Source organism: Stutzerimonas kunmingensis (assembly GCF_900114065.1).
In the GTDB taxonomy this organism is placed as follows: domain Bacteria; phylum Pseudomonadota; class Gammaproteobacteria; order Pseudomonadales; family Pseudomonadaceae; genus Stutzerimonas; species Stutzerimonas kunmingensis.
Window position 1 is genome coordinate 1 of sequence record NZ_FORS01000008.1, and the last position, 113,827, is coordinate 113,827.

At 64.2% G+C, this 113,827-nt stretch carries 100 protein-coding genes, 2 tRNA genes and 2 pseudogenes (1 of these 104 cut by a window edge); 57 read left to right on the plus strand and 47 right to left on the minus strand.

Features of this window, described 5'->3' with window-relative positions; translation table 11 throughout:
• Together BM275_RS17300 and BM275_RS22465 are read left to right on the plus strand one after the other, a co-directional pair.
• Window positions 1-160 (plus strand): ATP-binding protein (locus tag BM275_RS17300; RefSeq protein WP_034083057.1); only part of this gene is annotated, 160 nt, incomplete at its 5' end.
• A 35-nt stretch (window positions 161-195) separates the two neighbouring features.
• Window positions 196-552 carry a hypothetical protein gene (locus BM275_RS22465; protein WP_244153887.1) on the plus strand — a complete coding sequence of 119 codons (357 nt, stop codon included), beginning with the start codon at window positions 196-198 and terminating at the stop codon, window positions 550-552.
• 17 nt (window positions 553-569) lie between these two features.
• On the opposite strand, the gene BM275_RS17310 is transcribed toward BM275_RS22465, so the two are convergent.
• Window positions 570-782, minus strand: coding sequence for a helix-turn-helix domain-containing protein (locus BM275_RS17310; RefSeq protein WP_003282467.1), 213 nt, complete (start codon window positions 780-782; stop codon window positions 570-572).
• Between the two features lie 148 nt (window positions 783-930).
• On the opposite strand from BM275_RS17310, the gene BM275_RS17315 reads away from it, so the two are divergent.
• Genes BM275_RS17315 through BM275_RS17325 form a run of 3 tightly spaced genes read left to right on the plus strand, consistent with a single transcriptional unit; the run spans window position 931 to window position 2,613 of the window.
• Window positions 931-1,164, plus strand: coding sequence for a hypothetical protein (locus BM275_RS17315; RefSeq protein WP_003282466.1), 234 nt, complete (start codon window positions 931-933; stop codon window positions 1,162-1,164).
• The gene (locus BM275_RS17320; RefSeq protein WP_003282465.1) at window positions 1,157-2,317 is read left to right on the plus strand and encodes an Arm DNA-binding domain-containing protein; all 1,161 of its coding nucleotides are present in this window, start codon (window positions 1,157-1,159) and stop codon (window positions 2,315-2,317) included. The genes BM275_RS17315 and BM275_RS17320 overlap by 8 nt, the downstream gene beginning before the upstream one ends.
• 11 nt (window positions 2,318-2,328) lie before the next feature.
• On the plus strand, window positions 2,329-2,613 hold the full coding sequence (locus tag BM275_RS17325; RefSeq protein WP_090522536.1) for a hypothetical protein: 285 nt from the start codon (window positions 2,329-2,331) through the stop codon (window positions 2,611-2,613).
• A gap of 292 nt (window positions 2,614-2,905) precedes the next feature.
• Here BM275_RS17325 and BM275_RS17330 read toward each other — a convergent pair.
• Window positions 2,906-2,982 (minus strand) — tRNA-Arg (locus tag BM275_RS17330).
• A 263-nt stretch (window positions 2,983-3,245) separates the two neighbouring features.
• Here BM275_RS17330 and BM275_RS17340 point away from each other — a divergent pair.
• Window positions 3,246-3,947, plus strand: coding sequence for a cytochrome b/b6 domain-containing protein (locus BM275_RS17340; protein WP_080902073.1), 702 nt, complete (start codon window positions 3,246-3,248; stop codon window positions 3,945-3,947).
• A 37-nt stretch (window positions 3,948-3,984) separates the two neighbouring features.
• Here the strand turns inward: BM275_RS17340 and BM275_RS17345 are convergent, their stop codons facing one another.
• Window positions 3,985-4,437, minus strand: a complete 453-nt coding sequence (locus tag BM275_RS17345) for a c-type cytochrome (RefSeq protein ID WP_003282462.1) — start codon at window positions 4,435-4,437, stop codon at window positions 3,985-3,987.
• A gap of 313 nt (window positions 4,438-4,750) precedes the next feature.
• Between BM275_RS17345 and gabD the strand changes: the two genes are divergently transcribed.
• The 5 genes from gabD to BM275_RS17370 all read left to right on the plus strand — a co-directional run bounded on the left by gabD (window position 4,751) and on the right by BM275_RS17370 (window position 12,298).
• Complete coding sequence (gene gabD / locus BM275_RS17350; protein ID WP_003282461.1) at window positions 4,751-6,199, plus strand: NADP-dependent succinate-semialdehyde dehydrogenase; 1,449 nt, start codon at window positions 4,751-4,753, stop codon at window positions 6,197-6,199.
• Between the two features lie 155 nt (window positions 6,200-6,354).
• Window positions 6,355-7,560, plus strand: coding sequence for an HDOD domain-containing protein (locus BM275_RS17355; RefSeq protein ID WP_090522538.1), 1,206 nt, complete (start codon window positions 6,355-6,357; stop codon window positions 7,558-7,560).
• A 234-nt stretch (window positions 7,561-7,794) separates the two neighbouring features.
• A complete protein-coding gene (locus tag BM275_RS17360) occupies window positions 7,795-9,900 on the plus strand; it encodes a 3-hydroxyacyl-CoA dehydrogenase NAD-binding domain-containing protein (protein ID WP_090522540.1) in 2,106 nt (701 codons plus the stop codon).
• A gap of 46 nt (window positions 9,901-9,946) precedes the next feature.
• Entirely contained in the window at window positions 9,947-11,143 is a 1,197-nt protein-coding gene (locus tag BM275_RS17365) for an acyl-CoA dehydrogenase family protein (protein ID WP_090522542.1), read from the plus strand.
• A 12-nt stretch (window positions 11,144-11,155) separates the two neighbouring features.
• Window positions 11,156-12,298: an acyl-CoA dehydrogenase family protein gene (locus BM275_RS17370; protein WP_090522544.1), complete on the plus strand. Its 1,143-nt coding sequence runs from the start codon at window positions 11,156-11,158 to the stop codon at window positions 12,296-12,298.
• 256 nt (window positions 12,299-12,554) lie between these two features.
• On the opposite strand, the gene BM275_RS17375 is transcribed toward BM275_RS17370, so the two are convergent.
• Window positions 12,555-13,913, minus strand: coding sequence for a spinster family MFS transporter (locus BM275_RS17375; RefSeq protein WP_090522546.1), 1,359 nt, complete (start codon window positions 13,911-13,913; stop codon window positions 12,555-12,557).
• 145 nt (window positions 13,914-14,058) lie between these two features.
• Window positions 14,059-14,943 (minus strand): alpha/beta hydrolase family protein, encoded by an 885-nt coding sequence (locus tag BM275_RS17380; protein WP_090522548.1) that lies wholly within the window; start codon window positions 14,941-14,943, stop codon window positions 14,059-14,061.
• Window positions 14,944-15,043: 100 nt separating this feature from the next.
• Between BM275_RS17380 and BM275_RS17385 the strand changes: the two genes are divergently transcribed.
• Window positions 15,044-15,622: a TetR/AcrR family transcriptional regulator gene (locus BM275_RS17385; protein WP_015278855.1), complete on the plus strand. Its 579-nt coding sequence runs from the start codon at window positions 15,044-15,046 to the stop codon at window positions 15,620-15,622.
• 3 nt (window positions 15,623-15,625) lie between these two features.
• Here the strand turns inward: BM275_RS17385 and BM275_RS17390 are convergent, their stop codons facing one another.
• A complete protein-coding gene (locus BM275_RS17390) occupies window positions 15,626-16,411 on the minus strand; it encodes an IclR family transcriptional regulator (protein WP_090522550.1) in 786 nt (261 codons plus the stop codon).
• A 169-nt stretch (window positions 16,412-16,580) separates the two neighbouring features.
• Between BM275_RS17390 and BM275_RS17395 the strand changes: the two are divergent.
• The 6 genes and pseudogenes from BM275_RS17395 (at window position 16,581) to BM275_RS17420 (ending at window position 23,239) form a co-directional block, all read left to right on the plus strand.
• A pseudogene (locus BM275_RS17395) lies at window positions 16,581-18,205 on the plus strand (AMP-binding protein).
• Between the two features lie 294 nt (window positions 18,206-18,499).
• On the plus strand, window positions 18,500-18,736 hold the full coding sequence (gene rpmB, locus BM275_RS17400; RefSeq protein WP_003284186.1) for a 50S ribosomal protein L28: 237 nt from the start codon (window positions 18,500-18,502) through the stop codon (window positions 18,734-18,736).
• Between the two features lie 11 nt (window positions 18,737-18,747).
• On the plus strand, window positions 18,748-18,903 hold the full coding sequence (gene rpmG / locus BM275_RS17405) for a 50S ribosomal protein L33 (RefSeq protein WP_003284185.1): 156 nt from the start codon (window positions 18,748-18,750) through the stop codon (window positions 18,901-18,903).
• Between the two features lie 192 nt (window positions 18,904-19,095).
• Window positions 19,096-21,246: an adenosylcobalamin-dependent ribonucleoside-diphosphate reductase gene (locus BM275_RS17410; protein ID WP_023444204.1), complete on the plus strand. Its 2,151-nt coding sequence runs from the start codon at window positions 19,096-19,098 to the stop codon at window positions 21,244-21,246.
• A 61-nt stretch (window positions 21,247-21,307) separates the two neighbouring features.
• Window positions 21,308-22,015: a TSCPD domain-containing protein gene (locus BM275_RS17415; protein ID WP_003284183.1), complete on the plus strand. Its 708-nt coding sequence runs from the start codon at window positions 21,308-21,310 to the stop codon at window positions 22,013-22,015.
• 361 nt (window positions 22,016-22,376) lie between these two features.
• A pseudogene (locus tag BM275_RS17420) lies at window positions 22,377-23,239 on the plus strand (DMT family transporter).
• Between the two features lie 39 nt (window positions 23,240-23,278).
• Here the strand turns inward: BM275_RS17420 and ppnN are convergent.
• The 6 genes from ppnN to BM275_RS17450 all read right to left on the minus strand — a co-directional run bounded on the left by ppnN (window position 23,279) and on the right by BM275_RS17450 (window position 28,513).
• Window positions 23,279-24,652, minus strand: coding sequence for a nucleotide 5'-monophosphate nucleosidase PpnN (ppnN, locus tag BM275_RS17425; RefSeq protein WP_090522552.1), 1,374 nt, complete (start codon window positions 24,650-24,652; stop codon window positions 23,279-23,281).
• Between the two features lie 202 nt (window positions 24,653-24,854).
• Window positions 24,855-25,784: a phosphatidate cytidylyltransferase gene (locus BM275_RS17430; protein WP_090522554.1), complete on the minus strand. Its 930-nt coding sequence runs from the start codon at window positions 25,782-25,784 to the stop codon at window positions 24,855-24,857.
• Window position 25,785: 1 nt separating this feature from the next.
• Window positions 25,786-26,406 (minus strand): lysophospholipid acyltransferase family protein, encoded by a 621-nt coding sequence (locus BM275_RS17435; RefSeq protein WP_090522555.1) that lies wholly within the window; start codon window positions 26,404-26,406, stop codon window positions 25,786-25,788.
• A gap of 52 nt (window positions 26,407-26,458) precedes the next feature.
• Window positions 26,459-27,085: a CDP-alcohol phosphatidyltransferase family protein gene (locus tag BM275_RS17440; RefSeq protein ID WP_014822108.1), complete on the minus strand. Its 627-nt coding sequence runs from the start codon at window positions 27,083-27,085 to the stop codon at window positions 26,459-26,461.
• A gap of 165 nt (window positions 27,086-27,250) precedes the next feature.
• Complete coding sequence (locus BM275_RS17445) at window positions 27,251-28,204, minus strand: homoserine kinase (protein WP_090522557.1); 954 nt, start codon at window positions 28,202-28,204, stop codon at window positions 27,251-27,253.
• Between the two features lie 24 nt (window positions 28,205-28,228).
• A complete protein-coding gene (locus BM275_RS17450) occupies window positions 28,229-28,513 on the minus strand; it encodes a DUF2782 domain-containing protein (RefSeq protein WP_003291686.1) in 285 nt (94 codons plus the stop codon).
• Window positions 28,514-28,589: 76 nt separating this feature from the next.
• Between BM275_RS17450 and polA the strand changes: the two genes are divergently transcribed.
• From polA to BM275_RS17480, 6 genes are all read left to right on the plus strand, one after another.
• Complete coding sequence (gene polA, locus BM275_RS17455) at window positions 28,590-31,334, plus strand: DNA polymerase I (RefSeq protein WP_090522559.1); 2,745 nt, start codon at window positions 28,590-28,592, stop codon at window positions 31,332-31,334.
• Between the two features lie 527 nt (window positions 31,335-31,861).
• Window positions 31,862-32,380, plus strand: a complete 519-nt coding sequence (locus BM275_RS17460; RefSeq protein WP_003286458.1) for an Hcp family type VI secretion system effector — start codon at window positions 31,862-31,864, stop codon at window positions 32,378-32,380.
• Window positions 32,381-32,563: 183 nt separating this feature from the next.
• The gene (locus BM275_RS17465) at window positions 32,564-34,675 is read left to right on the plus strand and encodes a type VI secretion system Vgr family protein (RefSeq protein ID WP_090522561.1); all 2,112 of its coding nucleotides are present in this window, start codon (window positions 32,564-32,566) and stop codon (window positions 34,673-34,675) included.
• A complete protein-coding gene (locus BM275_RS17470; protein ID WP_090522563.1) occupies window positions 34,672-35,247 on the plus strand; it encodes a DUF4123 domain-containing protein in 576 nt (191 codons plus the stop codon). Before BM275_RS17465 ends, BM275_RS17470 begins: the two co-directional genes overlap by 4 nt.
• The gene (locus BM275_RS17475) at window positions 35,244-37,925 is read left to right on the plus strand and encodes a toxin VasX (protein ID WP_090522564.1); all 2,682 of its coding nucleotides are present in this window, start codon (window positions 35,244-35,246) and stop codon (window positions 37,923-37,925) included. The genes BM275_RS17470 and BM275_RS17475 overlap by 4 nt, the downstream gene beginning before the upstream one ends.
• Entirely contained in the window at window positions 37,916-38,875 is a 960-nt protein-coding gene (locus BM275_RS17480) for a hypothetical protein (protein WP_090522566.1), read from the plus strand. The genes BM275_RS17475 and BM275_RS17480 overlap by 10 nt, the downstream gene beginning before the upstream one ends.
• Window positions 38,876-38,965: 90 nt before the next feature.
• Here the strand turns inward: BM275_RS17480 and BM275_RS17485 are convergent, their stop codons facing one another.
• The 6 genes from BM275_RS17485 to BM275_RS17510 all read right to left on the minus strand — a co-directional run bounded on the left by BM275_RS17485 (window position 38,966) and on the right by BM275_RS17510 (window position 43,279).
• Window positions 38,966-40,918 (minus strand): DUF7844 domain-containing protein, encoded by a 1,953-nt coding sequence (locus BM275_RS17485; RefSeq protein ID WP_090522569.1) that lies wholly within the window; start codon window positions 40,916-40,918, stop codon window positions 38,966-38,968.
• Window positions 40,915-41,235 (minus strand): DUF2388 domain-containing protein, encoded by a 321-nt coding sequence (locus BM275_RS17490; protein WP_090522571.1) that lies wholly within the window; start codon window positions 41,233-41,235, stop codon window positions 40,915-40,917. The genes BM275_RS17485 and BM275_RS17490 overlap by 4 nt, the downstream gene beginning before the upstream one ends.
• A gap of 42 nt (window positions 41,236-41,277) precedes the next feature.
• Entirely contained in the window at window positions 41,278-41,574 is a 297-nt protein-coding gene (locus BM275_RS17495; protein WP_090522573.1) for a DUF2388 domain-containing protein, read from the minus strand.
• Window positions 41,575-41,686: 112 nt separating this feature from the next.
• Complete coding sequence (locus BM275_RS17500) at window positions 41,687-42,004, minus strand: DUF2388 domain-containing protein (RefSeq protein ID WP_090522575.1); 318 nt, start codon at window positions 42,002-42,004, stop codon at window positions 41,687-41,689.
• Between the two features lie 108 nt (window positions 42,005-42,112).
• Window positions 42,113-42,313 carry a DUF1127 domain-containing protein gene (locus BM275_RS17505; RefSeq protein WP_041015440.1) on the minus strand — a complete coding sequence of 67 codons (201 nt, stop codon included), beginning with the start codon at window positions 42,311-42,313 and terminating at the stop codon, window positions 42,113-42,115.
• Window positions 42,314-42,478: 165 nt separating this feature from the next.
• A complete protein-coding gene (locus tag BM275_RS17510; protein WP_167362175.1) occupies window positions 42,479-43,279 on the minus strand; it encodes an AraC family transcriptional regulator in 801 nt (266 codons plus the stop codon).
• A gap of 87 nt (window positions 43,280-43,366) precedes the next feature.
• Here BM275_RS17510 and BM275_RS17515 point away from each other — a divergent pair, with 87 nt between their 5' ends.
• Both BM275_RS17515 and mdaB read left to right on the plus strand, forming a co-directional pair.
• Window positions 43,367-44,356: a bile acid:sodium symporter family protein gene (locus BM275_RS17515; RefSeq protein WP_090522577.1), complete on the plus strand. Its 990-nt coding sequence runs from the start codon at window positions 43,367-43,369 to the stop codon at window positions 44,354-44,356.
• A gap of 120 nt (window positions 44,357-44,476) precedes the next feature.
• On the plus strand, window positions 44,477-45,067 hold the full coding sequence (gene mdaB, locus BM275_RS17520) for an NADPH:quinone oxidoreductase MdaB (protein ID WP_090522579.1): 591 nt from the start codon (window positions 44,477-44,479) through the stop codon (window positions 45,065-45,067).
• Window positions 45,068-45,140: 73 nt separating this feature from the next.
• Here the strand turns inward: mdaB and BM275_RS17525 are convergent, their stop codons facing one another.
• Genes BM275_RS17525 through BM275_RS17535 form a run of 3 tightly spaced genes read right to left on the minus strand, consistent with a single transcriptional unit; the run spans window position 45,141 to window position 48,033 of the window.
• Complete coding sequence (locus tag BM275_RS17525; RefSeq protein WP_003301919.1) at window positions 45,141-46,577, minus strand: NAD(P)(+) transhydrogenase (Re/Si-specific) subunit beta; 1,437 nt, start codon at window positions 46,575-46,577, stop codon at window positions 45,141-45,143.
• Window positions 46,578-46,580: 3 nt separating this feature from the next.
• The gene (locus BM275_RS17530; protein WP_003284152.1) at window positions 46,581-46,898 is read right to left on the minus strand and encodes an NAD(P) transhydrogenase subunit alpha part 2; all 318 of its coding nucleotides are present in this window, start codon (window positions 46,896-46,898) and stop codon (window positions 46,581-46,583) included.
• 13 nt (window positions 46,899-46,911) lie between these two features.
• Window positions 46,912-48,033 (minus strand): Re/Si-specific NAD(P)(+) transhydrogenase subunit alpha, encoded by a 1,122-nt coding sequence (locus tag BM275_RS17535; RefSeq protein WP_044315638.1) that lies wholly within the window; start codon window positions 48,031-48,033, stop codon window positions 46,912-46,914.
• On the opposite strand from BM275_RS17535, the gene BM275_RS22110 reads away from it, so the two are divergent.
• The 10 genes from BM275_RS22110 (at window position 48,026) to BM275_RS17580 (ending at window position 56,210) form a co-directional block, all read left to right on the plus strand.
• On the plus strand, window positions 48,026-48,235 hold the full coding sequence (locus tag BM275_RS22110; RefSeq protein ID WP_139229581.1) for a hypothetical protein: 210 nt from the start codon (window positions 48,026-48,028) through the stop codon (window positions 48,233-48,235). The two genes, BM275_RS17535 and BM275_RS22110, sit on opposite strands and share 8 nt — an antisense overlap.
• A gap of 318 nt (window positions 48,236-48,553) precedes the next feature.
• Complete coding sequence (gene gspE, locus BM275_RS17540; protein ID WP_090522581.1) at window positions 48,554-50,068, plus strand: type II secretion system ATPase GspE; 1,515 nt, start codon at window positions 48,554-48,556, stop codon at window positions 50,066-50,068.
• Between the two features lie 150 nt (window positions 50,069-50,218).
• The gene (xcpS, locus tag BM275_RS17545) at window positions 50,219-51,433 is read left to right on the plus strand and encodes a GspF family T2SS innner membrane protein variant XcpS (RefSeq protein WP_042922882.1); all 1,215 of its coding nucleotides are present in this window, start codon (window positions 50,219-50,221) and stop codon (window positions 51,431-51,433) included.
• 5 nt (window positions 51,434-51,438) lie between these two features.
• The gene (gspG, locus tag BM275_RS17550; RefSeq protein WP_003301913.1) at window positions 51,439-51,873 is read left to right on the plus strand and encodes a type II secretion system major pseudopilin GspG; all 435 of its coding nucleotides are present in this window, start codon (window positions 51,439-51,441) and stop codon (window positions 51,871-51,873) included.
• 3 nt (window positions 51,874-51,876) lie between these two features.
• On the plus strand, window positions 51,877-52,446 hold the full coding sequence (gene gspH / locus BM275_RS17555; RefSeq protein WP_090522583.1) for a type II secretion system minor pseudopilin GspH: 570 nt from the start codon (window positions 51,877-51,879) through the stop codon (window positions 52,444-52,446).
• Window positions 52,443-52,862 (plus strand): type II secretion system minor pseudopilin GspI, encoded by a 420-nt coding sequence (gene gspI, locus BM275_RS17560; RefSeq protein ID WP_090522585.1) that lies wholly within the window; start codon window positions 52,443-52,445, stop codon window positions 52,860-52,862. Before gspH ends, gspI begins: the two co-directional genes overlap by 4 nt.
• Window positions 52,859-53,572: a type II secretion system minor pseudopilin GspJ gene (gene gspJ, locus BM275_RS17565; RefSeq protein WP_090522587.1), complete on the plus strand. Its 714-nt coding sequence runs from the start codon at window positions 52,859-52,861 to the stop codon at window positions 53,570-53,572. The genes gspI and gspJ overlap by 4 nt, the downstream gene beginning before the upstream one ends.
• A complete protein-coding gene (gene gspK / locus BM275_RS17570) occupies window positions 53,569-54,558 on the plus strand; it encodes a type II secretion system minor pseudopilin GspK (protein ID WP_023445572.1) in 990 nt (329 codons plus the stop codon). The genes gspJ and gspK overlap by 4 nt, the downstream gene beginning before the upstream one ends.
• 3 nt (window positions 54,559-54,561) lie before the next feature.
• Complete coding sequence (gene gspL, locus BM275_RS17575; RefSeq protein WP_090522589.1) at window positions 54,562-55,695, plus strand: type II secretion system protein GspL; 1,134 nt, start codon at window positions 54,562-54,564, stop codon at window positions 55,693-55,695.
• Window positions 55,695-56,210 (plus strand): type II secretion system protein M, encoded by a 516-nt coding sequence (locus tag BM275_RS17580; RefSeq protein ID WP_046618123.1) that lies wholly within the window; start codon window positions 55,695-55,697, stop codon window positions 56,208-56,210. The genes gspL and BM275_RS17580 overlap by 1 nt, the downstream gene beginning before the upstream one ends.
• 57 nt (window positions 56,211-56,267) lie before the next feature.
• Here the strand turns inward: BM275_RS17580 and BM275_RS17585 are convergent, their stop codons facing one another.
• The 3 genes from BM275_RS17585 to BM275_RS17595 all read right to left on the minus strand — a co-directional run bounded on the left by BM275_RS17585 (window position 56,268) and on the right by BM275_RS17595 (window position 60,744).
• Window positions 56,268-57,671: an aminoacyl-tRNA deacylase and HDOD domain-containing protein gene (locus BM275_RS17585; RefSeq protein WP_090522591.1), complete on the minus strand. Its 1,404-nt coding sequence runs from the start codon at window positions 57,669-57,671 to the stop codon at window positions 56,268-56,270.
• Window positions 57,672-57,746: 75 nt separating this feature from the next.
• Window positions 57,747-59,819 carry an ATP-dependent DNA helicase RecG gene (recG, locus tag BM275_RS17590; RefSeq protein WP_090522593.1) on the minus strand — a complete coding sequence of 691 codons (2,073 nt, stop codon included), beginning with the start codon at window positions 59,817-59,819 and terminating at the stop codon, window positions 57,747-57,749.
• Window positions 59,820-59,823: 4 nt separating this feature from the next.
• On the minus strand, window positions 59,824-60,744 hold the full coding sequence (locus BM275_RS17595) for a hydrogen peroxide-inducible genes activator (protein ID WP_090522595.1): 921 nt from the start codon (window positions 60,742-60,744) through the stop codon (window positions 59,824-59,826).
• Window positions 60,745-60,880: 136 nt separating this feature from the next.
• On the opposite strand from BM275_RS17595, the gene BM275_RS17600 reads away from it, so the two are divergent.
• The 4 genes from BM275_RS17600 (at window position 60,881) to BM275_RS17615 (ending at window position 64,704) form a co-directional block, all read left to right on the plus strand.
• Window positions 60,881-61,741 (plus strand): SDR family oxidoreductase, encoded by an 861-nt coding sequence (locus BM275_RS17600; RefSeq protein WP_090522598.1) that lies wholly within the window; start codon window positions 60,881-60,883, stop codon window positions 61,739-61,741.
• Between the two features lie 148 nt (window positions 61,742-61,889).
• The gene (locus BM275_RS17605; protein WP_090522600.1) at window positions 61,890-63,062 is read left to right on the plus strand and encodes a zinc-dependent alcohol dehydrogenase; all 1,173 of its coding nucleotides are present in this window, start codon (window positions 61,890-61,892) and stop codon (window positions 63,060-63,062) included.
• A 61-nt stretch (window positions 63,063-63,123) separates the two neighbouring features.
• A complete protein-coding gene (locus BM275_RS17610) occupies window positions 63,124-63,642 on the plus strand; it encodes a transcriptional regulator (protein ID WP_090522601.1) in 519 nt (172 codons plus the stop codon).
• Window positions 63,643-63,771: 129 nt separating this feature from the next.
• Window positions 63,772-64,704 (plus strand): AEC family transporter, encoded by a 933-nt coding sequence (locus BM275_RS17615; RefSeq protein WP_090522602.1) that lies wholly within the window; start codon window positions 63,772-63,774, stop codon window positions 64,702-64,704.
• 113 nt (window positions 64,705-64,817) lie between these two features.
• Here the strand turns inward: BM275_RS17615 and BM275_RS17620 are convergent, their stop codons facing one another.
• Together BM275_RS17620 and BM275_RS17625 are read right to left on the minus strand one after the other, a co-directional pair.
• Complete coding sequence (locus BM275_RS17620; RefSeq protein WP_090522604.1) at window positions 64,818-65,765, minus strand: methyltransferase; 948 nt, start codon at window positions 65,763-65,765, stop codon at window positions 64,818-64,820.
• 23 nt (window positions 65,766-65,788) lie between these two features.
• Window positions 65,789-67,210: an iron-containing redox enzyme family protein gene (locus tag BM275_RS17625; protein WP_090522606.1), complete on the minus strand. Its 1,422-nt coding sequence runs from the start codon at window positions 67,208-67,210 to the stop codon at window positions 65,789-65,791.
• Between the two features lie 190 nt (window positions 67,211-67,400).
• Between BM275_RS17625 and BM275_RS17630 the strand changes: the two genes are divergently transcribed.
• A complete protein-coding gene (locus tag BM275_RS17630; RefSeq protein WP_014822075.1) occupies window positions 67,401-67,613 on the plus strand; it encodes a hypothetical protein in 213 nt (70 codons plus the stop codon).
• A 71-nt stretch (window positions 67,614-67,684) separates the two neighbouring features.
• On the opposite strand, the gene BM275_RS17635 is transcribed toward BM275_RS17630, so the two are convergent.
• Window positions 67,685-68,866 carry a lactonase family protein gene (locus BM275_RS17635; RefSeq protein WP_090522608.1) on the minus strand — a complete coding sequence of 394 codons (1,182 nt, stop codon included), beginning with the start codon at window positions 68,864-68,866 and terminating at the stop codon, window positions 67,685-67,687.
• A gap of 129 nt (window positions 68,867-68,995) precedes the next feature.
• Between BM275_RS17635 and BM275_RS17640 the strand changes: the two genes are divergently transcribed.
• Entirely contained in the window at window positions 68,996-70,153 is a 1,158-nt protein-coding gene (locus tag BM275_RS17640; protein ID WP_014822073.1) for an acyl-CoA dehydrogenase family protein, read from the plus strand.
• Window positions 70,150-72,936 carry a response regulator gene (locus BM275_RS17645; RefSeq protein WP_090522610.1) on the plus strand — a complete coding sequence of 929 codons (2,787 nt, stop codon included), beginning with the start codon at window positions 70,150-70,152 and terminating at the stop codon, window positions 72,934-72,936. The genes BM275_RS17640 and BM275_RS17645 overlap by 4 nt, the downstream gene beginning before the upstream one ends.
• Here the strand turns inward: BM275_RS17645 and BM275_RS17650 are convergent.
• The 3 genes from BM275_RS17650 to BM275_RS17660 are packed head-to-tail and all read right to left on the minus strand — an operon-like array spanning window position 72,899 to window position 76,451.
• A complete protein-coding gene (locus tag BM275_RS17650; protein WP_046618113.1) occupies window positions 72,899-73,120 on the minus strand; it encodes a hypothetical protein in 222 nt (73 codons plus the stop codon). The genes BM275_RS17645 and BM275_RS17650 overlap by 38 nt on opposite strands.
• Window positions 73,117-74,244: a PepSY-associated TM helix domain-containing protein gene (locus tag BM275_RS17655; RefSeq protein WP_090522612.1), complete on the minus strand. Its 1,128-nt coding sequence runs from the start codon at window positions 74,242-74,244 to the stop codon at window positions 73,117-73,119. The genes BM275_RS17650 and BM275_RS17655 overlap by 4 nt, the downstream gene beginning before the upstream one ends.
• Window positions 74,244-76,451: a TonB-dependent receptor gene (locus BM275_RS17660; RefSeq protein WP_090522614.1), complete on the minus strand. Its 2,208-nt coding sequence runs from the start codon at window positions 76,449-76,451 to the stop codon at window positions 74,244-74,246. Before BM275_RS17660 ends, BM275_RS17655 begins: the two co-directional genes overlap by 1 nt.
• A 279-nt stretch (window positions 76,452-76,730) precedes the next feature.
• On the opposite strand from BM275_RS17660, the gene BM275_RS17665 reads away from it, so the two are divergent.
• From BM275_RS17665 to BM275_RS17675, 3 genes are all read left to right on the plus strand, one after another.
• Window positions 76,731-77,189, plus strand: a complete 459-nt coding sequence (locus BM275_RS17665) for a YybH family protein (protein WP_041015415.1) — start codon at window positions 76,731-76,733, stop codon at window positions 77,187-77,189.
• 88 nt (window positions 77,190-77,277) lie between these two features.
• Window positions 77,278-77,634, plus strand: coding sequence for a YciI family protein (locus BM275_RS17670; protein ID WP_023444787.1), 357 nt, complete (start codon window positions 77,278-77,280; stop codon window positions 77,632-77,634).
• 2 nt (window positions 77,635-77,636) lie between these two features.
• Window positions 77,637-78,878: an RNA polymerase sigma factor gene (locus tag BM275_RS17675; protein ID WP_090522617.1), complete on the plus strand. Its 1,242-nt coding sequence runs from the start codon at window positions 77,637-77,639 to the stop codon at window positions 78,876-78,878.
• A 207-nt stretch (window positions 78,879-79,085) separates the two neighbouring features.
• Here BM275_RS17675 and BM275_RS17680 read toward each other — a convergent pair whose 3' ends face one another.
• Together BM275_RS17680 and BM275_RS17685 are read right to left on the minus strand one after the other, a co-directional pair.
• Window positions 79,086-80,429 carry a sigma-54-dependent transcriptional regulator gene (locus BM275_RS17680; RefSeq protein ID WP_090522619.1) on the minus strand — a complete coding sequence of 448 codons (1,344 nt, stop codon included), beginning with the start codon at window positions 80,427-80,429 and terminating at the stop codon, window positions 79,086-79,088.
• 181 nt (window positions 80,430-80,610) lie between these two features.
• Window positions 80,611-82,368, minus strand: coding sequence for a sensor histidine kinase (locus BM275_RS17685; RefSeq protein ID WP_090522621.1), 1,758 nt, complete (start codon window positions 82,366-82,368; stop codon window positions 80,611-80,613).
• A 201-nt stretch (window positions 82,369-82,569) separates the two neighbouring features.
• Here BM275_RS17685 and BM275_RS17690 point away from each other — a divergent pair, with 201 nt between their 5' ends.
• The 3 genes from BM275_RS17690 to BM275_RS17700 all read left to right on the plus strand — a co-directional run bounded on the left by BM275_RS17690 (window position 82,570) and on the right by BM275_RS17700 (window position 86,430).
• Window positions 82,570-83,784 (plus strand): cyclic di-GMP phosphodiesterase, encoded by a 1,215-nt coding sequence (locus BM275_RS17690; protein WP_090522623.1) that lies wholly within the window; start codon window positions 82,570-82,572, stop codon window positions 83,782-83,784.
• Window positions 83,785-84,076: 292 nt separating this feature from the next.
• Window positions 84,077-85,564 carry a SulP family inorganic anion transporter gene (locus BM275_RS17695; protein WP_090522625.1) on the plus strand — a complete coding sequence of 496 codons (1,488 nt, stop codon included), beginning with the start codon at window positions 84,077-84,079 and terminating at the stop codon, window positions 85,562-85,564.
• Between the two features lie 14 nt (window positions 85,565-85,578).
• A complete protein-coding gene (locus tag BM275_RS17700) occupies window positions 85,579-86,430 on the plus strand; it encodes a universal stress protein (RefSeq protein ID WP_090522627.1) in 852 nt (283 codons plus the stop codon).
• Between the two features lie 215 nt (window positions 86,431-86,645).
• Here the strand turns inward: BM275_RS17700 and cfaB are convergent, their stop codons facing one another.
• Entirely contained in the window at window positions 86,646-87,827 is a 1,182-nt protein-coding gene (gene cfaB / locus BM275_RS17705; protein WP_090522629.1) for a C17 cyclopropane fatty acid synthase CfaB, read from the minus strand.
• A 154-nt stretch (window positions 87,828-87,981) separates the two neighbouring features.
• Between cfaB and BM275_RS17710 the strand changes: the two genes are divergently transcribed.
• A complete protein-coding gene (locus BM275_RS17710) occupies window positions 87,982-88,356 on the plus strand; it encodes a DsrE family protein (RefSeq protein ID WP_090522631.1) in 375 nt (124 codons plus the stop codon).
• The gene (locus BM275_RS17715) at window positions 88,353-88,817 is read left to right on the plus strand and encodes a glycine cleavage system protein H (protein WP_090522633.1); all 465 of its coding nucleotides are present in this window, start codon (window positions 88,353-88,355) and stop codon (window positions 88,815-88,817) included. Before BM275_RS17710 ends, BM275_RS17715 begins: the two co-directional genes overlap by 4 nt.
• A gap of 217 nt (window positions 88,818-89,034) precedes the next feature.
• Here the strand turns inward: BM275_RS17715 and BM275_RS17720 are convergent, their stop codons facing one another.
• The 3 genes from BM275_RS17720 to BM275_RS17730 form a co-directional block, all read right to left on the minus strand.
• Complete coding sequence (locus BM275_RS17720) at window positions 89,035-89,352, minus strand: hypothetical protein (RefSeq protein WP_036991784.1); 318 nt, start codon at window positions 89,350-89,352, stop codon at window positions 89,035-89,037.
• Between the two features lie 532 nt (window positions 89,353-89,884).
• Window positions 89,885-90,250 (minus strand): hypothetical protein, encoded by a 366-nt coding sequence (locus BM275_RS17725; protein ID WP_090522635.1) that lies wholly within the window; start codon window positions 90,248-90,250, stop codon window positions 89,885-89,887.
• A 58-nt stretch (window positions 90,251-90,308) separates the two neighbouring features.
• Window positions 90,309-90,404 (minus strand) — tRNA-Sec (locus BM275_RS17730).
• Window positions 90,405-90,610: 206 nt separating this feature from the next.
• On the opposite strand from BM275_RS17730, the gene BM275_RS22650 reads away from it, so the two are divergent.
• The 3 genes from BM275_RS22650 (at window position 90,611) to BM275_RS22120 (ending at window position 93,061) form a co-directional block, all read left to right on the plus strand.
• Window positions 90,611-91,162 carry a hypothetical protein gene (locus BM275_RS22650; RefSeq protein WP_090522637.1) on the plus strand — a complete coding sequence of 184 codons (552 nt, stop codon included), beginning with the start codon at window positions 90,611-90,613 and terminating at the stop codon, window positions 91,160-91,162.
• Between the two features lie 64 nt (window positions 91,163-91,226).
• A complete protein-coding gene (locus BM275_RS22115; RefSeq protein WP_139229582.1) occupies window positions 91,227-91,910 on the plus strand; it encodes a hypothetical protein in 684 nt (227 codons plus the stop codon).
• 62 nt (window positions 91,911-91,972) lie between these two features.
• The gene (locus BM275_RS22120) at window positions 91,973-93,061 is read left to right on the plus strand and encodes a hypothetical protein (protein ID WP_139229583.1); all 1,089 of its coding nucleotides are present in this window, start codon (window positions 91,973-91,975) and stop codon (window positions 93,059-93,061) included.
• A 207-nt stretch (window positions 93,062-93,268) separates the two neighbouring features.
• Here the strand turns inward: BM275_RS22120 and selB are convergent, their stop codons facing one another.
• The 7 genes from selB to BM275_RS17770 all read right to left on the minus strand — a co-directional run bounded on the left by selB (window position 93,269) and on the right by BM275_RS17770 (window position 103,317).
• Entirely contained in the window at window positions 93,269-95,185 is a 1,917-nt protein-coding gene (gene selB, locus BM275_RS17740) for a selenocysteine-specific translation elongation factor (RefSeq protein WP_090522640.1), read from the minus strand.
• On the minus strand, window positions 95,182-96,591 hold the full coding sequence (selA, locus tag BM275_RS17745; RefSeq protein WP_090522642.1) for an L-seryl-tRNA(Sec) selenium transferase: 1,410 nt from the start codon (window positions 96,589-96,591) through the stop codon (window positions 95,182-95,184). Before selA ends, selB begins: the two co-directional genes overlap by 4 nt.
• Window positions 96,588-97,505, minus strand: coding sequence for a formate dehydrogenase accessory protein FdhE (gene fdhE, locus BM275_RS17750; RefSeq protein WP_090522644.1), 918 nt, complete (start codon window positions 97,503-97,505; stop codon window positions 96,588-96,590). Before fdhE ends, selA begins: the two co-directional genes overlap by 4 nt.
• Before the next feature lie 131 nt (window positions 97,506-97,636).
• Window positions 97,637-98,260, minus strand: a complete 624-nt coding sequence (locus BM275_RS17755; protein ID WP_090522646.1) for a formate dehydrogenase subunit gamma — start codon at window positions 98,258-98,260, stop codon at window positions 97,637-97,639.
• 57 nt (window positions 98,261-98,317) lie between these two features.
• The gene (gene fdxH / locus BM275_RS17760; protein ID WP_090522739.1) at window positions 98,318-99,256 is read right to left on the minus strand and encodes a formate dehydrogenase subunit beta; all 939 of its coding nucleotides are present in this window, start codon (window positions 99,254-99,256) and stop codon (window positions 98,318-98,320) included.
• The gene (fdnG, locus tag BM275_RS17765; protein WP_090522648.1) at window positions 99,256-102,330 is read right to left on the minus strand and encodes a formate dehydrogenase-N subunit alpha; all 3,075 of its coding nucleotides are present in this window, start codon (window positions 102,328-102,330) and stop codon (window positions 99,256-99,258) included. The genes fdxH and fdnG overlap by 1 nt, the downstream gene beginning before the upstream one ends.
• A 150-nt stretch (window positions 102,331-102,480) precedes the next feature.
• Window positions 102,481-103,317, minus strand: a complete 837-nt coding sequence (locus tag BM275_RS17770; RefSeq protein ID WP_090522649.1) for an AraC family transcriptional regulator — start codon at window positions 103,315-103,317, stop codon at window positions 102,481-102,483.
• Window positions 103,318-103,436: 119 nt separating this feature from the next.
• Here BM275_RS17770 and BM275_RS17775 point away from each other — a divergent pair, with 119 nt between their 5' ends.
• The gene (locus BM275_RS17775; protein WP_014822048.1) at window positions 103,437-103,865 is read left to right on the plus strand and encodes an organic hydroperoxide resistance protein; all 429 of its coding nucleotides are present in this window, start codon (window positions 103,437-103,439) and stop codon (window positions 103,863-103,865) included.
• Window positions 103,866-103,902: 37 nt separating this feature from the next.
• Window positions 103,903-104,853 (plus strand): alpha/beta fold hydrolase, encoded by a 951-nt coding sequence (locus BM275_RS17780; RefSeq protein WP_090522651.1) that lies wholly within the window; start codon window positions 103,903-103,905, stop codon window positions 104,851-104,853.
• A gap of 129 nt (window positions 104,854-104,982) precedes the next feature.
• Here BM275_RS17780 and BM275_RS17785 read toward each other — a convergent pair whose 3' ends face one another.
• From BM275_RS17785 to uvrD, 3 genes are all read right to left on the minus strand, one after another.
• On the minus strand, window positions 104,983-105,825 hold the full coding sequence (locus tag BM275_RS17785) for a Tim44 domain-containing protein (RefSeq protein WP_090522653.1): 843 nt from the start codon (window positions 105,823-105,825) through the stop codon (window positions 104,983-104,985).
• A gap of 174 nt (window positions 105,826-105,999) precedes the next feature.
• Window positions 106,000-107,103 (minus strand): TRAP transporter substrate-binding protein, encoded by a 1,104-nt coding sequence (locus BM275_RS17790; protein ID WP_090522655.1) that lies wholly within the window; start codon window positions 107,101-107,103, stop codon window positions 106,000-106,002.
• A gap of 73 nt (window positions 107,104-107,176) precedes the next feature.
• Complete coding sequence (gene uvrD / locus BM275_RS17795) at window positions 107,177-109,366, minus strand: DNA helicase II (protein WP_046618091.1); 2,190 nt, start codon at window positions 109,364-109,366, stop codon at window positions 107,177-107,179.
• A 255-nt stretch (window positions 109,367-109,621) separates the two neighbouring features.
• Between uvrD and BM275_RS17800 the strand changes: the two genes are divergently transcribed.
• Window positions 109,622-112,474: a putative bifunctional diguanylate cyclase/phosphodiesterase gene (locus BM275_RS17800; protein ID WP_090522657.1), complete on the plus strand. Its 2,853-nt coding sequence runs from the start codon at window positions 109,622-109,624 to the stop codon at window positions 112,472-112,474.
• Between the two features lie 33 nt (window positions 112,475-112,507).
• On the opposite strand, the gene trhP is transcribed toward BM275_RS17800, so the two are convergent.
• Window positions 112,508-113,827: the 3' portion of a prephenate-dependent tRNA uridine(34) hydroxylase TrhP gene (gene trhP / locus BM275_RS17805; protein ID WP_090522659.1), read on the minus strand. The gene runs 54 nt beyond the window's last position; only the last 1,320 of its 1,374 coding nucleotides appear in the window; its start codon lies beyond the right edge, outside the window; it ends in the stop codon at window positions 112,508-112,510.

Below are 113,827 nucleotides of genomic sequence, written 5' to 3' on the forward strand. Positions count from 1 at the left end.
CGCCCTGCTGGATCGGCTGACCCACCACTGCCACATCGTCGAAACCGGTAACGAGTCCTATCGCCTGCAACACAGTAGCTTGGCGGCCCAGGCCAAGATCAAATCACGGGAGCGAAAGCGTAAGGGCGGCCAGGAACCGGAGGACGATGAGCCGTTCTGATTTCATGGCGACGACGGCCTGCTACGTGGCTGCGTGTGGCAGGTCTTAAACAACTGAACTGGGCTAGCGAAGGAGTGGGGGCAAAAGCAGCTGCGCTGGTAGACTTATCCACAGTTGCTGGTAACAAAATCAGCAATCCGCCCTGGGTCAAATTTCAATCGGCAGGGTGGGTCAATTTTCCATCAGCGCCAACATACTGGCGTCAGCAATTCGGAAACACTCGTCGGCCGTTCAGTCAGCACGCGCCAGAGAATAGCGATGTAGCGAATCCACATTTGGGCATCAGGGCGAAACTTGAACTGAAGGGTGAGGCTAAGCAGAACCATCACTCCGGCGCAGCCCTGCGCTACCTGATGCTGATGGCTTCCATCGACTGGCATTTCCGTGCCTGACCAAGTCCGGAGGGCATTCAGCCCTCCGGATCATCCTGCAGTTCCAGCAACTCACCCACCTCACAGTTCAGGTACTGGCAGATCGTCTCCAGGTCCTTGAGCTCCACCCGTTGCGCGGTCTCGTGATAGAGCCGCGTGAGGGTTCCGCGGTTGATCCCCGTGTCCCTAACCACGTCACTTATCTTCAATTTCCGCTCACCGAGTAGGCGAGATAAATGGCACTTGACCATCTCAATCTCCAAAAAATGATCTTCTAGAGATCATTTTGTACTTGCAAAGCCCAAAATGAGCGTTATATTGATCTTCAGGAGATCATTATGAGCTATCAGGAGCTCATAAGAATCCGCTGTCGTTCAATTTAGCAGAGAGGGCATTGCTATGTCTCACACCTATCTGACCACCGAGGAGCTGGCCACGCGTATGAAGTACGACGTGCGCACCATCCGTAACCGCCTGAAGGACTCGGTACTGCTCGAAGGCATCCATTACTTCCGCCCGTTTGGTGGTCGAAAGATCCTGTTCATTTGGGAGGCCATCGAAAAGGACATGCAGAAGCATTCCCGCACCTCCAGTTTGATACCTATGGCCGGCGGAGGCATTTGCCATGGGTAAGATTCGTGCCCGTGCCGACAACGAGAAGTTGTTCTTCGACTTCACTTATCTGGACAAACGCTGCCGTGAGCAAACCACGTTGCCTGATACGCCGGCCAATCGAAAAAAGCTGGAGAAAATCCTTGAGCGTATCGAGGCAGAAATCACGCTGGGAAGCTTCGACTATGCCACTTACTTTCCGCAAAGCAGCAAGGTTCAGGAGTTCGCAAGACTGCGGGCTGGCTGCGCGATATTGAAGACTCCACCATTTAGGGACTTCGCCGAACGCTGGTTCGACGAAAAGCGTGTGGAGTGGCGCGACACACATACAACGACGGTACGTCAGACCCTTGATAAATACCTGCTACCAACATTCGGCAGACAAGAAGTCAGCGCCATCACCAAGGCAGAAATCCTGTCCTTCCGCTCGGCACTCGGCAAAGTTCCCGGGCTGAAGGGGCAGGCTCTGTCAGCGACGCGAATCAACCACATCATGACGCCATTGCGCATGATCCTTAGTGAGGCGGCTGACCGGTTTGAGTTTACTTCACCGTACCTCAACATCAAATCGCTGAAGGTTCCCAAGACCGATGTGGAGCCGTTCACTCTGGATGAAGTGCTGCAGATTCTCGGTGCCGTGCGCGAGGACTTCCGCAACTACTACACGGTGCGCTTCTTCACCGGGATGCGCACGGGAGAAGTCGACGGCCTGCAGTGGAAATTCGTCGACTTTCAGAGGCGGCAAATCCTTATCCGCGAAACTTGGGTCGGTGGCCGGCTCGACTACACGAAGAATGACGGCTCGCAACGCGAAATCGACATGTCTGGCCCGGTGTACAAGGCCCTGCTCGATCAGCAGAAGAAGACGGGGAGTGGTCAGTTCGTCTTCTGTTCTCGGGAAGGTACGCCTTTTTCGTACCGCAACATCAACAACAGGGTTTGGTTTCCGCTGCTGCGTCATCTGGGGCTGCGCCAGCGACGCCCTTACCAGACCCGCCATACGGCTGCGACCCTTTGGCTGGCTGCAGGCGAAAACCCGGAGTGGATTGCCCGGCAGATGGGCCACACAACTACAGAGATGCTGTTCCGCGTCTACTCGCGCTACGTGCCTAACTTGACCCGACGTGACGGAAGCGCCTTCGACAATCTGATCCAAGCCAATTTGAAGGACTGAGGAGTACTCACATGAAATTGATCAACCGCAGCAGCGTCACGTACCTGCATCCGGCGATAGAAGCTCGTGAACACCAGTACTTGAAGCATTTGGCTTCTGCCATGAGCCACTACCTCGAGAGCCCCAACGGCAATGAACTGGTCTGCATCCTTGGCTCCGGCTACGAGAAGAACAACCGCCAGGCGCTCGATACCTGGGTCGCCTATCACCGTAATGAGGTCTTCGAGAAACGGTTGGAGGGGCGCAGCCCGCTGGACTTCCTGATCGAAAAGCTGGAGAGCATGCTCAACAACTAAAGTAACGAAGGGGCCGAAAGGCCCCTTCTGCTTAGGTGCTTTCAGATGGGTTGGGAGTTGTGCCCGATTGTGGCTAATACTCAATCTCTGCGAAGTAACCGGCATGCCATCTCACCGTGCGGCACGCTTTGGGCACAGAATTGGCACAGCCTGAAAAGCCGCCGCTAGATGACACTGAGGGCAGTGCTCATCGCAGCCTGAGAGCTGGCATCAAGGGAATTTTGCTGGAGGGCGCCGATTCAGCAGCGGAAGCGGCGAAGCCTTAGAAAAAAACCATTGAATCAAGAGGATATGGCGCACCTGGCGGGATTCGAACCCACGACCCTTGCCTTCGGAGGGCAATACTCTATCCAGCTGAGCTACAGGTGCGTATGTGTTGCGGCGAACTATTTGACCACTAGCCTGCACCCTTCTCAACTCGATGATCACTGCCTTCGGAGGGCAGTACTCTATCCAGCTGAGCTACGGATGCGTTGCGGGGCGCAATCATACGCATGTCGTTGACGGGCGTCCATGCTGGTGCGGCCGGGCGGATACGTCCAGGTGCGGCTTTTTCGCAGCTGCCTGTCACCGGGCCGGCTGGTACCCTGCGTGTCGCGGCCGGGGGCCGTGGGTGTTCGGATGGCGAGGGGATGGAGATGTCGGGCCATATCAAACTCTGGGATGCGCCGCTGCGGCTGTTTCACTGGTTGTTCGCCGGGACGGTGATCGCAGCCGTCGTCACCGGCTGGGTGGGCGGCAATCTGATGCCCTGGCATGGCCGGCTCGGTCTGCTGGTGCTGGGGCTGCTGGTATTTCGTCTGGTGTGGGGCTTCGTCGGGTCGACCTATGCACGCTGGTCGCGGATCTTCGCGGCAACCGTCGGTGTGAAGGATTATCTGCAGGGCAACTGGCGCGAGGCCGGGCACAACCCGCTCGGTGCTTTTTCGGTGCTGGCCATGCTACTGCTGGTGAGCTTTCAGGTGACGAGCGGCTTGATGGCAACCGATGACATCGCCTTCCAGGGCCCGCTTTATACGTTGGTCAGCAGCGAAACCGGCAGCGCGCTGAGCGGCCTGCATCGGCAGGCAAAGTGGCTGCTGCTGGTGCTGATCGGCATGCACATCGGGGCCATCATCTATTACACGCTGGTGATGCGCCGTCCGCTGGTGCGCGCGATGATTGCAGGAAGAACGCAGCGCGAGCACCCGACCCAGCAGGATGCCCGCGGTGGTTCGCTGTTTGCGGCGGTGCTGGCGATTGCGCTGGGTGCGGCTTGCGTATGGGGTGTGCAAGCGGTAGGGGATTGGCTGGAGCCGGAACCCGCCGCGGTCGCACCGAGCCTGGACTGGTAAGCCAGCCGACGGGTTGGTGTCGGCTGGCTGCGACGGGTCAGTCGGCGCGGAACTTGTCGTGGCAGGACTTGCAGCTGCCGCCGACGTCACCGAAGGCCTTCTTGATCGCGGCTTGGTCGCCTTCCGCTGCGACCTTGGCGAGCTGGTTGGCGGCGGCGGTGAAGTCGCGACCGATGCGCCCAGCTTCGTCGAGATTCTGGAAGAACTCAGGCTTCAGGCGAGTCGTCTTGCCCAGCTGTTCGGTGGTGGTGTCCGGGCTGTACAGGCTGCCCATGCCGGAGTTTGCGATGGCGGCGATGGCATTGGCAGCGGCAGCTACCTTGGCCTGGTCGTAGGGCTCCTTGCCATCGACTACCTGGGCCTTGATCTTGCCCATGTTCCAGGACATGAACTGGTAGCCGGCCTGGCGGGTTTCGACCATCTCTTCCGGCTTCATCTGCGCCTGGACGGCAGTGCTGGCCAGCAGGGCGGCGGCCACGGCGCCTGTCATCAATGCTTTCACGGTAACTCCTTATCGATCCTTGGTTATCGGCGGCCGAGGCCGCTCGCGCGCAACTATACCCCGGCCAGTAGTAGGGTTTGGGTAACAAGTCGTGACAGGCCGTGCGATGTATCAGGCTGGTCAATGGCGCGACAACGTCATGCGTCATGAGCTTGCCGGGCCAGTGGCTGCGGTCCTAGCATGGCCGTTCGCAGTGCAATGCGGCGACAGGAACCGGGCGGCTAAGGACGGTTCAGATGATCGTCGTATCAGCCAAACTTTCCGCAGCGGGCCTGCCGCTACGATGCCCGAGGAGACTGCCATGCAACTCAAAGACACCGCTCTGTTCCGTCAGCAGGCCTATATCGATGGCGCCTGGGTCGATGCCGACAGCGGCCAGACCATCAGCGTGAACAACCCGGCCACCGGCGAAACGCTTGGCACGGTGCCGAAGATGGGCGCCGCGGAAACCCGTCGCGCCGTCGATGCCGCCGAGCGTGCGCTGCCGGCCTGGCGTGATCTTACCGCCAAGGAGCGTTCGCAGAAGCTGCGCCGCTGGTTCGAGCTTTTGATGGAGAACCAGGACGACCTTGGCCGCCTGATGACCCTGGAGCAGGGCAAGCCGCTGGCCGAAGCCAAGGGCGAGATCGCCTACGCCGCCTCCTTCATCGAGTGGTTCGCCGAGGAAGCCAAGCGCATCTACGGCGATACCATTCCCGGCCATCAGAAAGACAAACGCATCATCGTCATCAAGCAGCCGATCGGCGTGACCGCGGCGATCACCCCGTGGAATTTCCCGGCAGCGATGATCACCCGCAAGGCCGGCCCGGCACTCGCAGCTGGCTGCACCATGGTGATCAAACCCGCTTCGCAGACGCCGTTCTCGGCACTGGCGATGGTCGAGCTGGCCGAACGCGCCGGGATTCCCAAGGGCGTGCTCAGCGTCGTGACCGGCTCGGCCGGCGACATCGGCAACGAGCTGACCGCCAACCCCAAGGTCCGCAAGATTTCGTTCACCGGCTCCACCGAAGTGGGTGCCAAGCTGATGGAGCAGTGCGCGCCGGGGATCAAGAAGGTCTCGCTGGAGCTCGGTGGCAATGCGCCGTTCATCGTCTTCGACGACGCCGATCTGGACGAGGCGGTGAAGGGTGCCGTGCAGTCCAAGTACCGCAATGCCGGGCAGACCTGTGTCTGCGTCAATCGCATCTATGTGCAGGATGGCGTGTATGACGCCTTCGCCGAGAAGTTTCAGGCGGCGGTGGCCAGGCTGCGGGTCGGTAATGGCCTGGAGGAGGGCACGGATCTCGGCCCGCTGATCGACGATCGCGCTGCCGCCAAAGTCCGCGAGCATATCGAGGATGCCGTCGCCCAGGGCGCGCGACTGGTGGCGGGCGGCCAGGCCCATGCGCTTGGCGGCAGCTATTTCGAGCCGACCGTGCTGGTCGACGTGCCGGACAGCGCCAAGGTGGCCAAGGAAGAGACCTTCGGCCCGTTGGCGCCGCTGTTCCGCTTCAAGGACGAGGCCGATGCGATCGCCAAGGCCAACGACACCGAGTTCGGCCTGGCCTCCTACTTCTACGCGCGCGATCTGGGCCGGGTGTTCCGCGTCGCCGAGGCGCTGGAGTACGGCATGGTCGGCATCAATACCGGACTGATCTCTACCGAAGTGGCGCCGTTCGGCGGCGTGAAGTCCTCCGGTCTCGGCCGCGAGGGCTCGAAGTACGGCATCGAGGATTACCTGGAGATCAAGTATCTCTGCATGGGCATCTGAGCCACCTGCGACAGCTGGCCTCAGGGGCCGAGGCTGGCTGTTTGCTATAGGTCCGTGCAGAATCGCGCCCCCACTGGCGCGATCCCTCTCAAGGATCTTTCGCCATCTACCTACACCGTCGCTAGGCTGTGGTGACATCTCCAGCGAGCAGTGCAGTGAGCATCTCCGCCCAAGTTTCATTCGTTCTGGTTGCCTACAACGAGCCCTGGCGCGCGGATCAGCTTTGTCAGCTGGTGCGCGAACTGCGCCCCGGTATGCGCGTGCAGCCAGCGGCCGATGGGCATGCCGCGCTGGAACTGTGCAAGCGTCAGGTGCCCAGCCTGTTGATTGTCGATGGTGAGCTGGATGGCCTTGATGGCCGCCAACTGCTGCGCGAACTGCGTCGTCACGGTCCGACCCAGCGCCTGCCCTGCGTGCTGATCAGCGCGCGCACCGATACCGCCAGCGTACGCACCGTGCTGCCGCTGGCACCCGCCGCCTACCTAGGCAAACCCTATGATCTCGACGACCTGCGCCAGCGCCTGGACAAGCTGCTGCCGCGTTCGGCCGGTCGTGCAGGGATAACGACGCCCGCATCGACAGACAGCGTGGACAGTTTTCTCGAGCGCATGCGCCCGCATAACCGCGGCGCTCCGCTGCAGGAGGGGGTGCTGGTGGCACTGCAGCGTCTGCAGAGCGGCGATCAGGATTTCGCCGAGCTCGAAGAGCTGTTGACCCGCGACCCGCAGGTGACCGCGCGGCTGATCAGCGTCGCCAGCAGCGGTACGCAACAGGCCGCACCATGTCTCAGCCTGGGCGAGGCACAGCGCCGGCTCGGCGCTGCGCGCAGTCTCCAGCTGGTGACCGAGCTGGCGCTGCAGCACAACGCCCGGCTGATCGAGCCACGTCTGGCCGAACTGGGTGCGCAGCTTGGCGCGCAGGCGCTGCGCACCGCACGCCTGGCCAGCTGGTTGGCGCGGCAGCTGAAGCTGGACAGAGAGCTCTGCTTCAGCGCCGGCCTGCTGAGGAACATCGGTGAACTGGCGCTATTACGCAGCCTGCAGGACTGGCTCGACAGTGGCGGTGAGCTGGATGAGTCGAGTCTTCAGCGCTGCCTGCGGGAACGGGCCGCAGGCTTTGGCTCGGCGTTGCGCGCGCAATGGGCGCTGCCGCTGGAGTTGCGCCAGGTGATCGCGGCCTACTACGCCCTGGGCGCCGGCGCACTCAGCCGCGAAGCGCTGGTGCTCAACCTGACGCGACTGCTGATCGATCTGCCGGAAGGCGTCGAGCCCGCCTCCCTTTCCGGCGAGCGGACGGTGCGTTTGCTGCGTATCGACCCCGACCTGCTCGCTCGCGCCCCGCGGCATGCCGTTTCCGGCTGAAACCGCCGTGCCCGCTTTGGCGGCGACATTCCTCTGACTGATAGTGCTGTCCGACGCCGGCCCGGCTGCCGGCAATATCAAGCGCTGACGCGCATTACGCGCCTTTGCCCCGCCTGATTGCTGGGCAATGCCGGCCTATCGACATGCGTAACGTGACTCCTTTATTCTGCTGTGCGAAACATGATTCCGTGAAATTACAATTCCAATCAGCATTTCACACAGCGGAGGCCAGTCATGACAGATGTCGTACGGCTCGAAATTCAGGGCGATATCGCGCTGATCACGGTCAACAACCCACCTGTTAACGCCCTTGGCCAGGCAGTGCGTGAAGGCCTGCTGAAGGCCTTTCAGCACGCCGAAGCGGACCAGCAGGTCCGTGCCTTGGCGCTGGTGTGCGAGGGCAATACCTTTATTGCTGGCGCTGACATCAAGGAGTTCGGCAAGCCCCCGCAAGCGCCGAGCCTGCCGGAGGTGATCGAGGTTATCGAAGGCTGCAGCAAGCCGAGCGTGGCGGTGATCCATGGCACTGCGCTGGGCGGCGGACTTGAAGTCGCGCTGGGTTGTCATTACCGCATCGCCCGGCAGGACGCCAAGGTCGGTCTGCCGGAAGTGAAGCTGGGTTTGTTGCCCGGCGCCGGGGGTACTCAGCGCTTGCCGCGTCTGGCAGGGGTTGAGAAGGCGCTGGACATGATTGTCAGTGGCTCACCCATCGGTGCGGCGGAGGCGGTCGAGCACCACATCGTCGACGAGCTGTTCGAGGGTGATCTGCGCGAGGCCGGCCTGGCTTATGCGCGTCGGCTGGTAGGCGAAGGCCGCGGCCCGCGCCGCACGGGTGAACAGACCTATGGCCTCGAAGGCGTCGACAACGAGGCGCTGATCCGCGCCAAGCACGCAGAAGTCGCCAAGCGCATGCCCGGGCTGTTCTCGCCGCTGCGCTGCATTGCGGCGGTCGAGGCCGCGACAAAGCTGCCGCTGACCGAGGGCCTCAAGCGTGAGCGTGAGCTGTTCGCCGAGTGCCTGAACTCGCCACAGCGGGGTGCCTTGGTCCATTCATTCTTCGCCGAACGCGAGGCGGGCAAGATCAACGATCTGCCCTCCGACGTGAAACCGCGCACGATCAAGACCGCCGCGGTGATCGGTGGCGGCACCATGGGTGTCGGCATCGCGCTGAGCTTCGCCAATGCCGGTGTGCCGGTGAAGCTGCTGGAAATCAATGAGGAGGCGCTGCAACGCGGCTTGCAGCGCGCCCGCGACACCTACGCGGCGAGCGTCAAGCGCGGCAGCCTGACCGAAGACGCGATGGAGCAGCGCCTCGCGCTGATCGAGGGCGTGACCGAGTACGCTGCGCTGGCTGATGCCGACGTGGTGGTCGAAGCGGTCTTCGAGGAAATGGGCGTCAAGCAGCAGGTCTTCGAGCAGTTGGATGCCATTTGCAAGCCCGGCGCGATTCTCGCCTCCAACACTTCCTCGCTTGATCTGGACGCCATCGCGGCTTTCACCAAGCGCCCGGAAGATGTGGTCGGCCTGCATTTCTTCAGCCCAGCCAACGTCATGCGTTTGCTGGAAGTGGTGCGTGGCGAGCGGACCAGCGATGAAGTGCTCGCCACTGCCATGGCGATCGGCAAGCAGCTGAAGAAGGTTTCGGTGGTGGTCGGCGTCTGCGACGGCTTCGTTGGTAACCGCATGGTCTTCCAGTACGGCCGCGAGGCGGAATTCCTCTTGGAGGAGGGCGCCACGCCAGGACAGGTCGACGGTGCGCTGCGAAACTTCGGCATGGCCATGGGGCCGTTCGCCATGCGTGATCTGTCCGGTCTCGATATCGGCCAGGCGATCCGCAAGCGTCAGCGCGCGACGTTGCCGGCGCACCTGGATTTCCCCACCGTGTCCGACAAGCTCTGCGCCGCCGGCATGCTCGGGCAGAAGACTGGCGCCGGCTACTACCGCTACGAGCCGGGCAACCGCACACCGCAGGAGAATCCCGACCTCGCGCCTATGCTGGAAGCCGCGTCGCAGGAGAAAGGCATCGAGCGAAAGGCTCTGGACGAGCAGTACATCGTCGAGCGCTGCATCTTTGCGCTGGTCAACGAGGGCGCCAAGATTCTTGAAGAAGGCATCGCCCAGCGCTCCAGCGATATCGACGTTATCTACCTTAACGGCTACGGCTTCCCGGCCTTCCGCGGCGGACCGATGTTCTATGCCGACAGCGTTGGGCTGGACACCGTGCTGGCGCGGGTCAAGGAACTGCACACACGTTGCGGCGACTGGTGGAAACCGGCGCCACTGCTGGAAAAACTGGCCGCCGAAGGCCGCACCTTCACCGAATGGCAGGCCGGGCAATGAGCACCGCCCGCCTGCACTCTGCCGATCGGATATCGAGGATTCATCCATGAACGTCAACTACACGGCCGAAGAGCTCGCCTTCCGCGATGAAGTGCGCGCCTTCCTGAAAAGCGAGCTGCCGGCGGATATCGCCGCCAAGGTCAAGCTCGGCAAGCACATGTCCAAGGAAGATCACCAGCGCTGGCAGCAGATCCTGGTCAAGCGCGGCTGGTATGCGCCGGGCTGGCCGGTGGAGCTGGGCGGCACCACCTGGGGCCCGGTGGAAAAGCACATCTTCGACGAGGAGTGCGCCGCCTTCGGGGCGCCGCGTACCGTGCCCTTCGGCGTCAACATGGTCGCCCCGGTGATCATCAAGTTCGGCACCCAGCAGCAGATCGACCACTACCTGCCGCGCATCCTCTCCGGCGAGGACTGGTGGTGCCAGGGCTATTCCGAGCCCGGTGCCGGCTCCGACCTGGCGAGCCTGAAGACCCGCGCCGTGCGTGACGGCGACCACTACGTGGTCAACGGCCAGAAGACCTGGACCACCCTTGGTCAGCACGCCAACATGATCTTCTGCCTGGTGCGCACCGACCCCGAGGCCCAGCAGCAGCGCGGCATCAGCTTCCTGCTGATCGACATGAAGAGCCCGGGCATCAGCGTGCGGCCGATCATCACCCTGGACGGCGACCACGAGGTCAACGAAGTCTTCTTCGACAACGTCCGCGTGCCGGTGGAGAACCTCGTCGGCGAGGAAAACCAGGGCTGGACCTGCGCCAAGTACCTGCTGACCCACGAGCGCACGGGCCTTGCCGGCATCGGCTCTTCGAAGGCGGTGTTGGCGCATCTGAAGCGCATCGCGATGAAGGAAGTTTGCGACGGCAAGCCGATGCTTGAAGACCCGCTGTTCCGCGCTCAGGTCGCGGAGGTCGAGATGCAGCTGATGGCCATCGAGATGAGCACCCTGCGCATCCTCGCCGCGGCGAAAGAAGGCGGCGTGCCCGGTGCCGAGTCGTCGATTCTCAAGGTCAAGGGCACCGAGATTCGCCAGGCGATCACTCACCTGTTGCGCAAGGTCATTGGCCCCTACGCGTTGCCGTTCCTCGAAGAGGAAATGCAGCTGGACTACGACGGCGAGCTCTTGCACGCCGATTACAGCGCGTCGCTGGCCGGCGACTACTTCAACATGCGCAAGCTGTCGATCTTCGGCGGCTCCAACGAAATCCAGAAGAACATCGTCTCGAAGATGATTCTCGAGCTGTAAGGGGGCACCGCAATGGACTTCAAACTGACTGAAGAGCAGCAAATGCTGCAAGACACCGCGGCGCGCCTGGTGCGCGACGCCTACCCGTTCGAGCAGCGCGAGAAATTCAGCGAGTCGGAGCTGGGCTTTTCCGCCGAGTTCTGGGGGCAACTGGGCGAGCTGGGCCTGACCGCCGTACCGTTCGCCGAAGAGATCGGCGGCTTTGGCGGCGGCGGCGTGGAAACCATGCTGGTCATGACCGAACTTGGTCGCGGTCTGACGCTGGAGCCGTATCTGCAATCGGTTATCTATGGCGGCGGCCTGCTCAGCCAGCTGGGCAGCGACGCGCAGAAAGAAGATCTGCTGCCGCAGGTCGCGGCCGGTTCGCTGCAATTGGCGGTGGCCTTCGATGAGCCGCAGAGCCACTACAACCTCCACGACGTGCAGACCAAAGCCGAAGCGGTCGACGGCGGTTATCGCCTGTCCGGACGCAAGGCAGTTGTCATCGGTGGACACAGCGCCGGGCAGATCATCGTCTCTGCGCGCACGGCCGGCGACAGCCGTGACGAAGCGGGTATCAGCCTGTTCCTGGTCGACCCGGGCGCTCAGGGCGTCAGCCGCCGCGTCTACCCGACCATTGATGGGCGTAAGGGCTGCGAGCTGTTCCTCGACAACGTGCAGGTGGGCGCTGACGCCGTGCTCGGCGAAGTCGGCAACGCGCTCCCAGCACTGCGTTACCAGCAGGGCCGTGCCATTGCCGCGCAGTGTGCCGACGCCCTGGGCAGCATGGATGAGGCCTGCAAGCTGACCCTCGACTACCTGAAGACCCGCAAGCAGTTCGGTGTACCGATCGGCAAGTTCCAGGTTCTGCAGCATCGCATGGTGGACATGCAGACCGAGCTGGAGCAGGCCACCAGCATGGCGATCCTCGCCGCGACCTTTGCCGATGGCGAAGACAACGACGAGCGCCGTCGCATCATCGCCGCCGCCAAGTACATCTGCGCCCGCGCCGCGCGCAAGGTGGCCGAGGAAGCCATCCAGCTGCACGGCGGCATCGGCATGACCTGGGAATACAACCTCGCCCACCACGCCAAGCGCCTGGTGATGATCGCCCACCAGTTCGGTGACGACGACCATCACCTGAAGGCCTATGCGAAGCTGATGCAGGTGGCCTGATCGTCCCGCCTGCAGCATGAAAAAACCCGCTCTCAGGAGCGGGTTTTTTGTGGGCGGTGGATACCGTTGCGGTGATTGTGCTGTGGGAGCGGACTTATCCGCGACGTTCCTTGGCTCCGGTGCTAAGCCGGGTATGCGAACAGTCCGGTAGGGCGGTTGGCGCGCTTCACCACACGCGGCGGGTCGGCACGGCGGCTGGGTGGGGCGGTGGATCGGTAAAGCGTGATCCACCCTGCGCCTGACGTCCCGCGTCCGATCAGGCCGGTTTCGCCTCTGCCCCGACTGGCGCCGCACCCTGCGGCTTCCATTCCTGCAGCCGTTCCAGGCTGCCGCGGTAATGCTTGAGGCCCATGCCGAGCAGGACTATCGCGCCGACCAGCGCAACGCCGGTGACGATCAGCAGCGAGTAGCGCAGGGCGTTGTCGTCGCCGAAGACGAAATCGGTGCCCAGCGCCACAGCGGTCGGGCCGATGCCCAGGCCGACCATGGTGATGACGAACAGGTACACCGCCGACGCCTGGCCACGCATGGAATTGGGCATGATTTCCTGAATCGCCGCCGGACCGACGCCGAAGGGCATGGCGATGGTGAAGACGTGCAGGGCGATCAGCGCCAGCGCCAGTTCGCCGGTGCCGGCCATGTAGGCGAGATTGAGCGGCAGGGTCAGCGCGGCGGAGATGATGCCGACGCGCAGCGGTGCGTCGCGATAACCGCGGCGGTGCAGCAGGTCCGACAGCCGCCCGCCGGCGATGATGCCGATCGAGCCGGCCACTGCCACCACCGAGCCGTAGAGCACGCCGACGTCGCTGGCCGACCAGCCGTAGGTGCGGATGAAGAATGTCGGAATCCACGCCGAACTGCCGTAGGCGGCGAAGGCCAGGCAGGCGAAGCCGAAGTTGTGGCACAGCACGGTGCGGCGGTTCTGGCGGATATAGCCCGCCACCTCGCTGAGTGGCACCTCGACGCCGGCGCCGACGCCCTTGCGCGACGGCTCGCGGATCAGCAAGAGCACGGCGGTGAACAGCACGCCGGCTGCACCGAGCACGAGGAAGATCAGCTGCCAGGGTCGGACCATGCCGAGCACCGGCAGCTCCACATCACCTTGGGCCGAGGCGAACTTGACCACCAGCCCGCCGAGCAGAAAGGCCAGACCGGAGCCGATGTAGATGCCCATCGAATAGACGCTCATGGCGGTGCCGCGCAGCTTGGGCGGGAAGCTGTCGGCGATCAGCGAATAGGCCGAGGGCGACAGTGCGGCCTCGCCGACACCGACGCCGATGCGGAACACGAGAAACTGCCAGAAGGTCCGCGCGGTACCGCACAGCGCGGTCATCAGGCTCCACACCAGCACGCCGATGGCGATGATGCCGCGGCGGCTCTTGCGGTCGGCCAGGCGTCCGATGGGCACGCCGCAGATGGTGTAGAACACCGCGAAGGAGAAGCCCATCAGCAGGCTCATATGGGTGTCGGTGATGCCCAGGTCGCGGCGGATCGGCTCGACCAGCAGGTTGAGGATCTGCCGATCGACGAAGGACAGCACATAGGCGAGCATGAGGATGGCGACCGTGACCCAGGCGCGGGTTTGCGAGGGGTAGCCGTTATTGTTGTTGTGCATGGCAAGGCTCCATTGGCGAGGAGGGCTGTAACCAGCCCATCCTCACTTTTGTCGGAGATCAGCCATCCGGCAAGGTGAATAACCCTCGCATATGTTTCGAAATATGCTAGCAGTGTTCCGCTCTGCGAAATTAATGCGCTTGGAGTCAGGCCACCGTTTGGTGTTGGCTCGGCATCAGCTCCGGCAACAAGCGCGGCGTCCACAAGTTGTCGGCGAAGCCGCGACGGAAGAAGCCGAAGTGGCCGATCCGCGTGGCGCCGATTTCCGCGGGCGCGATGCGCTGCATGGTTTTCGGTGCCGAGCTGTAGAAGCCATGCAGGGATTCAGTGTTGCGCGCCGACATCATTTCGTCGTCGCTGAAGGACAGCGAGGTCAGGGGCGTGCGCACGGCTGCGAAGGCCTGGCGCATGGGCTCGCCCTCGACACCGACCAGGTAGTCCGGATGCAGGCACCAGCGCCGCCACTGGCGAATCACCCCGGCGGGCAGGTCGCCGACCGCTCCGATACGACCGCCCGGGAAGTAGCCGGCCACGGCGGTCAGTACGGGCGCCAGACCATGCCAGAGCAGCCAGGCTTTGTTGCGGATCTGCGGGCTGTTCTCGCGCCAGTAGCCGCTGCCAGCGGCAATGGTGACGATGCGGGTCAGGCGCTCATGGCCGTTGACCAGCGGCAGGATCTGCGCGCCGACACTGTGGCCGATCCAGTACAGCGGCAGCTCACCGGCAACCTCGGCCGCCGCGGCGAGCACCGCGCTGCAGTCGTGGCGCGCCCAGTCGAGGATATCGACGTTCAACTGGCGGAGCGGCACCCGCCGCGAGCGGCCCATGCCCAGGTAATCGAAGGTCACCGCCAAGTAGCCCTGGCCGGCCAGCCAGTTGGCGAAGTCGGTGTAGAAGCGCTGCGGCACGCCCATCGCCGGCGCGATCAGCACGACGCCGCATGGCAGGCTGCTCGGCTGATACCAGTAGCTGGACAGGGCATGGCCGTTGCCGTTGTCGATGGAGCGTTCTTCAACCTGTATCGTCGCCATCTTGTTGTTCTCCGCGCTTCTGCGATTGCTGCGATCGGTGCAGTATACGAAGGGTAGAAGATAATTCTAGAAAAATATTCTAGTTCAGACTGGAGGCCGGATGGCCCGTAGTAGCCGCAAGCAGGAAATCCTTCAGGCCGCTCTCGCCTGTTTCACCGAGTTCGGCGTGGAGGCGACCACCATCGAGATGATCCGCGACCGTTCCGGCGCCAGCATCGGCAGCCTCTATCACCATTTCGGCAATCGTGAGCGGATCATCGCCGCGCTGTATCTGGAAGGCATCGGCGAGTACGCTGCGCTGCTGGAAGCCGGCCTGATCGAGACGCTCGATGCCGAGGCCTGCGTCCGGCTGTTCGTCACCAGCTACATCGACTGGGTGGTGGCGAACCCGGACTGGGCGCGCTTCGTTCTGCACAACCGCGGGCGGGTCGAGGCGGGGGAGATGGGTGAGCAGCTCCGCGAGGTCAATCGCACCCACGGCGAGCGGGTCGGGGCGATCCTGCGCCGTCACCGGGAAAGCGGAGCCTTTCGGCGGATGCCCGGCGACTGCTTTCTCGCGGTGGTGATCGGACCCTGCCATGACATGGCGCGCAACTGGCTGGCGGGACGTTCCCGCACCGCGCTGGCCGACTGCCGCGAGCTGCTCGCGGACATCGCCTGGGCCAGCGTCAGGGCCTGACGATCAGACGCCGAGGCTTTCGATATCCCGAGCGAGCATTTCCAGCTGGTGGGCCAGCGAGTTCTTCAGGGTTTCCTCGCTGAGCTGGAATGACGGCGCGCCGCAGGTGAGCACCATGATGCTGCCGTCGGCCAGGTGCAGCGGCACACCGGCGGCCATCACGTTGCGGTCCCAGTCGCCGAGCGACAGGCAGAAGCCGTGCTGCACGAACTCCTCGAACGAGGCGTGCAGCGAAGCCTCGATGGCGGCCCAGTCATCACCGTACTTGCTGGCCAGAGCGGCCATCAGATGCTCGCGTTCCTTCTCCGGGGTGGCGGCGAGAAAGGCGCGGCCAGCGGCGGTGATGGCCAGCGGCAGACGCACGCCGGCGTCCATGCGCAGGGTGGTGACCTCGGCCGGGCGGCAATTCTCCACGTAGATCATCGACAGCCGGTCGCGGCAGGTCAGGCCCACGGTGGTGTTGGTGCGGCGGGCGAACTCGTCCATGTACGGCTTGGCCAGCTGGCGCACGCGCAGGTTGGAAACGTAGGCGTAGCCGAGCGCCAGCACACCGGAGTCGAGTTGGTACTTCTCCAGCTGCTGCGAATAGCTGAGGTAGCCGAGCTTGGTCAGCGTGTAGGTCATGCGCGACACGGTGGGCTTTGGCAGCCCGGTGATGCGTGCGATGTCCTGATTACCCATCACCACCGAGCCATGGGTGAAGGCACGCAGCACGTCCAGCCCGCGTGCGAGGGCCTCGACGAACTTGCGATCCTTGGGAGTGCCGGTGTCTTCGATGTCGTCGCTCATGGTCTCGGTCTGTCTGGCTAGTGGGCAGCGGTGGCGAACGATAGCAGATCGCCCGACGCCGGGCAGTGCGGCCATTGGCGATCATTGCGACGGAAAAAGCGATCTACTACTATCGGATTCGACATCCAGTTTCGCACAGTAAAACAATAATTCATTTTGGAGAATGTCGATGTCCGCTTCCGTGCAAGGCTACGTGGCTACCGAACTCGCCCGTGGCGGCTACCAGAACGTCCATGACCTGCTGGCTCAGGCCTGCGCGAAGCATCCGCAGCGCGCGGCATTTTCCTGTGGCGACGACCACCTCACCTACGCCGAGCTGGGCAGTCTTGCCGACGCGTTCGCGCGCTACCTGCGGCATCACGCCGGGCTGCAGCCCGGTGACCGGCTGGCGCTGCAGCTGCCCAATTCGTTGCATTATCCCATCGCCGTGTTTGGCGCACTCAAGGCCGGGCTGGTGATCGTCAATACCAATCCGCAGTACACGGCCGCCGAAGCCCGCCATCAGTTCGCGATTCCGGCGCCAGGGCGATCCTTGTGCTCGATCGGCTGCTGCCGCTGGTACGCGCGGTGCAGGCGGACACCGAGCTGGAGCACGTCATCCTTACCGGCGTCGAGGATCTGCAGGCGCCTGTCTATGACAGCCAGGAGCCGGGAACAGAGCGCTTCATGCAGGCCCTGCGGCTGGGGGCGGAAAGCCCGCCTCTGGAACGCGAAGCAGGCCTCGACCGGCTGGCGTTGTTGCAGTACACCGGCGGTACGACCGGCGTTTCCAAGGGTGCGATGCTCAGTCACCGCAATCTGCTAGCCAACGTGCTGCAGACCATCGAGCTGTTCGACAAGCCGGGTCTGCTGGAGCCTGAAAAGGACGTGCGCATCGCGCCGCTGCCGCTGTATCACATCATGGCGTTTGCTACGAACTGCCTGAGTTCGGTGGGTATGGGCCTGCACACCGTATTCATCCGGGACGGGCGCAATCTGGACGAAACCATCGGTGCCATGCAGCGCTATCCGTTCAGCCTGCTCAGCGGCATCAACACGCTGTTCGTCGGGCTGATGAATCACCCGGAGTTTCGCAGCATCGATTTCTCCAATCTAAAGTGGGCGACGTCCGGCGGCGCGCCGCTCAACAGTGAAGTCGGGCGTCGCTGGCAGGCACTGACCGGTGCGCCGATCCGCGAAGGTTTCGGCCTGACCGAGGCCTCGCCTGTTGTGGCGACCGGTACACAGCTCAGCCCTTACCGCGAGGGCTACATCGGCCAGGCGCTGATCGAAACCGAGCTGCGCACCGTGGATGACGAGGGCAACGACGTAGCGCCGGAAATGCCGGGCGAGCTATGGCTGCGCGGTCCGCAGGTGATGCAGGGCTACTGGCAGCGACCGGACGAGACGGCCAAGGTGCTCACGCCCGAGGGATGGCTGAAGACCGGCGACATCGCCTTGCTGGGTGCCGCGGGCTTCGTGAAGATCGTCGATCGCAAGAAGGACATGATCCTGGTCTCCGGCTTCAACGTCTTTCCCAACGAGATCGAGGATGTGCTGATGCAGCATCCATCCGTGCGTGAATGCGTGGCGGTCGGCGTACCGGATGCGCGCAAGGGTGAGGCAGTGAAGGTCTTCGTCAGCCTCAAGGACGATGCGGCCGACGAGCAGGCGTTGCTCGAGCATTGCCGGCAGTACCTCACCGGCTACAAGATGCCGAGCTATCTCGAGCTGCGCGACGAGCTGCCGAAGACAGCCGTGGGCAAGTTGCTGCGTCGGCAGCTGCGCGACGAGGCGCGGGGCAGCGCAGGTTGATTGCCACCTATATATAGGTGGTGAGCTGACGAACGGGCTGCAGTGCTCAGGCCCCGGTCGGCATCGGGCAGCAACTCTCGAAGGCACGGCAGTCGGGCGGAAATTTCAATCCGCGCTTGTTGCCCTAGGGGGTTTCTGATATAAAGCAGCGCTCTTTTCTAGGGGCCCGGTATCTTCGTTCGCAACGTGGCCGGTAAGACCCCCATGAAACGTGGCGCTGAGCGCCGAACTGACAAGTGAATTCAAGCGGCCAACCCATGCCGGGTTGGGCATGTGGTTTTAGAGGGCTGAGGCATGTCGAGAGTCTGTCAAGTTACCGGTAAGGGTCCGGTAACCGGGAACAACGTTTCCCACGCAATGAACAAAACCCGTCGTCGTTTCCTGCCGAACCTGCAGCATCATCGCTTCTGGGTCGAGTCGGAGAACCGCTTCGTCCGTCTGCGCCTGAGTGCCAAAGGCATGCGCATCATCGACAAGCGCGGCATTGACGTCGTTCTGTCCGAGCTGCGCGCCCGCGGCGAAAAGGTTTAAGGAGAGCAATCATGCGTGACCTGATCCGTTTGGTGTCCAGCGCCGGTACCGGCCACTTCTACACCACCGACAAGAACAAGCGCACCACCCCCGACAAGATCGAAATCAAGAAATTCGATCCGGTCGTACGCAAGCACGTGATCTACAAGGAAGCCAAGATCAAGTAATTGATCGGCCCTTGAAGAAAGAACCCGCCTCTTGGCGGGTTTTTTCGTTTCTGGCGTACGCTTGGTGCCGGTGCCTGACACCAGTCGTCGTTCGCGTTGCCTAGTTTGATATGCATCATGTACGGCGCCTGTCGAATTCGCCTATCGTGCGAGCTTCTTTTCTCCCACTTTCGGCACGAGGATGCGCAGCGCATGGCGAAGACGGACGGGCCCATCGCGGCAGACAGCAAGAGCACTTCCAGCATCGCCCTGCAGGCGGCTTCCGAAGATATCTGGGCACAGAAATACCGTCTGACCAGCAAGGACGGCACGCCGATCGATGACAGCGTCGACGCCACCTGGCAGCGCGTCGCCCGCGCCCTGGCTGACGTCGAGCCGGCCAAGCAGCGCGAGCACTGGCACGAGCGTTTCCTCTGGGCGCTGCGCAACGGCGCCATCCCGGCCGGACGGATCATCTCCAACGCCGGCGCGCAGGATTACAAGCCGGCTACCTCGACCATCAACTGCACTGTCTCGGGTTCGATCACCGACTCGATGGATGACATCCTCGGCAAGGTCCACGAGGCCGGTCTGACGCTCAAGGCCGGTTGCGGCATCGGCTACGAGTTCAGCACCCTGCGTCCGCGCGGCTCCTTCGTCTCGGGTGCCGGTGCGCACACCAGCGGCCCGCTGTCGTTCATGGATATCTTCGACAAGATGTGCTTCACCGTGAGTTCGGCCGGCGGCCGCCGCGGCGCGCAAATGGGCACCTTTGATGTCGGCCATCCGGATGTGCGCGAGTTCATCCGCGCCAAGCGCGAAGACGGCCGACTGCGCCAGTTCAACCTCAGCCTGTTGATCACCGATGAATTCATGCAGGCGGTGGAGGTCGACGGCGAGTGGCCGCTGATCTTCCCGGTGCACGCCAAGGAAGCCGCCGAGCTCGACCTGGCGGACGCCGAGCATGTGCTCTGGCGCGAATGGCCGGTGCATGACGGCTATATCGTGCGCGACGATGGGCTGGTTGCCTGCAAGATCTACGGGCGGGTCAAGGCGCGGCATCTGTGGGACATGATCATGGTCTCCACCTATGACTACGCCGAGCCGGGCTTCATCCTCATCGACCGCGTCAACCAGCTGAACAACAACTGGTGGTGCGAAGCGATCCGTGCGACCAACCCCTGTGGTGAGCAGCCGCTGCCGCCGTACGGGTCGTGTCTACTGGGCTCGATCAACCTGACCAACTTCGTGATCGACCCGTTCGGTGCGGACGCGCGCTTCGACTGGGACAAGTACCGCGAGGTGGTGCGTGTCTTCACCCGCATGCTCGATAACGTCGTCGAGATCAACGGCCTTCCGCTGGAGCAGCAGCGCCACGAGATCGAAAGCAAGCGCCGCCATGGTATGGGTTTCCTCGGTCTCGGCTCGACCCTGACATTGCTCAAGCTGCGCTATGGCAGCCCGGAAGCCTGCGTGTTTACCGAGGAAGTCGCCCGCGAGATGGCGCTGGTCGGCTGGGAGCAGGCGCTGGAGCTGTCCAAGGAGAAGGGTCCGGCACCGTTGCTGAGCCAGACCTTCGAAGTCACCGCCGAAATGCTGCGCAAGCGTCCGGAGATGGCCAAGGACGGTTACAAGGTCGGCGACCAGATTGCCGGTCGCGTGCTGCACGCCAAGTATTCGCGTTACATGCAGAAGATCGCCGAGTACGCGCCCGAGCTGATCGAGGCGCTGGCCGAGCAGGGCGCGCGCTTCACCCACCACAGCTCGATCGCGCCTACCGGCACCATCAGCCTGAGCCTGGCCAACAACGCCTCCAACGGCATCGAGCCGAGCTTCGCCCATCACTACTCGCGCAACCTGATCCGTCCGGGCCGCAAGGCCAAGGAGAAGATCGAGGTGTTCAGCTACGAGCTGCTGGCCTATCGCACGCTGATCAACGAGCGCGCCAAGCCGGGCTCCGACGAGCCGGGCGAGAAGCTGCCGGACTACTTCATCACCGCCGATGATGTCAGCCCGACCCAGCACGTGGATATCCAGGCCGCCGCGCAGCGCTGGGTCGATTCGTCTATCTCCAAGACCGCCAACGTGCCGACCGATTATCCATTCGAGGCGTTCAAGGACATCTACCGCTACGCCTGGCGCCAGGGCCTCAAGGGCTGCACCACCTTCCGCTTCAATCCGGCGGCCTTCCAGGGCGTGCTGGTCAAGGAAGCCGATCTGGAAAAGACCCTGTACCGCTTCACTTTGGAGGACGGCAGCGTGGTCGAGCTCAAGGGCAACCAGGAGGTCGAGTACGACGGCGAGGTGAACACCGCCGCCAACCTGTTCGACGCCCTCAAAGAAGGCTATTACGGCAAGTACTGAACCGAACTGCCAATCGTATAAGCGCCGGGCCATCGCTGCGCCCGGCAGGAGAATCTGCACAATGACCGTAAAGATCACCCAGCGCATCAAGGGCTTCAAGGTCGTCGACGAGGCCCTCGAACGCCCCGCGGCCGCTGCCGCCAGCACCGATAACAAGGCGAGCAAGGCCGTCAATGTGGTGGAAATGGACGAGAGCCTGCAGCGTCCGGAAACCCTGATCGGCATGACCTACAAGATCAAGTCGCCGCTGTTCGAACACGCGCTGTACGTCACCGTGAACGACATTGTGCTCAACGCCGGCACCCCGCACGAGCAGCGCCGGCCGTTCGAGATATTCATCAATTCGAAGAACATGGACCACTTCCAGTGGATCGTGGCGCTGACCCGCATCATGTCTGCGGTGTTCCGCAAGGGTGGCGACTGCACCTTCCTGGTCGAGGAGCTGAAGGCGGTGTTCGATCCGCGCGGCGGCTACCTGAAGAAGGGCGGCGTCTACATGCCGTCGATCGTGGCCGAGATCGGTGCGGTGCTGGAGCGCCATCTGATCGCCATCGGCATGCTCGAAGGTCATGCGCTGGACGAAACCCAGCTCAAGTACCTGGCCGAGAAGCGCGCCGCCTACGAAGCCAGCCAGGGCGCGGTGGCGGTCGAGCCGGGCGAGGGTTTCCCGGCCGGCGCGCAGCTGTGCAACAAGTGCAATACCCAGGCCGTGGTGCAGATGGACGGCTGCGCCACCTGCCTGAACTGCGGCAACTCCAAGTGCGGCTAAACGGCTTGCGCTGATTTCGCCTGCCGTGACGCTCGTCAGGCTCGCTTTACCCGGCGGGCCTGGCTCTGCTAGTTTTCCTTCTCCATACCGCCGTCCGGCCGTTGACCCAATGTCTTCCACTGCTCACAGCCTGTTACCCATGAAGCCAGCCGATCTCGGCGCGGCCCGGCTGTGCGCAATCGCTCCACCTCCCTCTGTCGTTGCCGATCTGGCAATCGCGCCACCACCTCCACAGGCGGTTGCGCTGGGCTGATCCGCCCACATTTCGCAGCTCCGGTTTTCGCTTCCGATCCTTCCGGGTCGGTGCGCGCACGCTTTCGGCGTTCGCTGGAGCCTGTTTCGCTTCGACAGGTAATCACTGATGACTTTCAACAAATCGTTGTGGACGTCCTATGGCGTCATGACTGTGTTCGTATTGCTGTGGGGCGGTGCGGCCATCTTCACCCGCTGGGGACTACCCCTTTCGCCCTGCTGATCGTGCGCTTTGCTCTCGCGCTGACTGCAGTTCTGCTTATCGGCCTCTACCGTAGGCGCTGGCGGCCAGCGCTTGGCGCTGCTTGGCAGACGGCGGCGACCGGGCTGCTGATGATCGGCTGTTATTCGATCTGCTATTTCCAGGCCATGGCCCATGGCGTGACGCCGGGTGTGATCGCGACGCTGCTTGGCGTGCAGCCGATTCTCACCCTGTTGCTCCTCGAACGACGCTTCTCGCCGCTGCGTCTGCTGGGATTACTGGTGGCACTGGCCGGGTTGGCCGCGGTGGTATTCCAGAGTCTGGTGCTGGCACGTTTCTCAGTCGCCGGGATGCTCTTCGCCCTCGGCGCGCTGCTGTGCATGACAGTGGGTGCGATCCTGCAGCAGCGCGTTCGCCAGAGCCCGGTGGAGGTGCTGCCGACCCAGTACGGGGTCAGCCTGCTGCTGTGCCTTGCGTTCGTGCCGTTCCAGCCGATCCGCCTGGAAGCGGTGACGGGCTTCATCATTCCGGTGCTGTGGTTGGGTCTGGTGATCTCGGTGGCGGCGCAGCTGCTGCTGTACCGCATGATCCAGACCGGCAATCTGGTGAACGTCACCAGTCTGTTCTACCTGGTGCCGGTGGTGACCGTGGGGATGGATTACCTGTTCCTCGGTAATCAGCTGTCGCGCACCGGCTTGCTGGGAATGGGGGCCATTCTGCTGGGGTTGGCGCTGGTGTTCAGGGCCGCACCGCAGCCGCATCGCGGATGAAAAAAGGCCGGGCGGTTGCCGCCCGGCCTTTCGGCAGCTTCAGCTGACCACGCGGTAGCATGGCGTGTAGGGTACGCCGCCGGGCAGCTTCATGCGGTGCTGCTCGACGAAGGCCTGCAGCAGCTTGTCCAGCGGTTGCATGATCGCCGTGTCGCCGTGGATCTCGTAACGGCCGTATTGCTCGATGCGACGAATGCCCTTGTCCTTGACGTTGCCGGCGACGATGCCGGAAAACGCGCGGCGCAGGTTGGCGGCCAGCTCGTGGGGCGGCAGGTCGCGGCGCAGCGGCAGGCTGGCCATGGCCTCGTGGGTCGGATCGAAGGGTCGCTGGAAGCCTTCCTCGATCTTCAGCAGCCAATTGAAGTGGAAGGCATCGTTGCGCTCGCGGCGGAACCGTCGTACTTCGCGCAGGCCCTCGGTCATCTGCCGGGCCACTTCGGTAGGGTCGTTGAAGATGATCTGGTAGCGCTTCTGGGCTTCCTCGCCAAGGGTCGCGCCGACGAAATCGTGCAGCTGCTGCAGATAATCCGCCGCATCGCTCGGTCCGGTGAGAATCACCGGGAAGGGCACGTCGCGATTGTCCGGATGCAGCAGGATACCGAGCAGGTAGAGGAATTCCTCGGCGGTGCCGACGCCGCCGGGGAAGATGATGATGCCGTGGCCGACCCGCACGAAGGCTTCCAGACGTTTCTCGATGTCCGGCAGGATCACCAGCTCGTTGACGATCGGGTTCGGTGCCTCGGCGGCGATGATGCCCGGCTCGGTCAGCCCCAGGTAGCGGCTGCCAACGCGGCGCTGTTTGGCGTGGGCAATGGTGGCGCCCTTCATCGGCCCCTTCATCACGCCCGGGCCGCAGCCGGTGCAGACATCCAGGCTGCGCAGGCCCAGCTCATGGCCGACGCGCTTGCTGTACTTGTACTCTTCGGTGCTGATCGAGTGGCCACCCCAGCACACCACCATGTTCGGCTCGATGCCCGGGCGCAGCGTGCGGGCGTTGCGCAGCAGATGAAAGACGTAGTCGGTAATGCCCTGAGAAGTGCTCAGATCGATGCGCGCGCTGCTCAGTTCGCTCTCGGTATAGACGATGTCCCGCAGCGCGCTGAACAGCATCTCGCGGGTACTGGCGATCATCTCGCCATCGACGAAGGCATCGGCCGGCGCATTGAACAGCTCGAGGCGTACGCCGCGATCCTGCTGCAGGATGCGCACCTCGAAGTCCTCATAGGCTTCGAGGATGGTCTTGGCGTTATCGATGCGCGTGCCGGTGTTGAGGATTGCCAGGGCACACTGGCGGAACAGCTTGTGCGTGCTGCCGGAACCGACTTCGCTCAGCTGCTGTACTTCGCGTTGCGACAGGGTTTCCAGGCTGCCTTTGGGGGTAACCGAGGCGTTGATTACGTTGCGTTGGGTCATTGGTGATTCCTGAATTCGATGGCGACACCATCGCGGAGCTGGTGCACCGAAACGGCGGCTGCGTGCCGCCATCTTAACGCGGTGGCGCAGCGGCGGTGGGCGATCCGTTCGGTAGGCGAGAGGCAAATCGCTCCGAGAGCCGTGGCAGGTTCGACCCTCGGGGCGATCGGCGGTTCGCCGGGCAGCGCAAGTGCCAGGCTGGTCAGGTCCAGCCGTAGCGCACCAGGTGGAAGAAGATCGGCGCGGCGAAGCAGACCGAATCGAGCCGGTCGAGCATGCCGCCGTGGCCCTCGATCATGTGCCCCCAGTCCTTGACGCCACGGTCGCGTTTGATCGCCGACATCACCAGGCCACCGAAGAAGCCCAGCAGGTTCAGCAGCAGCGCCATCAGCGCCGCCTGCCACCAGGCGAACGGGGTGATCCAGAACAGCGCCGCGCCGATTAGTGTCGCGAGGAAGATCCCGCCGACGAAGCCTTCGACAGTCTTGGACGGCGACAGGCGCGGGGCGATCTTGCGCTTGCCGGCCAACTTGCCGCACACGTACTGCAACACGTCGGAGAGCTGCACGACGATGATCAGCCAGGCGATCAGCAGCAGGTTGCGACCTTCGTAGCCGGCAATTTCCAGGGTGAGCAGGGCAGGGACGTGGGAGACGCAGAAGGCTGCGATCATCAGGCCCCATTGCACCTTCGAGGCACGTTCGAGAAAGCGCGTGGTGTCGCCACCCAGCGACGCCAGGATCGGCAGCAACAGGAACACGTAGACCGGAATGAAGATGGCGAACAGGCCGTACCAGCCGACCGCTACCAGCAGATACTGCAGCGGCAGCACCAGGTAGAACGCCGCGACCAAGGCCGGATAGTCGCTGCTGCGCGTCGGCGTCAGCGTCATGAATTCGCGCAACGCGAAGAACGACACCAGGTAGAAAAGGATCACCACGGCGGTGTGGCCGAGCCAGAAGGCGATACCGATCAGCGCAACCATCACCCACCAGGCATTGATGCGGGCGTTGAGGTTGTCGATCACCGGACTCTCGCCGCCGCTGCGACGCTTGAGGACGAAGCCGATCAGCGATGCCAGGGCGAGCAGGGCACCGATACCGGCGAACAGCAGCAGGGTATTGCGATCCATGTCAGTCTTCCTTCGGGGCCAGTTCTAGCAAAGCCAGGCGAGCGCGCTGCAGAAACGCGTCCTTGTCCTCGTCCTTTTCGATGCTCATGGGCGCGCCGAAGCTGACGCTGCACAGCAGGGGCAGCGGCAGGCTGCGGCCCTTGGGCATCACGCGATTGAGGTTGGCGATCCACACCGGCACCAGCTCCACGTCCGGGCACGCCAGGCCCAGGCGATACAGCCCGCTCTTGAACGGCAGCAGGCCTTCTTCCAGATTGCGTGTGCCCTCGGGGAAGAGGATCAGTGAATCGCCTCCGGCCAGGGCGTCGAGCATCGGTTGCAGCGGATTCGACTCCGGGCCGCTGCGCTCGCGATCCACCAGCACACCGTTGAACAGGCGATGGATGACGAAGCGGCGCAGCGCGCTGCTCTGCCAGTAATCGGCGCCGGCGACGGGCCGGGTCCTGCGCCGCAGGTCAGGCGGTAGCGATGCCCAGAGCAGCACGAAATCACCGTGGCTGCTGTGGTTGGCGAAATAGATGCGTTGCCGGTTGAGCGGCGCGCAGCCGATCCAGAGGCTGCGCGTACCGGTCAGCAGGCGTGCAACGGAAGTGATCGCGAAGGCGAGCAGAGCGCCGAGCATGGGATGTTCCTCGGTATCGGGCGGGAAGTCGGTGGTGCGGATGGGTGGCGGTTCAGTCCGCTTCGGCGGGCGCCGATGCGGTTTCCGCCAGGCCTTGTCTGACCCGGTTGCTCAGCGTGAGAATCGACAGCCCGGCGATCAGCAGCAACAGGCCGTTGATCCAGGCGGCTGGCAACAGGCCCAGGGCGACGCCGGTGGCCAGCACGCCGAAGGCGAAGGCCCTGTCGCTCTTGCCCATCGGGCCGTCGTAACGGCGTGAGGCGCCCACCATCGGACCGAGCACACCGGCGTACTCGGTCAGCGCTGCGAGCACCACCACCAGCACCACGGCAGCTGGCCAGACGCCGGTCACCAGCGCGAGCGGCAGGTAGAGCGCCGCATCGGCGGCCACATCGCAGAGTTCGTTGAGGTAGGCGCCGAGCTTCGATTGCTGGCCGAATTCTCGCGCCAGCATGCCGTCGATGGCGTTCAGTGCCATGCGCAGCAGCATCCACAGTGGGATCAGCAGGAAGATCCAGAGGTGCTCGATCAGCAGCGCGACCGCCGCTGCGACGGCCAGCGACACGACCAGCGCTGCCAGCGTGACCTGATTGGCCGTGATGCCGCTGTCATGGAGGCGCTGGACCAGTGGGCGCAGTAGTGCCTGAAAACGGGGCTTGAGCTGATAGATGGAGGGCATGCATCGATTCCTTTCGATGATCGGCGAGTCGCGCGTTTCGGCTAACGCCAGCGCGCATCCTGTGCGCCCGGCACTTTGGGGTAAAGCCCTGGCGGTCGCAAGTTGCTCTGGAAAATTTGCGAGGTGTTGAACGCTTTCGCGCCGAGCCGGTAGCGGGGAATCGACCTAGAAGGCAAAAGGAAGCGCGCTGGATGGATGCTGGCGCGCCTTCAGCAGGCGGTGAAACTCATCGGGATCTTTCACCTGCACGTCCGTCTTGCCTTCGTGACGCTGCGCCGCGATCAGTCGCGATAGCCAGAAACGCACGCAGGCCACGCGCAGCATCGGCTGCCAGAGCTCGGCTTCGGCCGGGGTGAAGCGGCGCAGTGCGGAGTAGGCCGCCAGCAAGGGTTCGCTGCGTTCACCGTCGATCTCGCCATTGGGGTGCGAGCACCAGTCGTTCACGGCGATGGCCAGGTCGTAGAGCATCGGCCCGGAGCAGGCGTTGTAGAAGTCGATCACACCGGTCAGGTGGCTGCCTTCGAACAGCACGTTATCGCGGAACAGATCGGCGTGCAGGTTTGCGCGCGGTAGGGCGAGGAGTTTCGGGCGCAGCTCGGCGATCTCTGCCAGGCCTTCGCGCAACAGCGGCAGCTGGTCCTCGGAGAGGCTCAGCGCCAGGCTTGGCCCCTGTTCCTGCATCCAGTCCAGGCCGCGGTCGCTGGCGCGTTCGAGGATGTGCTCGCGGGTGGCCAGATGCAGACGCGCCAGCAGCCGGCCGACCTCGGCGCAATGGTGCGGATTGGGCGCCATCACATGCTTGCCGGGCAGGCGCGGCTGCAGCAGCGCAGGCTTTTCCGCCAGCTTGCGCAGCGCCTCGCCCTGCTCGCTGCGCAGCGCATAGGGCACCGGCAGGCCGGCGCGGTGCAGCACGTCGAGCAGCTCGATGAAGAACGGCAAATCCTGGGTCGGACCACGCTCGATCAGCGTCAGAACGTATTCGCCCTGTTCGAGGCTGACGAAGAAATTGCTGTTCTCGCTGCCTGCGACGATGCCCTGGAAGTCGCGCAACCGGCCGAGCCGGTACGGCGCCAGGAAGGCTTCCAGTTCATCGCGTTGCAGGGGCGTGAATACCGACATGCTGTGCTCCCGGCGGTTGATGGGTTACCAGCTGAAGATCTTCCAGGAGGGGATCAGCATGTCCGGCTGGTCGGAACGGACGAAGTTGCCGTCGTTGCCGTCTGCGCGCACCAGAAAGTACGGTTTGCCATGCTTGGGCGTGACTTTCACGGCATAGAGGAAGCCATTGACGCGGTATTCCTCGACGGTACGGTCGCCTTCCTGACGGATGGTTACGTCGGGCTCGCCGTCGACCGACTCCTGGGCAAAACCGGCCAGGGGAGCGCACGCCAGCAGGCTGGCCAGCATCAGGTGTTTGAGAGCGCGCATGGTAACCTTGTCCCTTTGTCGATAAGTGGTCCTTGGCATTCTAGCTCCGGGCCCGCCGAAAAGGTTGATTCCGCTCATGAGCCAAGCTCCCCTGATCCTGGTGGACGGTTCGTCCTACCTCTATCGCGCCTTTCATGCCCTGCCTCCTCTGACCACCTCCACCGGAAAGCCGACCGGCGCGGTCAAGGGCGTGCTGAACATGCTGCTCAGCCTGCGTCGGCAATACCCGGACAGTCCGTTCGCGGTGGTTTTCGATGCCAAGGGGCCAACCTTCCGCGACGCGCTGTTCGAGAACTACAAGTCTCATCGTCCGCCGATGCCGGATGACCTGCGCTCCCAGGTCGAGCCGCTGCATGCCAGCGTCCGCGCCCTCGGCATGCCGCTGCTGTGCGTGGAAGGCGTGGAGGCCGACGACGTCATTGGCACCCTGGCGCGTCAGTGCGCGGCGCTCGGCCGCGACGTGATCATCTCCACCGGCGACAAGGACATGGCGCAGCTGGTCTGTCCGCACGTCACCCTGGTCAACACCATGACCGGCAGCGTTTATGACATCGAAGGCGTGAAGAACAAGTTCGGCGTCGGCCCGGAGCTGATCATCGACTTCCTTGCGCTGATGGGCGACAAGGTCGACAACATTCCTGGCGTGCCAGGCGTGGGCGAGAAGACGGCGTGTGGTCTGCTCAACGGCATCCCAGGCGGGCTCAAGGGGCTTTACGACAACCTCGACCAGGTCGCCGGCCTGCCGATCCGCGGCGCCAAGTCACTGGGCGCCAAGCTCGCCGAACACCGCGACGCCGCCTTCATGTCCTATGAGCTGGCGACCATCAAGCTCGACGTGCCGCTGGACGTCGAGGTCGCCGACCTGATGCCCGGCGAGCCGCACCGCGAGGCGCTGATTGCGCTGTACCGCGAGCTGGAATTCAAGAACTGGCTGGACGACCTGCTGCGCGAGGCCAAGGCCGCGGGCGAGAACTGCGAGGTGCAGCCAGAAGGCTGCTCGATCCAGGCCGAAGCCGAGTACACCACGATCCTTGATCCGGCCGAGTTCGATGCCTGGCTCGAGCGCCTGAAGAACGCCGAGTGCTTCGCCTTCGATACCGAAACCACCAGCATCGATGCTCAGCGCGCCGAGCTGGTCGGCGTGTCGTTCGCCGTCGAGCCGGGCCAGGCGGCCTACGTGCCGCTGCGTCATTCCTATATGGGTGTGCCGCAGCAGCTCGAGCTTGATGCCGTGCTTGGCGCGCTCAAGCCGCTGCTGGAGGATCCGGCGAAGACCAAGATCTGCCAGCACGGCAAGTACGACATGAACGTGCTGATGCACTACGGCATCGAGATGCGCGGCATGACCTTCGACACCATGCTCGAATCCTACGTGCTCGACGCCACCGCCACCCGCCACGACATGGACAGCCTGGCGCTCAAGTACCTCGGCCGTGGCACCATCCGTTTCGAGGACATCGCCGGCAAGGGCGCCAAGCAGCTGACCTTCGACCAGATCGCCATCGAGCAGGCCGGGCCCTATGCCGCGGAAGATGCCGACGTCACCCTGCGCCTGCACCAGACCCTGCTCGGCAAGCTGGAGCAGACGCCGTCATTGCTCAAGGTGCTGAGCGAGATCGAGATGCCGCTGGTGCCGGTGCTGGCGCGCATAGAGCGCAACGGGGCGCTGGTCGATGCGCAGCTGCTCGGCCAGCAGAGCGTCGAGCTGGGCGACAAGCTGGTTAGGCTGGAACGCGAGGCCTTCGACATCGCCGGCGAGGAGTTCAACCTCGGCTCGCCCAAGCAGCTGGGCGCGATTCTCTACGACAAGCTCGGTTGTCCGGTGATCTCCAAGACCGCCGGTGGTCAGCCGTCCACCGCGGAAAGCGTGCTTGCCGAACTGGCCGAGCAGGATTACCCGCTGCCCAAGGTGATCATGCAGCACCGCTCGTTGAGCAAGCTCAAGGGCACCTACACCGACAAGCTGCCGCAGCAGATCAACCCGCGCACCGGGCGCATCCACACCAGCTATCACCAGGCGGTGACGGCCACCGGCCGGCTGTCTTCCTCCGACCCGAACCTGCAGAACATTCCTATCCGAACCGCCGAGGGCCGCCGCATTCGCCAGGCCTTCATCGCCGCGCCGGGCTACAAGCTGCTCGCGGCCGACTACTCGCAGATCGAGCTGCGCATCATGGCTCATCTGGCGCAGGATGCCGGTCTGCTGCACGCTTTCCAGAACGACCTCGACGTGCACCGTGCCACCGCTGCCGAGGTCTTCGGCGTGCCGCTGGAGCAGGTCAGCAACGATCAGCGCCGCAGCGCCAAGGCGATCAACTTCGGCCTGATCTACGGCATGAGCGCTTTCGGCCTGGCCAAGCAGATCGACGTCGGCCGCAAGGAGGCGCAGGAGTACATTGACCGCTATTTCGCCCGCTACCCCGGCGTGCTCGCCTACATGGAGCGCACCCGCACCCAGGCCGCGGAGCAGGGCTACGTCGAGACGCTGTTCGGTCGGCGGCTGTACCTGCCGGAGATCAATTCGAAGAACGGCGCCATGCGCAAGGGTGCCGAACGCACCGCGATCAACGCGCCGATGCAGGGCACCGCAGCGGACATCATCAAGCGCGCCATGATCGCCGTGGACGGCTGGCTGCAGGACAGCGGGCTGGATGCGCGGGTGATTCTGCAGGTGCACGATGAATTGGTGCTGGAAGTGCGCGAAGACCTGGTCGAGCAGGTCCGCCAGCAGATCTGTCCGTTGATGAGCGAGGCGGCCCAGCTGGACGTACCGCTGCTGGTCGAAGCGGGCGTTGGCAACAACTGGGACGAGGCGCACTGACCGGCCTGCTGAAAAATGTCGATAGTCGACGAATTTTTTTTCGTTCGCGTTGAACTTCCGCTGCAACCATCCGGTCAGAGCATGCGAAGGGTGTAAAAGCCCTTCGATGCTCCTTGTTGTGTTAAGTGTTGGCAGATCTCTGGACCCCGCCCTAGCGGTCCGGATTTGGACCTCGAACTTCCCCCTCCCCCAATGAAGTTCGAGGTTTTTTTTGCCTGCAGAAAAGTGGATGAGGCCTCACCGGGGGCAATGGCCTGCGCAATCTCTTGCGCAGCATTCTGTGGATAAGTTTGTGGGTAAGCTGTTCGCAGTGCGATGAGTCGCGAGCTTGGTGGGCGTTGCGCAACTTGTTGCCATGTCTGCGCAGGAACTTGCGCAGCTTTCTGTGTCGGGCATCACTTCTGCTATTCGGGTTGTGTGATGAAAATTAACTATCTCTTTGACAAATAAGCATTTTTTATTTTTGGCACGGCGCTTGTTGTTACGAAATGGCCATTTGGCACTCATTTCAGACAAGGAGAGCACCCATGCCAACACCCGCGTATCTGTCCCTCGAAGGCACCAAGCAAGGCCTGATCACCGCCGGCACCTTCACCGAGGACTCGGTTGGCAACATCTTCCAGGAAGGCCATGAGGACCAGATCCTGGTGCAGGCCTTCCAGCATCAGGTCATCATCCCGCGTGACCCGCAGTCCGGCCAGCCGACAGGCCAGCGCGTACACAAGCCGCTGATGATCACCAAGGTATTCGATAAGTCGTCGCCACTGATCTTCAACGCTCTGACTTCCGGCGAGCGCCTGAACAAGTGCCGTCTGGAGTGGTACCGCACCTCGTCCACCGGCACCCAGGAGCACTACTTCACCATCGAGCTGGAAGATGCGGTGATCGTCGACGTGCAGTCGCGCATGCCCAACTGCCAGGACCCGAACATGTCCCATTTCACCCATCTGGAAGACGTGTACTTCACCTACCGCAAGATCGTCTGGACCCACGAGGTTTCCGGCACCTCCGGCTCCGACGACTGGCGCACCCCGATCGCTGGCTGATTCGCGGCGGTCCCGCTTCGGCCAGGCTCGCCTGGCCGAACGCTTTTTGCGAAGCACTGAACAGATTCCGCCATCGTCGTTCTGGAATGCGCTAACCATGCATTCTAGAGCGGCCGGCCTGTGTTACACGGGGCTCCGCAAGCGCCCATACGCTGATACATGGACTGAACAGGAGGAACATGGATGTTCGCCCCAGCCAACCAGGCCCACTTCACGCTTTCCCTCGAAGGCATCGAGCACGACTTCAAAGTGCTCGAATTCCAGGGCCGCGAGGCCATCAGCCAGCCCTATCGCTTCGACCTGGAACTGGTCAGCGAGCACCCCGATCTGGATCTGGAACGCCTGCTGCATCGCCCGGCCTTCCTCGCCTTCGCCCCGGACGGCAGCGGCATCCACGGGCTGGTGCATCAAGCCGCCCAAGGTGAATCCGGCCAGCGCCTGACCCGCTATCGCCTTACGCTCGTGCCGCAGCTGGCCTACCTTGCGCACAGGACCAACCAGCGCATCTTCCAGCACCTCAGCGTGCCGCAGATCGTCGCCCAGGTGCTTGATGAACACGGTATCCAGGCCGATGCCTACCGCTTCCAGCTTGGCCCGATGATCTACCCGCCGCGCGAATATTGCGTGCAGTACGACGAATCGGACCTGCACTTCATCCAGCGCCTGTGCGAGGAAGAGGGCATCCACTATCACTTCCAGCACAGCGCGGCCGGTCATGCCCTGGTCTTCGGTGATGACCAGACCGTCTTCCCCAGGCTCGCTGCCACCGCCTATCAGCAGGACAGCGGTCTGGTCGCCGACCAGCCGGTGATCAAGCGCTTCGGCCTGCGCCTGGAAACCCGTACCAGCCGGCTCACGCGCCGCGATTACGATTTCGAGAAGCCACGTCTGACCATGGAGGCCGCGTTTCATAGCGACTTCCAGCCCGACCTTGAAGACTACGATTACCCCGGCCGCTTCACCGAGCGCGCCCGCGGCAAGCACCTGTCGCAACGCGCCCTGGAGCGCCACCGCCACGACTACGAACTGGCCGAAGGCGAAAGCGACCAGCCACGACTGGCGAGCGGGCACTTCCTCCCGCTCGGCGAACACCCCCGCACCGACTGGAACCAGCTCTGGCTGCTGACCGAAGTGCTGCATGAAGGTAAGCAGCCACAGGTGCTGGAGGAATCAATTACCAATGTCCCAGCTCACGACGGACTGGCCCCCTCTCCCCTATGGGGAGAGGGCTGGGGTGAGGGGGCTCTTACCAGCTCCGACTTCCAACAAGGCTACCGCAACCACTTCACCGCCACCCCTTGGGACATCCCCTTCCGCCCGGCGCTAAACCATCCGAAGCCGAAGGTGCTCGGCAGCCAGACCGCCGTAGTCACTGGCCCGGTCGGCGAAGAAATCCACTGCGATGAATACGGCCGCGTGCGCGTCCAGTTCCACTGGGACCGCGAAGGCCAGGCCGACGACAAGACCAGCTGCTGGCTGCGCGTCTCCTCCAGCTGGGCCGGCGACCGCTACGGCGGCATCGCCATTCCTCGGATCGGCATGGAAGTGCTGGTGACCTTCCTCGAAGGCGACCCCGACCAACCGCTGGTGACCGGTTGCCTGTACCACAAGGAACACCAGGTCCCCTACGACCTGCCGGCGAACAAGACCCGCACGGTGTTCAAAACCCTGAGCAGCCCGGGCGGTGGCGGCTACAACGAACTGCGCATCGAAGACCGCAAGGGCGCCGAACAGATCTACATCCACGCCCAGCGCGACTGGGACGAGAACATCGAGCACGACCAGAAGATCCGCGTCGGCCACGAGCGCCACGACACGGTGGAAGCCAACAGCTACAGCGAATTCCGCGCCGAAGAACACCGCGCCACCCACGCCGACCGCAAAACCGAAATCCGCGCCAACGACCACCTCACCGTGGGCAATACCCAGCACCTGAAGATCGGCACCGGGCAATTCATCGAGGCGGGCAACGAAATCCACCTCTCCAGCGGCCTCAAGGTTGTACTGGAAGCCGGAAGTGAACTGACCTTCAAGGCTGGTGGCAGCTTTATCAAGCTCGATGCCAGCAGCGTGACGATGGTCGGGCCAGTGATCAGGATGAACTCGGGAGGGAGTTCAGGCAAAGGCTCTGGTGCGGCGCCGATATTGCCTGGGAAGGCCAAGCCGGCGGATGCGGATAAGGCGGGTGTACCGCTGGAAGCCTTGCTTAAGCAAAACCTGCTATTTCGCAGTACTCGAGCGGGCGTATGCGAACTATGCGAGGCGGCCAAAGCACAGCAGGAGACCAAGGTATGAGCGCGCCCACGATCACAGGCAATGGCGCCATTCTGCTAGACGGTGCGCGGTATGAAAACGCAACGGCCTGGCTCTATCAGACCTTCCCCAGCCATCAGCCCTGGCCTTTACTGCTCAACACTCCCTATGAGGCAATCGCTGAGGCAGGGCCTATCCTGCTGGATGCCCCCATGGGTAGCCCAGCCTATGAAGCCTGGAAGCACGGCAGTGGAGTTAAGGACAGCGTTTGGCTGGAAAGCGATGCCTCAGTGGAAGAACTACACCGCATTCTGCAGCGCCGTCTGCGCATCTTTACCCCAGAACACCGCGAGCTCTGGTTGCGCTTTGCTGACGCCCGCCCTTTGTACCAAGCGTGGCAAAGCAAGGCGCAATGGCCAGAGGGTTTCTGGCATCGCATCGCCCGTATCTGGCTCCATTACAAGGGCACAAATTTCTGTGCCTGGAACAATGAACACCCAGAAAAAGACGGCGCCCCGACCAGTCAGGGGATCGCGGCCCAACTGACACTTGACTGGCCGCTGCTGGAAGCACTTGCCAAACAGGGCGACACGGCACAGGAGGCGGCTCTATGACCGCTCAAACCACCGCACCAGCCAGCTTGACGGTAGCCGCCTGCCCACTGCTTAGCGCCGTCCTGCCGTTGCGCTATGCGCTCGGGCCAACACTGGCGGTGGATACCGCCGCCTATGATTTGCCCGCACTGCAGGGCAACTTCCCGGCCATCGGTGATTACTTCGAGCCCCTGCAAGGCCGTCCGCTTAACTACACCGCCCGCCTTTTGCGTGATGGCTGGTTATACGTTTGGCAAAGCACCATGCAGCAATTAGTCGAGTACCGCGTCAGCCAGGCTACCTTTTCCCAGACAGCCCGTGGCGGGAAAGTCATTGACGGACGCAGCTTGCCCTACCTGCTTCTCCCTGCCGGAACACCCGCGATGTTGGTCTGGTCGCCGCAGCAATGGGCCGATGCGTCATTCGCGGCAGCCAAAAACAAACCAGAGGTGCGCCAACGCGTGATGCGTACCATCACTCCTGGCGCCGCACCCTTCAGCGGCCAGGCTCGCACTGTCCACGAACGCATCGGCGACTACATGGACGCCAACTGGTATGGCTGGAGCTGCGAACCATCCACATCCCACCGCCCAGCCTGGCCACAACTGCTGGAAGATATGCAACGCTGCGAACAACAGTCCTATGCCCTGATCGACGATCCCTGGGGCGTACTACTGGATCTGGCTGAATTGCTCCGCGCGCGCCAACAAGCTTTCAACGTCACCCGGGAAGTCCGTGGCGAAGATTGGGCCATGGCCGGTGTGCTCAAGTCTCTGACCAAAAGCGACTCGCAAATTGGCGGTCAGCTACGCAGCATGACCAATTACCGCAAATTGCAAACCGCTTGGCAGGAGCAAGCTCAGGAAGAGAATGCATACACTGCTGATGTGCGTCGTCTCAGTGAACTCTGGTCGGCCTGGTTCAATACCCTGGCACAGCGTGGCCCCGCCAGCCTAGACACTGCCTGCGGTCACTTCGACATTACCCAACCGGCCCCACGAACGGAGCTAGAGCTGCACTTCGCCGCTGCCTGCCTTGGCCCAGCGACAACGGGTCCTGGCGCGCAGGCCATCGCCAATGCTTTAACGCTTCAGCAACAGGCAGGTAAACCCTGGTTGGTCTGGTCACTATTGGGTCTGGGTAAACGCCTGGGTATTGGCGAGATCAACACCATTGTCGGGCTGGCTGATGGCGCCAGAGATAATGGTGCCAGTGCCATGGCCGAAGCACGCAAGGTGGCGGAACTGCTTAACCTAGCGGCCGAAAAACTGGCCCGCCATATTCAGGGATCAGCACTGGAAGCGCTGTTCACCGCCCTAGCCCCAATTGCTGGGGTGGGTCTGCAACAAGCCAATGATGGCACCAAGGCTGCCGGACGCCTCTACCTGGCTGCCGCGCTGGCGCGTAGTCAGCAGCGTCTGGCTATCGAGGTCGTCAGTCGGCGCCAAGTCGGGGAGTGGATGAGCGACCTGATGGGCACACGGCCCCAACTGCCCGCCAAACTCAGACCCACACAACTGAGCGTTGCGGTCAGTGATGCCTTGCCGTTCTTCCGACTGCTACCGGCCAAAGACCTGCCCGCGTTGACCGGGCACTTGGCAGCCGACGTCAATCTCAAGGGAATGCTCGACCTTAGCAAAGGAGCGATGGAAAAGGCTCCGGTAAAGTGTCTGGTGGCTCTAGTCGCCGGAATGAATTTTTTTTGGGGTGGGGCACAGCTGACTGAAAAACAGTCAGGTAAAAGCTGGCTGAGTTTTACAGGAGGAGCTTTTGGCGTTGCCTCTGCTACATCCGCAATAGCACAAAAAGTTGCCGAAGTAGACTGGGAAGCAACCACCAAGATTGCAGGTTCCCATTCTCTCTCGTCACAAGCAGCTCTGACCAAAGCCCTGGGCGTCGGAGCGAGAACCGCTTTATGGCAATCCGTCACCTCAGGCTTTGATGTAATGGTCTTCAGTATTGAGGCATTGGAGTCCTATCAAGCCGGTGATATCGATACCGCGAATATTAATGCCGGACTTACCCTGGCCTCCGCCGCCAACCTGCGGCTGTACGTGCAGAGTTTTCGAGCCATACGCGCCGCCCGAGCGGCGGTGATCGCTGGCGAGACTGCGGCTATCGGACGAGGTGTTAGCGTAGTCCCGCACCTGGCCACCCGCGCACTGGGCTGGACCTTGCTGATTGTCGGCGGGGTCATCGCCCGGCAATACACGCAAGACACGCCACTGGAAACCTGGGTCAAGCGCACCCGCTTTGGCATCCGCCCTGCCGACTGGGCCGATAGTTACGAGCAATCGATGACCGAGCTTTATAGAATCGTCTTCCCCATCAGCTTCCAGGCTTATCGTCTCAACGAGCTGAACCCCTATCGCGGCATGCAGACCATCACCTATGTACTACTGCGCCTACCGGGCAGGGATACCCTAACCGACGAGATGATCCACTTCAAAGGGCACGAAACCTGGGGCACCTTTCTGGGCTTCGGCGGCACCCGCAAGGCCGTGGAATGGACGGGCAAAGATTTTGATCATCACGGCGGTACTCAAGTCAGAACCGAACCAGGGGTTGCAGTCTACCGCCGCGTTTACCATGAAAAAAACGGCGACGAACTCGATGCCATTCATGGCGAACTAAGCTATTCGCCCATTGAAGGCCTGACCCTGCCACCTATTGAAATCAAGGAACTCGCGTGGCTGTAAGCGACCTGATCCAGCAAGCCCGCGCCCGCTTCGGACAAGCGCCCAGTGTACTGTTGCGCGCCGACCAGTCCACGGGGGAAAAGCCTTGGGAGATGTTCGTTACCGAAGAACATACCGAACACTATCTGGCCTTAAAGGCAGGAGGCGATACTGATAGGGGAATGCTTACTGGAGTAATGGGCGGTGTTGGAGGAGTAGCCACAATTCTCATGAGTGCCATTTTGATCCTGACTGGGAAGATAGAAGGCGTTTGGATGGGACTGGCATTGGCTGTCATTTTCTTCATCGTCCCTTTTCTCTGGGAAACCCGCCGCCCTCTCCCCCTGCCAATCCTCTTCAACCGCCGTACCCGCGAGGTCTATTTCGATCACAACGGTGAGCTCTACCACAGCCCATGGGATGGTATTCAAGCGCTGGCCGGTGAGTACGTGATGGTCGGCCCCCATACCGGCGGTATGCGTAACGCTTCGCTGGAAGTTCTGGTGCGCCGGTTGGGGGAACCGGATAAGGCGCTGCTAGTCAGTCTCGGGCTGCCCATGGGCAAGACGTTGCAAATGCAAAAAGGCTTCTGGGAATGGCTGCGTGCCTATATGGACAACGGCCCCTGGTTTGATGAAAACGGCCAACGCAGCGATTCGGATGCCTATATCAAGGAAATGCTCAAGGCCGGCAATATCAAAGGCACTGACTGGCACTCATTGACACTGGCCAAGATAGCCGAGAAGAAAGCCGCCAACGGCGGAAAGAACTACCTGGAGTGGACCGATGCTTTCATGCTGGCTTGGGAAGTGCTGTCTTACCCGACGAGCTGGCTACACGAGTACACCTATAGAATTGCCAAACGTCGCTCGCGCAATCGCTGGCCGCAGATTGTCACCGAACGTCTGCAAGCTGATGGCCCAACTACGCGACTGATCGACCTGGAGCGAGAGCGGGGATTGGACGTGTGAACTAACCCTCGTACCCGACGGAAGAGGTAGTTGTCCGATTACTGCAATTGAGTTGTTTGGCTAATTTGCTTACTACCGAAACGTAATTTCTCACGGCAACTCCAACCCACCCCCAGCCTTGTGCAACCCGCGCAGATGCTCGCCGATCTGCGCCAGGTTCACTTCGATCGCTTCGAGTTCCTCCCGCCGCTCGTCCCCCAGCAGCACCCGGACTTCCTGGTCCAGCTCTTCGCTCAGCTGATTCAGGCGCAGTTGGCGTTGTTCGCTTTCGCGTTCGAGGCGGGTCCATTCGCTGGGTTGTGGCAGGCCGTAGCCTTGGCCGTCGAGCAGTTCGGCGGGGCGGCTGAGGTAGCCGCTGTTGGCGAGGATTTCCTGCAAGGCGCCGTCGGCCTTGTTCAGGCTGGCGTCGCGCCCGCGGCCGCCGAGGTAGCGGTTCTTCAGCTCGTCCTGGGCGAGGAGCAGCTGGCGGCGCAGGGCGGCCTGCTCGACCAGCAGCAGGGCGGCGGCGGCACGGAGGTCGGCGCGGTCGATCCATGGCTGGCGTTCGGCAGCGTCGAGCTCGAGCCATTGTTCGACACTGTCCTGCGGTAGACCGAGGCGCTCCTTGAGGATGGTGAACATGGCCTGGTAGCGATCGCGGTAGGAGTCGAAGCGATAGCCCAGGCGCAGCGCCTCGCGGGGATCGTCGAGCACGCTGGCGTCGGCCAGGTCGCGGTGGATCAGCACCTCCAGCAGCCCGTTGGGCATGATGCTGTCCAGGGCGACGAGTTCGTCGCGTGTGGTTCCGCTGCGCAGCAGCTTGAGGGTTTCCACCGCGCAGTTGTTGGACAGGAAGTAGTAGTCGCCGTCGTAGCTCCAGTGCAGCTCGGCGCTACGCTCGACCAGTGCGCGAATCTCTTCGTGCTGCAGCTTCAGCGGCACCGAGGCCAGCCCGCGCAGCTCCACCTTGGTGTATTCCTCGATCACCTGGCCCAGAGGCAGGATGAACAACCGCGAGGGATAGACGCCGGTGAGGCCGTCCCAGCTGGAGAGCTGCACATCATCGACGAAGGCGCGGAAGGACAACACAAGGTGGTGGTCCAGATCCAGTCGACAATCGGGACCGGGCTCGCGGCCGGGCGCGCAGATCACCAGGCGCAGCATGCTGTGGCCCCAGCGGCTGACCCAGGCATCGTTGGCTTCGGCAAACAGGTAGTCGACCTCGTAGACACGTGACGGATCGAGGCTCAGCAGGGGCGTGCGGCCGAACTCGCGGCCGGCGTTGAGGAAGGGGTAGCCCGGTGCGCAATCGGCGGATTCCAGCGCCCAACCAAAGTGTTCGTTGAAGTAGCGGTGCAGCGAAGGGCGCCGGCAGGCGTAGCTGGGATCGAGCAGGAAGTATTCGAGGTTCACCGCGACGAATTCCAGCGGGCTGGTCAGCTCGTACGCATCGGGACTGCGGGCCAGCTGCGCGTTGTCCTGTTCGCGCAGGCCGCGTTTGCCGACTCGTTGCGGCCAGCCGGCCAGATCGAGCAGGCGCGGGTCGTCGCTGAGGGTGAAGCGGCGGTCGGTCTGTCCGCGGCAGTCGTCCGGCAGGCCGACCTGCCCGAGATTGCTGGCGCGTTGACGGCACTGGCCCTGCAACAGGTGCTGATCCGGCGACCACAGGCGAGCACGGTCATAGAGATGCGCCACTTCGTGAATGACGGTGGCGAGCAGCTCACGGCGCACCGTCCCGTGGGGGCGATTGGTCTTCTCGCTGGCAGCGCTGCCATCGGTCAGTGTCGGCAGTAGACGGCGATTGAGCTGAAGACGGTTACCGCCGGCGCGACCATAGGCCTGTTCCGGCAGGTTGTCGCGCCATTGCACGCGCACCTCGCGATCGAGGCTCTGCACCAGGCGGGGTGGCAGTGCGGCCATGGCTTCGTCCAGCAGCGCCTGGCTGGCGGCGCGTTGCTCGGCGTCCAGTGTGCGTGAGTCGAGAACCAGGCGCAGGTCTGCCTGGGCTACACCTGCAGCAAGGCTCAGGCAGCCTGCCAGCAGCCAGGCGCCGGGGCGTATCACAGGGCGAGGATGGCTTCGGCCAGTTGCAGGTCGCTGGCATTGCGCGCTGCAGGGAGTTCGCTGCGCAGGGTGCCTATCGCGGCTTCCAGATGCGCACCGCGGATCTCGCCGCCGCTGGCGACGAAGCTGGCGGCGTCTTCACGCGCTTCGACGACGACCTTCATGTCACTGATGCGGCTGGTCACATCGGAGGTGAAATTGATGCTGCGGTCCAGGGCACGCACGACGATGTTGCTGGTGGCGACGAGGGTCTGCGCCTGGGCTGTGCCCGCGACGACGGCCAGCGCTAGCGGGGCGGCGAGCAATAGCTTGTTCATCGATGAATCTCTCACGGGTCGGGGCACCGGCAGGCGGTGCGATTATTGGACGAGGATCGCTTCGGCCAGTTCCAGATCGCTGGCGGCAAGCTCCGGGTGTTCCTGGCGCAGCCGCGCTATGGCCGCTTGCAGGCGAGCCGCGGTGAGCTGGCCTTCGCTGGCGACGAAGCCGGCCGCGTCTTCGCGGGCCTCGGCGATCAGCTTGTTGTCGAAGGGAGCACTGGTCAGCTGGCTGCTGACGTAGCTGGTCTGCACGACACCTGCGGTGGTGACATCGAAAGCCTGGGCGGCGCCAGCTGTGAGGCCGAGAAATAAGAGAACGATTGAATACGAACGCATGCGGAACCTGTTGCCGGGAAAAACGGCGCCAAGGCTAGCGAAACGCCGGCTGCAGAGCCAGCGTTCGGTTGCTTCCGCAGGTTGCAGCAGCGCTCATGCGCTGCTGCACGCATCAGAGCACCAGGATCGCCTGAGCCAGTTGCAGATCGCTGGCGCCCAGTTCTGGCTGCTGGCTACGAATATGGCGCAGCGCCGCTTCGAGGTGGGCGCCGCGCAGATCGCCCTGGCTGGCAACGAAACGCGCCGCATCGTCGCGAGCATCGAGCACCAGTTTGTCGTCGCGCAGCGACGAGGTCAGGTCCGAGGTTGCGTCCACGGTATTGATCAGGCCGCCGACCACCATGTCGGTGGTAGCGGTGAAGCTGGCAGCGGACGCGCCGCCGCTCAGCAGCAAGCCGGCAGCGAAGAAGGGGAGCAGGATTCGGGACATGGCAGATCTCCAGTGGTGAGGCTCTAGACCGCGCCATGGGTGCGACGTTCCCGTTGCTGCGGCCTTGCAGCACGCAGCATAGGCTCGAATCGGTGGGCGCGGAATGCCTCAGCGCCAGAACGGCTTGTCCAGCTCTGCCGAGCGGTCGCTATGGCTGATGCCGACATCCGCCAGCTGGCGGTCGTCAAGCTGCGCCAGTTGCTGCCGGGTACGGTAGTTGCGTTGCCAGCGCTGCAATACTTGCAGCAGCTGTAGCCAGTTGCGGCGGGCGCGGGTGGCGACATACGGACGAGACAGCGTGCGATCCATGCTGCGCTCCTTCCCGGTGTGACCGGGTACGGGTTATGGGAGAACAGGATCGCGCGCGTCAGCCAAGTGCAACAGCCACAGGGATTCTCGATTGTGCCGGTGCAGTTCCAGAAATGGATGCAACTGTATTGGTCGCGAACGCGCCAACTGTTTTCGCTGCGCTGCTTATCGGTCCGGTGTTCGTGCCAGAGCGCCTGGTGTGGTGCCGAACTGCTGACCGAACGCGGCGATAAACGCCGAGGTGGATTCGTAGCCGCAGGCCAGCGCGACATCGGTAACCGGCTGGCCCTGCTCCAGCAGAGGGAGCGCGCTGAGCAGGCGCAGACGCTGGCGCCAGGCGCGGAAGCTGAGGCCGGTGTCACGCTGGAACTGGCGGGTCAGGGTTTTCTCCGAGACCTGCAGGCGCTCGCTCCATTGCTTCAGGCTGAGTGAAAGATCGGGCTGCTCATAGAGCGCTTCGCACAGCTGACGAAGCCGGGCATCCCCGGGCCAGGGCAGGGAATAGCCGATTGCCGGCGCCGCCCGCAGCTGGTCCAGCAGCACCGCTGCCAGGCGGCCTTCGGCACCTTGCTCGTCATATTCCGCCGGCAGCGCGCCAAAGGCGCGGATCAGCTCGCGCAGCAGTGGGCTGACCGCGAGTACCTGGCAATGCTCGGGCGCCCAGGCCACGGCGCGCTGGTCGATGTACAGGCTGCGCATCTCGGTGTGCGGCGAGCTGATCACCTCGTGCAGCAGGCCCGGCGGAATCAGGATGGCGCGCTGCGGCGGAGCGAGAAAGCGCCCACGCTCGGTATGCACGCGCAGCACGCCGCTGATGGCGTAGGACAGCTGTGCCCAGGGATGGCTGTGGCGTGGCGTGGTGGTTCGCTCAGCCAGGGATTCGCTGCGGGCGAAGAGCGGGCGCGGCAGTGCATCCATGGCTGGGATGCTGCGTTGCACGAGGCTGCCTTGTCCTTTTCTCGACATTTGTCTGGCTTATGGCGTTAGTCGGATATGCAGCGCGACAGTAGACTCGCTGGCAACCTGCCACAAGCCACACAATCAGGAGCGCCCATGGCCAGACCTCGCCTGTTACCGGACAACTTCACTCTGGCCCTGCTCGGTGCGGTGGCCATCGCCACGCTGCTGCCAGCGCGGGGGCAGGGCGTGGCGGTATTCGAGTGGATCACCAACCTGGCCATAGGTCTGCTGTTCTTCATGCACGGCGCCAAGCTCTCGGGCAGTGCGATCCTCGCCGGCATGGGCCATTGGCGCCTGCATCTCCTGGTGTTCAGCTGCACCTTCGTGCTGTTCCCCCTGCTCGGCCTGGCGCTGCGCCCGCTGCTGACGCCGATGATCGGCGCCGAGCTGTACCTGGGCATGCTCTACCTCTGTGCCTTGCCGGCCACGGTGCAGTCGGCCATCGCCTTCACCTCGCTGGCGCGCGGCAACATCCCAGCGGCGGTATGCAGCGCGGCGGCTTCCAGCCTGATCGGCATCTTCCTCACGCCGCTGCTGGTACTGCTGCTGATGGGCGCGCAGGGCGAAGGCGACTCGACGCTGGATGCCATCGGCAAGATCGTCGTGCAGCTGCTGCTGCCGTTCATCGCCGGGCAGATCGCGCGGCGCTGGATTGGCGACTGGGTGGCGCGCAACAAGGGCTGGCTAAAGAACGTCGACCAGAGCTCTATCCTGCTGGTGGTCTACACCGCGTTCAGCCATGCGGTGGTCGAGGGCATCTGGCAGCAGGTGCCGCTGCCGCAGCTGCTGGGTCTGGTGCTGGCCTGCTGTCTGCTGCTGGCGCTGGCCCTGCTGATTACCTGGCTGGCGGCGCGCTGGCTGGACTTCGATCTGGAGGACCGCATCACCATTCTCTTCGCCGGCTCGAAGAAGAGCCTGGCCACCGGCATCCCCATGGCGCAGGTGCTGTTCGCCGGCGGTGCGCTGGGCACGCTGATCCTGCCATTGATGCTGTTTCACCAGATTCAGCTGATGGTATGCGCGGTACTGGCGCAGCGCTATGCGTCGCGACCAGAAACAACAGCGGTCGCAAAAGCGGGCTGAATCGAAGCCAATCAGCGGCGGATTCGTGACTGCAGCGCAAAGATCATTTGCCCGTTACGGTCTGGGAGCGGTGCGCAGGGGTGGCTAAGCTGCGCGCCATTCTGTTGCTGAGGCATTCCCATGAAGAAGATTCTGCTACTCAACGGCGGCAAGGCCTTCGCCCACTCGGCCGGCCAGTACAACGCCACGCTGCATCAGGCAGCCATCGAAACCCTGACCGCGGCCGGCTTCGAGGTCCGCACCACCGAGATCGATGCCGGCTACGACGTGCAGCAGGAAGTCGAAAAGATCCTCTGGGCCGACGCGCTGATCTATCAGATGCCCGGCTGGTGGATGGGCGCACCCTGGACGGTGAAGAAATACCTGGACGAGGTGTTCACCGCCGGCCACGGCAGCCTCTACGCCAACGACGGCCGCACCCGCTCCGACGCCTCGCAGAAGTACGGCAGCGGCGGTCTGCTGCAGGGCAAACGCTACATGATCTCCGCCACCTGGAATGCGCCGCAGCAGGCCTTCGACGACCCCAGCGATTTCTTCGCCGGCAAGGGCGTGGATGCCGTCTACCTGCCGTTTCACAAGGCCAACGAGTTTCTCGGCATGCAGGGCTTGCCGACCTTCCTCAGTGTCGATGTGATGAGACGGCCGCAGATCGAGGCGGATGTCGCACGCTATCGGCGGCACCTGGGCGAGGTGTTCGGCTTCAGTGTCTGACCTTCGCGTCAGGCAAAGAAAAAACCCCTCGCGGCAAGGGCCGGGAGGGGTTTTTCGTTTCAGCGCGAGGCGATCACTCCACGGCCTTGACCATATCCTCGACCACCTTCTTGGCGTCGCCGAAGACCATCATGGTCTTGTCCATGTAGAACAGCTCGTTGTCCAGGCCGGCGTAGCCGCTGGCCATGGAGCGCTTGTTGACGATGACCGTCTTGGCCTTGTACGCCTCGAGGATCGGCATGCCGGCGATCGGCGACTTCGGATCGTTCTTCGCCGCTGGGTTGACCACGTCGTTGGCGCCGAGCACCAGCACCACGTCGGCCTGGCCGAACTCCGAGTTGATGTCCTCCATCTCGAAGACCTGCTCGTAGGGCACCTCGGCTTCGGCCAGCAGCACGTTCATGTGCCCCGGCATGCGGCCGGCGACCGGGTGGATCGCGTACTTCACGGTCACGCCCATGTGCGTCAGCTTCTCGGCCAGTTCCATCAGCGCGTGCTGCGCGCGGGCCACCGCCAGGCCGTAGCCCGGGACGATGATCACGGTGTCGGCGTTGGTCAGCAGGAAGGCGGCATCGTCGGCCGAACCGGACTTCACGTTGCGCTCCAGCTGTGCGCCCGCCGGGCCGCCGGCATCCGCGTCAGCACCGAAGCCGCCGAGGATCACGTTGAAGAACGAGCGGTTCATCGCCTTGCACATGATGTACGAGAGGATCGCGCCGGAAGAGCCCACAAGCGAGCCGGCGATGATCAGCATCGAGTTGTTCAGCGAGAAGCCGATACCGGCGGCCGCCCAGCCCGAATACGAGTTGAGCATCGACACCACCACCGGCATGTCCGCACCGCCGATGGGGATGATGATCAGCACGCCGATGACGAACGCCAGCGCCACCAGGATGGCGAAGGCGGTCAGGTTGCCGGTGAAGGTGTAGACCAGGCCCAGGCCGACGATCGCCAGGCCCACGGCCAGGTTGACCATGTGCTGGCCCTTGAATACCACCGGGGCGCCCTGGAACAGGCGAAACTTGTACTTGCCCGAGAGCTTGCCGAAGGCGATCACCGAACCGGAGAAGGTGATGGCACCGATAGCAGCGCCGAGGAACAGCTCCAGGCGGTTACCCACCGGAATGGCGTAGCCGATCTGCTCGACGATGCCCAGCGACTGCGGCTCGACCACCGCGGCGATGGCGATGAATACCGCGGCCAGGCCGATCATGCTGTGCATGAAGGCGACCAGCTCGGGCATCTTGGTCATCTCGACGCGCTTGGCCATGACGGTGCCGACGCTGCCGCCGATCAGCAGGCCGACGATCACGTAGCCGATGCCGGCGGTGGCCAGCTCGCTGCCGAGCTTGAAGATCAGGCCGACCGTGGTGAGCACGGCGAGGCCCATGCCGATCATGCCGAACAGGTTGCCGCGTCTTGAGGTGGTGGGGTGGGAAAGGCCCTTCAGTGCCTGGATGAAGCACACCGAGGCGACCAGATAGAGCAGGGTGATCAGGTTCATGCTCATGGCTTACTTGCCCTCCGCCTTGGCCGCACTGCGGTCCTTCTTCTTGAACATTTCCAGCATGCGGCGGGTGACCAGGAAGCCCCCGAACACGTTGACCGCGGCCAGCGCCACGGCCAGGGTGCCCATGGCCTTGCCCAGCGGGGTGACGGTGAGCGCGGCGGCCAGCATGGCGCCGACGATGACGATCGCCGAAATCGCGTTGGTGACTGCCATCAGCGGAGTGTGCAGGGCCGGGGTGACGTTCCAGACCACGTGGTAGCCGACGTAGATCGCCAGCACGAAGATGATCAGGTTGTAGATGCCGTCCGAAATCAGATCCATGTTCGCGTCTCCCTTAACCGTTGGTCCGCACGACCTGGCCGTCGCGGCACATCAGGCACGCGGCGACGATGTCGTCTTCGAGGTTGAGCTGGAACTGGCCGTCCTTGTCGATGACCAGCTTGAGAAAATCCAGCAGGTTGCGGGCGTACAGCGCCGAGGCGTCGGCCGCTACCAGCGTCGCCAGGTTGGCGTGTCCGACGATGGTCACACCGTGGCGCACCACCACCTGGTCGATCTCGGTCAGCGGGCAGTTGCCGCCGTGGCCGGCTGCCAGGTCGACGATCACCGAGCCGGGCTTCATCTGCTCGACGGTGGCTTCCTGCAGCAGCGTCGGCGCCTTGCGGCCCGGGATCAGCGCGGTGGTGATGACGATGTCCGACTGCAGCGCACGCTCGTGCACCGCCTGCGCCTGACGCGCCATCCACGAGGCCGGCATCGGCCGCGCATAGCCGCCGACGCCTTCGGCGCATTCGCGCTCCTCGTCGGTCTCCAGCGGCACGTCGACGAACTTGGCGCCGAGCGATTCGATCTGCTCCTTCACCGCCGGACGCACGTCCGAGGCCTCGACCACCGCGCCGAGGCGCTTGGCCGTGGCGATGGCCTGCAGACCGGCGACACCGGCACCGAGGATCAGCACGCGTGCGGCCTTCACCGTGCCGGCGGCGGTCATCAGCATCGGCATGAAGCGCGGGTAGTGATGGGCGCCGACCAGCACCGCCTTGTAGCCGGCGATGTTGGCCTGCGACGAGAGCACGTCCAGGCTCTGTGCACGGGACGTACGCGGCGCGGCCTCCAGGGCGAAGGCGGTGATGCCGCGGGCAGCCATGCGCGCGATGCAGTCATTGTCGAACGGGTTGAGCATGCCCAGCAGCACGCTGCCGGACTGCATCTGCGCCAGTTCGGCCTCGTCCGGCGCATTGACCTTCAGCACCAGCTCGGCGGCAAAGGCCGCGGCCGCATCGCCGATGGTTGCGCCGACCGCTTCATAGGCGCTGTCCGGCACGCTGGAAAGCAACCCGGCGCCGCTTTGCAGCGTCACCCGGTGCCCTTGGCCGATCAGTTTCTTGACGGTTTCCGGGGTTGCGGCGACGCGCGTTTCCCCGGAGTGGGTTTCGAGAGGAACACCGATGTGCATTGTTGTTGTTCTCCTGCGTGATCATGACCGGTGCTGCGGCGAACCGCGCACCGACGTGCTTTTCACCCGCCCGCTGCTCTGGCGAACGGGGTATGGAACAGGTGAAGCCAGCCGGGCGATGCGCAAAACGGATCGCCCGGCGCGGCATTCTGCAAGCCTTGAAAAAATCAAACAACTGTTTCAATCAAACGATTGTATTTGACGCGCCGGTCGCAGGATGACTGCCTGTTTTCCGTGCTTCGCTGCAGATTGCGTCCTGTTTGGCTCTGCGTACGACCAATTCGTCCGCGCCAGGCACACGACACGGCCGCATCATGAATGACGCGCCATTGACGGGGTATTCGTCAGCGGTGCCAAGCATCTCCGACCTTGGTGTCGGGTTAAGTCGATATGCGGGAAAAACGCGCGCACGTTGAAATGTCATTCAATCCTTGTAGTCCAACTAGGCTGGTTGGACCCGATTGGAGTGTTTCGAACGCAGTGACGTCGGGTCGCTGCGTGTCGCTGGTGGAGCTGGACGATGCCCGAACTCGATGTAAACGAAGTCACCACGCTGCTCGAACAGCCGGCCCAGCGCCGCCTGCCGTTCGCCTTTGCGCGCCGGCACGGTGTGATCCTGCTGGAGCGTGGCGGCGAGCTGCACCTCGGCCTGCGCGAGGGCGCCGCGCTGACGGCGGTGCAGGAGGCGCAGCGGGTCGTTGGTATGCGTCTGCCGATGCAATGGTTAGCGCAGGCTGATTTCGATCAGGCGCTCGGTGCCGCCTACCAGCACGATTCCTCGGCGGCGATGTTGATGGTCGAGGGGCTGGGCAACGACCTGGACCTGGCCAGCCTGGCCGATCAGATCCAGGAAACCGAGGACCTGTTGGAGCAGGAGGACGACGCGCCGATCATTCGCCTGATCAACGCCATCCTCGGCGAGGCGATCAACGAGAACGCCTCGGATATCCATATCGAAACCTTCGAGAAGCGCCTGGTGATCCGCTTTCGCGTTGATGGCATCCTCCGTGAAGTGGTGCAGCCCAAGCGCGAGCTGGCGGCGCTGCTGGTGTCGCGGATCAAGGTCATGGCCAAGCTGGACATCGCCGAGAAGCGCATCCCGCAGGACGGGCGCATCTCGCTGCGCGTCGGCGGCCGCGAGGTTGACATCCGTGTCTCCACGCTGCCCTCGGCCAATGGCGAGCGGGTGGTGTTGCGTCTCCTAGACAAGCAGGCCGGTCGCCTGACCCTGCGCCATCTGGGTATGAACGAGCAGGATCGCGACCACCTGGAGCGGGCGGTGAAGAAACCGCACGGCATCATTCTGGTCACCGGCCCCACCGGGTCGGGCAAGACCACCACGCTCTACGCCGCGCTGACCACGTTGAATGACCGCACGCGCAACATCCTCACCGTCGAGGACCCCATCGAATACCACCTCGAAGGCATCGGCCAGACCCAGGTCAACACCAAGGTCGACATGACCTTCGCCCGCGGCCTGCGCGCCATCCTGCGCCAGGACCCTGACGTGGTGATGGTCGGTGAGATCCGCGACCAGGAAACCGCTGACATGGCGGTGCAGGCCTCGCTCACCGGCCACCTGGTGCTCTCCACGCTGCACACCAACAGCGCCATCGGCGCCGTCACACGGCTGGTGGACATGGGCGTCGAGCCGTTCCTGATCTCCTCCTCGCTGCTCGGCGTACTGGCCCAGCGCCTCGTACGGGTGTTGTGCAATGACTGCAAGCGCGCCTACGTCGCCGATGCCGCCGAGTGCCAGCTGCTCGGGGCCAGCCTGGCCGAGGCGCCGACGCTGTATCACGCCGAAGGCTGCGAGCAGTGCCGGGGCCTCGGTTACCGCGGGCGTACCGGCATCTATGAGCTGGTGCTGTTCGACGACGCCCTGCGCACCATGGTGCACACCCGCGCCAGCGAGCAGGACATGCTGCGTCACGCTCGGATCTTGGGTCCGAGCATCCGCGACGACGGCCTGCGCAAGGTGCGCGAGGGGGTGACCACCATCGAGGAAGTGCTGAGGGTGACGCGTGAGGAGTGAGGGGATGAGGTTGATTCCGACGCGCCCGCAGAGGCATCCGCAGCCTGACCGACATCGCATGGTGGTGCCATTCGCGGCTGCTCCCTCGGCTGTGCGGTGTCTGTGTAGCGGCGCTCTCGACCGCGGATCGCCGCTGTTGGAGACCGCCTGATGGCTGCCTTCGAATACCTCGCCCTCGACCCCCGCGGCCGCGAGCAGAAGGGGCTGATCGAGGCTGACAGCCCGCGTCAGGCGCGCCAGTTGCTGCGCGAGAAGCAGTGGGCACCGCTGGAGGTGAAGCAGGCCAAGTCCAAGGAAGACGTCAGCCGTGGCGGCCTGAGTTTCGGCCGCGGCCTGTCGGCGCGCGATCTGGCATTGGTCACCCGGCAGCTGGCGACGCTGGTGCAGGCCGCGCTGCCGATCGAGGAAGCCTTGCGCGCGGCAGCGGCACAGTCCACCTCGGCGAAGATCAAATCGATGCTGCTGGCCGTGCGTGCGCGGGTGATGGAAGGCCACAGCCTGGCTGCGGCCCTGCGCGAATATCCGTCGGCGTTTCCCGAGCTCTATCGCGCCACCGTGGCGGCGGGGGAGCATGCCGGCCATCTCGGGCTGGTGCTCGATCAGCTCGCCGACTACACCGATCAGCGTCAGCAGTCGCGGCAGAAGATCCAGCTGGCGCTGCTCTATCCGGTGATCCTGATGGTCGCCTCGCTGGCCATCGTCGTGCTCCTGCTCGGCTACGTGGTGCCGGACGTGGTCAAGGTGTTCGTCAACACCGGCCAGGAATTGCCGGCGTTGACCCGCGGCTTGATCGCTACCAGCGACGTGGTGAAGAACTGGGGCTGGCTGATCGTGCTCGGTCTCATCGCCGCGTTCCTCGCCATGCGCGCGGCATTGCGCGACCCGGCGCTGCGCCTGCGCTGGCATGCGTTCATTCTGCGGATACCGCTGATCGGTCGACTGAGCCGGGCGACCAATACCGCGCGCTTCGCCTCGACCCTGGCGATCCTCACCAAGAGCGGCGTGCCGCTGGTGGAAGCGCTGTCCATCGCCGCCGCGGTGATCGCCAATCTGCGCATCCGCGAGCGGGTGGTGGAGGCGGCGCAGAAAGTGCGCGAAGGCAGCAGCCTGACCCGCGCCCTGGATGCCACCGGCGAATTCCCGCCGATGATGCTGCACATGATCGCCAGCGGCGAGAAATCCGGTGAACTGGATCAGATGCTGGCGCGAACCGCGCGCAACCAGGAGAACGACCTCGCTGCCCAGGTGTCTCTGCTGGTCGGCCTGTTCGAACCGTTCATGCTGGTGTTCATGGGGGCTGTGGTGCTGGTCATCGTGCTGGCGATCCTGATGCCAATCCTCTCTCTCAACCAACTGGTGGGGTAACGACAATGAAGTTGCAACGACGCACGCAAGGGGGCTTCACCCTCATCGAAATCATGGTGGTGGTGGTCATCCTCGGCATTCTCGCCGCGCTGGTGGTGCCGCAGGTGATGAGCCGCCCGGATCAGGCCAAGGTCACCGTGGCCAAGGGCGACATCAAGGCCGTCGCCGCCGCGCTGGACATGTACAAGCTGGACAATTTCGCCTACCCGAGCACCCAGCAGGGGCTGGAGGCGCTGGTGAAGAAGCCTTCCGGCAACCCGCAGCCGAAGAACTGGAACCGCGATGGCTATCTCAAGCGCCTGCCAAAGGACCCATGGGGCAACGACTACCAGTACCTCTCGCCAGGTACCCAGGGCCAGTTCGACCTCTACTCCTTCGGCGCCGACGGCAAACCCGGCGGCAGCGACCTTAACGCCGACATCGGTAACTGGGACCTCTAATCGATGCGGCAGCGCGCCCGCGCCTTCACGCTGATCGAACTGCTGGTGGTGATCGTCCTGCTGGGCATTCTGGTCAGCGTGGCGGTGCTCAGCGTCGGCGGTTCGAGTACCTCGCGCGAGCTGCGTGACGAGGCGCGGCGACTGGCTGCGCTGATCGGCGTGCTCAGCGACGAGGCGGTACTCGACAGTCGCGAATACGGCCTGCTGGTCAACAGCGAGGGTTACCGGGTGCTGCGCTACGACGAGGCGGCCACGCGCTGGCTGGAAGTCGAGCGACGCAAGGTGCACAAGGTGCCGGAGTGGATGCGCCTGGATCTGGAACTGGACGGCACGCCGCTGGAACTGGTGGCCCCAACCCAGCGCGAGGACGACCGCGCCGGGCTGTCCGGAGACGGCGAGCGAACGGCACGCCGCGCATCACGGCTGGAGCCACAGCTGCTAATCCTTTCCAGCGGCGAGCTTTCGCCGTTCAGCCTGCGCCTGTCCGAACGCCAGCAGCGCGGCGGTGGCTGGCTGGTCACCAGCGACGGCTTCCGTCTGCCTGAGGCGCGAGTCATCGAGGACAGGCGATGAGCAGACGCCTGGCCAGGGCCGGCCGTGGCTTCACCCTGCTCGAAGTGCTGGTCGCACTGGCGATCTTCGCCAGCGTGTCGGCCGTGGTGCTCACCGCTGCCGGCCGCAGCCTTACCAATGCTGGGCGGCTGGAGGAACTGACCCTAGCCGGCTGGATCGCCGACAACCGCATCAGCGAACTGCAGTTGCAGCAGATTCCTCCCTCCATTGGCCGTGAGACCCAGGAGTTGGATTACGGCAGCCGCAAGTGGCAAACGCTCAGCGAAATCGAGGCCAGCGCCGACCCTGGCCTGCTGCGCGTCACCGTTTGGGTCGCGCTGCAGACGCCGCGCGGGCGCAGCGGCTCGGTGTCTGAGCGAGCGGTGACCAGTCTCACCGGCTTCATTGCGATCGGCCCGGGAGTGGCGCGCCAATGAACGCCCGCTCGCGCGCCTGCTCCGGTTTCACCCTGCTCGAACTGCTGATTGCCATCGCCCTGTTCGCGCTGCTTGGCCTCGGCACTTACCGCATGCTCGAAGCGGTGCTGCAGAGCGATGAGGCTGTGCGCGCCCAGGAGCTGCAGTTGCGCGAACTGAGCCGTGCGGTGTGGGCCTTCGAACGCGACCTGCAACAGGTGATCGGACGCCCGATACGCGATGGCTTCGGTGACGAGCGCAACGCATTTATCGGCCAGCTGGGTGGCGAGGATGGCGCGCCGGTGCTGGAGCTGACCCGTGCCGGCTGGCGCAATCCCACCGGGCTGCGTCGCGCCAATCTACAGCGGGTGCGCTGGCGCCTGGCTGGCGACAACCTCGAGCGCGTCTACTGGGTGGTGCTGGACCGTGACCTCGACAGCGAGCCGCGCGTGCAGCGGGTACTGGAAGACGTGCAGGGCCTGCAGTTGCGCTACCTGGACGAAGAGGCGGTGTGGCACGAGGAGTGGCCGCCGTTCGATTTCGGCCGCGGCAGCCCGGAGAATGCCGCCGAGCGCCTACCGATCGCCCTGGAATTGAATATCGAGCACGCCCGCTACGGCCGTATCACCCGTCTGCTGCGCCTGCCCGACGCCGTCGAGCAGGCGACGCAGCAGGCGCTTCCCGGCGCCGAGGGCGTGCCCGAGCCGTTCGAAGGGGAGCTGCCGCAATGAAGCACCAGCGCGGCGTGGCGCTGATCACCGTGCTGCTGGTGGTGGCCATCGTCACCGTGGTCAGCGCGGCAATGGTGGCGCGTCAGCAGCTCAGCATTCGTGCCAGCAGCAACCAGCTGCAGGCACGCCAGGCCTGGCACTACGCGCTGGGCGGCGAAGCGCTGGCCCAAGCCATGCTCGCTCGCGATCTGCGGGCTGGCGCGACGGGTGAGACAGGCGCCAATGGTGAGGCCGCGGCCGTCGATCATCTGCTCGAGCCCTGGGCGCAGCCGCTGCCGGCGTTCGAGATCGATCAGGGCGAGATCCTCGTGCGTATCGAGGATCTCGCCGGACGCTTCAACCTCAACGACCTGCTGCGCGACCAGCAGCCCAACCCCGCCGCGGTCGAGCAGTTTCGCCGGCTGCTGCTGCGTCTGCAGATCAGCGCGCCCTATGCCGAGCGCCTGCTCGACTGGATCGACCCCGACCAGCAGCCGAGCGGTGAGCTGGGTGCCGAAGACAACGCCTATCTCGGCCTCGATACGCCCTATCGCAGCGCCGGTCGCCGGCTCCACGACCTGTCCGAACTGCGCCTGCTGCTGGACATGCGCGAAGAGGATTTCCAGCGCCTGGCGCCCTATGTCGTCGCGTTGCCGCCCAACGTGCCGCTGAACGTCAACACGGCGAGCGCGATGGTGCTTTCCAGCCTGAGCGACAACCTCAGCCTCGGCGCGGCCGAGTCGCTGGTCGAGCTGCGCCGCGCCGCGCCGTTTCGCAACAGCGCGGCATTCCTCGCGCAGCCGGCGCTGGCCGGGACTACGCTGCAGGGCACTGCGCTGGCGGTTGGCAGTCAATTCTTCCAGGCCACCAGTGAAGTGCGCCTGGGCGACCGCCGGCTGGCGCTGGTCAGCCTGTTGCAACGTGAGCAGGACGGCAGCGTCCGCGTGCTCGCGCGAAATCTCGGTCAGCCTGCCCGGCAGACCCTCCCATCCGACGGAGAACGCTAGACCATGGATTGCCTGTTTCTGCCCGCCGACAGTCCGGCCCGGCTCGATGCCGAGACTCGCGTCTACTGGCTGCCAAAGGACGAACCCGGCCGCTGGCAGCCACTGGGCGAATGCGCCGCAGGCAATGGCGCGATCAGCCTGATCCTGCCGGCGGAAGTCTGCAGCTTTTTCGCCGTCACCCTGCCGACGCGCAAGGCGCGCTGGATGCAGCAGGCGCTGGCCTACGCCGCCGAGGAACTGCTGGCGGAAAACGTCGACGATCTGCATCTGGCCCTCGGCGAAGCACTGCCGGACGGCCGCCTGCGGGTCGTAGCGATCCGCCGCCAGCTGCTGGATGACTGGCTTGGCCAGTTGCGCGAGCTGGGCCTGCTGATCGTGGCGATTCATGTCGACGCCGATCTGTTGCCGCGGGAGGGCACGCAGCTGTTGTTCATCGGTGAGCGTGGCCTGCTCGGCGGCGTCGGCGAAACGCGCTTGGCCTTCGCCACCGAGGATTGGCCGCAGCTGTCCGGCCTCTGCCCGGCGCCATGGCATGCCCAGGGCAGTGAAAGCGAGCCGCCTCTGGCGCTCGACGACTACCGGCAGGTGGACGAGCCCTATGCGTTTCTCGGTTCGCAGCGCGCGGCAGCGATCAACCTCGCCCAGGGTGACTTCGCCGTGGAGGTCGGCAACACCGGCCTCGGTTACTGGAAACCGCTGTTCGCCGTCGCCGGCCTGATCCTGCTGGTGCAGCTGGGCTTCAACCTGAGTCAGGCCTGGTATTTCCAGCGCCAGGGCGATGCCTACGCCGAGGCCAGTCTGGCGCTGTATCGCGAGCTGTTTCCCGAGGACATCCGCATCGTCAACATGCGCGCGCAGTTCGATGAACATCTGGCCCGCGGCAGCGGTGGCCAGGCGGGCTTTCTGCGCCTGCTCGACCACGCCGCCGCGGCACTGGAGGACGGCATTCCGGTGACCATCGGCCAGCTCGACTACAACCAGGATCGCGGCGATCTGGCGCTGCAGGTGCAGGCCATGGACTTTCCCACGCTGGAAACATTGCGCCAACGCCTGGGTGACACCGGTCAGAGCGTGCAGCTGGGCTCGGCCAGTCGAGAAGGCGATGGCGTCAGCGCGCGCGTGGTGATCGGAGGCTGATGATGAATCTCAAGCAACAACTGGCCGTGCGCCTCGCCGATTCGCCGCTGTGGCAGCGCTGGCAGCGTCTGGCGCCCCGTGAGCGCACCTCGCTGAGCCTGCTCGGCGCCTTTCTGCTCGCCGTGCTGTTCTATCTCTGGCTGTGGCTGCCGGCGCAACGCCAGGCCGCCGACGCTCGCGAGTATTACCAGGCGCAGCGCGAACTGCATGCCTACATGGAGCAGAACACCGATCTGGCGCGCCAGATGGAGCGCAGCAACCAGGTCGAGCTGGCGCCGGAGCAGCTGCAGGGGGTGATCACCGAAAGCGCGCAGCAGGGCAACCTGCGAATCGAGAGCTTCGACAATGGCAGCGACGGCAGCGTGCAGGTGAGCCTGCCGGGGGCATCGTACGCGTTGCTGTTGCGCTGGTTCGATACCCTGCAGGGGCAGGGCGTGAGCATTGCTGACGTCAGCCTGGAGCGCGCCGGTGAAGGGCTGGTGAATGCGCGGGTGAGCTTTCGCGCGGGGAGTTGATGGCGCCCTGATCCATCGCCGGGCCTGTGCGAGGCACAGACCCGGCGGCGCGGGCTTTCAGTGTGGCGAGTTGAACTGTATCGCCAGGGCGCGCAAGGCGGCTTCAGCGGCGAGTACCTTGGCAATCGCGTCGTTGGCCTTCTCGCGGGTGATACCCAGGCGATCGAACAGCTGCTGCGGCACCTCGGTATCCGGCCCGCTGCCGATGCCACGGTTGCGCAGCATGCGTACCGCCAGGCAGACCAGGTTCGGATAGGCCGCATCTTCGCCGTCATAGCCGGGGTCGTTCTGGAAACGCAAGGCGGCCGCCAGTTCCTCGGGCATGCCCCACAGACGCATCAGCCAGGCACCGATCTGCTCGCGGGTGATACCCAGCAGATGCTGCTCGACGTGACTGTGCGACAGGTGCGGGTTGGCTTCCAGGTGCCGGCAGATCAGCGAAAAATGCGGTGGAAAGACGTGCGCCAGTACCAGATAGCCGAAGTTGTGCAGCAGTCCGGCAAGGTAGCTCAGGCCGGGTTCCGGGCGCTGTTCGCGGGGAATCGCACGGGTCAGCCCCTCGATGACCGCGGCTGTATAGATCGCCTGTTGCCAGTAGGGCGTGGCGTCCTGCGGCTTGTCGTCCGGCAGGCTGATGGTCTTGCCCAGCGCTAGACCAAGGGCCAGGTTGATCACCAGGTCGAAGCCGAGCACGCGGACGATGGCGTCTTCCACCGAGCGGATGCGCCCGGGAGCGGCGTAGTAGGGCGAGGCCGCCCAGCTGATAACCTGCGCCGCCAATGCCGGGTCGGTTTCCACCACGCCGGTGATGTCGTCGACCGTGGCGTCGGGGTTGACCCGCAGCTTGATGATTTTCTGCGCCGTATGCGGCAGCGGCGGAATCTCGATGGTTTCTTCCAGACGCTTCTGGATGCGTCGCGCGGTGAAACTCTGCACCGCCTGACTGATCTCGGCGCGGTCGTCGTCCGGGCGGTCCAGGTTCGGCCGGATGCTGCTCAGCGGTACGGCGAAACTACCGGCCGTGGCCTTGCTCAGCAGACGCTTGAAGTCGCCACTGCTGACCTCCACCAGCAGGCCAGGCTGGCCGGATTCAACCAGTAGCCGTGGCTGCTGCATCAGGCACTCTTCGTACAGGCAGGGCGAGCTGGTCAGTGGCGGCAGGCCGGGCAGGCGGCTCAACTCGTGCTTGGCGAGCATGCGCGCCAGCCGCTCCGGCTTGACCGCGGCCAGCTCGCGGCCGGTGAGTTCGGCCAGGCGTGCAAGGTCGAGCAGATGATCCTGAGGGAAGAGCACCAGCATCGCGCCGATGCTGTCGTCCAGCAGCACCGCCTGCACCCGCTGCGCAGCGGGAATGTTGGGGCGATCGCGCTGGATCTGGTAACTCACACCGAGGTCTTTCAACAGCTTGGTGATCAGGAGGGGCAGTTCGGAGCAGCTTTCGGTGTCGACAGCAGAATTCATGAGCGGACCCGTTGTAGTGACCTGCCGGAGTATAGCGAAGCCGTCAGCCACGGATGATGTGGCGACGGATGGTTGTCATACCTGGCCGTATTCCTGGCCATGACGCAGCCAACGCTCGAGCAGCGGGCTGACGTGCTGCGGCCAGCACGCCAGCAATTCCTGGGCGGCATCGCGCACCGCCGGGAGCAGCTCGGCATCGCGCATCAGATCGGCGACCTTGAACTGCAAGAGGCCGGTCTGTCGGGTGCCGAGCATCTCGCCGGGGCCGCGCAGTTCCAGGTCTTTCTCGGCGATCAGGAAGCCGTCACAGGTCTCGCGCATGATCGCCAGCCGTTCGCGGCCGAGCTGCGACAGCGGCGGATGGTACAGCAGCACGCAATGACTTGCCGCACTGCCACGGCCGACCCGCCCGCGCAGCTGGTGCAGCTGGGCCAGGCCCAGGCGCTCCGGGTTTTCGATGATCATCAGGCTGGCGTTGGGCACGTCGACGCCCACTTCGATGACGGTGGTGGCGACCAGCAGTTGCAGCTCGCCACGCTTGAACTGCTCCATCACCGCGGCTTTCTCGGCCGGTTTCATGCGCCCGTGGATCAGCCCGACGCGCAGCCCGACCAGCGCCGCCGAGAGGTCTTCGAAGGTGGTTTCCGCAGCTTGGCAGGTCAGCTCCTCGGATTCCTCGATCAGGGTGCACACCCAGTACGCCTGGCGCCCCTCGTTGCAGGCGATGCGCACCCGCTCGATCACCTCCAGGCGCCGGCTATCGGCGATTACCAGGGTGTTCACCGGCGTACGCCCTGGCGGCAGTTCGTCGAGGATCGAGGTATCGAGATCGGCGTAGGCACTCATCGCCAGGGTGCGAGGGATTGGCGTGGCGGTCATGATCAGCTGGTGCGGGCAGAGTCGACCGTCGATGCCTTTCTGGCGCAGGGCCAGGCGCTGCTGCACGCCGAAGCGGTGCTGCTCGTCGATGATCACCAGCGCCAGGCGCCTGAAGACCACCTCGTCCTGAAACAGCGCGTGAGTGCCGACCACCATCGGGCAGCCGCCGGCGATCTGCTCCAGCGCGGCGGCGCGGGCCTTGCCCTTGAGCTTGCCGGCCAGCCAGGCGACCTCGATGCCGAGCGGTTCGAGCCACTTGCTGAAGTTGAGAAAGTGCTGCTCGGCGAGGATCTCGGTCGGCGCCATCAGCGCCACCTGGTAGCCGGCTTCCAGCGCCTGCAGGGCGGCGAGGGCGGCGACCACCGTCTTGCCGGCGCCAACATCACCCTGCACCAGACGCAGCATGGGCTCGTCCTGGGCCAGGTCATAGGCGATCTCGGCACCGACACGCTGCTGCGCGCCGGTGGGCGCGAAACCGAGGTTGGCGAGAAAGCGCTGCGGCAGCTTCTGCGCCGGCGGCAGCGCCGGCGCCTGCTGCGCGCGAACACGCTCGCGCAGGCGCTGCAGTGACAGCTGATGGGTCAGCAGTTCCTCGAAGGCCAGGCGGTGCTGGGCCCAGTGCCGGCCTTCGGCGAGTTCTTCCAGATTGGCGTCGGCTGGTGGCCGGTGCAGATAGCGCAACGCCTGATCCAGCGGGCCGAGCCGATAATCACGGGCCAGTTCGGCGGGCAGCCAGTCCGGCAGGCTGTGCGGGCCGAGCCGCGCCAGCGCCTGCTCGCTGAGGTTGCGCAGGCGCTGCTGGGTCAGGCCTTCGGTGGTCGGGTAAATCGGCGTCAGGGTCTGTTCCACCGGTGCCGGCTCGCTGGTCAGTGCGCGGTATTCCGGGTGGTAGATCTCCAGCCCCGAGGCACCGGGACGCGCCTCGCCGTAGCAGCGCAGCTGGGTGCCGCGCTTCATGGCTTCCTTCTGCGCCTGGCTGAAATGGTAGAAGCGCAGGCTCAGGGTGCCGCTGCCGTCCTGCAGGCGCACCAGCAGGCTGCGGCGGCGACCCATGACGATATCGGCACCGGACACCACGCCTTCGATCACCGCGTCCTGCCCCGGGCGCAACGCGCCAATGGGCACCACGCGGGTGCGGTCCTGGTAGCGCAGCGGCAGGTGGAAGAGCACGTCCTGCAGGGTTTCCAGGCCGACCCTGGCGAGCTTTTCGGCCAGCGCGGCGCCGACGCCCTTGAGTGCGGTGACCGGAACGGTCGCCAGTTCGCTCATGGCCTCAGGCTTTCGCCGACGGCGGCTTGCCTACCGAACACAGGCGGATCGAGTCGGCGAGGATCTCGATGGCCTTGGGCCGCGGAAAGCTGGCGCGCCAGGCGATCGCCACGGTGCGGAACGGCACCGGCGGCGTCAGCGGGCGGGTCTCCAGCACACCGGCGGAGTAGTGGTGGCTCTCCACCGCCGACAGCGGCAGGATCGACACGCCGAGGCCCGAGGCGACCATGTGGCGGATGGTTTCCAGCGAGCTGGATTCCACCGTGGTGTGGCTCGGCGCCTCGCCCTTGCGGGTGGTCGGACAGGCTTCGAGCACCTGATCGCGGAAGCAGTGGCCTTCACCGAGCAGCAGCAGGCTCTTGTCGTTGAGCATCTCGGCGTCGATGGTTTCCTTTGCCGTCCACGGATGGTCGGCCGGCATCAGTACGTAGAACGGCTCGTCGTAGAGCGGCTTGGTCAGCACGTCGGCTTCCTGGAACGGCAGCGCGACGATGATCGCGTCCAGTTCGCCGGTGCGCAGCTTGTCGCGCAGGATGTGGGTGAAGTTCTCTTCGATGTACAGCGGCATGTCCGGCGCCACACGATGCAGCTGCGGAATCAGGTGCGGGAACATGTAAGGGCCGACGGTGTAGATGGCGCCGACCTTCAGCGGTGCGGCCAGCTGATTCTTGCCGACCTGGGCCAGCTCGCGAATGCTCTGTGCCTGCTCCAGCACCTTCTGCGCCTGGGTGACGATGCCTTCGCCGACGGGCGTGAGGCGCACCGCGCTCTTGGTGCGCTCGAAGATCAGCACACCGAGCTCGTCCTCGAGCTTCTTCACGCCGACCGAGAGGGTCGGCTGGCTCACGTGGCAACGCTCGGCGGCACGGCCGAAGTGCTGTTCCTGGGCGAGGGTCACGATGTAGCGCAATTCGGTCAGAGTCATAGTCAGCATCCATCAATGTGCCGGCAAGCATAGCCTTTTGCGCAGCGCAGAACCAACCGGTCGGCCAGGCTTCGAAAGTCGGTACACTCCAGTTTCGTGCGGCCCGCGCGGCGGGTTACAACTGAGGGAGCAGAACATGGGCAAGCGCCTAAGCGTATTGATCGCAGGCTGTGGCGACCTTGGCAGTCGTCTCGGTCTGCAACTGAGTCGGGACGGCTGGACGGTGTATGGCCTGCGGCGCAACGCCGCCCAGCTGGCAGTGCCGATCCTGCCGGTCAACGGCGACCTTTCCGAGCCGACCTGTCCGCGCTGCTGGCCCAACGGCTCGCTGGACTATCTGGTCTATGCGGCATCCGCCACCGAACATGACGAAGCCGGCTATCGCCAGGCCTATGTCGAAGGCCTGCGCAATGTGCTCGGTTGGTTACAGCAGCGCGGCCAGCGCCCTCGGCGGCTGCTGTTCGTTTCCAGCACCGGTGTGTATGCCCAGCGCGACGGCGAGTGGATCGACGAGGACTCGGCCACCGAGCCCGGCGGCTTCACCGGTCGGGTGATGCTCGAGGCCGAACAGCTGGCGCTCGACAGCGCCCTGCCGGTAACGCGGGTGCGTCTGGGTGGGCTGTACGACCCGAAGCGCCCCTGGCTGCAGAATCAGGTGCGCGCCGGTTTGCGTGTCGAGCGCGATCCGCCGCAGTACAGCAACCGCATCCATCGCGACGACGCCGCCGGGCTGCTGGCGTTTCTGCTGCAGAGCGACGCCAGTGGTGCTGCCCTGGAAGATTGCTATCTGGGCGTCGACGATGACCCGGCACCGTTGCACGAGGTGGTCGACTGGCTGCGCGAACGCCTGGGCGTCACCCACTGGGCCGAGCAGAGCATGACCCGCCGCGCCGGCAGCAAGCGCTGCAGCAATGCCCGCGCCCGTGCGCTGGGCTGGAAACCCAGGTACCCCAGCTATCGCGACGGTTACGCTTCGCTGGATCGCAATCGGCATTAGTGCAGCCCGTCGGTAATCGGGCAACTCTGGTGCGGCGCTGCTTACTAAAACCCTGACAGCACGCCGCACCGTGACAGAGGAGCAACAGCGAGGCAGCAAAGGAGAATCACCGAGACGGCGTTTCCGAAACCCGACCAGGAGATTGTCCATGAGAGCCCTCCGCTGGCACGGCAAGCACGATATCCGCTGCGACAACCACGTCCCCGATCCCTCCATCGAAGACCCTCGCGACGCCATCATCAAGGTGTCGTCCTGCGCCATCTGCGGCTCCGACCTGCACCTGTACGACGGCTTCATGCCCGGCATGCAGCACGGCGACATCATGGGCCACGAGTTCATGGGCGAGGTGATGGAGGTCGGCTCGGCGAACAAGAAGCTCAAGGTTGGCGACCGCGTGGTGGTGCCCTTCACCATTGTCTGCGGCGAGTGCGACCAGTGCCGGCGCGGCAATTTCTCGGTGTGCGAGCGAACCAACCGCAACAAGGAGGTGGCTGACAAAGTCTTCGGCCACACCACCGCCGGCCTCTATGGCTACACCCACCTCACCGGCGGTTATGCCGGTGGTCAGGCTGAATACGTCCGCGTGCCCTACGCCGATGTCGGTCCCGTAGTGATCCCCAATGGTCTGACTGACGAGCAGGTATTGTTCCTCGGCGACATTCTCCCCACCGGCTGGCAGGCCGCGGCGCAATGCGACATCCAGCCCACCGACACCGTGGCAGTCTGGGGGGCCGGGCCGGTCGGCCAGTTCGCCGTCCGCAGCGCGGTGATGATGGGCGCCGAGCAGGTCATCTGTATCGACAACGTGCCCGAGCGCCTGTCCATGGCCCGCGCCGGCGGTGCCATCACCATCAACTTTGACGAAGAGAGCGTGCTCGAACGCCTCAAGGAGCTGACCCGCGGCAAAGGCCCGGAGAAGTGCATCGACTCGGTGGGCATGGAGGCGCACGCCGCACGTTCGATCGATTCGATGTACGACCGCGCGAAGCAGGCGCTGATGCTCGAGAGCGACCGTCCGCATGTGCTACGCGAGATGATCTACGTCTGCCGCCCGGCCGGCATCATTTCGATTCCAGGCGTCTACGGCGGGATGATCGACAAGATCCCGTTCGGCGCGGCGATGAACAAGGGCCTGACATTCCGCATGGGCCAGACCCACGTAAACCGCTGGACCGACGACCTGTTGCGGCGCATCCAGGAAGGCGAGATCGATCCGAGCTTCGTCATTACCCACAGCGTCAGCCTCGAGCAGGGTCCGGAGATGTACAAGACCTTCCGCGACAAGCATGACGGCTGTATCAAGGTGGTCCTCAAGCCATGAACCGGTCGCCGATCCCTAACGTAGGGATCGGCCGAGCCACGTTATCGAGCGAGGAGTCTTCATGAGCATTCCACGTCAAGTCACCCGGCCCAACCATTCCGCGCGCACGCTGGCGCGGGGGCTGGGCTGGTTCAGTATCGGTCTGGGCGTCGTCCAGTTGGTGGCGCCGCGGCAGGTCGCACGCTTTATCGGCATGCCCGGCAGCGACGGGCTGGTCCGCGCCTGCGGGCTGCGCGAGATCGCCACCGGTGTCGGCATCCTGCTGGCGGATGATCCGAAACCCTGGATCTACGGTCGTATCGGCGGCGATGCACTGGACCTGGCCGGTCTCGGCTGGAGCATCGAGCACGGCCACGAGCCGGCGAATGCGGCTATTGCCGCCGGCGCGGTGGCCGGCATTACTGCGCTGGACCTGAGCTGCGCCAAGGGTCTGGATGCCGAGCAGGTGCCGGTGGTCGAATGGGACTACAGCGACCGCAGCGGTTTCCCCGGCGGCACTGCGCAAATGCGTGGCAGCGTCGAGGCCGAGTTCGCCGCCGCGCGGGCCGAGCCCAACGGCTATTCGCCGTCGCTTCATTGAGCTGAAACCCAGGGTCGGCTGGGTAGTGCCTGGTCGACTCTGAGCGCGACGATCCGCCGCATTTGCTATGGTGGCCGGCCGTTTCGGTCGTGGCCCTGCGCCGCGCCGCCAGCTTGCAGATGAGAGTCCATGTCTTCGGTCGTCAATGTCGTCCTGCCCGTCTTTGCGCTGATCCTGCTCGGTTACCTGTGCCGCCGTAGCGGGCGGATGGGGCCAACCGGCGCTTCCGAACTCAATCGGTTCGTGGTCTGGCTGGGCCTGCCGGCGCTGCTTTTCAGCGTGGTTGCCACCTCGACCTGGGATCAGCTCTGGCAACCCGGCTTTATCGCCGCCTTCGCCATCGGCTGCCTCGGCGTGTTCGCCTTCACTCTTGCGTATCGCATGTTGCAGAAGCAGCCGCTGGTCGACGCCAGCCTGGATGCGCTAGGTGCCTCCTACGCCAACACCGGCTATGTCGGGATTCCGCTGTGCATGCTGGTGCTCGGCGACGAGGCGCTACAGCCGGCGATGGTCGCCTCGATCGTGGTGGTCTGCGTGCTGTTTGCCATCGCCCTGGCCTGCGTCGAGACCGGCCTGCATGCCGGGCAGGGCGTGTTGCGGACGCTGGGAAAGGTAAGCAGTGCACTGGCGCGCAATCCACTGGTGATCGCGCCGCTGCTCGGCGCGCTGTGGGCGGCGAGCGGCCTGCAACTGCCGGTGCCGCTGGCGACGCTGCTCAAGCTGCTGGGCGCGGCGGCGGCGCCCTGTGCACTGGTCTCGCTGGGACTGTTCCTCGCCCAGCCGCAGCCGGCGGCAAGGGTGCAGGGCGTCTGGCCGCTGGTGGGGCTGAAGCTGGTGGTGCAGCCGCTGATCACCTGGTATCTGGCGTTTCAGGTATTCGAGCTGCCGACGCTGTGGGCCTATTCGGCGCTGCTGCTCAGCGCGTTACCCACCGGGACCGGGCCGTACATGCTCGCGGAATTTTATGGACGCGAAGGCTCGCGGGTGTCGCGGGTGGTGCTGCTGTCGACGCTGGGTTCGCTGATCACTCTGTCACTGATCTTGGTGCTATTGCCGGTCTGATAAGCGCGCTCACTTGCGCGTGGATAAGCCTGCGGCGTTATCCACCCTACGCCTGGCCGGTCGTAGGGGGGAAAACCGCGAAGCGTTTTCCTCGGGCGAACCTCCCCCTACTGTCAGCCCATCGCCCGCGTCACTTCCAGCACCACGGCAGCAATGCGATCGCACTGGGTATAGGCCCCGCCAAGCAGCTCCTCGCCGAATACGTCCGGGTCGATCTCACGGTAGCCCCACTGCAGGTCGGTACGCTCCAGGCGTTGGCGCACCTCGGCCAGGAAGGGGTCCTGGTTGTCGATCATGGCGACCCCGGTATACAGCAGTAGCGTGCCGCCCGGCGCCAGGCGGCCGAGCGCGGCATCCAGAATCGCCAGCGACAGCCCGGCACCGAGCGGTCCGCCGCCGTGACGATAGGCGCGCTGGTCGGCATCGACCAGATAGGGCGGATTGGCCAAGACCAGATCGAACTCGCCCTGCGCGTTGCTAAGCAGGTCACTGCGTTCGGCGCGCAGGTTGTTCGCCCCAGCCAGCGCTGCGTTGATACGCGTCAAGCGCAGCGCTTCCGGATTGATATCCACCGCCAGCACTTCGGCTTGCGGTCGCGCCAGGGCAGTGAGAATGGCGCCGGCGCCCGAGCCACAGCCGATGTCCACCACGCGGCGGATCTCGCCGGCATGCTGATTCAGATGGCAGCAGATGGCGCTGGCGAAACGGTAGGTGTCCGGGCCGAAGAACACCGCGTCGGTGGCTTCGGTGGGAAAGGCCGAATGCAGGAACAGCTGCCCGTCGAGGCTGGACAGGCGCACCTTGGAGCGCCAGCGCGAGCCGTAGGGTTCCAGCACGTCAGACTGATCCATCAGGCTGAACAGCGGTGGTGGCAGCAGTTCGTGCTGGAACGGGCGGCTCCAGCCGAAAACCCCGGGCAGGTCATCGGCGAGCGCATTTTCCGGGCGCTGATTGACTCGTTCATGGGTCAGCGGTGTGGGCGTGATGAAGTGATAGCCGCGATCCCGCAGGGCCTGGCCCAGGTGCAGCAGCGCGCGGTCCTGCGCATTGTCCATGGTCATCGTCGCGTTCCTTGATGGTGCCTTCAGTTGAACAGTCCGTTGAACAGCCGCGTGGCCAGCAGGCCGGCGGCGGTGTGGTGGCGTTGCGGAGCGAGCAGCGGCAGCAGCAGGCGCATGCGCGCGGCGCGATCGGGCAGGCGCGCCACCTGCTGCTCGAGCAGCTGCAGTTCCTCGTCGAAATCGTTGCCGCTGACGGATTCCGCCGGTTGCGGTGCGCTCGGCTCCTGTGGCGCGCGGCGCGCGTTGAACAGCGCCTGCCGCTGCAGCAGCGCGCCGCGCGGGCTGCGCTTGCTGTCGGCCTGCCAGTCGCCAGCGATCCAGTCATGGATCATCTGCTGTTCATAGGCGCTGAAGACGCCGAACATCGGCGCCTGTTCGCCGGCGATCAGCTGCCAGAAGCGGCTTTCCTGCGGGTCATGGCCGCGCTTGATCCAGCCGCGCTTGTCCAGCACGGAGAGAAACTGTTCGACGTCTTCGGCAAGCCACTGATTGACCGTGCGGCCTTCGAAACGGCAGTAGTCGGAGTGTACGAACTGGCCGACCGCCGCCTTCTTCCCGAGGATGCGCTGCACCTCCCGAGACAGATCGAAGTCGCCGATCACCGAGACGGTGCTGGCGCCGAGGTCGTTGAGCCGGTAGCCGTTGCGCACCCGTCGATAGAACTCCGCGCTGTCGCCGACCTGCGGCAAGGCATCCAGCACGCCCTGCACGGCTTTCTTGGCGTGGCCGTTGTCGGCGTTGTCGACGGTGACATGCAGGGTGAAGTAGTAGGGATCGATGCCCAGCTCGGTCAGCTCGTAGGAGGTGATCAGCAGGTGCAGCGGTAACTGTTCGTAGCCCAGGTTGAAGCCGATCACTTCCGGCAGGAACTGCTCGGCATGCTCGGCCAGTGCCAGCTGGATGGCGCCCTGGACGAAGTGCTCGTCGTCCAGCTCCTGCCAGTCATCGCAGCCCTGGCTGGCCAGCAGCTTGCGGTAGAGCACCACATGGTTCTTCTCCGGCAGGCCTTCGCCGAGCTCTTCCAGATAGGTCTGGATCAGCGCGGTGAAGCGCGCATCGTCCCAGCGCTGCAGCAGGCCATAGAGCCAGGCGCCATCGACCAGCTTGGTCGGTGCCACCCCGCGGAGGAAATGCAGAGCATGGGCCTTGCTGGCGAAATAGCGGCGCGGACCGCCGGCACGGCGCTGGTCCAGGTAAGCCTGATACTGGCGTCCGACCACTTCGGTGCGCCGCATGACCCAGGCTTCCAGGCTGGCCGGGTCCTCCGGCAGGTCGGACGGCAGCGCAGCGGCGGCCTCGAGCTGCGCACGCAGGTACTCCGCAGCGCTGTCGCGTGATTGCGCGTCGACCTCGCGGGCAAGGGCGAAGTAGAGCGCCCGTGAGGGCTGATCCTGCGTGGGTTGGAGGGCAGGAATGATCGGCAGGCTGCGAGAAGTCAGTTGCATGATTCTGTTCTATGGCAGTTCTAGTCCAGTTTTGGCTGCCGGGCCTGTGGTTTAGTTCAGCTGCACCGCTGAGCGGCCATCGGTCCAGAAAAGCGCCTTTACGTTGCAACTTCCGCCGCCACGTTTCCTCCCAATCGACAGAGCCACCCGGACGGGCCGGGCATGGCCACAGATACGCGAGGAGCAGCTGATGAGTCAGAACGACCAGGGTCGCGAGAGCATCGAGTCCATCGACCAGAGCGGCGATGCCCACGAGCAGAATCCGGAAACCACGTCCACCCAGGGCGAGGTCGCCGGTGGTGACGAAGCCGACGTACCCGGCGGCGCCTATAATGTGCCGCCGGGCCTGGCCGAGGAGGTGAGCGAAGAGGACGCCTCGCGCGAGTCGCAACGCAAGCCTTGATTGTGAGCGCCGATGTCAGGCTCAGCCGGCACGCGGTCCGGCTGGCCTGCTGCTAATACCGCCGCTCGGCGTCAGGGTTTGGCAAGGAACTTGATATCCGACGGGCGCTCGACCGGCAGGGTCTGCAGCGTCTCGAGCTTTCCGCTGTCTGGGTCGCGCCCGATCACCACCACGTCATCGCTCAGCTGATTGGCGATCAGCAGGAAACGGCCGTCTGGGGCGATGGCGAACTCTCGTGGTTCGCGGCCTTCAGTGGGGCGGCGCTGGATTTCCCGTAGGGCGCCGTCGCTGTCGATGGCGAAGACGATGATGTGGTTGTAGTCGCCGCGGTCGCTGACATAGAGGAAACGGCCATCGGCCGAGGTGTGGATCGCCCCCGGTGAATGACGCACCTCGCTAGCGGCATCCTTCAGGTCCAGCAGTTGCCGGCGGATCAGGGTGCCGTCCGTGTAGTCGAAGCTCGCCACTTGGGCGCTCAGCTCGAGGGCGAGATAGGCGTGCTTGCCATTGGGGTGGAAGACCAGATGGCGCGGGCCGCTGCCCGCTGGCAGCTCGATGCTGGCGGGTTCGTCGGGTTGCAGGGGACGTTCGGCATTGCGCGGGTCGTAGCGGTAGACGAATACATGATCGGCGCCCAGGTCGCTGACCAGCAGGCGCTTGTCGTCCGGGCTCGGTACGGCGGAGTGCACATGCGCCGCCTGCTGCCTCTCGGGGTGCACGCCGCTCGACTGATGCGCAAGAAGCTGCGTGACCGGCAGCGGCTGGCCATCCTCGGCCAGCGGCATCACCGCCAGGCTGCCGCCCGGGTTCGGTCGCGCCCCGTAATTGCTGATGAACAGGTAGCGCCCGTCATGGCTGAGGCTGGCATGGGTCGGTTCGTCGCCCAGGCTGATGTTCTGCCCGATCAGCTGGTGCTCGCCGCTGCTGTCGAGTTGCCAGGCGCTGACACGACCGACTGGGTCGGCGTGGGTCGGGCTGTTCTCGTTGGTGGCATAGAGGCGCCCGCGCTGCTCGTCCAGCACCAGCCAGGAGGGATTGTGGCTGGCGAGCGTCTGCAGCGGTTGCGGGTCGATCCGACCTTTCGCCGGATCGAAGCGCAGGCGCAGAACGCCCGGGCTGTCGCTGTCGTGCGTGTAGCTGCCGATCAGGATGTGCATGTCGTCGGTCTCGGCTCGCGCGCCGGCAGACAGCGTCGCGCCGACCAGCACAGCGAGAGCGAGGCGAAGCAGTACGGGGCGTTTGCGCCTGGTCATTGATGTCATGCCACTATGACCACCGTGGACGCCCAACGCTCCCGAAGACGTTGTTCGAACAATACCCGACTGTCAGGGTCTGATATGCACCTGGGCGGACGCCAGCCACCCGCGAATTCAGGAAGATTCATGGACCACTTGCTACCCGTTCAGCTCGTCGAATTGCAAAACGTCGCCGCCGATCTGGCTGAAACCGTCATTGCGCCGCTGGCGGCCGAGGTCGATGCCGACTGCCGCTGGCCCGCCCATTCGCTGCGAGCACTTGGCGACGCCGGGCTGCTCGGGCTGCAGGTGCCGAGCGAACTGGGCGGCCTGGGGCAGGGGCTGCTGGGCTTGTGCGTGATTACCGAAACCATCGCCCGCGCCTGCCCGTCGTCGGCGCTGTGCTACGGCATGCATTGCGTGGCGACCGCGGTGATTGCGGCCAAGGCCACCGAGCATCAGCGCGAACACTACCTGCGGGAGATCGCCGCGGGACAGCACATCACCACGCTGGCGCTCTCCGAGCGGGGCACCGGCGCGCATTTCTACCTGCCGGAAACCCGTCTGGATGCCGACGGCGAAGATTTCCTGGTCGACGGTACCAAGCAGTTCGTTACTAACGGCGACCATGCTGACTCCTACGTCGTGTCCACCGTCGCGGCGGGCGCCGAGGCGGGGGATTTCAGCTGCCTGATCGTCGACCAGGGCAGTGCCGGCATGCACTGGCTCGAGCCCTGGGCCGGCTTTGGCATGCGTGGCAATTCCTCGCGGCCGTTGCAGCTCGATCGCGTCCGGGTGCCGGCGCGCAACCTGCTCGGCGAGCCGGGCGATCAGGTCTGGTACGTCTTCGAGGTGGTCGCGCCGTTCTTCCTCATGGCCATGGCCGGCACCTATCTGGGCGTTGCCCAGGCGGCGCTGGACGAGGCGAGCCTGCATCTGCGCTCGCGGCATTACAGCCATTCCGGCGAGTCGCTGCGGGATGTGGAAAGCCTGCAGATCCGCTATGGCGAACTCTGGACCGAGCTGGTCAAGACCCGCGCGCTGGTGCGCGAAGCCGCACGCCGGGGCGATGGCGCCCACCCCGAGGCGTTGTCATTCATCCTGGCGTGCAAGGCTGATGCGGCGGAGACCGCAGTGCGCTTGGCCAACGAGGCGATGACTCTTTGCGGCGGCGCGGCCTATCGCGAGAACAGTCGTGTCGCCCGTCTGCTGCGTGACGCGCGGGCCGCGCACGTGATGACCCCCACCACCGGCCTGCTCAAGCTCTGGACCGGTCGCAGCCTGCTGGGGCTGCCGCTGCTATGAGCGACCTGCTGCTCGATCAGATCGCGCTGCTGGAGGCAGGCGATGCCGCGTTGCGCGAGCAGATCGACAGCTGGGCGACAGCCCACGGTCTGCAGGTGCGCAGCCTTGATCCAGGCGCGTTGCTGCCCGACGAGAACGAGCCGGCGCTGGTGCTGCTGGCGCCCGGCTTGCAACGCCCGGTGGCGCAGGCCCGACAGCTGCGCAGTCGCTGGAAGGCCACCCAGTTGCTGTTCCTCAGCGATGAGGCGGGCGTCGACTCGCTGCACCGCGAGCTGGGCCCGGCGCCGTTGCTCGGACCTCACTGGTCGATCGTCACCCTCGGCGCCAGCGCGCTGGCGCAGCTTGATCAGGCCTTGGCCAGCGTGCGGCGGCGGGCGCGCCTGCGCACCACGTTGGCGCAGGCCAACGCGATGGTCGATGGCGGCCAGTTGAGCAAGCGTTCGTCACTCACCGCAGAGCTCTATCTGCATCATTTCATCGACGCGGCGCGCGACGCCATCGTCGGTCTCGACCGCGCCGGGGCGGTGCTCTACTGGAGCGCCGGTGCCGCCGAGATGTTCGGCCTGGGCCGTGGCGAGGTGCTACGCCGTGCGGCGAGCGGGCTGCCGTTCTGGAGCGACGAGCTGGGCCAGGCCCTGGCGCAGGTCCAGGATTGCGACACGACGCTGACCCTGCAGCATGAAGACGTGGCTAACGGGCGAACGCTGGAGATCGTCGTCGCCGCCGTGTGTTCTGCGGATGGCGCGGTGGTGGGTGCGGCGCTGACCTTGCGCGATGTCTCGGCGCTGGTCGCGGAGCGTCGCGCCAACGAGTTGCATGGTCGTCAGCTCAGCGAGGAGCGCGCCCACCTGCAACGGCTGTTCGACCAGGCGCCGGGCTTCATCGCCATCACCGAAGGGCCGCAGCACGAGCTGAAGATCGCCAATCGCGCCTTCCACCAGCTGGTCGGCGCCCGCGAGCTGCTCGGGCGTCCGGCGCTCAAGGCGTTTCCGCAACTGGAAAGCCGCGCGCTCTCTGACTTGCTACAGCAGGTCTATGTCACCGGGCGGCCCTATATCGGCCGCGACATCGCCGTGCGCGTGCGCCCGCAGGCCGGCGGCAAGGCCGAGCGTCACTATGTGAATTTCATTTTCCAGCCGGTGTTCAGCGAGGACGAGCAGGTCAGCGGCATCTTCTGCCAGGGCCATGATGTCACCGCCCAGGTGCTGGCGCAGCAGGCGCTGCAGCGCTCCAGCGAGCAGCTGCAGGAGCTGGTCGAGGAGCGCACCCGCGAGCTGGAACTCAGCCGACAGGCGCTGTATCAGTCGCAGAAGCTCGAGGCCATCGGCAAGCTCACCGGCGGCGTGGCACACGACTTCAACAACGTGCTGCAGGTGATCGCCGGCAATCTGCAATTGCTGCAGCCGCTGGTGGAGGCCAACCGTGGCGCGGCGAAGCGGGTCGATGCGGCCAGCTCCGCCGTCGAGCGCGGTGCCAAGCTGGCGCGGCAACTGCTGGCCTTCGCTCGTCGGCAGCCGCTGCGCCCGCAGCCGACCAACCTTGGTCGGCTGTTGCGTGACCTCGACGAGCTGCTGCGCCAGGCGCTGGGCGAGCGCATCGAGATCGAGACCGTGGTGGCCGGCGGGCTGTGGACCACCATGGTCGACCCCCATCAGCTCGAACAGGTGGTGCTGAACCTGGCGATCAATGCCCGCGATGCCATGCCTGATGGCGGCAAGCTCACCCTGGAGCTGGGCAACGCCATGCTCGACGAGCACTACACCGGTACCCAGATCGACGTCGCGCCAGGGCAATACGTGTTGCTGGCGGTGTCGGACACAGGCGTTGGCATGCCCGCCAACATTATCGAACAGGCCTTCGAACCGTTCTTCACCACCAAGCCAGAAGGCCACGGCACCGGGCTGGGGCTGAGCATGGCCTACGGCTTCGCCAAGCAGAGCGGTGGGCATATCCGCCTGTACAGCGAACCGGGCGCCGGCACGAGCGTAAAGCTCTACCTGCCGCGCACCGAGCAACCCGAGGTACAGGCGCAGCCATCCACCGTCGGGCCGGTTGTGGGCGGCAGCGAAACCATCCTGGTGGTCGAGGACGATCTGCCGGTGCAGGCCACGGTGATCGAGCTGCTCACCGGCCTCGGCTATTCGGTGCTGCGCGCCAACGATGCGCAGAGCGCCCTGAGCATCCTGCAGAGCGGCCTTTCCATCGACCTGCTGTTCACCGATGTGGTCATGCCGGGGCCGCTCAGCAGCACCGAACTGGCGCGCCAGGCTCGCGTGTTGCTGCCGGATATCGCCGTGCTGTTCACCTCCGGCTACACGCGCAATGCCATCGTGCATGGCGGGCGCCTCGATCCGGGCGTGGAGTTGCTGAGCAAGCCCTATCGGCAGGAAGACCTGGCGCGCAAGGTGCGCCAGTTGCTGGGCACGCAGCACAGCGACGACAAACCCGTCGAGCAGCAGTGGGTGATGGTGGTGGAGGACCAGCCGCAACTGCTGGTGCTGGCCTGCGAGATGGTCGAGGAGCTGGGCTACCGCGCGTGCGGCTATCCGAATGCTGAAGCGGCCGCGCAGGGGCTGCACGAACAGCGCTTCGATCACCTGTTGCTGGACGTCAATCTGCCGGGCCGATCAGGCCCCGACTTCGCCGCCGAGGCCTTGCGAACCCAGCCATGGTTGCGGCTGGTATTCGTCTCCGGTGAAGGGCGTATCGAAAGCAACCTGCCGGCGCGCTCGCTGCCCAAGCCGTTCAGCTTCGACCAGCTCGCCGAGATCCTGCAGGGGTAAGGGCCTCGCCGCGTGCCTGGGGGCGGGCGCCGCTGCGTGACAAGCCATGCAGGCCGATGGCGACGGGCGTCGCCAGGGCCAGCCAGCTCAGCCAATCGCCCGCGCCTTCGGACACCAGCCCGGCGATCAACCCGAGCGTGCAGAGCACGCCGATCAGCACCGGCCACAACCAGATGCGCATCATGAGCGCACCTCAGTCGCGCCGCGCTTGATCCACAGGTACAGACCGCTGCCGAGCACGACGATGGTGAGGATATCCAGCAACGCCCAGAGGACCTTCAGCGGCAGGCCACCGTAATCGCCGAAATGCAGCGGCTCGGACAGTTGCAGCGCGGTGACGTACCAGGGTCGCGCGCCGGCTTCCAGTACCTCGCCATTGGCCGGATCGACCAGCAGCGCCTGGGTCAGGCGCGAGGTCAGCGGCGTGTCGCCGCGCAGGATCACCGCGACGTGCTCCGGCGTGGCGCGCAGTGTGCCGGGGTAGGCAATCATCGACACCGCCATGTCCGGCGCCGCAGCCAGCACGCGATCGACCGCAGTCTGCAAGGAGCCATCAGCGGCAGGCGCATCACTGGAATCGGTGGCCAGCAGTACCCGCGTTTCACCGGCTTGCAGTGCGGCGACCTGTTCGGCCTGCCAGGCCTGGAAGATCAGGTCCGCCCAGGTATTGATCACTCCGGTGAAGCCCACCGCCAGGGCCCACACCAGGGTGACGATGCCGAGCAGGTTGTGCAGGTCCAGCCAGCGGGTGCGCGGCGTGCGTTCCTGACGCACCTCGCCGAAGCGCAGCTTGCGCATGAAGGGCGCGTAAAGCACCACGCCGGAGACGATCGCCACCATAAGCAGCAGCCCCATGAAGCCGAGAAACAGCTTGCCGGCGAGCCCCGCGTAGAGGTCCACGTGCAGGCGGTACATCACGCTCATGAAGCCTTCGTCGAAGTTCGGCGCGCCGAGTACCTCGGCGGTGCGGGCATCGGAGAGGATCAGCGTCGATTCGCTTTCATCGGTGTCGACGCGGGTATCGAGCTTGACGTACCAGACGTCCGGCGCGTCTTCCTCGGCGAAGAAGTACAACGGCACGAGGCCCGGATAGGCCTTCACAGCTTCGGCCGCAACCCGGTCGACCGCAGCGCGCGGCGTGCCCTCGGGCATCGCCGGCGCCTCGATCTCGTTGCCGGTGAGGTGATCGATCTCGTGGGAGAAGATCAGCGGCAGGCCGGTCAGGCACAGCATCAGGATGAACAGCGTAGAGACGAGGCTGGACCACTTGTGGACCCAGCCCCACCGCCGCAGGGTGACTGCCTGCATCAGAAATCGACCGTAGCGCTGACCGAGAGCGTGCGCGGGGCGCCGAGGACGAGGTAGTTAGAGCCCGGATAGCCGCCAGCGGAGGCCCAGTAATCTCTGCCCGTGGCGTTGTCCAGACGGGCTCGCAGAGTCACATCGCGGTCGTCGATGGTCATGCGATAACGGGCGCCGAGATCAAAGCGGGTCCAGGATGGTAAGCGGAGGTCATTGCCGGCGCTGGCGTACTGCTTGCCGGTATGTATCACCAAGCTGGTAAGCGTCAGCCCCTGCACACCGGGCACGTCCCATTCGCCGCCGAGGTTAGCCTGCACCTTGGGAACGCCGATGGCATCGTTGCCATCGTTTGCGCCGTTCAGCGTCTTCCTCTGTTCGGCATCCAGCAGCGTTAGTCCCCCCAGCAAGCGCGTCCCGTAAACGGGTTCGCCGAAAACCGACAGCTCTATACCGCGATTGCGTTGCTCGCCGCCCTCGCGAAACACTTGATTCTCAACAATGCCGAAGGGGCGCTCGGTACTGAAAACCGCAATACTGCCGCCCAGATTGCCGCCATCATATTTAAGACCGATTTCTGTCTGTTTTGCGACATATGGCGCCAGCGAGGTTCCGGCATTGAGTACGGGCAGATTATTGGCCGTCGCCGTTGCGGTATCGCCCTTGGTCAGCCCCTCAATGTAGTTGGCATAAACCGATAGGTCGTTGTTCAGCTGGTAAACGATGCCGGCCACTGGAGTGGTTTCATAGGCGTCGTAACGATCGATGCGATCGCCTGTAACGGGCGCGTAGCTCCTGGTTTCGATGCCTTGCCGGCGGGCGCCCAGCGTGACCTGCAGGCGATCATCGAGAAAGCCCAGTGTGTCGGCTATCGCCAGACTCTGCGTGCTGACCTGTTCAGTGCGTTTTGGATCAGAAAGATCCCCTCCGGGGAAGGTCACCGTCGTTGGTAGCGGCGCAGCGAACGGGTCGTGGATATTGCCGATCACAGGACCGAAGAAGGTGAAGGCATTCTTCTCCTCGAAGTCGTGCATTGCGGCCGAGGTCACGATCTCATGTGAGACCGTTCCGGTTTGCACACGGAAACGCATGCCGATCTCACCTGTGTAAACGCGGTCTTTGCGGTGATTGTCGAACCGCGACGCCGTAGTTGAGCCGTCGGAGGTAGCCCTAGGGTTGGAGAGCCGATTCTGTTCTTCTCCGTCACGTATGCCAGCGGCCGCCCAGCCGGTGATCGAGTCGGCGAAATCATATTCGGCGCGGAAGGTGCCGAAGGTCTGCTTCTCTTTCGAATAGGTCCAGGGCTGTGCAAAGTTGTCGTCGGCATCCGGAGCGCTGGGAATTCCACCATTTGGCGTCACGCTCGGCCTAGGATTGTCGAGGAAGTGGTACTGATGGCCGATGTCTGCCGACAAGCGCAGACGGTCACCTTGGTAGTCCAAGCCCAAGGCGAACATGTCCAGCGTCTGGTCCTCGTCCTCAACGCCTGTTTCGCCGGCGCGCTTGGCGGCGTTGAGGCGAACGCCAAACTGGTTCTGCTCACCAAAGCGGCGACCCAGGTCAGCGGCAACCGTGCCCTGACCGCCGGAACTGGCGCCAAATGTCATGCGAGTCAGGGACTCGTTCGGTGCACGCTTGGGCAGCAGGTTGATAGCGCCGCCAAGACCCGTACCACCCGGTGCGGCGCCATTGAGAAAGGCGCTTGCACCACGGAATACCTCCGCGCGCTCGATGAACTCCGCGGCCACATACTGGCGCGGCAGCAGACCGTAGAGTCCGTTATAGGAAATATCATCGGAATACAGCGGGAAGCCGCGCACGACATACAGCTCCTGCATGTTGCCGAAGCCACGCGCCACGCGCACCGAAGGATCGTTCTGCACGATGTCCGACACGCTACGCGCCTGCTGGTCCTGAATCAGCTGCGAGGTATAGGACGTCGAGGTGAACGGGGTTTCCATGTAGTCGCGATTGCCCAGAATCCCTACTCGCCCACCACGCGCAACCTGTTCGCCGGCGTAGGGCTGGGTCAGGCCATCGGCCGAGGCGTCGGCGCTGGCGGTGATTTCCACCGATTGCAGTTCGACCGGCTCGGCGGCAGTGCCTTGAGATTGATCTTCGAGTTGCTCCTGAGCCATGAGCGGCGAGCCAGCGAAGCTGGCGGCAAGGCAAACGGGCAGCAGTGCGGTTTTACGCGGGAAGCGAAGAGTGGGCATGGCGGACCTGACCGGACGTTGAGCTGTGAGAGTGGCGGATGACGGCGCGATGGGCAGTTGAGAGCCTGTGCCATCTGAGAGCCACTATCATATTTCAATGCTAACAATTCGCAACCGTATTCCGCTCGATGGAGCCGCGGTGTGCTCGCGCGCCGCCGGCGCAGGGCGTCTGGCATGCGGGCCGCGCCTGCGTAGAAAAAACTGATTGGGTCTGTCGATTCTGGAAGTCGCCGGACGACTAGTTGGTGAACCCCGTTCACCCGATCAGAGGAGAAGGACATGAATAGCCAGAACAGCCAGGTCGAGAGCGCCATTCGCCAGCTGCACGAAACGTTCGAACAGGCCACCAAGGCCAAAGATCTCGACCGGATCATGGCGCAGTACGCCGACGACGTAGTCGCCTTCGATGCGGTCGGCGCACTGCAATTCAAGGGCGTTGAGGAATACCGGGCGCACTGGCAGCGCTGCTTCGAGTTCTGCCAGGGCGAAGGTTTCTTCGAGACCCATGAACTGCATGTGGACGTCGGCGGCGAGCTGGCCTGCAGCCGCATGCTTACCCATTGTGGCGGACCCAACGCCGAAGGCGAGATGCAAACGGCCTGGATGCGCGGCACGCGGGTCTGGGCGCGGCGCAACGGTGAGTGGAAGGTGATCCACGAGCACTTTTCGATGCCCTTCGACATGCAGACCGGCCAGGTATGCATGGATCAGGCACCGTCGCAGCAACAGACCGGTTGAGGCTGGCCCGCGGTCTTCGTCGCGCGATCGGGCGAGGTCGTTCAATGGCTGCTAGCTTTGCTGCGTTGCCGGCAGACGGAGCCCCGCCATGAACTACCTGTGCCTGATCTATTACGACGAACAGCGTGTGGATGCGATGACCGACGAACAGTGGCATGCGCTGGTCGCGCGTTGCGTGAGTTGCGGCGAAGAGTTGCGCGCCAGTGGCCACATGCTCGCCGGCGAACCGCTGCAGTCGGTGCGTACCGCGCGCACGGTGCGCGTGCGTGATGGCGTCACCTCGGTGGTCGACGGCCCGTTCGCCGAAACCCGCGAGCAGCTGGCGGGCTTCTACCTGATCGAGGCGGCGGACCAGCAGGAGGCCGAGGCCATCGCGGCGAAGATCCCGCCGGCCAGCCTTGGCTGCGTTGAGGTCCGGCCGTTGCGCCAGCTGCCGCAGCGCTGAGCATGCCGCTGACCGGACATTTCACGGCGGCGCGGGTCGAGGCGGTCTATCGCAGCGAGTCGCGGCGCGTGTTGGCCACGCTGATCCGCCTGCTGGGCGACTTTGATCGCGCCGAAGAGGCCTTGCATGACGCCTTTGCCGCGGCCCTGCAGCAGTGGCCGCGCGATGGGATTCCGGACAATCCGCGCGCCTGGCTGGTTTCCGCCGGCCGCTTCAAGGCCATCGATGCCCTGCGCCGCCGTGCGCGTTTCGATGCCTCGTTGCGGCTGGTGGCCGAACAGCTGGAAGACGCGGCGCAGGCAGTGGAGGTCGATGAGATGGAAGACGACCGTCTGCGGCTGATCTTCACCTGCTGCCACCCGGCCCTGCCGGCCGATGGCCGCGTGGCGCTGACCCTGCGTGAAGTCTGCGACCTGACCACCGAGGAGATCGCCCGCGCCTTTCTCGCTCCGCCGGCCACCATTGCCCAGCGCATCGTGCGCGCCAAGGCGAAGATCCGTGACGCCCGGTTGCCGTATCGGGTGCCCGAGCGCGACGAGCTGCCGGCGCGGCTGGAGAGCGTGCTGCGGGTGGTCTATCTGGTGTTCAACGAGGGCTACACCGCATCGGCCGGCGCCGAGCTGACCCGCGCCGACCTCTGTGCCGAGGCGATTCGCCTGGGCCGACTGCTCCTCGAGCTGCTGCCCAACGCCGAGGTGATGGGGCTGCTTGCGCTGATGCTGCTGCACGATGCCCGCCGGGCTGCGCGTACCGATGCTACCGGTGAGCTGGTGCGGCTGGATGAGCAGGACCGCAGCCTGTGGAGCCGCCAGCAGATCGCCGAAGGATCGCAGCTGGTGCAGCTGGCGTTGACCAGTCGCGCGTTCGGCCCCTATTCGTTGCAGGCCGCCATTGTCGCGGTGCATGCCGAGGCGCCGGGCGCCGCGCAGACCGACTGGCCGCAGATCGTCCGGCTCTACGATGTGCTGGTGCAGTTGAGCCCGTCGCCGGTGGTGGAGCTGAACCGCGCGGTGGCCGTGGCCATGCGCGATGGGCCCGAGGCCGGCCTGCTGTTGGTGGATGAACTCCTCGGGCGCGGCGATCTGCAGGACTATCACCTCAGCCACGCCACCCGCGCCGATCTGTTGCGCCGGCTGGCGCGTATCGACGAGGCTCGCGAGGCCTATCGCAGCGCGCTGCGCCTGGTGCAGTTGGAGCCCGAACGGCGTTTCCTGCAGCGGCAGCTGGATGAGTTGGGCGACTGACTGTATCCAGAACCCTTTTGTGGGAGCGGTCTTGACCGCGAAAGGCGCGCGGTACGCGGTGTAATCACATCTAGGCAAGCCTTTAGCCCAGCCGGCGCACGCGCTTCGTGGCCAAGGCCGCTTGCGCGAGTCGTGCGGAAAGCGAAGCTGAATGCGCAGCGCTTGGCCTTCAGGGGTTGGTGGCTTCCACTCCTGCGTGACGGCTGCTCAGGTCTCGGTGCTGCCCGCCGGCAAGTAATCGCTGCGGCTCAGACCGTGGCGTTGCATCTTCTCGTTGAGGGTGCGGCGCGGCAGCTGCAGCTGGGTCATGACCTCGGCGATGTTGCCTTTGCACTGTTGCAGGGCGTTGTGCAGGCATTGCGCCTCAAAGGCTTCCATCTGTTCGGCCAGCGAATGGCCGCCGCGGCTCGCCGTGGCCGGGGCGCTGAGGCCGAGGGCGTGGCGTTCGGCGGCGTTGATCAGTTCGCGCACGTTGCCCGGCCAGTCGTGGGCGAGCAGTTGCGTCAGCTCGCCGGGCGTCATTGGCGGAGCGGCACGGCCGTGGCGCTGGGCGGCCTGGCTGGCGAAGTGTTCGAACAGCAGCGGAATGTCCTCACGGCGCTCGCGCAATGGCGGGATATGCAGTTCGGCGACGTTCAGCCGGTACAGCAAATCCTCGCGGAAGCGCCCGCCGCGCACCTCTTCCAGCAGGTCCGGCTTGGCCGCGCTGATCACCCGCAAGTCGACTTCGATACTGCGGTTCGAGCCCAGCCGTTCCAGGGTCTTTTCCTGCAGCACGCGCAGCAGCTTGACCTGCTGGGCCAGCGGCATGCTTTCGATCTCGTCGAGGAACAGCGTGCCGCCGGCGGCGTGTTCGATGCGGCCGATGCGCTTGCCGTGGGCACCGGTGAAGGCGCCGCTCTCGTGACCAAACAGCTCGCTTTCGAAGATGGTCTCCGGGATCGCTGCGCAGTTCAGCGCCACGAACGGCCCGCCGGCGCGCGGGCTGAAGTCATGCAGGCAGCGCGCGACCTGTTCCTTGCCGCTGCCGGTCTCGCCGCGGATCAGCACATTGACGTCGGTCCCGGCCAGCTCCAGCACCTGCCGGCGCAGGTTCACCATCGCCCGTGATACGCCGAGCAGCTGCGATTCGATACGCCCCTTGCGGGCGAACTGCTCGCGCAGCTGGCGGTTCTCGCAGACCAGCCGGCGCTTGTCCATGGCGCGGCGCACGCTGTCGAGCAGGCGTTCCGGGGTGAAGGGTTTTTCGATGAAGTCGTAGGCGCCCTGGCGCAGCGCCTGCACCGCCATGGGCACGTCGCCGTGCCCGGTGACCATGATCACGGGCAGGTCGGCGTCCAGCGCCACCAGCTGTTCGAGCAGGCCGAGGCCGTCGAGATCGGGCATGCGCACGTCGCTGATCAGCACCCCGGGAAAATCGCGATCCAGCGCCGCCAGCGCCTCGCGCGCGCGTGAGAAGGTGCGCACCTGGAAGCCGGACAGCTCCAGCCACTGCTGCACGGCCTGGCGGATCGCCGCCTCGTCGTCGATGAAGATTACCTGCCCGCTCATTGCCTGCTCCTCGCGGTCGCGTCGCGGCAGTTTACTCGGCGACGTGCCCTTCGGGGCAGCTGGTAAAAGATCGGCGAGACAGCCAGGGCAAGGCAAAAGCAGGGGGGAAAGCGCAGTTCACGAGGTGTAAACCAGCATGTCGAGTCTGCATTTAACGCGGCGTTGACAGCGTAGATGGTTGCTAACGCTGCTCCTCGGCAGCCGGCAGCGTCAGGGTGAACACCGCGCCCTGTTCATCGTTGCTGACTTCCAGCGTGCCGCCCATCTCACGGACGATGCCGTAGGACACCGCCAGCCCGAGACCGAGGCCCTGGCCGACCGGCTTGGTGGTGAAGAAGGGCTCGAACACCTGATCCAGATGTTCGCTGGCAATACCGCCGCCGTTGTCGCCTACGCTGAGCTGCCAGCGGTCACCGTTGAGCTGACAGAGGATGCGCAGGCGTCGCTGCGGGCGCTCGGCCATGGCATCCAGCGCGTTGTGCAGCAGATTGATCAGCACTTGCTCGAGGCGGATGGCGTCGCCGCTGACTGCGGCTTCGGCCGGTACCTGGCGGAACACCTCGACCTGCTCGCTGCGAATGCGCGGCGAGAGCAGCTGCAGGGCCTGCTCCAGCACCTCGGCCAGGCTCAGACGCTGGCGCAGCCCGGCCGGGCTCTTGCGAGCGAAGGTCTTCAGGTGGCCGGTCAGCGCCGCCATGCGTTCGAGCAGGCCTTCGACATGCCCGAGGCCTTCGCGCACCTCGCCGTCGCGGCCGCTGTCGAGCAGCAGGCGAAGGCTGGCGAGCTGCATGCGCAATGCGGTCAGCGGCTGGTTGATCTCGTGGGCGAGGGCGGCGGACATCTGCCCCAGGGCGGCCATGCGCGCCGCATGCACCAGTTCGTCCTGGGCGGTGTGCAGCTCGCGGGTGCGCTCGTGCACCAGGCGCTCCAGCTCGTTGCGGCTGCGCTGTTCGACGCGGCGGGTCTTGCCGCGTTGCGCCAGGTAGAGCAGCAGAAAGGCCAGGGTCATCCACACGCCCGCCGCGGCCAGGCGATAGCTGCGCACGCTGGCGACCACCATCTGTGGGTCGTGCAGCAGGTGCAGGGTCCAGTCGTCTTCCGGCAGCGCCAGGCGTTGCCAGAGGTATTCGCGGCGGCCGTCCGGGCCATCCACCAGACGTCGCTCGCTGCCCTCGGCGAGTTGCTGCACGCGGCTGCTCGGCAGCGGCTGCAGCGTCTGTTCGGCATAGCGCCGGGCATCGACCAGGCGGCTGCGCACCTCGTCGCTGAGCGGGCGCAGATAGCGGAAGCGCCAGGCCGGGCGATTGGTGAGGATGACGATATCCAGCGAGTCGGCGATCAGCAGGATGCCCGGCTGGCCGACCCAGTCGCGCTGCATCTCTTCCAGCTCGAGCTTGACCACCAGCACGCCGAGCACCTCGCCGTCGGCATTCTTCACAGAGCTGGAGAGGAAGTAGCCAGGAATGCCGGTGGTGACGCCGACGGCGAAATAGCGGCCGCTGTCGTTGCTCACCGCATCGCGGAAATACGGGCGGAAGGCGTAATTGTTGCCGACGAAGCTGCTCCAGTCGCGCCAGTTGCTGGCGGCGATGGTCTCGCCGTCGCGGTCGAGCAGGTACAGCACCGAGGAGCCGGCTGCGTGGTTCTGCTGTTCCAGGCGCTGGTTGAGCTGGCGGCGCAGCGCGCGGTTGCCCGGTTCGGCGAGCAGCGCCTGGATGTCGCTGTCCAGCGCCAGTAGGGCCGGCACCGAGCGGAAGCGTTCGACCTGGGTGTGGATCGCCTGTGCATAGAGTTCCAGCTGCCCCTGCGCTTCCTGGGCACGCTCGACCCAGGCGCGCTGCTCGGCCAGGCGCCCGGCCCAGTACATGCTCAGCAGCAGGCCGATGAGGATCAGCGCAACGATCAGGGTTACCCGCAGGCGGTTGGACAGTGCTGGCATGACGACGCTCGCGACAGGACCCGACGATGGTAAGCGATAGTCGGCAGCGGTGGCGCATCGCCGAGCCTTGGCATAGCACCAAAGTCTTGATCTACCCCAATAGAGGCATAGTGCCATCATCGCTATACTGCGGGGAGTTACTTTCAGCTTCAGCAGGGATCGCTAGTACGGAACGGCCAGCCGCTCCAGTCGAGGTCCGCCTTGCTCAGAAAAATCCTTGTCAGCCAACTCCGCTTCGGCATGTACGTCCATGGGCTGGACGGCAGCTGGTTCGATCATTCCTTCTGGCGCAGCAAATTCTTGCTCACAGACCCCGCCGACCTGCAGGCGCTGCGCAATAGCGGCGTCAAGGCGCTGTGGATCGATACCGGCAAGGGCGTCGATGTCGAAACGGCAACGCCGCCGGCTGCCGAGGCCCCACAGGCTGTCTCCGACGCCATGCCGATTGCGCCTCGACCGACCACAGCACCGGCCCAGCAATGCAGCGTCCGGGAAGAAATGCAGCGCGCCGCGCAGTTGCTCAAGCGTTCCAAGCAGCAGGTGACCTCACTGTTCAACGAGGCGCGCCTGGGCAAGGCCGTCGACCCGCAGCAGTGCCTGCCACTGGTCGAGCAGATTTCCGCATCCCTGGCGCGCAACGGCTCGGCATTGCTCAGTCTGGCGCGGTTGAAGACCAAGGACGAGTACACCTACATGCATTCGGTGGCGGTCTGCGCGCTGATGGTCGCGCTGGGCCGGCAGCTGGGCCTGAGCGAACAGGAAGTCCAGGAAGCCGGCTTTGCCGGGCTGCTGCACGACATCGGCAAGATGGCCATGCCGCTGGATGTGCTGAACAAGCCGGGCAAGCTCAGCGACGACGAATACGCCGTCATGCGCAGCCACCCCGAGCGTGGTCACGCGATCCTGCTCGGCGCAGGAGCGGCCGTGTCCGAGGCGGTCCTGGATGTCTGCCTGCATCATCACGAGAAGATGGACGGCACCGGCTATCCGCACCGGCTGGCCGGCGAGCAGATCAGCCGGCTGGCGCGCATGGGCGCGATCTGCGACGTGTATGACGCCATCACCTCGGATCGCCCGTACAAAACCGCCTGGGACGCTTCGGGCTCGCTGGCGCGCATGGCGCAGTGGCAGGGGCACTTCGATACCCAGATCCTGCATGCCTTCGTGCGCACGGTGGGCATCTACCCGTTGGGCTCGTTGGTACGGCTGCAGTCCGGGCGGCTCGGCGTGGTCATCGAACACAACGCGCAGCAGCTGACGGCGCCGCGCCTGAAACTGTTCTATTCCACCCGCGCCCGCGCGACGATCGTGCCGGTGGAGCTGGACCTCTCCAGCCCGCAATGCAGCGACCGCATCGTCGGCCGCGAAGACCCCGCCGCCTGGGGCTTCAGCAATCTGGATGCGCTCTGGACCTAAATTGGCGGTCGTAAGCGGGGGGCGATGCGACTAGAATGTCGCCCCCCGAATGCGATTCGCCCGGCGAGTCGCTCAGAGAAGAGTTCGTAATGCCCATGACCTGGCTGCCTAGTCCGCCATAGCGCTGCGCCCCCTCGCGTCACTTTGCGACTGCCTGTCATGGGGTGGTCGTGCGCTGCTGTCCGTGCGTTTCGTCGACTGACAGCCGAATCAATCACACCAAAAATCTCGTCTTGTATCGCTGCCGGCCGTCCGTGGCCTGCATGGTGGTGCTTTTGCTCTGGATAGTCCGATGCTGCAATCGATCAAACAAAACTGGTTCTCCAACGTCCGTGGCGATGTGCTGTCCGGCCTCGTCGTTGCGCTGGCGCTGATTCCCGAAGCCATCGCCTTCTCCATCATCGCCGGGGTCGATCCGCGGGTCGGCCTGTATGCCTCCTTCTGTATCGCCGTGGTGATCGCCTTCGTCGGTGGCCGCCCGGGAATGATCTCTGCCGCCACCGGCGCCATGGCGCTGCTGATGGTGACGCTGGTGCGCGAGCACGGCCTGCAGTACCTGCTGGCGGCGACGCTGCTCTGCGGCCTGTTGCAGATCGGCGCCGGCTACCTGCGCCTGGGTTCGCTGATGCGCTTCGTCTCGCGTTCGGTGGTTACCGGCTTCGTCAACGCGCTGGCCATCCTCATTTTCATGGCGCAGCTGCCGGAACTGACGAACGTCACCTGGCACGTCTACGCCATGACCGCTGCGGGCCTCGGCATCATCTACCTGTTCCCCTATGTGCCGAAGCTCGGCAAGGTCATCCCGTCGCCACTGGTGTGCATTCTCTCGATGACGGCGGTGGCCATGTATTTCGGTCTGGATATCCGCACCGTCGCCGACATGGGTGACCTGCCCGACACCCTGCCGGTCTTTCTCTGGCCGGAAGTGCCGCTGACCTTCGAAACCCTGGCGATCATCTTCCCGTATTCCGCCGCGCTGGCCGTGGTCGGCCTGCTGGAATCGCTGATGACCGCGACCATCGTCGACGACCTCACCGACACCGGCAGCGACAAGAACCGCGAATGCAAAGGGCAGGGCGTTTCCAACATCGTCTCCGGCCTGTTCGGCGGCATGGCCGGCTGCGCGATGATCGGCCAGTCGGTGATCAACGTGAAATCCGGCGGCCGCACGCGCCTGTCGACGTTGATCGCCGGCGTGGTGCTGTTGCTGATGGTGGTGTTCTTGAGTGACTGGGTCGGGCAGATCCCCATGGCCGCGCTGGTGGCGGTGATGATCATGGTGTCGATCGGCACCTTCAGCTGGGATTCGCTGCGCAACCTCAAGCGCTACCCGCTTTCCACCAACATCGTCATGGTCGTCACCGTGGTGGTGGTGGTCTTCACCCACAACCTGGCCTACGGTGTTCTGGCGGGCGTGCTGCTGGCGGCGATGTTCTTCGCCAACAAGGTCGGCCACTACCTGCACATCGGTTCGGAGCTGGATGCCGCCGGCAATCAGCGCACCTACAGGGTGGTCGGGCAGGTATTCTTCAGCTCATCGGACAAATTCACCGGTGCGTTCGATTTCAAGGAAGCGCTTGGCAAGGTCACCATCGACCTGTCCCGCGCACATTTCTGGGACATCACCGCCGTGGCGGCGCTGGACAAGGTGGTCATCAAGTTCCGCCGCGAAGGCACCGAGGTCGAGGTGCTGGGTCTGAACGAAGCCAGCGCGACCATCGTTGACCGCTTCGGTGTGCATGACAAACCCGAGGCCATCGACAAGCTCATGAGCCACTGACCAGGAGAACGACAATGACCCACGTAATGGCTTGTATCGACGGATCACCGCAGGCCGCGGCGGTTTGCGACTGTTCGGCCTGGGCCAGCAAGCGCCTGGATGCGCCCCTGACGCTGCTGCATGTGCTCGACCGCCAGCAGTATCCGGTGTCGGGCGACCTGAGCGGCATCATCGGCCTCGGCAGCCGCGAATTCCTCCTGCAGGAGCTGGCCACGCTGGATGAGAAACGCGCCAAGCTGGCGCTGGAGGAGGGCCGCATGATGCTCGATTCGGCACGTCAGCGGGCGATCTCCGCCGGCGTCGCCCAGCCCGAGTGCCGGCAGCGCCACGGTGATCTGGTCGAGTCCCTGCGCGATCTGCAGGACGAAACGCGCCTGCTGGTCATTGGCCGTCAGGGCGAGGACAGCGGCGATGCCATCCAGCACATCGGCAGCCAGCTGGAAAACGTCATCCGCACCATGCAGCGGCCGATCCTGGTCGCGCCCGGCGACTTCAGCGCACCGCAAAGCGTGATGCTCGCCTTCGACGGTAGCGCCACCAGCCGCAAGGGCGTGGAAATGCTCGCCGGCAGCCCGCTGTTCAAGGGCATGCCGATTCATCTGGTAATGGTCGCGGCCGACACCGCCGACAATCAGGCCCAGCTGGAAAATGCCCGCGGCGTGCTGACCGCCGCCGGTTTCAACGTGGAAATCGCCATCCGCGCCGGTGAAGTCGAGCCGACCCTGCATGCCTATCAGGCCGAGCACGGTATCGACCTGCTGGTGATGGGCGCCTACGGCCACTCGCGCATTCGCCAGTTCTTCGTCGGCAGCACCACCACCAGCATGATCCGCACCACCCGCACGCCGCTGCTTTTACTGCGCTGAGCCATGAGCGCCTTGCCGGGCGCTGCGCGTTGCAGGCTTCGGCTGGTGCTCAAGCGAATCGAGGGGGGGTGGCTACGGTTTACTGCGCATCATGTGGCGGAGCGATCGCTGCAGGGCGGCTGAACTTTGATCCGGCAAACCCGTAGTACATCGATTGCGCTAACAAGGCATCCGCCTGGCGACGCAGCCGGCTAACTCCGGCCGGCTGTGCATGCTTACTGATACAGATCGGCCCGCGTCCAGGGCAGCTCATGGGAGCCGTCCGGTAGCGGCTTGCTGGCGAGAATCTGATGCAGGTCGATCCAGTCGCGGCGAAAACCGTACGCGCAGCCCGCTAGATACATCCGCCAGATCCGCAGCGCCCGTTCGGGCACCAGCTGTTTCGCCTCCTGCATATGTGCTTCCAGGCGTTCGCTCCACAGCTGCAGCGTGCGCGCGTAATGCAGGCGCAGGCTTTCCACATCGACGATTTCCAGTCCCGTCTCGCTGATGCAGCTGCTGATGTTCACCAGATGCGGCAGCTCGCCATGGGGGAATACGTAGCGGTCGATGAAAGCACCAGCCCCGTGGCTGACCGGCCGTCCATCGAGGTGGCGCGAGGTGATGCCGTGATTGAGCACCAGCCCGCCTGGACGAACCGCACCGAACAGTTGCTGACAGTACAGCGGCAGGTTGGCGTGCCCGACATGCTCGAACATGCCGACGCTCACCACCTTGTCGAAACCGCCATCGGCCGGTAGGTCGCGGTAATCCATCAGCTCAAGCTGCACCTTGCCTTGTAGGTCCTCGGCGGCAATGCGCTCGCGGGCCAGCGCCAGCTGCTCGCGGCTCAGGGTGATGCCGAACACCTGCGCGCCGAATTCCCGCGCCGCGAAACGCGCCAACCCGCCCCAGCCGCAACCCACATCCAGCAGCCGCTCGCCGGGCTTGAGCCGCAACTTGCGGCAGATCAGGCGCAGCTTGGCTTGCTGCGCCTGGTCGATATCCTCCTCACCGGTTTCGAAATAGGCGCAGGAATAGACCATCTCCCGGTCCAACCAGAGCCGATAGAAGTCGTTGGAAAGGTCATAGTGGTAGGCGATCGCCTCGGCATCGGTAGCCTTGTCGTGCGCCTCCCGCGCAGGCGCTGCGAAATGGTCCTTGCCCAACGCCCGGCTAATGACATCGCCGATACGGATAACTTCGCCCACCGGCCCGAGCAGGTCGATCTGCCCCTCGACATAGGCGGCGCCGAGCATATCCAGGCTCGGTTGCGCCAGCCGAGTGACCAGGTTGGGGTCCTTGATCACCAACGTGACGCAAGGGGCAGGGCCGATGTCGATCTCGTTGCCATCCCACAACTGCAGCTTTAGCGGCAGGGCGAGTTCTTTAAGGGCCGGTAGCAATGTTGCCAACATGCTCGATCTCCTTTTCAGTGCACGCAGAAAATCCTAGACCATCAATTCGGAAACGGTAGGCTATGGTGATGATAGTTTCGCGCTATGGTTCGAACGGCTGCGAACGTGCGCTTGACGGCTTAACTCGCCGAATGACTTTTGCGATCGAGGATTTATGCAGCAGAACCGTCCACAACGCGTGCTCGTTTTGGTCGCCAGCGGCCCCAGCACCCCGGCACGCTGCGCCGCTCCGTTCCATATCGCCACGCTGCTTGCCTGTATGGATGCCGAGGTAACCCTCTACCTCACCGGCGAGGGTGCGCAGCTGGCGCGCTGCGAAGTGGCCGAATCGCTATGTGCGGTAGAGGGCGGCGAGCCACTGCTGCACTTCATCCGCAACGCCAAGCAGGCCGGCGCACGACTGCTGATGTGCCGCCAGCCCGGTGTTGAGGTAGACCCCGTCACGCTGATCGCCGAGCTGGATGAAATCTCCAGCGGAGGTGAGCTGGCGCAGATGATCCTCGAATACGAACGGGTGCTGAGCCTATGAATGTGCACGGCCTGGAATTCCCCGACTCGCTGCGTTACGCCCCGGAGCACAGCCTGTGGCTGCGCGAGGAAGCCGACGGCAGCCTGACCATCGGCCTGACCGCCTATGGCTGCGCGCTGTACGGCCAGATATTCGCTTTCACGCCCAAGCGCGTCGGCGCACGCATCGAGCGCGAGCGCAGCTTCGGCGTGGTCGAGTTCGCCAAGGCCGCCTCGTCGGCACGCAGCCCGGTCGCCGGTGAGCTGCTGGCGGTGAACGAAGCACTGCTACAGCGTCCGGCTCTGATCAATCAGGATTGTTATGGGGAGGGCTGGATGGTCCGCCTGCAGCCAACGGATTGGGCTGCCATGCGCGACGAATTCCCGCTGGGTGAGGCCGCAGCAGCGGCCATCGCCGAACGTATGCGGCTCGACAACTTCGACCCCGCCAACGCCCATGTGCAGGCGTTGCAATGGAAATAGGCGCCGGCGCCTACGTAGGGTGGGCTTCAGCCCATCAAGCCAATACCAATCGACAAAGCCCTAGCGATTGCACCGCGCCGCGCTCAAGGCTTATCCGGCGTCGACCCCTCGAGAACCTTGTCGCAACGCCCTGATCGCATGGCCATGCAACGTAGGGTGGGCTTCAGCCCACCAAGCCAACAACAATCGATCACCTGGCGATTGCACCGCTCCGCGCTCAAGACTTATCCGGCGTCGACCCCTCGAGAACCTTGTCGCAACTCGCCTTGATCGCATGGTCCAGCTGCCGGATACAGATATCGATCGCCATGTCGCGCGTACGCTTGTTCTTCCACTCCAGCTCGGCCAGCGTCTCGATCAGATCCTGATGGCCATTCTCGTTGACCAACATCCCGTGCTGCACCGTCAGCGTCCGTCCCTGAAAGCTCAGCCGAACAGGCTCACGCCCCACGAGGGATGCACCTTCAGCTAGCAGACACTCGATGTGGTCACGCAGCGCATGAAACGCCCGACGCTCATCTGGCGGGTTACCCAAGACACCTCTCCTATCCCTGGAAAGAAAAGCCGCGATTGTGACGCGCTTCGCGCTGGAGTGCGATGGCTTTTTGATATTGCGAAGTGAGGCGGGCTGTCGCAGGCTGTTTGCGTGGGGTGAGGCGCGCGGCGCGAGAATCGAGATGACGTGCAGTCGAATTCGCTACTCGGTTCTCTGTAGCCCCCGGCACATCAAAGGCTCCCCATTTAACGGGTTGCTCATCGCTACGACTTACAGCGGCTCTTCCAGATAAGCGCGAACTCCACCGGCGCATCCGCTGTTCGCAAGAGCACATGTCCGCTGTCGAGAACGATGAAGCGCCTACGCGTTACCTTGATTCCAGAGTCGCTGAGGTAACTCACTTCGCCACAGCCGTTTCGTTCATCCCTAAACGTTGCCGTATCCGGACGGCTCAAGGTCTGCTGAACCTGATGGCGAGCATATTTGGCCGCCGCATCAGGCTCGCTCGGGTGCCCGCAGCTGCGTGCCAACAGAGCCAGCACTGCGGCGGCGACCAGCAAGGCTCCGGCTATTACTGGCCTAGACAAAATCGAGTCCAGAGGTGCTCAAAGGCTGGATCATCATACGTAGCCTCCACTAGCGCTTCGTTCCCGCTGGTGGCTATGAACCGCCGATAACCGGATGCACGACCGTAAAAATCGCGGTGTTTGAATTGTCCGCAACGGCCAACCTGATTGCGGAACTCCACAGTTTCGGGGTTGCTGACGTGGGCGAGTAGGGCGGACCGAGCTGCAGCCTCGGTCTTTTGCTGCGCGGGATCGTTGGCATCGGCGGGCGACATGGAACATTTCACAACGAGCAACAGGATGAGCGCCATGATGCTGGCGAGAACAAAGATCTTACCCGCCGCTTTTCCTGGCTGATTGATGCTCTTCAACCTTTAGCCTCAGCTCTCTCGATGTGCCGATTCCACGATGCGACCGATAAGCCTAACTTGGCGGAAGGCAGTGGGAGTCGAACCCACCCGGGAGCGGCTGCCGCCCCCAACCGGGGTTGAAGCCCGGCCGCACCACCGGGTGCGATTGCCTTCCTTGAATGATGGATTTGGCCTGTTTCTGTTGCGTCCGATTGAGAAATATCAACAGAACGGGCCGGGACGAAAGCTAGCATGTATCGCCGCTTGAGTGGCAACATCGAGCCGTGGCCCAAACCATCAGACGAGGCCACCTCCAGGCTGGCCAGCCAGCGCAGGAAGCGATCCGTAAGATATGACGAGCCCTAGGGACGGGAATGGAATATGAAGGCTGAATGGAACGACGCCCCGGACTACATCAGAAGGCGCCCCCGCAAGGGAGCTGTAGCATGGCTGATACCAGGGCTGATCGGCACCGCGATCATGCTGGCCGCACTACAGATGGTGAGTTCGGCATTCCTCAAAGGCACCGCCCAGGGCATCGCCGATAAGCGCATCCAACCCAAGCCAGCCCCCGTCGCCGAGATCACACGAGCAGAGCCAGTATCGACGGAGGATTGGGACAGGGTAGTAGAGGAAGTGGCCGCAAGAGGTGCAACGCCTCAGTCGCAAACGCCCCAGCCCCAAACGGCTACGGCAGAACCACCACCCAAGCAAACCGTATTCAATGACAAAAACTACGTTCCCCAGGGTGCGACCAATATCGTTCCAGCTACTCGGGTAATCCCGGAGCCGGCCGTAACGATCCCAACCCGGCAAAAAGACATTGTAGTTGTAGGCAAAGAGCGACGGATCAGCGACTTTTGCCCAGGCGGGGAAGGGAGCATTGCTCGCAGAAACTGTAAATCGAGCGTTAATTTAAATTTGCGAAACTAAATATTTTTTAACTGATTAACTGATTAACTGATTAACTGATTAACGGGTAGCGCACGAGGCTGTCGTGCGCATGAAGATTTGGGGAATTAAAATCAAAGCATTTAAATTTATCTGTAAGGTTGTTGCAGGAGTCGCCGCTGTAATAACTGCGCTGTCCGTATCGCTGTATTTCTTCTCAGATCAAATTCCGACGGCTTTAGATAAGTATTTTTATCGATCCAGCGTGTGGGACGGTAACTGGTCATCGAATACTGAATACACGATTGCGCCCGGGTTGAGTGACTATGTTTCGCCAGACTCACCAAAAATCATCATTAGGCTGAAGCCGGATGCTGAACGTGGCACTGTTCAAGGCGATATCATATCCGAGGGTCTTTGCGAACTGCAGCCTATTACATGGATATTCTACTTTGATAGCAAGAAGCCTAACTTTCTATCTTTTGGTCGTACCAGAGACTTTCAGGTGAGCTATCTTCGATCAGGTATAAAAGTGCCAATAGCCTTAGTTAGGGCGGAAATCCAAGAGCCCGTCGAAGATATACAGGTTTTAGTATTAAGCTTGATCGGCTCTCATGTTGACACTGCTTTTCCTCAAGTTGTTGGTGTCGCAAAAAATCTCAATGCTTTTGATGAAGATGTTGAGTATTTAAACGAGAGGTGTACGGATATAACTGTTCGATTTCATAAGTCGCTAGCCGATCATTGGAATAAGGATAAAAGTAAAGAGCGCCAAAAAGATGATCGGTGATGGTGGTACTTAGGCTCTGCCGTTCGTTTCGTTAGGCTTGTTCAGGATTATGAGGATAGGACATGGAAGAGGTTGATTCCTTCGTTGGGCCTCAGGTGCTTAGAGAAGTGCACCTAGCAGGCGGCGGTCGTGCGTTTAATGGGATGGATCAATACGTTGATCTGGAAACACCTACAATTCATGGAAAACATCTAAGACTTAAATTGGCAAGTTTTTCTGCTTTGTATTCTGAGTTAAAGAAACTAAGGGTTCCTATTGTAGGGTGCGATTTTTTTCATACTCAAGACCAAGCTAGCGGACTCGTGCCGCCGGAATGGCGAGTTAAGTCAGTAACCGGGCCAGCGTGGCTATGTGCCGACCAAGGCCATAACTGGTCTTTTATACAGAATTCAGCCTTTGAAGAGAGGGACGGAGTTTTGTGCGACTTAGCTTCACGTCTTTCACACCAGATAAGAGCGTGTGAATGGCGCGTCAGGGAACTATCTAACTGCTATGCAAAGCAACTGGCTAGCAGCCTCCCTAAGAATTATAAAGAATCAGCTTTGTTCCTAGATGGCAATACATCTCAATGCTACATGGCGTTTCAATCCTTCCTTATTGATGCCTGCATACTGCGAGACTATTTGTGTGAGTTTTATTCGGCGGTAGTTTTGAGGAAAGATATTGCATCTGTTGGTGGCCTGATGAGCTATTTTAAAAAAAATCCGCCCAATGATGCCGCAGGTAAAGAACTACAGGTTTCCGCAAATAACGGGCAATGGCTATGCGAGCTTGGAGCTTATCGTAATCTCGTAGTTCACGCTGCGCCGCTTTCTCAAGCTGGAGAGTCGCTCTATGCAGTGGTTAGGCATTTCCCCCTTCCGGAAGGGGAAAAGCTTCCTGCTGTTAAACTACCGATTCCTAAGAATCCCTCTAGCCTTAGAGAGGCGCGCAATAATGGCGGCTATTTTGCAAATGTGGACTTTGCGCGCTTCTCAAATTCGGTTAAAGACGTGGAAAACTGCAACGATGCATTAGAGTACAGCCACTTATGCATGCAGCTGCTCGGCGCACTATCTGGATCGATAGCGAAAATCTCTCCGCTGAAGCCAACCATTCCAATAGCTAAGCCACTGCCAGGGACTTTGAAAATCACGCCGATAGGCGAATAGTATCCTTGGGGTCTTAGTGTCGAAACCAATGTGCGGTATAGCCCAACGATAGCTGGCACAACCAAACAGGAACCGCTAATTGACCAGCTTTGGCCAACATAGGCCATTGATGTGCACGACAAAAACAGGATTTGAAGCCCGGCCGCACCACCGGGTGCGATTGCCTTCCTTATCCGGTTTTGATGTGAGAAAGGAAGCGCGACCAGCCTAACCCAGGCCTGACTGGATCGCCAACGCGCTGTCTTGGCGGACTTTGCGTTCGTTGCCGAAGCGGCGGGTGAGGCCGATGCGGTCGAAGTGTTCGAGCAGTTGGATGCTGCGTTTGCGGCCGAGCTGGATGCGGTCGCGGAAGGCGGCGGCGCGGATCACGCCGCTTTGTGCTTCCAGTTGCAGTACATGCCCCGCAAGTTGGCGAATGGTGAACTCGGGGTAGAACAAATCTTTTACCACCTGTTGCAGCAGGCCGAGGCGGGCGAGCTTGCGGAGCAGGTTGCGCATCTGCGTTTCGTCGACACCGAGGTCGCGGGCCAGGTCGCGGACCCAGGGTGGGTCGAACTGGCCGGCTTCGAGCAGCGGCCACAGGCGTTCCTTCAAACTTTCTTCCGCATCGCTCAGGCGTACCCGGTGATCGGGGTGGTGCAGCCAGGGGCCGCTGGTTTCGATGCTGCCGGCGGCCAGTGCCTGTTCCAGCAGGGCGATGAATACCGGCCGTTCCAGTTGCGGCAGCGCATAGCGGCGCAGGCGGTCGCGGTCGGGGCCGAGTTCGTCGGGTTGTTCTTCGTGGAAGCGTTGCAGGGCGCCGAGCAGGGTGACTTCGAGTTCGCTCCAGCGGGCCCTATCGAACAATCGTGGGCCCAGTCGTGTGCTTATCTCCAATACGCCGTGCGGCAGCTGCCAGCCTTCGCGCGGGCGGTTGAACTGGCGTTCCAGGTTTTGCGGGTCGATGCCGTTGGTGGCGCTGGCGAGCAGCGGCGGCAATGCCTGCTCGAGGCTCGGCTGGTCGATGGCGCGAAGTTGTTCCAGCCGTGCGGCGCGGCGGCGATTGCGCGGTGGTGCGTACGGGTCGAGCACGCGGCCGCCGCCGAGGGTGCGCTGAGCGGACTGATCGCGCAGGACGATGCGGTCACCATGCACGGCGTGGCTCGGTGCATTCAGCAGTAGTTGGGCGAAGGCGCGTTCGCCCGGCGCCAGGCTCGCATCTTCGAGCAGGGCGACGCGGGCGGTGACGTCCTGGGCGCCGAGGTGTACGTGGACCGGCGTCCAGTGCTTGAGCTCGTGGGCTTCGCCGGGCAGCAGCTGGAAGTCGATATCGATGCGTTGGGTCGGTGCATGCTGCAGTGGGTGCAGCAGCCAGTCGCCGCGGTGGATCTGTTCCACTGCCAGCCGCTCACCGGCGAGATTCAACGCGACGCGCTGGCCGGCATGGGCTTCGCCCGCTTCACGGTTCTGCGCGTGCAGGCCGCGGACGCGCACGCGTTTGCCGGTGGGGCCGAGCAATAGTTCGTCGCCGATCCGCACGCGCCCGGCAAAGGCAGTGCCGGTGACCACCACGCCAGCGCCGGTAACGCTGAAGGCGCGGTCGATGGCCAGGCGGAAATGGCCGCTGTCGCTGCGTGCGGCGGTGCGTGCTGCTTCTTCGATCAGCGCGGTGCGCAGGGCGTCGACGCCATCGCCGCGGATGCTGGAAACCGGAAAGATCGGCGCGCCGGCCAGTGGTCCGGCGGCCAGCAGGGCTTCGATCTGCTGCTGGACTTCGGTGATGCGCACCGGCTCGACGCGGTCGATCTTGGTCAGCGCTACCAGCGCGCGGCGGATGCCGAGCAGTTCGACGATGGCCAGGTGTTCACGGGTCTGCGGCATCACGCCGTCATCGGCAGCCACCACCAGCAGCACGCAGTCGATGCCGCTGGCGCCGGCCAGCATGTTGTGCACGAAACGCTCATGGCCGGGCACGTCGATAAAGCCGGTGAGGCTGCCTTCACCTAGGTCGGCGTAGACGTAGCCGAGGTCGATGGTGATGCCGCGTTCGCGCTCTTCGCGGCGGCGGTCGCCCTGTTGCCCGGTGAGGGCTTGCAGTAGCGCGGTCTTGCCATGGTCGATATGGCCGGCGGTACCGACGATCAACGGGCCAGCTCCTCTTGCAGGTGCATCAGTTGCTCGAGGAATGCCGGCTCGTCGTCGAGCTGGCGCAGGTCGAGCCAGAGGGCGTCGTCGTCGATGCGCCCGAGCACCGGAATCGGCAGGCAGCGCAGGGTTTCTTCCAGCTGGCGCAGGCTGCGGCCGCGCAGGCGCTTGGGCTGCTGCGGGCGGATGCATAGCGCTGCGCTGGGTAGGCGTGCCACCGGCTGCGCGCCGCTACCGATCATGCCCAGGGCATCGGTTACTGCGACTTGCCAGGTTTCGCCGAGCAGGGCGGTCAGTGCCGGGGCGATGCGTTCAGCCTGGGTACGAATGTCGGCCTGCGGGCGGCTGAGCAGGCGCAGGCTGGTGAGGCGTTCGGCCAGGCGGTCGGGATCGCGATAGAGGTTGAGCACCGCTTCCAGCGCGGCAAGGGTCAGCTTGTCGACGCGCAGGGCGCGCTTGAGCGGGTTCTTCTTGATCTTCTGGATCAGCGCCTTGCTGCCGACGATCAGCCCGGCCTGCGGGCCGCCGAGCAGCTTGTCGCCGCTGAAGGTGACGATATCGGCGCCGTCGCGCATCGCTTCCTGCACCGTGGGTTCCTTCGGCAGGCCCCAGCGCGAGAGGTCGAGCAGGCTGCCGCTGCCGAGGTCTTCCAGCAACGGCAGGTCGTGGGCGTGGGCGATGCGCGCCAGTTCGGTGGTGGCGACGCTGGCGGTGAAGCCCTGCACGCTGTAATTGCTCGTGTGCACACGCATCAACAGGCCCGAGCGCGGGTTGATCGCCGCTTCGTAATCCTTGGCGTGGGTGCGGTTGGTGGTGCCGACTTCATGCAGCTTCACGCCGGCGCGGGCCATGATGTCGGGAATGCGGAAGGCGCCGCCGATCTCGATCAGCTCGCCGCGGGAAATGATGCCTTCCTTGCGTGCGCCGAGACTGTTCAAGGCCAGCAGCACGGCGGCGGCGTTGTTATTGACCACGGTGACGGCCTCGGCGCCGGTCAGCTCGCGGATGAGCCCTTCGATGAGGTCGTCGCGATCGCCGCGCTTGCCGGTGGCGAGATCGAATTCCAGATTGAGCGGATAGCGCGCGGCAAGGGTGATCGCCTCGATGGCTTCATCCGGCAGCAGAGCGCGCCCGAGGTTGGTGTGCAGCACCGTGCCGGTGAGGTTGAACACCCGGCGTACGCGGCTGCGGTGCTGGTTGGCCAGGCGTTCGCCGGCGCGCCCGGCGAGCACCGCTTCGGACAGTTCCAGCGCGGCCAGCTGGCCATGGCGAGCTGGCTCGCGCAGTTCATCGAGCAGGTCGCGCAGGGTGCTCAGCAATGCCTGACGGCCGTAGCGCTGCTGCAGCGGCTGACAGGCTGGGTCGCGCAGCAGCTTGTCGACCGAGGGCAGGTGGCTGCTGCTCATGCATCGCCCCCCGGCGCCAGCAGCAGGTTGGGGGCCTGGCGCTGAAAGCCCTGCTCGGACAGCAGCATGTCCAGATCCAGGGTGGCGAGGTCGGCGGAGAGGCTTTCGCCATCCGGCGCCAGGTCCAGGTAGAGCTGCTTGAGGTAGCCATTGCACTCAGGGCAGACCTCGGCCTTGACGCCTTGCGGCGAGCCTTCGAAGTGCAGGTAGTCGAGTTTCTTGGTGCTGCGGCAGAGGCTGCATTTGACGCGCACGTAATGCCACTCGCAGGCGCACAGCGAGCAAACCAGATAGCGCAAGCCGTTGAGCTGGCCGCGATGGCGGATGATGCCTGCCATCGGTGGCGCACCGCAGCAGGGGCAGTGGGTCTGGTCTTCGCGCTCGCGCATGTCGGAGAGGTCGAGCTGCAGCAGCCAGTGGCTCCAGGCCAGCTGCAGGGCAGCGCCGAGGAAGGGCACCAGTGCTGGCGGCAGGCTGTCGTACTGGCCACTGACCAGTGCCACGGCCCATGCCTTGCGCTGGCCGCTCTCGGCCTCGCGTAGTTGCTCGATGGCAGCGACTACCGCCGGGTTTTCCGGCACCACGAAGGCATCCAGCCAGGCATCCAGCATCGTCAGCCAGGCATCGTCGCGTACCAGAGTATCGGCAGCCAGCGGCGGCAGGTTGTGTCTGAGACTTTCGCGGGTGCGGTGTTCGTCCAGCGGCGCGATTGTCGGTGGGTTGTCCAGCACCTGCTGTTGCGCCTGGCACACCGCTGCCAGCAGGCGCAGGTAGTCGGCGAACGGATGGCCTTCGGCGAGCCTGGTCAGGCGCTCGCTGCGCAGGGCGAACAGGTTGCGCGGTGGCAGGTTGAGGAAGGGTGGTTTGCTGGCAGCGGCTTCGATCTGCCCGGGTTCGAGAATGGTGCCTGCCACGCAGGACTCCTTATTCTTGGGGTTGTGCCGAACAGCATAGTCCGTCACCGGCTGTCGCTCGGCTTTCGATGATGCGCGAGGTCGAAGATTCCCGCGCGTGTGCGGGGAATCTTCGGCTTACAGCGGTGTGCTTATTTGCGCTCGGTGATCTCCCGATACCAGGCCGGATGGTGCTTGCGCGCCCAGGCGCGGCTGACAGTGCCGTAGAGCATGGCGCCCATCGAGCCCTTGAGCCAGATGGCGGCGTAAATGTGCACGATGATGCTGACGATCAGCACGAAGGCGGCGGCCGCATGCAGCAGGCTTGCCCAGCGCAGCGAGACGATGCCGAAGAAGCTGCTGAAGTACTCGCGCCAGATGACGATGCCGCTGAGCAGCAACACCAGCATGCTGACGATCAGCACCCAGAACAGCACCTTTTGCCCGGCGTTGTAGCGGCCGACTTCCGGCAGTTTTTCCTCGCGGTTGTGCACCACGTCGTTGATCTGCCTGAGCCACTGGCGGTCGCGTGCTTCGATGCGGTTATGCCCGGCGAAGCGGATCGCCAGCCAGAGGAAGAAGACGAACATCGCGACCCCGATGAAGGGGTGCAGGATGCGCGTCCAGGTGCCGCCGCCGAACAGCCCGGAGAGGCCGAACAGCGCCGGATGGAACAGCGCCAGGCCGGACAGCGCGGCGAGTACGAAGAGGATGGCAACGATCCAGTGATTGGTCCGCTGCGAGGGGTTGTAGCGTTCGATGTCGTTGTTATTCATCGTTGGCTCCTTGAGCGATCGACTCCGAGGATGGCCCCGCGAACGGGGCCGCCGGATTCAGGGTCGCGGCTCCTTGGGGTCGACCACATGCACCGAAGGATCGACCTGGTGCACCACGGGCTCGCTGAGTTCGGCCTTGTCGTCCTCTTCCTCGACGCGAACAGGACCCACCCGCGTGTAGTGGAAGAACCCGGCCAGCACCGCCGCGCCCATGCCCAGCAGAGCGAGGGGCTTGGTCACGCCTTTCCACAGGCCGACCAGTGGGCTGATGGTCGGCTCGTTCGGCAGGTCGTTGTACAGCGAGGGCTGATCGGCATGGTGCAGCACGTACATCACGTGCGTACCGCCGACGCCATCGGGGTCGTACAGGCCGGCCTGGTCGAAACCGCGTTCCTTCAGATCGGCGATACGCCCGGCCGCGTGATCCTTCATGTCCTCCTTGCTGCCGAAGACGATGGCCCCGGTGGGGCAGGTCTTCACGCAGGCCGGCTCGAGCCCGACCGACACGCGGTCGGAACAGAGCGTGCACTTGTAGGCCTTCTTGTCCTTCTCGGAGATACGCGGGATGTCGAACGGGCAACCGGTGATGCAGTAGCCGCAGCCGATGCAGTGGTCCTGGTTGAAGTCGACGATGCCGTTGGCGTACTTCACGATGGCCCCCGGCGCCGGGCAGGCCTTGAGGCAGCCAGGGTCGGCGCAGTGCATGCAGCCGTCCTTGCGGATCAGCCACTCGAGGTTGCCGCTGCCGGGGTTCTCGTACTCGGCGAACTTCATCACCGTCCAGGATTCGGCGGTGAGGTCGATCGGGTTGTCGTAGGTCCCGTTGCTGGTGCCGACTTCATCACGCAGGTCGTTCCATTCCGAACACGCCACCTGGCAGGCCTTGCAGCCGATGCACTTGGAGACGTCGATCAGTTTCGCCACCTCGCCGATCTCGCGGATCGACGGCCGCTCGGTGGTCGTGGCGGAGCGGGCAATCACGTCTTGAGTAGCCATCATGCCTTCTCCACGTTGACCAGGAACGACTTGAACTCCGGCGTCTGGGTGTTGGCGTCACCGACGAACGGCGTCAGCGTATTGGTCAGGTAACCGTTGCGCGCCACCCCGGCGAAGCCCCAGTGCAGCGGGATACCGATGTGATGCACGGTCTGGCCGTCCACCGTCAGCGGCTTGATGCGCTTGGTCACCACCGCCACCGCCTTGATGTAGCCGCGGTTGGACGACACCTTGACCCGCTCGCCGGCCTTGATGCCCAGCTCGTTGGCCAGCACCTCGCCGATCTCAACGAACTGCTCGGGCTGGGTGATCGCGTTGAGCCGACAATGTTTGGTCCAGAAGTGGAAGTGCTCCGTCAGCCGGTAGGTGGTGGCCGCGTAGGGGAAGTCCTCCGCGGTGCCGAACAGCTCCATGTCGTTCTTGAACACCCGCGCGGCCGGATTGCTGATGGCCTGGACGTTATCCGGGTGCATGGGATTGCGGCCGATGGGCGTCTCGAACGGCTCGTAATGCTCGGGGAATGGCCCCTCGTTCATCTTGTCCACGGCGAACAGCCGCGCCACCCCTTCGGGGTTCATGATGAACGGGTTCATGCCGGCTTCGGGTGGTGAATCGACCTTGAAGTCGGGCACGTCGGTGCCGCCCCACTTGGTGCCGTCCCACCACACCAAGCGTTTCTTCTGCGGGTCCCACGGGTCGCCGGCCGGGTCGGCCGAGGCGCGGTTGTAGAGGATGCGCCGATTGGCCGGCCAGGCCCATGCCCAGCCCAGCGTCTGCCCCATGCCGTAGGGGTCGGCATTGTCGCGTCGGGCCATCTGGTTGCCGGCCTGGGTCCAGGAGCCACACCAGATCCAGCAGCCGCTGGAGGTGGTGCCGTCGGCACGCAGCAGACCGAAGCCTGGCAGCAGCTCGCCGGCCTTGGCCACCTGCGCTCCGGTCTGCAGGTCGAACACATCGCTCAGGGCCTTTCCGTTGTACTCCTGGGCGATTTCCTCGGCGGTCGGTTCTTCCGGCTGGCGATAGCCCCAGTCGATGTTGAGCAGCGGCTCGGCGTAGGCGCCGCCTTCCTTGCGATACAGCTCGCGCAGGCGATGGAACAGCCCTCCCATGATCACCACGTCGGTCTGCGCCTGGCCCGGCGGCTCGGCGGCCTTCCAGTGCCATTGCAGCCAGCGGCCGCTGTTGACCAGCGAGCCGTCCTCCTCGGCGAAGCAGGTGGTCGGCAGGCGGAACACCGTGGTCTGGATGCTGGCGGTGTCGACGTCGTTGTACTCGCCGGCGTTGCGCCAGAACTCCGAGGTCTCGGTGGCCAGCGGGTCCATGATCACCAGGTACTTGAGCTTGGCCAGCGCGGCGCTGACCTTGGCCTTGTTGGGGAACGAGGCGATGGGGTTGAAGCCCTGGCAGAAATAGCCGTTGACCTGCCCCTGGTACATCATGTCGAACACCTTAAGCACGTCGTAGCCGGGGATATCCAGCTTCGGCAGCCAGTCGTAGCCCCAGTTGTTCTCCGCGGTGGCGTTCTTGCCGTACCAGGCCTTCATCAGGCTGACGTGGAATTTCTCGTAGTGCTGCCAGTAGGACAGCTGCCCCGGGCGCAGCGGCTTGGCGGTGCGCTTGGCGATGTAGGCCGCGTAGTCCTGCTCGGCTTCCAGCGGCAGCGTCATGTAGCCCGGCAGCAGGTTGGAGAGCAGGCCGAGATCGGTCAGGCCCTGGATGTTGGAGTGCCCGCGCAGCGCGTTCATCCCGCCGCCGGGCATGCCGATGTTGCCGAGCAGTAGCTGCACCATGGCGCCGGTGCGGATCATCTGCGAACCGGTCGAATGCTGCGTCCAGCCCAGGGCGTACATGATGGTCATGACCTTGCCCGGCGCCGAGGTTTCGGCGATGGTTTCCCAGACCTGCAGCATCTTGTCCTGCGGTGTGCCGCAGATGTTGCTGACCACTTCCGGCGTGTAACGGCTGTAGTGCTGCTTGAGCAGATTAAACACGCAGCGTGGGTGGGTCAGGCTTTTGTCGACGCGGGCGAAGCCTTCTTCGTCCAGCTCGTAGCTCCAGCTGGCCTTGTCCGTATAGGTACGCCGGTCGCCGTCGTAGCCGTTGAAAAGGCCATTCTCGAAGCCGAAGCCTTCCTTCACGATGAACGAGACATCGGTGTAGTTGACCACGTACTCGTGCTGGATCTTGTCGTTTTCCAGCAGGTAGTTGATCAGCCCACCTAAGAAGGCGATGTCGGTGCCGGTGCGGATCGGCGCATACATGTCGGCCACCGAGGCCGAACGGGTGAAGCGCGGATCGACCACGATCAGCCGCGCCTTGTTGCGCGCCTTGGCTTCGGTGACCCATTTGAAGCCGCACGGGTGCGCTTCGGCTGCGTTACCGCCCATGATCAGGACCAGGTCAGCGTTCTGGATATCGGACCAGTGATTGGTCATGGCTCCACGGCCAAACGTCGGGGCAAGACTTGCCACCGTCGGGCCGTGTCAGACACGTGCCTGGTTATCGAATCCCAGAATGCCGAGTGAACGAACCACCTTGTGGGTGATGTAGCCAGCCTCGTTGGAGGATGCCGAGGCGGCGAGGAATCCGGTGCTCAGCCAGCGGTTGACCGTCTGGCCCTGTTCGTTGCGCTCGATGAAGTTGGCATCGCGGTCGTCCTTCATCAGCCGCGCGATGCGGTCGAGTGCATCACTCCACTCGATGCGCTTCCACTCGTTGCTGCCGGCTTCGCGGACTTCCGGGTGGGTCAGGCGGTTGGGGCTGTGAACGAAGTCGAGCAGGCCGGCGCCTTTCGGGCACAGGGTGCCGCGGTTGACCGGGTGATCGGAGTCGCCTTCGATGTGGATGATGTTCTGCGCAACGTTTTTGCCGCCGCTGCCCTGGCTGTAGATGATCAGCCCGCAACCGACGGAGCAGTAGGGGCAGGTGTTGCGGGTTTCGCGCGTGTTGGTCAGTTTGAAATGCCGGATCGACTCGGCATACGCCGTCGGCGGGGCCATACCCAATGCCGCCATGCTCGACGCCCCAAGGCCCACACCGCAGACCTTGAAGAACTGTCGACGGTTCATATCCATCGGAGGTTCTCCTTCCTATCAGGCTGGTACGCCGATGCTTTGCCGGCGTCTGCTAAGCAGCTTAGTCAAGAATGGGCAAAGTAAAGGGCTAATTCCGCGCTCCGCTGCCTCGCGCTGCACCTATGAAAGAGCCTGAGTTGTGCCGGGAATTCACCCGACAGCGGCCATGGCCAGCTGCTTTTTCCACTCCCGCGGCGATTGCCCGGCGTGCACCTTGAACGCCCGGGAGAACGCGGCTTCGCTGCCGTAGCCCACTTCGAAAGCGATCATCTTGATCGGCCGTCCGCGACGCAGGGCCTTCTGCGCCAGGCGGACGCGCCAGCCCTGCAGATACTGTCCTGGCGTGGTGCCGACGGTCTCGCGGAAGGCCGTGGCGAACACGCTGCGCGACATCCCGGCAACGCTGGCCAGCTCCTCGAGCGTCCAGTCCTGCGCCGGCGCCTCGTGCATCGCCACCAGAGCATTGCGCAGGCGCGGGTGCGCCAGCCCGGACAGCAACCCGCCATTCACCTCGTCGCTTTCCATCAGCTGGCGCAGGACCTGGATCATCACCACTTCGAGCAACCGCTCGACCAATGCCACGCGCCCGCAGCGTTGCTCGAAGGCCTCCTCGAACAGCAGCGAGAGGATCGGCTCGGCGCCCCAGACCTGATCCAGCGGCAGGCAGACGACATCGGCCAGCGCCGAGGCGATCGGGTTGCTGGTGCCGCCTTCGAACGACAGGTTTGCGCAGACCATGTCGGCGTTCTGCCCGGGGGCGATGATGAAACGGTGCGTCAGCGGGCGCGGAAACAGCAGCAGGCTCGGTCGCTCGACCTGCAGCGACTCCCTGCCATAGCGCACCTCCAGCGTGCCGCTGCGCACCAGATGCAGCTGCCCGTGCACGCCATCGCTTTGCAGCGTGTTGATGCCGCACAGGGGGCCGGTATTGAACACCTGTGCGCTCATCGGGAAGTGGGTCATCAGCGCAGCGAGCCGGTCGGCCATCTTCGTACTCCTGATCATGTTTTCCGGATTCTACGTCACCAATAGTTTTTTCTGGTGAGCAGAATAGCTCTCACCGGGCAACAACGCCCTGGCCTACCAGCAGAACAGGAACCGTAGCCATGACCATCGAAAAGATTCTCTACACCGCCACTGCAACCGCCACCGGCGGCCGTGAAGGACGGGCCAGCTCCTCCGATCAGGCGCTCGACGTGCAGCTGTCCACGCCGCGTGAACTGGGCGGCGCCGGCGGCCCCGGCACCAACCCCGAGCAGCTGTTCGCTGCCGGCTACTCAGCCTGCTTTCTCGGCGCTTTGAAGTTCGTCGCCGGCAAGCAGAAGGTCGCCCTGCCGGCCGACACCCGCATCACCGGCAAGGTCGGCATCGGCCAGATCCCCACCGGCTTCGGCATCGAAGCCGAGCTGACCATCAGCGCACCCGGCATTGCCCACGACGTGTTGCAGGAGCTGGTCAACCAGGCCCACGTGGTCTGCCCGTACTCCAATGCCACCCGCGGCAACATCGACGTAACCCTGATCCTCGCCGACTGATCCAGCCCACAGCACCTACTAACAGGAGACACACACCATGAATGCCATCATCCGCACCTTCACCCTCCCGCTGCTGGCCATCGCGATGCAGCCAGTTTTCGCCGCGCAGCCGGAGCAGACCACGCAACCGACATCCAGTATCGCCAGCGCTCGCACCGCCAGCACCATCACCACGGCCGATGGCGTGCAGCTCTACTACAAGGACTGGGGCCCGAAGGACGGTCCGGTGGTCACCTTCAGCCATGGCTGGCCGCTCAACTCGGACAGCTGGGAATCACAGATGCTGTTCCTCGCATCCGAGGGCTACCGAGTGGTCGCTCACGACCGCCGCGGCCATGGCCGCTCCAGTCAGCCGTGGGAAGGCAACGACATGGATCATTACGCCGACGACCTGGCCGCGGTGATCGAAGCGCTGGACCTGAAGGACGTGACCCTGGTGGGCTTTTCCACCGGTGGCGGTGAGGTGGCGCGCTACATCGGTCGCCACGGCACCGAACGGGTGAAGAAGGCCGTGCTGGTCAGCGCCGTGCCGCCGATGATGCTGAAAACCGCGGATAACCCGGGTGGTCTGCCGCTGGAAGTCTTCGACGGCATCCGCAAGGCATCGCTGGAGGATCGCGCGCAGCTGTACCTCGACCTCGCCTCCGGCCCGTTCTATGGCTTCAATCGTCCGGGGGCGAAGGTCTCCCAGGGGCTGATCGACAACTGGCGCGCCCAGGGGCTGCAGGCCGGGCACAAGAACACCTACGACTCCATCGCCGCGTTCTCGGCCACCGATTTCCGTGGTGACCTGAAGAAGTTCGACGTGCCGACGCTGGTGATCCACGGCGACGATGACCAGATCGTGCCGCTGGACAGCTCGGGCAAGGCATCCGCAGCGCTGGTCAAGGATGCGAAGCTGATCGTCTATCCCGGCGCGCCGCACGGCCTGACCGACACCCACAAGGAGCGCTTCAACAACGATCTGCTGGTCTTTCTCAAGGAGTGATGCGCAGCGGCTATATCGAGCGGCTCGCAGCACCGCGTCACTTGCCGTTCAGAAACGACAAACCCCGCCAGATGGCGGGATTTGTCTGTGGACTGCGCTAAGGCAGACAGATTTTCTACACGACGCCGATCAGGCGTTCTGGCGGATACCAGCGACCAGCCAAGGCTGGTTCTCGCCCTGGGCACGTTCCATGCGCCAGCTTTCGCTGAACGGCTCGCCCTGGTCGAAGCGCGAAGTCTTCGCGGTGCCGGTGAAGGTCAGGGTCGCGGTGGTCTTCTCGGCATCGTCGTCGACGCCGTCGAGCTGGATTTGCAGATCGTCGATGTAGGTCGACTGATAGGCATCACCGATCTCGGCGCGCTCCTGCTTGAGGAAGCCCAGCAGCTGCGGGGTGACGAACTCGGAGATCTTGTCCATCTCGTTGGCGTCCCAGTGCTGCTGCAGCGAGAGGAAATGCTCACGGGCTGCGGCGACGAAGCTCTGCTCGTTGAACCAGGCCGGGGCGTTGATCACCGGAGCGGCGGCAACCGGGGCGGCGCTGCCACCGAAGATGGAGGTCGCCGGCTGCTGCGGCATGTCACGCTGCATCGGCGCATGGCCGGCTATGGCAGGCTGCTGCTGGCGACGGCGGGCGGCGAGGAAGCGGAACAGCAGGAACGCGATCAGGCCGAAGATCAGGATATCCATGAACTGGATGCCCTCGAAGCCGTCGCCCATGAACATCGAGGCGAGCAGACCACCGGCGGCCAGACCGGCCAACGGGCCGAGCCAGCGCGAGGCACCGCTGGCGGCAGCGGGCGTCTGACGGCCAGCCTGATTCGGTGCGGCCTGGGTCTGTTGGGGCGCCTGGCGGGTCTGGTGGCTGGGCGCCGAGCCGAAGCTCTTGCCGCCGCCGAAACGCTTGGCGTGGGCGTCGAGCGCGAAGGTCAGGCTGATACACAGCGCCATGAAGATGCTAAGCACACGTTGCATTGAGTGTTCCCGCTGAAAAGAGTGGAGTACGCGCGCCATCCTGCCGAGGCAGGCAGGGGTTGGCCAGGGGCAGTATGTTACCGGCTTTTGCTTGCGACCGTTGGTCGCGCCAGGTCAACGCTGGGCGAGATGCGAAAACGGAGCCTGACGGCTCCGTTCTGTGCTGCAGCGGGTTTAGCGCCAGTTGTACAGCTCCTTCTCGGAGATCTCGTGCATCGGCTTGACCTGTTCCTGGAAGGCTTTCATCGAGGCCCAGATGCGGCCGTTCAGCTCGCTCTGTTCGGCCAGCTCGCCGAGCACCAGCTCCGACTGCTCCTGCATGGCGCCGAGCACTTCGTCGGGGAAGCGCTTGAGCTCCACGCCTTGCTGCTTGAGCTGGTCCAGCGCTAGGGCGTTATTGTAGACATAGTCATCCATCATGTCGCGACTGGCCGCGCGGGTCGCCTCGGTGAGGATCGCCTGCAGGTCCTCGGGCAGGGTGTCCATCGCCTTCTGGTTCACCAGCAGCTCCAGCACCGCCTGCGGCTCCTGCCAGCCTGGGTAGTAGTAATACTTGGCGGCCTTGTGCAGACCGAAGGCCAGGTCGTTGTACGGGCTGACCCAGTCGGTGGCGTCGATCGCGCCGGTCTGCAGTGCGGTGAATACTTCGCCGCCGGGCAGATTCACGGTGGTCGCGCCGAGACGCGCCAGCACTTCGCCGCCGAGGCCCGGCATGCGGATCTTCAGCCCGCGCAGGTCGTCCAGCGAATCGATTTCCTTGTTGTACCAGCCGCCCATCTGCATGCCGGTGTTGCCGACCACCATCGGCTTCACGCCGAAAGGTGCATAGGCCTCTTCCCAGAACTTCTGGCCTTCGCCCTTGCTCAGCCAGGCGTTCATCTCGATGGCGGACAGGCCGAACGGAACCGAGGTAAAGAACTGCGCGGTGGGCACCTTGCCCTTCCAGTAGTAGGCGGCGCCGTGGCCCAATTCGGCGGTGCCGCGGGAAACGGCATCGAACACTTCCAGCGCCGGGACCAGCTCACCGGCGGCGTAGACCTTGATGGTCAGGCGACCGTCGCTCATCACCTTTACGCGATCGGCCAGGCGCTCGGCGGCGGTGCCCAGGCCCGGGTAGTTCTTCGGCCAGGCGGTGACCATCTTCCAGGTGTAGGTCTTGGCGGGTTCGCTGGCGGCCTGCTGGCCTGTGGTTTCGACTTTCTTGTCGTCGTTGCAACCGGCAAGGCCGAGGGTGGCAAGCAAGGTAGCGGCAGCACCGAACAGATGGCGGCGTTTCATGGGTCGGTATCCTTGGAAGACTCTTCTTATAGGAATGGCTTGTTGGTATGACGGGTTGACGTTAGCGTCAACCCTACAGGGCTTCAAGTTTTGCGTAACTGAGCATCAGCCATTTGCTGCCCTCATCCTCGAAATTCACCTGCACTCGGGCCTGGGCGCCGGAGCCTTCGAAGTTGAGGATGGTGCCTTCGCCGAACAGCGAATGGCGTACACGCTGGCCGAGGCTGAACGGCGTTTCCGGCACGCCGGCGCCGTCGAACAGCGACGAGCCACTCATGCTCTTGCCGCTGAACGAGCGCGTCACGGTATTGCTCAGACGTACTTCCTGGATCAGTGCCGGCGGCACTTCGCGGACGAAACGCGAGATCTTGTTATAGGTCTCGCTGCCGTACAGCCGGCGCGTTTCGGCGTAGGTGATCACCAGCTGCTGCATGGCGCGGGTGATGCCGACGTAGGCCAGGCGGCGTTCTTCTTCCAGACGGCCGGATTCCTCCAGGCTCATCTTGTGCGGGAACAGGCCTTCTTCCATGCCGACCAGGAACACCAACGGGAACTCCAGGCCCTTGGCGCTGTGCAGGGTCATCAGCTGCACGCTGTCCTCGTGGTCGCCGGCCTGCTGTTCGCCGGCCTCCAGCGAGGCGTGGTCGAGAAACGCCGCCAGCGGTGACTGGACGTCGTCGTCCTCTTCGCTGTAGCTGTCGAAGGCGCGCGCGGCGGAGACCAGTTCCTCGAGGTTTTCCACCCGCGCCTGGGCTTTCTCGCCCTTCTCGTCGCGGTGATAGGCAAGCAGCCCGGACTGCTCGATGACCAGCTGCGCCATGTTGTGCAGCTGCATGCCTTCGACCTTCAGCGCCAGCGTGTCGACCAGCTCGACAAAGGCGTTCAGCGCGCTGGCAGCGCGGCCGGAAACCGCCTTGGTACCGACCGCCTGATGCAGCGCCGCCCACATCGACAGGCCCTGATCACGCGCCAGCTGGCGCAGTGCTTCGACGGTCTTCTCGCCGATGCCGCGCGCCGGCACGTTGATCACCCGTTCCAGCGCCGCGTCGTTGTCGCGGGTCTGGATCAGCCGCAGGTAGGCCATGGCGTTCTTGATCTCGGCGCGCTCGAAGAAGCGCTGGCCGCCGTAGATGCGGTAGGGAATCTTCTCGCGCAGCAGCGCCTCTTCCAGCACCCGCGACTGGGCGTTGGAGCGGTAGAGGATGGCGATCTCGCTGCGGCTCATGCCGTCGCGGATGGCCTTCTCGATGCTCTCGACCACGTAGCGCGCTTCGTCGTGCTCGTTGAACGCAGCGTACAGGCTGATCGGCTCGCCCTCGCAGCCGGAAGTCCAGAGCTCCTTGCCGAGACGGCCCTGGTTGTTGGCGATCAGCGCGTTGGCGGCCTTGAGGATGCAGGCGGTGGAGCGGTAGTTCTGCTCCAGGCGGATGGTTTCGGCGTCGGGGAAGTCCTGGCTGAACTGGTGCAGGTTCTCGATCCGCGCGCCGCGCCAGCCGTAGATAGACTGGTCGTCGTCGCCGACCACCATCAGGCTCTCGCCGCCCTTGGCCAGCAGCCGCAGCCAGGCGTACTGCACGGCGTTGGTGTCCTGGAACTCGTCCACCAGCACGTGGCGGAAACGCCGCTGGTAGTGATCGAGCAGGCCCGGGTGGTCGCGCCACAGGTCCAGGGCGCGCAGCAGCAGCTCGGAGAAGTCGATCACCCCGGCGCGGGCGCAGGCCTCTTCATAGGCTTCGTAGATCTTCAGCTGGGTGGCGAGGAACAGATCACCGCCGGCCTGGATGTTGCGCGGACGCAGGCCTTCGTCCTTCTGCGCGTTGATCCACCACTGCGCCTGGCGCGCTGGCCAGCGTTGCTCGTCGAGGCCGAGTTCGCGGATCACCCGCTTGACCAGCCGCTGCTGGTCGTCGGAATCGAGGATCTGGAAGTTCTGCGCCAGCTTGGCCTCCTGCCAGTGCGCGCGCAGAAGGCGGTGGGCCAGGCCGTGAAAGGTGCCCACCCACATGCCCTGCGGGTTCACGTGCAGCAGCTGCTCGATGCGCTGGCGCATCTCGGCGGCAGCCTTGTTGGTGAAGGTCACCGACAGGATCGAGTGCAGCGAGGCGCGTTCGACCTGGTGCAGCCACGCGATACGGTGCACCAGAACGCGGGTCTTGCCCGAGCCGGCGCCAGCCAATACCAGCTGGCGGCCAAGCGGCGCGGCCACGGCCTGGCGTTGAGCATCGTTGAGGGAATTCAGGAGGAGAGAGAGATCGTCATGCATCGCGGCATTCTATTGGAAATGCCTGCGCTGCGCTCGCCCTGCGGTCCATTCGAAAGCGCAGTCTGCGGCAAACCGGCGCGGGCGCGGTCTTGGTTGATCGCGCCTGGTGGAACCTTCCGCTGGTCGGCTGGAGTACCGATCGCCGTTTTTCCGACGCACCATGGTATGACGCGACGCCATCAACGTGCCATTATCGACGGTGGTATGGTTCCGAGGGAGCCTGTTTTAGGTGCAGTTATTACTAGAACAATATTCATGACCGATTCCATCCGAGCCGCCTGCCCGGCATCAACACAGCCATTGTCCCGCGGGGCGTCGGCGGCCGATATCGTTGCCGAGCGTACCCGGCTGCTGTATCGAGGTTCGCGCGTACCTGCCTGGCTGTTGTTGCTGACGACACTGGTTCTCGGCGTGGTGCTCTGGGGCGAGCAGGGCGGTGTCGAGCTCGGGCTGTGGCTGGGCTGGATGGGCGCGCTGGCACTGTTGCGCTTGCAGCAGATATTCGCCTTCAACCGAGCCAGCCCCGAGGCGCAGGCCGCGCCGTGCTGGCGCTGGCGCTTTCTGCTCGGAAGTGGCGCGTCTGCGCTGAGCCTGTGCTACGCCATGGTCGTGCTGGTGCCGGCCGATGTCTTCGTTACCCAAGCGCTGCTGTACGGGCTGATCGGTTCGGTCGTCGTGGCCGCCAGCGTCGCTTACGGGGTCTGCCTGCCCGCCTTCTTCAGTTTCGCCGTGCCCAGTCTGTTGCCGACCGGCCTTCTGCTGATGACCAGCGGCTATCCGTTGCAGCAGGGCTGGGGTTTGCTGGCGATGATCGTGCTGGCCACCCTCAGCCTGATCGGCTGGCAGATCAGCCGGCTGGTGAACGACGGGCTCGAACAGCGGCTGCATAGGCAGCAGCTGATCGAGCGGCTGGAAACCGCCGGCCGCGAAGCCGACCAGCTCAATCGCCGTTTGGCCTCGGAAGTCGAGCAACGCCGCCATGCCGAAAAGCAGCTGCGCAGTGCCTACGATGGCCTCGAGCAGCGCGTCGCCGAGCGCACCGCGGAACTCGCGCAGCTCGCCGAAGAGCTGGGGGAAAGCGAGGCGCGGCTGAATCTAGCGCTGGACGCCAGTGGCCTCGGCCTGTGGGACTGGGATCTGCAGAACAACCATGTTCATCATTCCCGTCTGGAGGTGGTGTTCGGCATCGGCCGGCAGCACCGCTACGACGAGGATGGCTCGCCGTTGCCGGACATCCATCCCAAGGATCTGGAAGGCGTGCGCGCCATCCTGATCGCGCACCTGAAGGGCGAAACCGAGCAGTTTGCCGTCGAGTACCGTGCGTTGCGCGCCGACGGCAGCGAAATATGGCTCGAGGATCGCGGCCGGGTGATCCAGCGCGACGCCGCTGGCCGTGCCCTGCGCATGATCGGCACCCGTCGCGACATCAGCGAGCTGCGCCGCCAGGCCGAACAGCAGCGCCTGGCAGCGACGGTGTTCGAGGCGGCCAGCGAAGGCATGGTGATCATGAACGATCACTACCGCGTGCTGGCGGTCAACGACGCCTGCTGCGCGCTGTCCGGCTACAGCCGCGAGGAATTGCTCGGGCACAGCGTGGCGCGCATCGCCGGTTCGCCGGAGAGTCAGCGCCAGTACCAGACCATGCGTGAAGCGCTGGAACTGCACGGTCACTGGCAGGGCGAGCTGATCGAAACCCGCAAGAGCGGCGAGGTCTACCCGCAGTGGGTACAGCTGCGCGAAGTGCGCGATGCCAACGACAGCGTCACCCATGTGGTCGCGTTCATCTCCGACATCAGCGTGCGGCGCAAGATCGAAGAGCGTCTGCGCTACCTGACCCATTACGACGACCTCACCGGGCTGGCCAACCGCGGCCTGCTCAAGGAGCGTCTGCACGAGGCCTGCCAGCGGGTGCGCCGCAACGGCCGCAACATGGCGGTGCTCTACATCGACCTGGACCGCTTCAAGCTGCTCAACGAAAGCCTCGGGCACGAGGCCGCCGACGCATTGCTGCGCGAGATGTCGCGGCGCATCACCCAGACCCTGGCAGATGCTGACACCATCGCGCGGCTGTCCGGCGACGAGTTCGTCGTGCTGTTCGACGCCTACGGCAGCCTCAGCAGCCTCGCGCATCTGGGCAGCCGGCTGCTGCAGCGAATCCGCAAGCCGCTGATCATCGATGAGCAGGAGCTGGTCATCAGCGCCTCCATCGGCGTCAGCCTGATGCCGGACAACAGCCGTGACGCGGAAGTGCTGCTACGCCAGGCGAACATGGCCATGCAGCAGGCCAAGCATCTGGGCGGCAACACGCTGCAGTTCTTCACCGACCGGCCGCAGGCGTCGAGCATGCAGTACCTGCAGCTGGAGAATCAGCTGCGCAAGGCGCTGGAAGTCGGCCAGCTGGAAGTCTTCTATCAACCACGTCTGAGCTTGGCTGACGATGCTCTGGAGGCCGCCGAAGCGCTGGTGCGCTGGCGTCATCCGCAGCGCGGGCTGGTCGCGCCGGCGCACTTCATTCCGCTGGCGGAAGAAACCGGTTTGATCATTCCGCTCGGTGAGTTCGTCCTGCGCGAGGCCTGCCGCCAGGCACGCCAGTGGCTGCAGGACGGGCTGGCGGAGATTCGCGTGTCGGTGAACCTCTCGGTCAAGCAGCTGCGTCAGGGCAATTTCGTCAGCCTGGTGCGCCAGGTACTCGAGGAAACCGGCCTGCCGGCGACGATGCTGGAGCTGGAGCTGACCGAGAGCCAGTTGCTGGACGATATCGACAATGCCATCAGCATCAGCGAGCAACTTCGAGCGCTAGGGGTCAGGCTGGCGATCGACGACTTCGGCACCGGCTTCTCGTCGCTGAGTTACCTCAAGCGCTTCCCGGTGGACTACGTGAAGATCGACCGCTCGTTCATCAGTGAGCTGGAGCATTCCAGCCAGGATGCGGCGATTACCCGGGCGATCATCGCCATGGTCCACAGCCTGGAGCGCAAGGTGGTGGCCGAGGGGGTGGAAACCCAGGCGCAGATGGATTTCCTCAAGGCCAACCAGTGCGACGAGATTCAGGGCTACCTGCTCAGCCCGCCGGTGCCGGCCGAGCAGTTCGCCGAGCTGCTGCGCTAGGCTGCGGCGCCGCAACGCGGCGCCAACCCGATCTCAACCGCGAGTGGTGCTGCCGTCGAGTTCGCGCATCAGCAGGGCGTAGCGCAGATCGACGTCTTCCGGCACCGGCAGGTAGACCGTGTGACCGTCGCCCGGAGCCACCTCGATGGATTCGCCGCGCTTGTTCTCCAGTCGCTCAAGACGCAGGTTGAGGTTGCCCTGCGGCGTCATCAGCTCCAGTCTGTCGCCCACCGCGAAGCGGTTCTTCACCTTCACCTCGGCCAGGCCGTTGCGGCGTTCGCCGGTCAGCTCGCCGACGAACTGCTGGCGCTCGGAGAGCGAGAAGCCGCGTTCGTAATTCTGGTATTCGTCATGCACGTGGCGGCGCAGGAAGCCTTCGGTGTAGCCGCGGTGGGCCAGCGATTCGAGGGTATCCATCAGCGACTTGTCGAATGGCCGGCCGGCGAGGGCGTCGTCGATGGCCTTACGGTAGACCTGCGCAGTGCGCGCCACGTAGTAGTGGCTCTTGGTGCGGCCTTCGATCTTCAGCGAGTGCACGCCCATATGCACCAGGCGCTCGACGTGCTGCACGGCGCGCAGGTCCTTTGAGTTCATGATGTAGGTGCCGTGCTCGTCCTCGAAGGCGGACATGAATTCGCCCGGACGGCTGCTGTCTTCGAGCAGGAATACCTCATCGGTCGGCGCGCCGATACCCAGGGTTGGGTCGGGGCTGGGAGTTTGTGCCGGCTGCACGACGATCGGCTCGTACTTGTGCACGATGTCGCCGACTTCGTTCTCCTTCGCCTCATGGGTCTTGTACTCCCAGCGGCAGGCGTTGGTGCAGCTGCCCTGATTGGGATCGCGCTTGTTGATGTAGCCGGACAGCAGGCAGCGGCCGGAATAGGCCATGCACAGCGCGCCGTGGACGAACACTTCCAGCTCCATGCCCGGCACCTGTTCGCGGATCTCGCCAATCTCCTCCAGCGACAGCTCGCGGGAGAGGATCACGCGGCTGACGCCCTGGCTCTCCCAGAACTTCACCGTCGCCCAGTTCACCGCGTTGGCCTGCACCGAGAGGTGGATGTTCTGCTGCGGGAAATGCTGGCGCACCAGCATGATCAGCCCCGGGTCGGACATGATCAGCGCATCCGGTCCCATCGCCACCACCGGCTCCAGATCCTTGATGAAGGTCTTCAGCTTGGCGTTGTGCGGGGCGATGTTGACCACCAAGTAGAACTGCTTGCCCAGTGCATGTGCTTCGTCGATGCCAAGCTTGAGGTTGGCATGGTCGAACTCGTTGTTGCGCACGCGCAGGCTGTAGCGCGGCTGCCCGGCGTACACCGCATCGGCGCCGTAGGCGAAGGCATAGCGCAT

Bases quoted from the DNA above. Each gene is read 5' to 3' on its own strand.
- BM275_RS17310 (WP_003282467.1), bottom strand. From the start codon at position 782: ATGGTCAAGTGCCATTTATCTCGCCTACTCGGTGAGCGGAAATTGAAG.
- BM275_RS17315 (WP_003282466.1), top strand. From the start codon at position 931: ATGTCTCACACCTATCTGACCACCGAGGAGCTGGCCACGCGTATGAAG.
- BM275_RS17320 (WP_003282465.1), top strand. From the start codon at position 1,157: ATGGGTAAGATTCGTGCCCGTGCCGACAACGAGAAGTTGTTCTTCGAC.
- BM275_RS17325 (WP_090522536.1), top strand. From the start codon at position 2,329: ATGAAATTGATCAACCGCAGCAGCGTCACGTACCTGCATCCGGCGATA.
- BM275_RS17340 (WP_080902073.1), top strand. From the start codon at position 3,246: ATGGAGATGTCGGGCCATATCAAACTCTGGGATGCGCCGCTGCGGCTG.
- BM275_RS17345 (WP_003282462.1), bottom strand. From the start codon at position 4,437: ATGACAGGCGCCGTGGCCGCCGCCCTGCTGGCCAGCACTGCCGTCCAG.
- gabD (WP_003282461.1), top strand. From the start codon at position 4,751: ATGCAACTCAAAGACACCGCTCTGTTCCGTCAGCAGGCCTATATCGAT.
- BM275_RS17360 (WP_090522540.1), top strand. From the start codon at position 7,795: ATGACAGATGTCGTACGGCTCGAAATTCAGGGCGATATCGCGCTGATC.
- BM275_RS17365 (WP_090522542.1), top strand. From the start codon at position 9,947: ATGAACGTCAACTACACGGCCGAAGAGCTCGCCTTCCGCGATGAAGTG.
- BM275_RS17370 (WP_090522544.1), top strand. From the start codon at position 11,156: ATGGACTTCAAACTGACTGAAGAGCAGCAAATGCTGCAAGACACCGCG.
- BM275_RS17375 (WP_090522546.1), bottom strand. From the start codon at position 13,913: ATGCACAACAACAATAACGGCTACCCCTCGCAAACCCGCGCCTGGGTC.
- BM275_RS17380 (WP_090522548.1), bottom strand. From the start codon at position 14,943: ATGGCGACGATACAGGTTGAAGAACGCTCCATCGACAACGGCAACGGC.
- BM275_RS17385 (WP_015278855.1), top strand. From the start codon at position 15,044: ATGGCCCGTAGTAGCCGCAAGCAGGAAATCCTTCAGGCCGCTCTCGCC.
- BM275_RS17390 (WP_090522550.1), bottom strand. From the start codon at position 16,411: ATGAGCGACGACATCGAAGACACCGGCACTCCCAAGGATCGCAAGTTC.
- rpmB (WP_003284186.1), top strand. From the start codon at position 18,500: ATGTCGAGAGTCTGTCAAGTTACCGGTAAGGGTCCGGTAACCGGGAAC.
- rpmG (WP_003284185.1), top strand. From the start codon at position 18,748: ATGCGTGACCTGATCCGTTTGGTGTCCAGCGCCGGTACCGGCCACTTC.
- BM275_RS17410 (WP_023444204.1), top strand. From the start codon at position 19,096: ATGGCGAAGACGGACGGGCCCATCGCGGCAGACAGCAAGAGCACTTCC.
- BM275_RS17415 (WP_003284183.1), top strand. From the start codon at position 21,308: ATGACCGTAAAGATCACCCAGCGCATCAAGGGCTTCAAGGTCGTCGAC.
- ppnN (WP_090522552.1), bottom strand. From the start codon at position 24,652: ATGACCCAACGCAACGTAATCAACGCCTCGGTTACCCCCAAAGGCAGC.
- BM275_RS17430 (WP_090522554.1), bottom strand. From the start codon at position 25,784: ATGGATCGCAATACCCTGCTGCTGTTCGCCGGTATCGGTGCCCTGCTC.
- BM275_RS17435 (WP_090522555.1), bottom strand. From the start codon at position 26,406: ATGCTCGGCGCTCTGCTCGCCTTCGCGATCACTTCCGTTGCACGCCTG.
- BM275_RS17440 (WP_014822108.1), bottom strand. From the start codon at position 27,085: ATGCCCTCCATCTATCAGCTCAAGCCCCGTTTTCAGGCACTACTGCGC.
- BM275_RS17445 (WP_090522557.1), bottom strand. From the start codon at position 28,204: ATGTCGGTATTCACGCCCCTGCAACGCGATGAACTGGAAGCCTTCCTG.
- BM275_RS17450 (WP_003291686.1), bottom strand. From the start codon at position 28,513: ATGCGCGCTCTCAAACACCTGATGCTGGCCAGCCTGCTGGCGTGCGCT.
- polA (WP_090522559.1), top strand. From the start codon at position 28,590: ATGAGCCAAGCTCCCCTGATCCTGGTGGACGGTTCGTCCTACCTCTAT.
- BM275_RS17460 (WP_003286458.1), top strand. From the start codon at position 31,862: ATGCCAACACCCGCGTATCTGTCCCTCGAAGGCACCAAGCAAGGCCTG.
- BM275_RS17465 (WP_090522561.1), top strand. From the start codon at position 32,564: ATGTTCGCCCCAGCCAACCAGGCCCACTTCACGCTTTCCCTCGAAGGC.
- BM275_RS17470 (WP_090522563.1), top strand. From the start codon at position 34,672: ATGAGCGCGCCCACGATCACAGGCAATGGCGCCATTCTGCTAGACGGT.
- BM275_RS17475 (WP_090522564.1), top strand. From the start codon at position 35,244: ATGACCGCTCAAACCACCGCACCAGCCAGCTTGACGGTAGCCGCCTGC.
- BM275_RS17490 (WP_090522571.1), bottom strand. From the start codon at position 41,235: ATGAACAAGCTATTGCTCGCCGCCCCGCTAGCGCTGGCCGTCGTCGCG.
- BM275_RS17495 (WP_090522573.1), bottom strand. From the start codon at position 41,574: ATGCGTTCGTATTCAATCGTTCTCTTATTTCTCGGCCTCACAGCTGGC.
- BM275_RS17500 (WP_090522575.1), bottom strand. From the start codon at position 42,004: ATGTCCCGAATCCTGCTCCCCTTCTTCGCTGCCGGCTTGCTGCTGAGC.
- BM275_RS17505 (WP_041015440.1), bottom strand. From the start codon at position 42,313: ATGGATCGCACGCTGTCTCGTCCGTATGTCGCCACCCGCGCCCGCCGC.
- BM275_RS17510 (WP_167362175.1), bottom strand. From the start codon at position 43,279: ATGTCGAGAAAAGGACAAGGCAGCCTCGTGCAACGCAGCATCCCAGCC.
- BM275_RS17515 (WP_090522577.1), top strand. From the start codon at position 43,367: ATGGCCAGACCTCGCCTGTTACCGGACAACTTCACTCTGGCCCTGCTC.
- mdaB (WP_090522579.1), top strand. From the start codon at position 44,477: ATGAAGAAGATTCTGCTACTCAACGGCGGCAAGGCCTTCGCCCACTCG.
- BM275_RS17525 (WP_003301919.1), bottom strand. From the start codon at position 46,577: ATGAGCATGAACCTGATCACCCTGCTCTATCTGGTCGCCTCGGTGTGC.
- BM275_RS17530 (WP_003284152.1), bottom strand. From the start codon at position 46,898: ATGGATCTGATTTCGGACGGCATCTACAACCTGATCATCTTCGTGCTG.
- BM275_RS22110 (WP_139229581.1), top strand. From the start codon at position 48,026: ATGTGCATTGTTGTTGTTCTCCTGCGTGATCATGACCGGTGCTGCGGC.
- BM275_RS17535 (WP_044315638.1), bottom strand. From the start codon at position 48,033: ATGCACATCGGTGTTCCTCTCGAAACCCACTCCGGGGAAACGCGCGTC.
- gspE (WP_090522581.1), top strand. From the start codon at position 48,554: ATGCCCGAACTCGATGTAAACGAAGTCACCACGCTGCTCGAACAGCCG.
- xcpS (WP_042922882.1), top strand. From the start codon at position 50,219: ATGGCTGCCTTCGAATACCTCGCCCTCGACCCCCGCGGCCGCGAGCAG.
- gspG (WP_003301913.1), top strand. From the start codon at position 51,439: ATGAAGTTGCAACGACGCACGCAAGGGGGCTTCACCCTCATCGAAATC.
- gspH (WP_090522583.1), top strand. From the start codon at position 51,877: ATGCGGCAGCGCGCCCGCGCCTTCACGCTGATCGAACTGCTGGTGGTG.
- gspI (WP_090522585.1), top strand. From the start codon at position 52,443: ATGAGCAGACGCCTGGCCAGGGCCGGCCGTGGCTTCACCCTGCTCGAA.
- gspJ (WP_090522587.1), top strand. From the start codon at position 52,859: ATGAACGCCCGCTCGCGCGCCTGCTCCGGTTTCACCCTGCTCGAACTG.
- gspK (WP_023445572.1), top strand. From the start codon at position 53,569: ATGAAGCACCAGCGCGGCGTGGCGCTGATCACCGTGCTGCTGGTGGTG.
- gspL (WP_090522589.1), top strand. From the start codon at position 54,562: ATGGATTGCCTGTTTCTGCCCGCCGACAGTCCGGCCCGGCTCGATGCC.
- BM275_RS17580 (WP_046618123.1), top strand. From the start codon at position 55,695: ATGATGAATCTCAAGCAACAACTGGCCGTGCGCCTCGCCGATTCGCCG.
- BM275_RS17585 (WP_090522591.1), bottom strand. From the start codon at position 57,671: ATGAATTCTGCTGTCGACACCGAAAGCTGCTCCGAACTGCCCCTCCTG.
- recG (WP_090522593.1), bottom strand. From the start codon at position 59,819: ATGAGCGAACTGGCGACCGTTCCGGTCACCGCACTCAAGGGCGTCGGC.
- BM275_RS17595 (WP_090522595.1), bottom strand. From the start codon at position 60,744: ATGACTCTGACCGAATTGCGCTACATCGTGACCCTCGCCCAGGAACAG.
- BM275_RS17600 (WP_090522598.1), top strand. From the start codon at position 60,881: ATGGGCAAGCGCCTAAGCGTATTGATCGCAGGCTGTGGCGACCTTGGC.
- BM275_RS17605 (WP_090522600.1), top strand. From the start codon at position 61,890: ATGAGAGCCCTCCGCTGGCACGGCAAGCACGATATCCGCTGCGACAAC.
- BM275_RS17610 (WP_090522601.1), top strand. From the start codon at position 63,124: ATGAGCATTCCACGTCAAGTCACCCGGCCCAACCATTCCGCGCGCACG.
- BM275_RS17615 (WP_090522602.1), top strand. From the start codon at position 63,772: ATGTCTTCGGTCGTCAATGTCGTCCTGCCCGTCTTTGCGCTGATCCTG.
- BM275_RS17620 (WP_090522604.1), bottom strand. From the start codon at position 65,765: ATGACCATGGACAATGCGCAGGACCGCGCGCTGCTGCACCTGGGCCAG.
- BM275_RS17625 (WP_090522606.1), bottom strand. From the start codon at position 67,210: ATGCAACTGACTTCTCGCAGCCTGCCGATCATTCCTGCCCTCCAACCC.
- BM275_RS17630 (WP_014822075.1), top strand. From the start codon at position 67,401: ATGAGTCAGAACGACCAGGGTCGCGAGAGCATCGAGTCCATCGACCAG.
- BM275_RS17635 (WP_090522608.1), bottom strand. From the start codon at position 68,866: ATGACCAGGCGCAAACGCCCCGTACTGCTTCGCCTCGCTCTCGCTGTG.
- BM275_RS17640 (WP_014822073.1), top strand. From the start codon at position 68,996: ATGGACCACTTGCTACCCGTTCAGCTCGTCGAATTGCAAAACGTCGCC.
- BM275_RS17645 (WP_090522610.1), top strand. From the start codon at position 70,150: ATGAGCGACCTGCTGCTCGATCAGATCGCGCTGCTGGAGGCAGGCGAT.
- BM275_RS17650 (WP_046618113.1), bottom strand. From the start codon at position 73,120: ATGATGCGCATCTGGTTGTGGCCGGTGCTGATCGGCGTGCTCTGCACG.
- BM275_RS17655 (WP_090522612.1), bottom strand. From the start codon at position 74,244: ATGCAGGCAGTCACCCTGCGGCGGTGGGGCTGGGTCCACAAGTGGTCC.
- BM275_RS17660 (WP_090522614.1), bottom strand. From the start codon at position 76,451: ATGCCCACTCTTCGCTTCCCGCGTAAAACCGCACTGCTGCCCGTTTGC.
- BM275_RS17665 (WP_041015415.1), top strand. From the start codon at position 76,731: ATGAATAGCCAGAACAGCCAGGTCGAGAGCGCCATTCGCCAGCTGCAC.
- BM275_RS17670 (WP_023444787.1), top strand. From the start codon at position 77,278: ATGAACTACCTGTGCCTGATCTATTACGACGAACAGCGTGTGGATGCG.
- BM275_RS17675 (WP_090522617.1), top strand. From the start codon at position 77,637: ATGCCGCTGACCGGACATTTCACGGCGGCGCGGGTCGAGGCGGTCTAT.
- BM275_RS17680 (WP_090522619.1), bottom strand. From the start codon at position 80,429: ATGAGCGGGCAGGTAATCTTCATCGACGACGAGGCGGCGATCCGCCAG.
- BM275_RS17685 (WP_090522621.1), bottom strand. From the start codon at position 82,368: ATGCCAGCACTGTCCAACCGCCTGCGGGTAACCCTGATCGTTGCGCTG.
- BM275_RS17695 (WP_090522625.1), top strand. From the start codon at position 84,077: ATGCTGCAATCGATCAAACAAAACTGGTTCTCCAACGTCCGTGGCGAT.
- BM275_RS17700 (WP_090522627.1), top strand. From the start codon at position 85,579: ATGACCCACGTAATGGCTTGTATCGACGGATCACCGCAGGCCGCGGCG.
- cfaB (WP_090522629.1), bottom strand. From the start codon at position 87,827: ATGTTGGCAACATTGCTACCGGCCCTTAAAGAACTCGCCCTGCCGCTA.
- BM275_RS17710 (WP_090522631.1), top strand. From the start codon at position 87,982: ATGCAGCAGAACCGTCCACAACGCGTGCTCGTTTTGGTCGCCAGCGGC.
- BM275_RS17715 (WP_090522633.1), top strand. From the start codon at position 88,353: ATGAATGTGCACGGCCTGGAATTCCCCGACTCGCTGCGTTACGCCCCG.
- BM275_RS22650 (WP_090522637.1), top strand. From the start codon at position 90,611: ATGAAGGCTGAATGGAACGACGCCCCGGACTACATCAGAAGGCGCCCC.
- BM275_RS22120 (WP_139229583.1), top strand. From the start codon at position 91,973: ATGGAAGAGGTTGATTCCTTCGTTGGGCCTCAGGTGCTTAGAGAAGTG.
- selA (WP_090522642.1), bottom strand. From the start codon at position 96,591: ATGAGCAGCAGCCACCTGCCCTCGGTCGACAAGCTGCTGCGCGACCCA.
- BM275_RS17755 (WP_090522646.1), bottom strand. From the start codon at position 98,260: ATGAATAACAACGACATCGAACGCTACAACCCCTCGCAGCGGACCAAT.
- fdxH (WP_090522739.1), bottom strand. From the start codon at position 99,256: ATGGCTACTCAAGACGTGATTGCCCGCTCCGCCACGACCACCGAGCGG.
- BM275_RS17770 (WP_090522649.1), bottom strand. From the start codon at position 103,317: ATGGCCGACCGGCTCGCTGCGCTGATGACCCACTTCCCGATGAGCGCA.
- BM275_RS17775 (WP_014822048.1), top strand. From the start codon at position 103,437: ATGACCATCGAAAAGATTCTCTACACCGCCACTGCAACCGCCACCGGC.
- BM275_RS17780 (WP_090522651.1), top strand. From the start codon at position 103,903: ATGAATGCCATCATCCGCACCTTCACCCTCCCGCTGCTGGCCATCGCG.
- BM275_RS17785 (WP_090522653.1), bottom strand. From the start codon at position 105,825: ATGCAACGTGTGCTTAGCATCTTCATGGCGCTGTGTATCAGCCTGACC.
- BM275_RS17790 (WP_090522655.1), bottom strand. From the start codon at position 107,103: ATGAAACGCCGCCATCTGTTCGGTGCTGCCGCTACCTTGCTTGCCACC.
- uvrD (WP_046618091.1), bottom strand. From the start codon at position 109,366: ATGCATGACGATCTCTCTCTCCTCCTGAATTCCCTCAACGATGCTCAA.
- BM275_RS17800 (WP_090522657.1), top strand. From the start codon at position 109,622: ATGACCGATTCCATCCGAGCCGCCTGCCCGGCATCAACACAGCCATTG.